107 protein-coding genes (2 of these 107 cut by a window edge) are annotated in these 111,062 nt (G+C 73.3%); 60 read left to right on the top strand and 47 right to left on the bottom strand.

Annotation, left to right across the window (positions count from 1 at the left end):
- The 5 genes from scpB to ABZO31_RS06420 form a co-directional block, all read left to right on the top strand.
- Positions 1–447, top strand: the 3' portion of a protein-coding gene (gene scpB, locus ABZO31_RS06440; RefSeq protein WP_406860046.1) for an SMC-Scp complex subunit ScpB. It extends 171 nt beyond the left edge of the window; only the last 447 of its 618 coding nucleotides appear in the window; its start codon lies off the left edge, out of view; the stop codon is at positions 445–447.
- Positions 447–1,556, top strand: coding sequence for a pseudouridine synthase (locus ABZO31_RS06435; protein ID WP_406860045.1), 1,110 nt, complete (start codon positions 447–449; stop codon positions 1,554–1,556). The genes scpB and ABZO31_RS06435 overlap by 1 nt, the downstream gene beginning before the upstream one ends.
- A gap of 228 nt (positions 1,557–1,784) precedes the next feature.
- The gene (locus ABZO31_RS06430) at positions 1,785–2,789 is read left to right on the top strand and encodes an AAA family ATPase (protein WP_406860044.1); all 1,005 of its coding nucleotides are present in this window, start codon (positions 1,785–1,787) and stop codon (positions 2,787–2,789) included.
- Positions 2,786–3,529, top strand: a complete 744-nt coding sequence (locus ABZO31_RS06425) for an NUDIX hydrolase (protein WP_406860043.1) — start codon at positions 2,786–2,788, stop codon at positions 3,527–3,529. The genes ABZO31_RS06430 and ABZO31_RS06425 overlap by 4 nt, the downstream gene beginning before the upstream one ends.
- Entirely contained in the window at positions 3,526–4,557 is a 1,032-nt protein-coding gene (locus tag ABZO31_RS06420) for an ADP-ribosylglycohydrolase family protein (protein ID WP_406860042.1), read from the top strand. Before ABZO31_RS06425 ends, ABZO31_RS06420 begins: the two co-directional genes overlap by 4 nt.
- 4 nt (positions 4,558–4,561) lie before the next feature.
- Here the strand turns inward: ABZO31_RS06420 and ABZO31_RS06415 are convergent, their stop codons facing one another.
- The 3 genes from ABZO31_RS06415 to ABZO31_RS06405 form a co-directional block, all read right to left on the bottom strand.
- The gene (locus ABZO31_RS06415; protein ID WP_406860040.1) at positions 4,562–5,251 is read right to left on the bottom strand and encodes a DNA polymerase beta superfamily protein; all 690 of its coding nucleotides are present in this window, start codon (positions 5,249–5,251) and stop codon (positions 4,562–4,564) included.
- Positions 5,252–5,341: 90 nt separating this feature from the next.
- Positions 5,342–5,851: a Rieske (2Fe-2S) protein gene (locus ABZO31_RS06410; protein WP_406860039.1), complete on the bottom strand. Its 510-nt coding sequence runs from the start codon at positions 5,849–5,851 to the stop codon at positions 5,342–5,344.
- A 119-nt stretch (positions 5,852–5,970) separates the two neighbouring features.
- Positions 5,971–6,306: a DUF952 domain-containing protein gene (locus ABZO31_RS06405; RefSeq protein WP_406860038.1), complete on the bottom strand. Its 336-nt coding sequence runs from the start codon at positions 6,304–6,306 to the stop codon at positions 5,971–5,973.
- 114 nt (positions 6,307–6,420) lie between these two features.
- Between ABZO31_RS06405 and ABZO31_RS06400 the strand changes: the two genes are divergently transcribed.
- The 4 genes from ABZO31_RS06400 to der all read left to right on the top strand — a co-directional run bounded on the left by ABZO31_RS06400 (position 6,421) and on the right by der (position 10,459).
- On the top strand, positions 6,421–7,509 hold the full coding sequence (locus ABZO31_RS06400; RefSeq protein ID WP_406860037.1) for a prephenate dehydrogenase: 1,089 nt from the start codon (positions 6,421–6,423) through the stop codon (positions 7,507–7,509).
- Between the two features lie 100 nt (positions 7,510–7,609).
- Positions 7,610–8,296, top strand: a complete 687-nt coding sequence (cmk, locus tag ABZO31_RS06395; RefSeq protein WP_406860036.1) for a (d)CMP kinase — start codon at positions 7,610–7,612, stop codon at positions 8,294–8,296.
- Positions 8,251–8,937, top strand: coding sequence for a lysophospholipid acyltransferase family protein (locus ABZO31_RS06390; RefSeq protein ID WP_406860034.1), 687 nt, complete (start codon positions 8,251–8,253; stop codon positions 8,935–8,937). The genes cmk and ABZO31_RS06390 overlap by 46 nt, the downstream gene beginning before the upstream one ends.
- 73 nt (positions 8,938–9,010) lie before the next feature.
- Entirely contained in the window at positions 9,011–10,459 is a 1,449-nt protein-coding gene (gene der / locus ABZO31_RS06385; protein WP_406860033.1) for a ribosome biogenesis GTPase Der, read from the top strand.
- Between the two features lie 80 nt (positions 10,460–10,539).
- Here the strand turns inward: der and ABZO31_RS06380 are convergent, their stop codons facing one another.
- The gene (locus tag ABZO31_RS06380) at positions 10,540–10,767 is read right to left on the bottom strand and encodes a hypothetical protein (RefSeq protein WP_406860032.1); all 228 of its coding nucleotides are present in this window, start codon (positions 10,765–10,767) and stop codon (positions 10,540–10,542) included.
- Positions 10,768–10,946: 179 nt separating this feature from the next.
- Positions 10,947–11,729, bottom strand: coding sequence for a hypothetical protein (locus ABZO31_RS06375; RefSeq protein ID WP_406860031.1), 783 nt, complete (start codon positions 11,727–11,729; stop codon positions 10,947–10,949).
- A gap of 192 nt (positions 11,730–11,921) precedes the next feature.
- Here ABZO31_RS06375 and ABZO31_RS06370 point away from each other — a divergent pair, with 192 nt between their 5' ends.
- Positions 11,922–12,506, top strand: a complete 585-nt coding sequence (locus tag ABZO31_RS06370) for a transglycosylase family protein (RefSeq protein ID WP_406860030.1) — start codon at positions 11,922–11,924, stop codon at positions 12,504–12,506.
- Here the strand turns inward: ABZO31_RS06370 and ABZO31_RS06365 are convergent.
- The 3 genes from ABZO31_RS06365 to ABZO31_RS06355 are packed head-to-tail and all read right to left on the bottom strand — an operon-like array spanning position 12,496 to position 16,108.
- A complete protein-coding gene (locus tag ABZO31_RS06365) occupies positions 12,496–13,170 on the bottom strand; it encodes an ATP-binding cassette domain-containing protein (RefSeq protein ID WP_406860029.1) in 675 nt (224 codons plus the stop codon). The genes ABZO31_RS06370 and ABZO31_RS06365 overlap by 11 nt on opposite strands.
- Positions 13,167–15,701, bottom strand: a complete 2,535-nt coding sequence (locus ABZO31_RS06360; protein ID WP_406860027.1) for an ABC transporter permease subunit — start codon at positions 15,699–15,701, stop codon at positions 13,167–13,169. Before ABZO31_RS06360 ends, ABZO31_RS06365 begins: the two co-directional genes overlap by 4 nt.
- Positions 15,689–16,108, bottom strand: a complete 420-nt coding sequence (locus ABZO31_RS06355; RefSeq protein WP_406865270.1) for a hypothetical protein — start codon at positions 16,106–16,108, stop codon at positions 15,689–15,691. The genes ABZO31_RS06360 and ABZO31_RS06355 overlap by 13 nt, the downstream gene beginning before the upstream one ends.
- 127 nt (positions 16,109–16,235) lie before the next feature.
- Between ABZO31_RS06355 and ABZO31_RS06350 the strand changes: the two genes are divergently transcribed.
- The 4 genes from ABZO31_RS06350 to ABZO31_RS06335 all read left to right on the top strand — a co-directional run bounded on the left by ABZO31_RS06350 (position 16,236) and on the right by ABZO31_RS06335 (position 20,699).
- The gene (locus tag ABZO31_RS06350; RefSeq protein WP_406860026.1) at positions 16,236–16,757 is read left to right on the top strand and encodes a hypothetical protein; all 522 of its coding nucleotides are present in this window, start codon (positions 16,236–16,238) and stop codon (positions 16,755–16,757) included.
- Entirely contained in the window at positions 16,738–18,024 is a 1,287-nt protein-coding gene (locus ABZO31_RS06345) for an ABC transporter substrate-binding protein (protein ID WP_406860025.1), read from the top strand. Before ABZO31_RS06350 ends, ABZO31_RS06345 begins: the two co-directional genes overlap by 20 nt.
- 107 nt (positions 18,025–18,131) lie before the next feature.
- Positions 18,132–19,409 carry a glycosyltransferase gene (locus ABZO31_RS06340; protein WP_406860024.1) on the top strand — a complete coding sequence of 426 codons (1,278 nt, stop codon included), beginning with the start codon at positions 18,132–18,134 and terminating at the stop codon, positions 19,407–19,409.
- 279 nt (positions 19,410–19,688) lie between these two features.
- Positions 19,689–20,699: a helix-turn-helix transcriptional regulator gene (locus ABZO31_RS06335; RefSeq protein ID WP_406860023.1), complete on the top strand. Its 1,011-nt coding sequence runs from the start codon at positions 19,689–19,691 to the stop codon at positions 20,697–20,699.
- Here the strand turns inward: ABZO31_RS06335 and ctaD are convergent.
- Positions 20,614–22,368, bottom strand: coding sequence for a cytochrome c oxidase subunit I (ctaD, locus tag ABZO31_RS06330; RefSeq protein WP_406860022.1), 1,755 nt, complete (start codon positions 22,366–22,368; stop codon positions 20,614–20,616). The genes ABZO31_RS06335 and ctaD overlap by 86 nt on opposite strands.
- A 331-nt stretch (positions 22,369–22,699) precedes the next feature.
- Here ctaD and ABZO31_RS06325 point away from each other — a divergent pair, with 331 nt between their 5' ends.
- Positions 22,700–22,921: an I78 family peptidase inhibitor gene (locus ABZO31_RS06325; RefSeq protein WP_406860021.1), complete on the top strand. Its 222-nt coding sequence runs from the start codon at positions 22,700–22,702 to the stop codon at positions 22,919–22,921.
- Positions 22,922–22,993: 72 nt separating this feature from the next.
- On the opposite strand, the gene ABZO31_RS06320 is transcribed toward ABZO31_RS06325, so the two are convergent.
- Positions 22,994–24,028: a phosphatase PAP2 family protein gene (locus ABZO31_RS06320; RefSeq protein WP_406860020.1), complete on the bottom strand. Its 1,035-nt coding sequence runs from the start codon at positions 24,026–24,028 to the stop codon at positions 22,994–22,996.
- 428 nt (positions 24,029–24,456) lie between these two features.
- Between ABZO31_RS06320 and ABZO31_RS06315 the strand changes: the two genes are divergently transcribed.
- Complete coding sequence (locus ABZO31_RS06315; RefSeq protein ID WP_406860019.1) at positions 24,457–26,148, top strand: MFS transporter; 1,692 nt, start codon at positions 24,457–24,459, stop codon at positions 26,146–26,148.
- Between the two features lie 96 nt (positions 26,149–26,244).
- Complete coding sequence (locus tag ABZO31_RS06310; protein ID WP_406860018.1) at positions 26,245–27,447, top strand: acyl-CoA dehydrogenase family protein; 1,203 nt, start codon at positions 26,245–26,247, stop codon at positions 27,445–27,447.
- Between the two features lie 47 nt (positions 27,448–27,494).
- Here ABZO31_RS06310 and ABZO31_RS06305 read toward each other — a convergent pair whose 3' ends face one another.
- Positions 27,495–27,929 (bottom strand): cell division protein SepF, encoded by a 435-nt coding sequence (locus ABZO31_RS06305; RefSeq protein ID WP_406860016.1) that lies wholly within the window; start codon positions 27,927–27,929, stop codon positions 27,495–27,497.
- A gap of 308 nt (positions 27,930–28,237) precedes the next feature.
- On the opposite strand from ABZO31_RS06305, the gene ABZO31_RS06300 reads away from it, so the two are divergent.
- The 5 genes from ABZO31_RS06300 to ABZO31_RS06280 all read left to right on the top strand — a co-directional run bounded on the left by ABZO31_RS06300 (position 28,238) and on the right by ABZO31_RS06280 (position 33,080).
- Positions 28,238–29,509, top strand: a complete 1,272-nt coding sequence (locus tag ABZO31_RS06300) for a DUF5685 family protein (RefSeq protein ID WP_406860015.1) — start codon at positions 28,238–28,240, stop codon at positions 29,507–29,509.
- Between the two features lie 45 nt (positions 29,510–29,554).
- The gene (locus ABZO31_RS06295; protein ID WP_406860014.1) at positions 29,555–30,343 is read left to right on the top strand and encodes a DUF1684 domain-containing protein; all 789 of its coding nucleotides are present in this window, start codon (positions 29,555–29,557) and stop codon (positions 30,341–30,343) included.
- Positions 30,344–30,526: 183 nt separating this feature from the next.
- Positions 30,527–31,381, top strand: coding sequence for a S1 family peptidase (locus ABZO31_RS06290; RefSeq protein ID WP_406860013.1), 855 nt, complete (start codon positions 30,527–30,529; stop codon positions 31,379–31,381).
- 184 nt (positions 31,382–31,565) lie between these two features.
- On the top strand, positions 31,566–32,471 hold the full coding sequence (locus ABZO31_RS06285; protein ID WP_406860012.1) for a S1 family peptidase: 906 nt from the start codon (positions 31,566–31,568) through the stop codon (positions 32,469–32,471).
- A gap of 117 nt (positions 32,472–32,588) precedes the next feature.
- Positions 32,589–33,080: a hypothetical protein gene (locus tag ABZO31_RS06280; protein WP_406860011.1), complete on the top strand. Its 492-nt coding sequence runs from the start codon at positions 32,589–32,591 to the stop codon at positions 33,078–33,080.
- A 7-nt stretch (positions 33,081–33,087) separates the two neighbouring features.
- Here the strand turns inward: ABZO31_RS06280 and ABZO31_RS06275 are convergent, their stop codons facing one another.
- Complete coding sequence (locus ABZO31_RS06275; RefSeq protein ID WP_406865269.1) at positions 33,088–33,963, bottom strand: DUF4231 domain-containing protein; 876 nt, start codon at positions 33,961–33,963, stop codon at positions 33,088–33,090.
- Positions 33,964–34,232: 269 nt separating this feature from the next.
- Between ABZO31_RS06275 and fxsA the strand changes: the two genes are divergently transcribed.
- From fxsA to fxsT, 5 genes are all read left to right on the top strand, one after another.
- Entirely contained in the window at positions 34,233–34,397 is a 165-nt protein-coding gene (gene fxsA, locus ABZO31_RS06270; RefSeq protein ID WP_406860010.1) for an FxSxx-COOH cyclophane-containing RiPP peptide, read from the top strand.
- A 9-nt stretch (positions 34,398–34,406) separates the two neighbouring features.
- A complete protein-coding gene (gene fxsBH / locus ABZO31_RS06265) occupies positions 34,407–36,638 on the top strand; it encodes a radical SAM/SPASM protein FxsBH, inactivated beta-hydroxylase extension form (protein ID WP_406860008.1) in 2,232 nt (743 codons plus the stop codon).
- Complete coding sequence (locus tag ABZO31_RS06260; RefSeq protein ID WP_406860007.1) at positions 36,631–37,425, top strand: aminoglycoside N(3)-acetyltransferase; 795 nt, start codon at positions 36,631–36,633, stop codon at positions 37,423–37,425. Before fxsBH ends, ABZO31_RS06260 begins: the two co-directional genes overlap by 8 nt.
- An 86-nt stretch (positions 37,426–37,511) precedes the next feature.
- Positions 37,512–38,861, top strand: a complete 1,350-nt coding sequence (locus tag ABZO31_RS06255) for a TIR-like protein FxsC (RefSeq protein ID WP_406865268.1) — start codon at positions 37,512–37,514, stop codon at positions 38,859–38,861.
- Positions 38,845–42,774 carry an FxSxx-COOH system tetratricopeptide repeat protein gene (gene fxsT / locus ABZO31_RS06250; protein ID WP_406860006.1) on the top strand — a complete coding sequence of 1,310 codons (3,930 nt, stop codon included), beginning with the start codon at positions 38,845–38,847 and terminating at the stop codon, positions 42,772–42,774. The genes ABZO31_RS06255 and fxsT overlap by 17 nt, the downstream gene beginning before the upstream one ends.
- A gap of 45 nt (positions 42,775–42,819) precedes the next feature.
- Here fxsT and ABZO31_RS06245 read toward each other — a convergent pair whose 3' ends face one another.
- Both ABZO31_RS06245 and ABZO31_RS06240 read right to left on the bottom strand, forming a co-directional pair.
- A complete protein-coding gene (locus ABZO31_RS06245) occupies positions 42,820–43,674 on the bottom strand; it encodes an alpha/beta fold hydrolase (protein WP_406865267.1) in 855 nt (284 codons plus the stop codon).
- Positions 43,675–43,753: 79 nt separating this feature from the next.
- On the bottom strand, positions 43,754–44,854 hold the full coding sequence (locus ABZO31_RS06240; RefSeq protein ID WP_406860005.1) for a DUF3533 domain-containing protein: 1,101 nt from the start codon (positions 44,852–44,854) through the stop codon (positions 43,754–43,756).
- Between the two features lie 156 nt (positions 44,855–45,010).
- Here ABZO31_RS06240 and ABZO31_RS06235 point away from each other — a divergent pair, with 156 nt between their 5' ends.
- The 3 genes from ABZO31_RS06235 to ABZO31_RS06225 all read left to right on the top strand — a co-directional run bounded on the left by ABZO31_RS06235 (position 45,011) and on the right by ABZO31_RS06225 (position 50,618).
- Positions 45,011–48,586 (top strand): DNA polymerase III subunit alpha, encoded by a 3,576-nt coding sequence (locus ABZO31_RS06235; protein ID WP_406860004.1) that lies wholly within the window; start codon positions 45,011–45,013, stop codon positions 48,584–48,586.
- A complete protein-coding gene (locus ABZO31_RS06230) occupies positions 48,583–49,575 on the top strand; it encodes a DNA polymerase Y family protein (RefSeq protein ID WP_406860003.1) in 993 nt (330 codons plus the stop codon). The genes ABZO31_RS06235 and ABZO31_RS06230 overlap by 4 nt, the downstream gene beginning before the upstream one ends.
- A 182-nt stretch (positions 49,576–49,757) precedes the next feature.
- Complete coding sequence (locus ABZO31_RS06225; protein WP_406860002.1) at positions 49,758–50,618, top strand: esterase/lipase family protein; 861 nt, start codon at positions 49,758–49,760, stop codon at positions 50,616–50,618.
- Here the strand turns inward: ABZO31_RS06225 and ABZO31_RS06220 are convergent.
- On the bottom strand, positions 50,615–51,604 hold the full coding sequence (locus ABZO31_RS06220) for a lytic polysaccharide monooxygenase (RefSeq protein WP_406860001.1): 990 nt from the start codon (positions 51,602–51,604) through the stop codon (positions 50,615–50,617). The genes ABZO31_RS06225 and ABZO31_RS06220 overlap by 4 nt on opposite strands.
- Positions 51,605–51,863: 259 nt before the next feature.
- Between ABZO31_RS06220 and ABZO31_RS06215 the strand changes: the two genes are divergently transcribed.
- Complete coding sequence (locus ABZO31_RS06215) at positions 51,864–54,506, top strand: hypothetical protein (RefSeq protein WP_406860000.1); 2,643 nt, start codon at positions 51,864–51,866, stop codon at positions 54,504–54,506.
- Positions 54,503–55,138, top strand: coding sequence for a hypothetical protein (locus tag ABZO31_RS06210; RefSeq protein WP_406859998.1), 636 nt, complete (start codon positions 54,503–54,505; stop codon positions 55,136–55,138). The genes ABZO31_RS06215 and ABZO31_RS06210 overlap by 4 nt, the downstream gene beginning before the upstream one ends.
- 13 nt (positions 55,139–55,151) lie before the next feature.
- On the opposite strand, the gene ABZO31_RS06205 is transcribed toward ABZO31_RS06210, so the two are convergent.
- Positions 55,152–55,817 carry a response regulator gene (locus ABZO31_RS06205; RefSeq protein WP_406859997.1) on the bottom strand — a complete coding sequence of 222 codons (666 nt, stop codon included), beginning with the start codon at positions 55,815–55,817 and terminating at the stop codon, positions 55,152–55,154.
- 122 nt (positions 55,818–55,939) lie between these two features.
- Between ABZO31_RS06205 and ABZO31_RS06200 the strand changes: the two genes are divergently transcribed.
- The 5 genes from ABZO31_RS06200 to ABZO31_RS06180 all read left to right on the top strand — a co-directional run bounded on the left by ABZO31_RS06200 (position 55,940) and on the right by ABZO31_RS06180 (position 59,970).
- A complete protein-coding gene (locus ABZO31_RS06200) occupies positions 55,940–56,923 on the top strand; it encodes a Bug family tripartite tricarboxylate transporter substrate binding protein (RefSeq protein WP_406859996.1) in 984 nt (327 codons plus the stop codon).
- Positions 56,920–57,492 carry a tripartite tricarboxylate transporter TctB family protein gene (locus ABZO31_RS06195; RefSeq protein ID WP_406859995.1) on the top strand — a complete coding sequence of 191 codons (573 nt, stop codon included), beginning with the start codon at positions 56,920–56,922 and terminating at the stop codon, positions 57,490–57,492. The genes ABZO31_RS06200 and ABZO31_RS06195 overlap by 4 nt, the downstream gene beginning before the upstream one ends.
- Before the next feature lie 3 nt (positions 57,493–57,495).
- Complete coding sequence (locus ABZO31_RS06190; protein ID WP_406859994.1) at positions 57,496–58,992, top strand: tripartite tricarboxylate transporter permease; 1,497 nt, start codon at positions 57,496–57,498, stop codon at positions 58,990–58,992.
- The gene (locus ABZO31_RS06185; protein WP_406859993.1) at positions 58,989–59,465 is read left to right on the top strand and encodes a GNAT family N-acetyltransferase; all 477 of its coding nucleotides are present in this window, start codon (positions 58,989–58,991) and stop codon (positions 59,463–59,465) included. The genes ABZO31_RS06190 and ABZO31_RS06185 overlap by 4 nt, the downstream gene beginning before the upstream one ends.
- A gap of 88 nt (positions 59,466–59,553) precedes the next feature.
- Complete coding sequence (locus tag ABZO31_RS06180; protein ID WP_406859991.1) at positions 59,554–59,970, top strand: DUF6299 family protein; 417 nt, start codon at positions 59,554–59,556, stop codon at positions 59,968–59,970.
- 15 nt (positions 59,971–59,985) lie between these two features.
- Here ABZO31_RS06180 and ABZO31_RS06175 read toward each other — a convergent pair whose 3' ends face one another.
- Positions 59,986–60,522 carry a DUF402 domain-containing protein gene (locus ABZO31_RS06175; protein WP_406859990.1) on the bottom strand — a complete coding sequence of 179 codons (537 nt, stop codon included), beginning with the start codon at positions 60,520–60,522 and terminating at the stop codon, positions 59,986–59,988.
- Entirely contained in the window at positions 60,503–61,423 is a 921-nt protein-coding gene (locus ABZO31_RS06170) for a GNAT family N-acetyltransferase (RefSeq protein WP_406859989.1), read from the bottom strand. Before ABZO31_RS06170 ends, ABZO31_RS06175 begins: the two co-directional genes overlap by 20 nt.
- Positions 61,424–61,506: 83 nt before the next feature.
- Here ABZO31_RS06170 and ABZO31_RS06165 point away from each other — a divergent pair, with 83 nt between their 5' ends.
- Positions 61,507–61,881 carry a GntR family transcriptional regulator gene (locus tag ABZO31_RS06165; protein ID WP_406859988.1) on the top strand — a complete coding sequence of 125 codons (375 nt, stop codon included), beginning with the start codon at positions 61,507–61,509 and terminating at the stop codon, positions 61,879–61,881.
- 5 nt (positions 61,882–61,886) lie between these two features.
- Here the strand turns inward: ABZO31_RS06165 and ABZO31_RS06160 are convergent, their stop codons facing one another.
- The 4 genes from ABZO31_RS06160 to ABZO31_RS06145 form a co-directional block, all read right to left on the bottom strand.
- A complete protein-coding gene (locus ABZO31_RS06160) occupies positions 61,887–62,996 on the bottom strand; it encodes a DUF5925 domain-containing protein (protein WP_406859986.1) in 1,110 nt (369 codons plus the stop codon).
- A gap of 140 nt (positions 62,997–63,136) precedes the next feature.
- Positions 63,137–63,928 (bottom strand): polysaccharide deacetylase family protein, encoded by a 792-nt coding sequence (locus ABZO31_RS06155; protein WP_406859985.1) that lies wholly within the window; start codon positions 63,926–63,928, stop codon positions 63,137–63,139.
- On the bottom strand, positions 63,925–64,977 hold the full coding sequence (locus tag ABZO31_RS06150) for a glycosyltransferase family 2 protein (protein ID WP_406859984.1): 1,053 nt from the start codon (positions 64,975–64,977) through the stop codon (positions 63,925–63,927). Before ABZO31_RS06150 ends, ABZO31_RS06155 begins: the two co-directional genes overlap by 4 nt.
- Positions 64,974–65,789, bottom strand: a complete 816-nt coding sequence (locus ABZO31_RS06145; RefSeq protein WP_406859983.1) for a glycosyltransferase family 2 protein — start codon at positions 65,787–65,789, stop codon at positions 64,974–64,976. Before ABZO31_RS06145 ends, ABZO31_RS06150 begins: the two co-directional genes overlap by 4 nt.
- 607 nt (positions 65,790–66,396) lie before the next feature.
- Here ABZO31_RS06145 and ABZO31_RS06140 point away from each other — a divergent pair.
- Positions 66,397–67,203, top strand: a complete 807-nt coding sequence (locus tag ABZO31_RS06140; protein WP_406859982.1) for an SGNH/GDSL hydrolase family protein — start codon at positions 66,397–66,399, stop codon at positions 67,201–67,203.
- Here ABZO31_RS06140 and ABZO31_RS06135 read toward each other — a convergent pair.
- A complete protein-coding gene (locus ABZO31_RS06135; RefSeq protein WP_406859981.1) occupies positions 67,187–68,803 on the bottom strand; it encodes a serine/threonine-protein kinase in 1,617 nt (538 codons plus the stop codon). The two genes, ABZO31_RS06140 and ABZO31_RS06135, sit on opposite strands and share 17 nt — an antisense overlap.
- A 379-nt stretch (positions 68,804–69,182) precedes the next feature.
- On the opposite strand from ABZO31_RS06135, the gene ABZO31_RS06130 reads away from it, so the two are divergent.
- On the top strand, positions 69,183–69,455 hold the full coding sequence (locus ABZO31_RS06130; RefSeq protein WP_406859980.1) for a hypothetical protein: 273 nt from the start codon (positions 69,183–69,185) through the stop codon (positions 69,453–69,455).
- Between the two features lie 200 nt (positions 69,456–69,655).
- On the opposite strand, the gene ABZO31_RS06125 is transcribed toward ABZO31_RS06130, so the two are convergent.
- The 3 genes from ABZO31_RS06125 to ABZO31_RS06115 form a co-directional block, all read right to left on the bottom strand.
- Positions 69,656–70,876: a CaiB/BaiF CoA transferase family protein gene (locus ABZO31_RS06125; RefSeq protein ID WP_406859978.1), complete on the bottom strand. Its 1,221-nt coding sequence runs from the start codon at positions 70,874–70,876 to the stop codon at positions 69,656–69,658.
- 94 nt (positions 70,877–70,970) lie between these two features.
- Positions 70,971–71,750: an ABC transporter permease gene (locus ABZO31_RS06120; RefSeq protein WP_406859977.1), complete on the bottom strand. Its 780-nt coding sequence runs from the start codon at positions 71,748–71,750 to the stop codon at positions 70,971–70,973.
- On the bottom strand, positions 71,747–72,703 hold the full coding sequence (locus ABZO31_RS06115) for an ATP-binding cassette domain-containing protein (protein ID WP_406859976.1): 957 nt from the start codon (positions 72,701–72,703) through the stop codon (positions 71,747–71,749). Before ABZO31_RS06115 ends, ABZO31_RS06120 begins: the two co-directional genes overlap by 4 nt.
- 63 nt (positions 72,704–72,766) lie before the next feature.
- Between ABZO31_RS06115 and ABZO31_RS06110 the strand changes: the two genes are divergently transcribed.
- Positions 72,767–73,483: a TetR/AcrR family transcriptional regulator gene (locus ABZO31_RS06110; RefSeq protein ID WP_406859975.1), complete on the top strand. Its 717-nt coding sequence runs from the start codon at positions 72,767–72,769 to the stop codon at positions 73,481–73,483.
- 46 nt (positions 73,484–73,529) lie between these two features.
- Here the strand turns inward: ABZO31_RS06110 and ABZO31_RS06105 are convergent, their stop codons facing one another.
- Positions 73,530–74,690, bottom strand: a complete 1,161-nt coding sequence (locus ABZO31_RS06105) for a type ISP restriction/modification enzyme (protein ID WP_406865266.1) — start codon at positions 74,688–74,690, stop codon at positions 73,530–73,532.
- A 156-nt stretch (positions 74,691–74,846) separates the two neighbouring features.
- On the opposite strand from ABZO31_RS06105, the gene ABZO31_RS06100 reads away from it, so the two are divergent.
- The gene (locus ABZO31_RS06100; protein ID WP_406859974.1) at positions 74,847–75,020 is read left to right on the top strand and encodes a hypothetical protein; all 174 of its coding nucleotides are present in this window, start codon (positions 74,847–74,849) and stop codon (positions 75,018–75,020) included.
- Positions 75,021–75,053: 33 nt separating this feature from the next.
- On the opposite strand, the gene ABZO31_RS06095 is transcribed toward ABZO31_RS06100, so the two are convergent.
- Complete coding sequence (locus ABZO31_RS06095) at positions 75,054–75,803, bottom strand: GntR family transcriptional regulator (RefSeq protein WP_406859973.1); 750 nt, start codon at positions 75,801–75,803, stop codon at positions 75,054–75,056.
- Positions 75,804–75,832: 29 nt separating this feature from the next.
- A complete protein-coding gene (hmgA, locus tag ABZO31_RS06090; RefSeq protein ID WP_406859971.1) occupies positions 75,833–77,176 on the bottom strand; it encodes a homogentisate 1,2-dioxygenase in 1,344 nt (447 codons plus the stop codon).
- A gap of 155 nt (positions 77,177–77,331) precedes the next feature.
- Here hmgA and ABZO31_RS06085 point away from each other — a divergent pair, with 155 nt between their 5' ends.
- The 8 genes from ABZO31_RS06085 to ABZO31_RS06050 all read left to right on the top strand — a co-directional run bounded on the left by ABZO31_RS06085 (position 77,332) and on the right by ABZO31_RS06050 (position 87,831).
- Positions 77,332–79,527, top strand: a complete 2,196-nt coding sequence (locus tag ABZO31_RS06085; RefSeq protein ID WP_406859969.1) for a right-handed parallel beta-helix repeat-containing protein — start codon at positions 77,332–77,334, stop codon at positions 79,525–79,527.
- The gene (locus ABZO31_RS06080) at positions 79,524–80,429 is read left to right on the top strand and encodes a hypothetical protein (protein WP_406859967.1); all 906 of its coding nucleotides are present in this window, start codon (positions 79,524–79,526) and stop codon (positions 80,427–80,429) included. The genes ABZO31_RS06085 and ABZO31_RS06080 overlap by 4 nt, the downstream gene beginning before the upstream one ends.
- The gene (locus ABZO31_RS06075; RefSeq protein ID WP_406859965.1) at positions 80,426–81,703 is read left to right on the top strand and encodes a hypothetical protein; all 1,278 of its coding nucleotides are present in this window, start codon (positions 80,426–80,428) and stop codon (positions 81,701–81,703) included. Before ABZO31_RS06080 ends, ABZO31_RS06075 begins: the two co-directional genes overlap by 4 nt.
- A gap of 19 nt (positions 81,704–81,722) precedes the next feature.
- The gene (locus tag ABZO31_RS06070) at positions 81,723–82,376 is read left to right on the top strand and encodes a TetR/AcrR family transcriptional regulator (protein ID WP_406865265.1); all 654 of its coding nucleotides are present in this window, start codon (positions 81,723–81,725) and stop codon (positions 82,374–82,376) included.
- Between the two features lie 98 nt (positions 82,377–82,474).
- A complete protein-coding gene (locus tag ABZO31_RS06065; protein ID WP_406859963.1) occupies positions 82,475–84,673 on the top strand; it encodes a molybdopterin oxidoreductase family protein in 2,199 nt (732 codons plus the stop codon).
- 130 nt (positions 84,674–84,803) lie between these two features.
- Complete coding sequence (locus tag ABZO31_RS06060; protein ID WP_406859961.1) at positions 84,804–86,243, top strand: CitMHS family transporter; 1,440 nt, start codon at positions 84,804–84,806, stop codon at positions 86,241–86,243.
- A gap of 156 nt (positions 86,244–86,399) precedes the next feature.
- The gene (locus tag ABZO31_RS06055; protein ID WP_406859959.1) at positions 86,400–87,170 is read left to right on the top strand and encodes a hypothetical protein; all 771 of its coding nucleotides are present in this window, start codon (positions 86,400–86,402) and stop codon (positions 87,168–87,170) included.
- A complete protein-coding gene (locus ABZO31_RS06050) occupies positions 87,157–87,831 on the top strand; it encodes a sortase domain-bontaining protein (protein ID WP_406859957.1) in 675 nt (224 codons plus the stop codon). The genes ABZO31_RS06055 and ABZO31_RS06050 overlap by 14 nt, the downstream gene beginning before the upstream one ends.
- On the opposite strand, the gene ABZO31_RS06045 is transcribed toward ABZO31_RS06050, so the two are convergent.
- Positions 87,815–88,378 carry a spore germination protein GerW family protein gene (locus ABZO31_RS06045; RefSeq protein ID WP_406859955.1) on the bottom strand — a complete coding sequence of 188 codons (564 nt, stop codon included), beginning with the start codon at positions 88,376–88,378 and terminating at the stop codon, positions 87,815–87,817. The genes ABZO31_RS06050 and ABZO31_RS06045 overlap by 17 nt on opposite strands.
- Positions 88,379–88,564: 186 nt before the next feature.
- On the opposite strand from ABZO31_RS06045, the gene ABZO31_RS06040 reads away from it, so the two are divergent.
- The 3 genes from ABZO31_RS06040 (at position 88,565) to ABZO31_RS06030 (ending at position 91,791) form a co-directional block, all read left to right on the top strand.
- Positions 88,565–89,062 (top strand): DUF3574 domain-containing protein, encoded by a 498-nt coding sequence (locus tag ABZO31_RS06040; protein WP_406859954.1) that lies wholly within the window; start codon positions 88,565–88,567, stop codon positions 89,060–89,062.
- A gap of 106 nt (positions 89,063–89,168) precedes the next feature.
- Complete coding sequence (locus ABZO31_RS06035) at positions 89,169–90,560, top strand: aldehyde dehydrogenase family protein (RefSeq protein WP_406859953.1); 1,392 nt, start codon at positions 89,169–89,171, stop codon at positions 90,558–90,560.
- A gap of 136 nt (positions 90,561–90,696) precedes the next feature.
- Positions 90,697–91,791 (top strand): zinc-binding dehydrogenase, encoded by a 1,095-nt coding sequence (locus ABZO31_RS06030; RefSeq protein ID WP_406859951.1) that lies wholly within the window; start codon positions 90,697–90,699, stop codon positions 91,789–91,791.
- Between the two features lie 7 nt (positions 91,792–91,798).
- Here the strand turns inward: ABZO31_RS06030 and ABZO31_RS06025 are convergent, their stop codons facing one another.
- The gene (locus tag ABZO31_RS06025) at positions 91,799–92,548 is read right to left on the bottom strand and encodes a DsbA family oxidoreductase (protein WP_406859949.1); all 750 of its coding nucleotides are present in this window, start codon (positions 92,546–92,548) and stop codon (positions 91,799–91,801) included.
- 121 nt (positions 92,549–92,669) lie between these two features.
- Here ABZO31_RS06025 and ABZO31_RS06020 point away from each other — a divergent pair, with 121 nt between their 5' ends.
- Entirely contained in the window at positions 92,670–93,290 is a 621-nt protein-coding gene (locus tag ABZO31_RS06020; protein ID WP_406859948.1) for a TetR/AcrR family transcriptional regulator, read from the top strand.
- A gap of 7 nt (positions 93,291–93,297) precedes the next feature.
- Here the strand turns inward: ABZO31_RS06020 and ABZO31_RS06015 are convergent, their stop codons facing one another.
- Positions 93,298–93,951: a TetR/AcrR family transcriptional regulator gene (locus tag ABZO31_RS06015; RefSeq protein ID WP_406859946.1), complete on the bottom strand. Its 654-nt coding sequence runs from the start codon at positions 93,949–93,951 to the stop codon at positions 93,298–93,300.
- 78 nt (positions 93,952–94,029) lie between these two features.
- Here ABZO31_RS06015 and ABZO31_RS06010 point away from each other — a divergent pair, with 78 nt between their 5' ends.
- Positions 94,030–95,181 (top strand): acyl-CoA dehydrogenase family protein, encoded by a 1,152-nt coding sequence (locus ABZO31_RS06010; RefSeq protein WP_406859944.1) that lies wholly within the window; start codon positions 94,030–94,032, stop codon positions 95,179–95,181.
- Positions 95,182–95,202: 21 nt separating this feature from the next.
- Here the strand turns inward: ABZO31_RS06010 and ABZO31_RS06005 are convergent, their stop codons facing one another.
- The gene (locus ABZO31_RS06005; protein WP_406859943.1) at positions 95,203–96,087 is read right to left on the bottom strand and encodes a sigma-70 family RNA polymerase sigma factor; all 885 of its coding nucleotides are present in this window, start codon (positions 96,085–96,087) and stop codon (positions 95,203–95,205) included.
- A 197-nt stretch (positions 96,088–96,284) separates the two neighbouring features.
- On the opposite strand from ABZO31_RS06005, the gene ABZO31_RS06000 reads away from it, so the two are divergent.
- Together ABZO31_RS06000 and ABZO31_RS05995 are read left to right on the top strand one after the other, a co-directional pair.
- The gene (locus ABZO31_RS06000; RefSeq protein ID WP_406859942.1) at positions 96,285–96,572 is read left to right on the top strand and encodes a YiaA/YiaB family inner membrane protein; all 288 of its coding nucleotides are present in this window, start codon (positions 96,285–96,287) and stop codon (positions 96,570–96,572) included.
- A 59-nt stretch (positions 96,573–96,631) separates the two neighbouring features.
- A complete protein-coding gene (locus ABZO31_RS05995) occupies positions 96,632–97,258 on the top strand; it encodes a TetR family transcriptional regulator (RefSeq protein ID WP_406859940.1) in 627 nt (208 codons plus the stop codon).
- A 12-nt stretch (positions 97,259–97,270) separates the two neighbouring features.
- On the opposite strand, the gene ABZO31_RS05990 is transcribed toward ABZO31_RS05995, so the two are convergent.
- A complete protein-coding gene (locus ABZO31_RS05990; RefSeq protein ID WP_406859939.1) occupies positions 97,271–97,732 on the bottom strand; it encodes a MaoC family dehydratase in 462 nt (153 codons plus the stop codon).
- A 111-nt stretch (positions 97,733–97,843) separates the two neighbouring features.
- Between ABZO31_RS05990 and soxR the strand changes: the two genes are divergently transcribed.
- Positions 97,844–98,320: a redox-sensitive transcriptional activator SoxR gene (soxR, locus tag ABZO31_RS05985; protein ID WP_406859937.1), complete on the top strand. Its 477-nt coding sequence runs from the start codon at positions 97,844–97,846 to the stop codon at positions 98,318–98,320.
- Between the two features lie 123 nt (positions 98,321–98,443).
- Here the strand turns inward: soxR and ABZO31_RS05980 are convergent, their stop codons facing one another.
- From ABZO31_RS05980 to ABZO31_RS05965, 4 genes are all read right to left on the bottom strand, one after another.
- A complete protein-coding gene (locus ABZO31_RS05980) occupies positions 98,444–99,517 on the bottom strand; it encodes an RNA ligase (ATP) (RefSeq protein ID WP_406859936.1) in 1,074 nt (357 codons plus the stop codon).
- A gap of 87 nt (positions 99,518–99,604) precedes the next feature.
- Positions 99,605–100,183 (bottom strand): hypothetical protein, encoded by a 579-nt coding sequence (locus ABZO31_RS05975; protein ID WP_406859935.1) that lies wholly within the window; start codon positions 100,181–100,183, stop codon positions 99,605–99,607.
- Positions 100,184–100,342: 159 nt separating this feature from the next.
- The gene (locus ABZO31_RS05970; RefSeq protein WP_406865264.1) at positions 100,343–101,608 is read right to left on the bottom strand and encodes an alpha/beta hydrolase; all 1,266 of its coding nucleotides are present in this window, start codon (positions 101,606–101,608) and stop codon (positions 100,343–100,345) included.
- Between the two features lie 90 nt (positions 101,609–101,698).
- Positions 101,699–102,943, bottom strand: a complete 1,245-nt coding sequence (locus tag ABZO31_RS05965) for an exo-beta-N-acetylmuramidase NamZ domain-containing protein (RefSeq protein WP_406859934.1) — start codon at positions 102,941–102,943, stop codon at positions 101,699–101,701.
- A 193-nt stretch (positions 102,944–103,136) separates the two neighbouring features.
- On the opposite strand from ABZO31_RS05965, the gene ABZO31_RS05960 reads away from it, so the two are divergent.
- On the top strand, positions 103,137–103,892 hold the full coding sequence (locus tag ABZO31_RS05960; RefSeq protein WP_406859933.1) for an SDR family oxidoreductase: 756 nt from the start codon (positions 103,137–103,139) through the stop codon (positions 103,890–103,892).
- A gap of 102 nt (positions 103,893–103,994) precedes the next feature.
- Positions 103,995–104,588, top strand: coding sequence for a TetR/AcrR family transcriptional regulator (locus ABZO31_RS05955; RefSeq protein WP_406859932.1), 594 nt, complete (start codon positions 103,995–103,997; stop codon positions 104,586–104,588).
- 70 nt (positions 104,589–104,658) lie between these two features.
- Here the strand turns inward: ABZO31_RS05955 and ABZO31_RS05950 are convergent, their stop codons facing one another.
- The 9 genes from ABZO31_RS05950 to ABZO31_RS05910 form a co-directional block, all read right to left on the bottom strand.
- A complete protein-coding gene (locus ABZO31_RS05950) occupies positions 104,659–105,909 on the bottom strand; it encodes an acyl-CoA dehydrogenase family protein (RefSeq protein ID WP_406859930.1) in 1,251 nt (416 codons plus the stop codon).
- A gap of 5 nt (positions 105,910–105,914) precedes the next feature.
- Complete coding sequence (locus tag ABZO31_RS05945) at positions 105,915–106,937, bottom strand: phosphotransferase family protein (protein WP_406859929.1); 1,023 nt, start codon at positions 106,935–106,937, stop codon at positions 105,915–105,917.
- Positions 106,938–107,171: 234 nt separating this feature from the next.
- Entirely contained in the window at positions 107,172–108,083 is a 912-nt protein-coding gene (locus ABZO31_RS05940; protein ID WP_406859928.1) for an MBL fold metallo-hydrolase, read from the bottom strand.
- Between the two features lie 95 nt (positions 108,084–108,178).
- Positions 108,179–108,475: a hypothetical protein gene (locus tag ABZO31_RS05935; RefSeq protein WP_406859927.1), complete on the bottom strand. Its 297-nt coding sequence runs from the start codon at positions 108,473–108,475 to the stop codon at positions 108,179–108,181.
- Between the two features lie 84 nt (positions 108,476–108,559).
- A complete protein-coding gene (locus tag ABZO31_RS05930) occupies positions 108,560–108,868 on the bottom strand; it encodes a DUF202 domain-containing protein (protein ID WP_406859926.1) in 309 nt (102 codons plus the stop codon).
- The gene (locus ABZO31_RS05925; protein WP_406859925.1) at positions 108,868–109,260 is read right to left on the bottom strand and encodes a YidH family protein; all 393 of its coding nucleotides are present in this window, start codon (positions 109,258–109,260) and stop codon (positions 108,868–108,870) included. The genes ABZO31_RS05930 and ABZO31_RS05925 overlap by 1 nt, the downstream gene beginning before the upstream one ends.
- Positions 109,261–109,269: 9 nt before the next feature.
- Positions 109,270–109,794, bottom strand: coding sequence for an NUDIX hydrolase (locus ABZO31_RS05920; protein ID WP_406859924.1), 525 nt, complete (start codon positions 109,792–109,794; stop codon positions 109,270–109,272).
- Between the two features lie 18 nt (positions 109,795–109,812).
- A complete protein-coding gene (locus tag ABZO31_RS05915) occupies positions 109,813–110,577 on the bottom strand; it encodes a glucose 1-dehydrogenase (protein ID WP_406865263.1) in 765 nt (254 codons plus the stop codon).
- Between the two features lie 20 nt (positions 110,578–110,597).
- A protein-coding gene (locus tag ABZO31_RS05910) for a TetR/AcrR family transcriptional regulator (protein WP_406859923.1) crosses the window boundary here: on the bottom strand, positions 110,598–111,062 show its 3' portion. It continues 177 nt past the right edge of the window; only the last 465 of its 642 coding nucleotides appear in the window; its start codon lies off the right edge, out of view — the gene reads right to left on this strand; its stop codon occupies positions 110,598–110,600.

The raw sequence follows: 111,062 nt of genomic DNA, 5'->3' as shown, positions 1-111,062 counted from the left end.
CAGGGCCGCGGCTTCGAGCTGCGGCTCGTCGCGGGCGGCTGGCGGTACTACACCCGTCCCGAGCACGCCGCGGCGGTCGAGCGCTTCGTGCTCGACGGGCAGCAGGCCCGGCTCACCCAGGCGGCCCTGGAGACCCTCGCGGTCGTCGCGTACCGCCAGCCGGTCAGCCGTTCCCGCGTCTCCGCGGTGCGCGGAGTGAACTGCGACGGGGTCATGCGCACCCTCCTCCAGCGCGGTCTTGTGGAGGAGGCGGGCGCGGAAGCCGAGACAGGTGCGATCCTGTACAGGACGACGAACTACTTCCTGGAGCGGATGGGCCTGCGCGGCCTGGACGAACTGCCCGAGCTCGCGCCCTTCCTCCCCGAGGCGGACGCGGTCGAGGCCGAGTCCCGGGAAGGACTACCGTCGTTCGAAGACGCAGACGCAATCGACAAGACGGAACATTGATGCGAAGCAGCAGCGGCAGGAACAGCGGAAACAACGGCGGGAGCCGTGGTGCCAAGAGCGGCGGCCGCGGCAACTACCGGGGAGCGGGCAACGCGCGCGACGAGCGGGGCGGCGGCCAGAGCCAGACGTCCGGCCGGGCGCGCAAGCCCCGCCCCGAGGACCGCACGTACGACGTGGGCATGCCGTCCGACGAGCCGAAGCGGGGCCGCGGCGCGGCCGCCCGCGGCGGCGCCAAGGGCGGACCCAAGCAGTCCCCGAAGCGCGGCGGCGGCCGGACCGCCCCCGCCCGTTCGCGCGAGTACGACGCCCGCGCGGAGGAGCGCAACCGGGAGCGGTACGCGAACAAGCCCCAGGTCAAGACGCCCAAGACCTTCCCGGGCGCCGAGCAGGAGGGCGAGCGGCTGCAGAAGGTGCTGGCCCGCGCCGGCTACGGCTCGCGCCGTGCCTGCGAGGAGCTGGTCGAGCAGGCCCGCGTCGAGGTCAACGGCGAGATCGTGCTCGAGCAGGGTCTGCGCGTGGACCCGGAGAAGGACGAGATCCGTGTCGACGGCCTGACCGTCGCCACGCAGTCGTACCAGTTCTTCGCGCTGAACAAGCCGGCCGGCGTCGTCTCCACCATGGAGGACCCGGACGGCCGCCAGTGCCTGGGCGACTACGTCACCAACCGTGAGACGCGGCTCTTCCACGTCGGCCGGCTGGACACCGAGACCGAGGGCATCATCCTGCTCACCAACCACGGCGAGCTGGCGCACCGTCTCACCCACCCCAAGTACGGCGTGAAGAAGACCTACCTGGCCGCCATCACCGGCCCGCTGCCCCGCGAGGTCGGCAAGAGGCTCAAGGACGGCATCCAGCTGGAGGACGGCTACGCCCGCGCCGACCACTTCCGGGTGGTCGAGCAGACCGGCAAGAACTACCTGGTCGAGGTCGTGCTCCACGAGGGCCGCAAGCACATCGTGCGGCGGATGCTCGCCGAGGCGGGCTTCCCGGTGGAGAAGCTGGTGCGGACGGCCTTCGGGCCGATCGGGCTCGGCGACCAGAAGTCGGGCTGGCTGCGCCGGCTGTCGAACACCGAGGTCGGAATGCTGATGAAGGAGGTCGGCCTGTAGGGGCCGGCCGGTGAGGGGCCCGCGATCGCCGCACGGCGGACGCGGGCCCCTTTCGCATTCCCTCGCATTCGTACTTGTGGGCGAGTCACGATCCGCTTTATAGTCAAGGTGACTCTTAAAGAGCTCGGTGTGTCGTGCGACGGCCGGCTCCGCCTGGACCCACGGGGGTGGACCAGGCGGCACCGGCGGCACGGCGCCCGAATGCCGAGGGGGCGGAGGTGACGGGGCATGAGGCGCTACGGGCACGGGCTGGTCCTGGGGAGGTTCTGTCCGCCGCACGCCGGCCACCACCATCTGATCCGCACCGCCCGCGACCGCTGCGAGCGGCTCACCGTCCTCGCCTGCGGCGCGGCCCCCGAGCCGCTCGCCCTGGACGACCGGGTCGCCTGGCTGCGCGAGGTGCACCCGGACGTCCGGGTCATCGGTGCGGACGCCGTCACCGACCCGTCCGCCGTGCCCGCGGCCGTCCTCGCCGCGGCCGCCGTGCCGGAACCGGTCGACGCGGTCTTCAGCTCCGAGCCGTACGGGGAGGGGCTCGGTCGGCGGCTCGGCGCGGAGGCGGTCTGCGTGGACCCGGGGCGCAGCGTGTTCCCGGTCTCCGGCACCGCGGTGCGCAAGGACCCGGTCAGCTGGTGGGACTTCCTGGAGCCGCCGGTGCGCGCCGCGCTGACCCGGCGGGTCGTCGTGCTCGGCGCCGCGTCCACCGGTGCGACCACCCTGGCGCTCGCCCTCGCCGACCACTACCGGCGGCGCGGCGGGGTGTGGGCGCGCACCCGCTGCGTACCGGACCACGCGGACGCGTACCGCGGCGGGCGGCCGGCGCGGGAGCTGCGCACGGAGGAGTACCCGCTGATCGCCGGCGGCCAGTCCGAGCGCGAGGAGGAGGCGGCGCGGACCGGCGCGCCGGTGCTGTTCTGCGACGCGGACGCGTTCGCGGCGACGATCCGGCACGAGCGGTACCTCGGCGCGCCGAGCGAGGAGACGGCGCGGATCGCGGCGCGCGGCCGGCAGCACCTGTGGCTCCTGACGGACCACCGGGGCGTGCCGGAGGCGGACGGCGACGACGACGCGCTCCGCGCCTGGACGACCGCGCGGCTGCTCGCGCAGCTCGCGCACACCGGGCGGCGGACGGCCGTCCTGACCGGACCGCACGAGGAACGGCTGGCGACCGCCGTCGCCGCCGTGGACGACCTGCTGGCCGAGGGCTGGCACCTGACCCCGGAGTTCGCATGAGCACCGCCCGGGCCCCCGAGGGCTACGACAAGTACGCCTTCGAGCCCTTCGCCGTCACCGTCGACCTCGCCGTCCTGACCGTCCGCGAGCAGCGGCTGCACGTGCTGCTCGTGGAGCGCGGCCAGGAGCCGTACGCGGGGGCCTGGGCGCTGCCCGGCGGGTTCGTCCTGCCCCGGGAGTCCTCCGAGTCCGCCGCGCGGCGCGAACTGGCCGAGGAGACCGGGCTGTCGGACGCGACGGTCGCCGGGCTGCACCTGGAGCAGCTGCGGACGTACAGCGAGCCGGACCGGGACCCGAGGATGCGGGTGGTGTCCGTCGCGTACACCGCGCTCGTCCCGGACGACCTGCCGGAGCCGCGCGGCGGCGGCGACGCGGCCCAGGCGCGCTGGCTGCCGTACGGGACGCACGGGCCCCTCGCCTTCGACCACGACCGGATCCTCGCCGACGCCCGCGAACGGGTCGGCGCCAAGCTCGAGTACACGTGTCTCGCCACCGCCTTCTGCCCGCCGGAGTTCACCCTCGGCGAGCTGCGGGAGGTGTACGAGACGGTCTGGGGCGTCGAGCTCGACCGCCCCAATTTCCGGCGCAAGGTCCTCGCCACGCCCGGCTTCGTGCAGGCCGTGGAGGGACCGCCGCGCCTCACCGGCGGACGGGGGAAACCGGCCGCTCTGTACCGGGCGGGGAGCGCGACCGCGCTGCACCCGCCCCTGCTGCGACCGGAAGGACGGTCATCCACGTGATCAGTGCACGGACCATCACCAAGCAGGCCGCCACGGGGACGCTTGTCGGCCTGGCGCTCGGCGACGCGCTGGGCTTCCCCACCGAGTTCAACGACGTGCCGGCCATCCTCGCGAAATGCGGGCCGTGGCGGCGCATGGAGCTGCCGGGCGGGCGCGGCAAGGCGCACGTCACCGACGACACCCAGATGACGCTCGCGGTCGGACGCGCCCTGCGCACCGCCCGGGACCGGGGAGTCCTGGCCCCGCTCCGGCTCGTCCGCCCGCTGCGGGAGGAGTTCGTCGACTGGTACCACTCCCCGGACAACAACCGCGCTCCCGGCCGTACGTGCATGGTCGCCTGCCGGCTCCTCGACGGCGACCGGCCCTGGCAGCAGGCCAGCCAGATCGGCTCCAAGGGCTGCGGCGCGAACATGCGCGTCGCGCCGGTCGGCCTGGTGCCGGGCCTCGGTGACGAGCAGCGGGCCGGCGCGGCGCAGCTCCAGGCCGCGCTCACCCACGGCCACCCGACGGCCCTGGCCGCCTCGGACCTCACGGCCCGCGCGGTGTACCTGCTCACGCAGGGCGCGGAGCCGCTGGGCCTGGTCGGCCGGCTGCGCTCGTACGCGTACGAGAACCGCTCCCGCTACCACCACAAGTGGCTCGGCGACCTGTGGGCCCACGGCCACGACGCCACGCCCGAGTCGTACATCGAACGCGGCTGGGACGAGTGCCTCGCCATCCTGGAGAAGCTGGCGGAGGCCGCCCGCACGGCCGACCCGGAGCTCGACCCCTGCGAGTACACCGGCGACGGCTGGATCGCCGAGGAAGCCCTGGCCACGGGCCTCCTCTGCTTCCTCCTCTTCCCGGAGGCCCCGGTCACCGCCCTCCGCCGAGCCGCCTGCACCCGCGGCGACTCCGACTCCATCGCCGCCCTCACCGGTGCCTTCGCCGGCGCCCACCTGGGCGCGGCCGCCTGGCCCAAGGAATGGTCCGAACGCATCGAGTACCGCAGCGAACTCCTCACCCTGGGCGCCCTCTGGGACGCCTGAACGGCTAGACCTCGTGCAGGGCTGACGTGCGGCGGGTTCGGGTGAGGAAGGTTTCCACCTTTCGGTGGTCCGGGGACTCGGGCAAGGGGGAGGTCGCCAGGGCCTTGTCCGTCTCCTCGTGGAGGCGGGTCATCCAGGACTCGACCTCCGGCCAGGAGAGCTCGCCGCGTCTGACCGACAGGAGGCCGTCGCGTTCCGGGCCGGCGTCGAGGGTCAGGCGGCCGGTGCGGAGGAGGTCGCGGGCGCTGGTCAGCAGGCGCAGGAGGTGCATGGCGTGCTTCCAGCGCGGGGCGCCGTACTGGCGGAGGTCGGCGTCCAGTTTGCGCCGCTGGCCCGCGGCGTAGCCGACGAAGGTGCGGTGGACGTGCCGGGAGAGGAACGCCTCGCGCAGGGAGAGGAGTTCGCGGCCCGTGTCGTCGACGTGCTCGACGAGCGGGGAGTGCAGGCACTCCAGGATGTTCGGGTTGCCGCGCAGGGCGAGTTCGCAGAAGCGTTCCAGCTCCCAGCTGAACTCCTCCTCGCGCGGGCCCTCCACGTGCGTCGGCGGCTTCTCGAAGCGCCAGTACAGCGGGGTCGGGGCCAGGTACACGCCCCGGCGGTCCGTATCGCTGACCTCCGTCGCCAGACCGAAGGCGCGCGACCCCATGACGCAGGAGTAGATCGTGTGGTCGCGCACCAGGGCCTCGGGAGTCATGGGCGTGAGGGTAGTGGGGTCGGCCGTGGTCGGCGCGGGAGTTTTTGTGGAGCCTGTCCCCGTGTCGGTCCAGGGGTCCTGTTTCCCGCGTCAGTCCAGCGTGATCTGGTCGCCCGACACCGTGATCTGCTCCGGCGGCAACGGGCGCGGGGCCGGGCCCGCGACCACCGAAGCGTCGGTGATGCGGTACTTCGAGCCGTGGCAGGGGCAGTCGATCGTGCCGTCGGCGACCTTGTTGACCGTGCAGCCCATGTGCGTGCAGATCGCCGAGAACGCCTTGAACTCGCCCGCCGTCGGCTGCGTCACCACGACCTTCTGCTCCGCGAAGACCGTGCCGCCGCCCACCGGGATGTCCGAGGTCTTCGCCAGCGCCTCGCCCGCCGGGGGAGACGTCGCGCCCGTCGGCGAGGCCGTCGGCGAGGCCGTGGGGGACGGCGCGGTCGTCGGCTGCGTGGTCGGTTCGGCCGTCGTCGGGGTCGGCGTCGCGCCCCCGTCCGAGCCGTTGTCCGAGCCACAGCCCGTCGCGGCCAGCGCGGCGAGCGAGCCCGCACCGGCCAGCAGCACGGTACGGCGGGGTCTGGGTTCCGGAGCCTGAGTCATGGGCCCCAGCTTGGCCCTGTGCCGCGCGGCCGTCCCGTAAACACGCCTAGGGGCGTCTGACAATTCCCCGCGGCGTCGCGACGCCCGGCCCTTGTTCCACGGGGAATCGTCGGACACCCCTAGACCCAGGGCGTCAGCTCGCTCGCACGGCCGTCCGCGTCCCGCCGCACCTCCAGGACCGACGCCACCGCCGCCCGCTCGATCGGCCCGTACACATGCGGGAACAGCATGTCCTCCGAGCCCTCCCAGTGGACCTCCGCCGCCAGCCGCGACTCGTCCAGGACCAGCACGAGCAGGGTCCCCGGCACGTCCCGGTAGTGCGCGTCCGCGATCGCCAGCGCCGTCGGCTCGTCCGGCGAGCAGTGCACGAACCCCTCGGAGGCGAGCGACGGCGGGGCATAGGCGGCCTCGGGAGCCGCGGTCCATTCGTCCAGCGGTACGACATGCATCAGCATGCGGACCTTTCTACCCCGTCCGCCCGCGCCGACTAATCTGATCGCAGCACCCGCACCTCCCAGAGCCCCGCACCTCCCCGAGCCCCGTCGCCGCCCGAGCAAGGACACCGCCCCGTGAGAACCGCCCTCGTCATCGGAACCGGGCTGATCGGCACCTCCGCCGCCCTCGCCCTCGCCGGCCGGGGCGTCACCGTCCACCTCGTCGACCACGACCCGGCCCGGGCCCGTACCGCCGCCGCGCTCGGCGCCGGCACCGACGAGCCGGCCGAGGGCCCCGTCGACCTCGCGATCGTCGCCGTCCCCCCGGCCCACGTTGCCGCGACCCTCGCCGACGCCATGAACGCCGGACTCGCCCGCGGCTACCTCGACGTCGCCAGCGTCAAGGGCGGCCCCCGGCGGGAACTGCAGGAACTCGGGCTCGACCTCACCGCGTACATCGGCACCCACCCCATGTCCGGCAAGGAGCGCTCCGGCCCGCTCGCCGCCACCGCCGACCTCTTCGAGGGCCGGCCCTGGGTCCTCACGCCCACCCGCGAGACCGACACCGAGGTCCTCAACCTCGCCCTGGAGCTCGTCGCGCTCTGCCGCGCCGTGCCCGTCGTCATGGACGCCGACGCCCACGACCGCGCCGTCGCCCTCGTCTCGCACACCCCGCAGCTCGTCTCCTCCATGGTCGCCGCGCGCCTGGAGACCGCCGACGAGACGGCCGTACGGCTCTGCGGCCAGGGCATCCGCGACGTGACCCGCATCGCCGCCTCCGACCCGCGCATGTGGGTGGAGATCCTCTCCGCCAACCCCGGCCCGGTCGCCGACGTCCTCGCCGGGGTCGCCGCCGACCTCGACGAGACCGTGCAGGCGCTCCGCGCGCTGCAGTCCGCCGACGAGGACAAGCGGCAGGGCGGCGCCGCGGGCGTCGAGGACGTGCTGCGCCGCGGCAACGCCGGCCGCGCCCGCGTCCCCGGCAAGCACGGCGCGGCCCCCGCGCAGTACGAGACCGTCGCGGTGCTCATCAGCGACCAGCCGGGCGAGCTGGCCCGGATCTTCGCCGACGCCGGCGCCGCGGGCGTGAACATCGAGGACGTCCGCATCGAGCACGCGACCGGCCAGCAGGCGGGCCTCGTACAGCTCATGGTGGAGCCCGCCGCGGCGGGCGTCCTCGGCGCGGCGCTGAGGGAACGCGGCTGGTCCCTGCGCACCGCGTGACGGGCGGGCGGTACGGCGCGCGGCCGAACGGGTGGCTGTGAGTCGGTAACCTTGTGGTGGTCCCCCGCATCCGCGAGGGCCGTCCCCTGCCACCAGGAAGGTGCCCCACACCGTGGAATCCGTGATCGTCGCCATCGACGGCCCCTCCGGCACGGGCAAGTCGAGCACGTCGAAGGCGGTCGCCGCCAAGCTCGGTCTGCGCTACCTGGACACCGGCGCCCAGTACCGGGCGATCACCTGGTGGATGATCACCAACGGTGTGGACGTCGAGGACGCGCAGGCCGTCGCGACCGCCGCCGCCAAGCCCGTGATCGTCTCCGGCACCGACCCGTCCGCGCCCACGATCACCGTCGACGGGCTCGACGCCGCCGGCCCGATCCGGACGCAGGAGGTCACCTCCCGGGTCAGCGCCGTCAGCGCCGTCCCCGAGGTCCGCTCGATCATCACCGACCTGCAGCGGTCCATCGCCGCGCAGACGGCCGGCGGCATCGTCGTCGAGGGCCGCGACATCGGCACCACCGTGCTGCCCGACGCCGACCTGAAGATCTTCCTCACCGCGTCCGCCGAGGCCCGCGCCGCCCGCCGCTCCGGCGAGCTCAAGGGCGTCGACGTGCACGCCACCAGGGAGGCCCTGATCAAGCGGGACGCGGCCGACTCCAGCCGCAAGACCTCCCCGCTCGCCAAGGCCGACGACGCCGTCGAGGTCGACACCACCGAGCTCACCCTCGAGCAGGTCATCGAGTGCGTCGTCACCCTCGTGGAGGAGAAGAGGGCGGCCCAGAAGTGACCCAGCCCTCCGGGAGAGGCGCCGCCGTCGGCCGTCGCATCGGCATCGGGCTGATGTACGGCCTGTGGAAGCCGCGGGTGCTCGGCGCCTGGCGGGTCCCGGCCACCGGGCCCGTCGTCCTCGCCGTCAACCACTCCCACAACATCGACGGCCCCATGGTCATGGGCACCGCCCCGCGCCCCGTGCACTTCCTCATCAAGAAGGAGGCGTTCGTCGGGCCGCTGGGCAGCTTCCTGGAGGGCATCGGGCAGCTCGAGGTGGACCGCACCAGCGCCGACCGGGCCGCCATCGGCAACGCCCTCGCGGTGCTGGAGCAGGGCGGCGTGCTCGGGATCTTCCCCGAGGGCACCCGGGGCGAGGGCGACTTCGCCTCGCTGCGCGCCGGCCTCGCGTACTTCGCCGTCCGCAGCGGCGCGCCGATCGTCCCGGTCGCCGTGCTGGGAAGCACGGAGAAGCCCGGACGGCTGGTCAAGGGGCTGCCGCGGCTGCGCAGCAGCGTCGACGTCGTCTTCGGCGACGCCTTCCAGGCCGGGGACGGCTCCGGGCGGCGGACCCGCAAGGCGCTGGACGACGCCACCGTGCGCATCCAGGAGCAGCTCACCGCGCACCTGAAAAACGCCAGGCGTCTCACCGGACGCTGAGCGAGACTTTTGAGTAGTGGGACCCCGGGGCCCGGGGAACCCACCGACCACGAATGATCAAGGAACGGACTTCATGAACGACCAGCACGACCACGGGGCACTTGGCGACGCCGAGTACGCGGAGTTCATGGAGCTCGCCGCGGAAGAGGGCTTCGACCGGGAGGACGTCGAGGGCGCGATCGAGGAGGCCGGGCACGGCCCGCTCCCCGTCCTCGCCGTCGTCGGCCGCCCGAACGTCGGCAAGTCGACCCTGGTGAACCGGATCATCGGCCGCCGCGAGGCCGTCGTCGAGGACAAGCCCGGCGTCACCCGCGACCGCGTCACCTACGAGGCCGAGTGGGCCGGCCGCCGCTTCAAGGTTGTCGACACCGGCGGCTGGGAGCAGGACGTCCTCGGCATCGACGCCTCCGTCGCCGCCCAGGCCGAGTTCGCCATCGACGCCGCCGACGCGGTGGTCTTCGTCGTCGACGCCGTCGTCGGCGCCACCGACACCGACGAGGCCGTCGTCAAGCTGCTGCGCCGCGCCGGCAAGCCCGTGGTGCTCGCCGCCAACAAGGTCGACGGCCAGTCCGGCGAGGCCGACGCCGCCATGCTGTGGTCCCTCGGCCTCGGCGAGCCGTTCCCCGTCTCCGCGCTGCACGGCCGCGGCACCGGCGACCTCCTCGACGAGGTCCTCAAGGCCCTCCCGGAGGCGCCCGCGCAGACCTTCGGCAACGCGATCGGCGGCCCGCGCCGCATCGCCCTCATCGGCCGCCCGAACGTCGGCAAGTCCTCCCTGCTCAACAAGGTCGCCGGCGAGGAGCGCGTCGTCGTCAACGAACTCGCCGGCACCACCCGCGACCCGGTCGACGAGATGATCGAGCTCGGCGGGAAGACCTGGAAGTTCGTGGACACCGCGGGCATCCGCAAGAAGGTCCACCTCCAGGAGGGCGCGGACTACTACGCCTCCCTGCGCACCGCCGCCGCCGTCGAGAAGGCGGAGGTCGCGGTCGTCCTCATCGACACCACCGACAACATCTCCGTCCAGGACCAGCGGATCATCACGATGGCCGTCGAGTCGGGCCGGGCGGTGGTCATCGCGTACAACAAGTGGGACGAGCTCGACGAGGAGCGGCGCTACTACCTGGAGCGCGAGATCGAGACCGAGATGCAGCAGGTCGCCTGGGCGCCCCGGGTCAACGTCTCCGCGAAGACCGGCCGCCACATGGACAAGCTGGTCCCGGCGATCGAGACCGCGCTGGCGGGCTGGGAGACCCGCGTCCCCACCGGCCGCCTGAACGCCTTCCTCGGCGAGCTGGTCGCCGCCCACCCGCACCCGATCCGGGGCGGCAAGCAGCCGCGCATCCTGTTCGGCACCCAGGCGGGCACCAAGCCGCCGCGGTTCGTCCTCTTCAGCTCCGGCTTCCTGGAGCACGGCTACCGCCGCTTCGTCGAGCGCCGGCTGCGCGAGGAGTTCGGCTTCGAGGGCACCCCGATCCACATCTCGGTGCGGGTGCGCGAGAAGCGCAGCCGGAAGAAGTGACGTTCACGTCGACGTGACAGGACACGGCGGAGGGCCGGGGCTGTGAGCCCCGGCCCTCCGCCGTCTCGTGGGGTCCTCCGTCACAGCCCCCGGCGCGGGCCCGGCGGCAGTGCCGCCTGCCACGCCCGGGGATACGTGAACCCGCTGCCGCCGCCGTACCCGCCGATGCCGAAGGTCCGGAAGTTCAGCTCCTCCTCGCCGCTGCGGTCGCCCGGCAGGGTCCTGAAGGCCCGTCGGTACTCCGCGTACAACCGGTCGTAGATCGGCGTCTGCGACGGCTCCGCCGCCCGCTCCTGCGCGGGGCGCATGGCGGGGATCGGGCTCTGGTACGGCTGGGGGGAGGAATCGTATCCGTGCACGTATGAGCCAACGACCCCGCGGTCCGTCGGATGCGGGCGGCTCTCCGAAAGGGGAGCGGCCCGGGGGCGCGGGACGGTCGGCACCCCCGGTACGTACGCCGGTCCTATGCCCGGGCGCACGTCCCCCATCAGGTGCCGGCCAGCGGCATCGCGGCGGCCACCAGGCGGCCGTTCGCCGCGGCCTTCTCCAGCGCGTCGCGCAGCAGATCCTCGCGCGGCTGCTGGCCGATGGAGCCGACCGGCGCGGCGAACACCAGGACGGTGTGCGACTTGTTGGCCGCGGCGCGCCAGCCCTCCGTCACCTGCAGCGGCTGGTGGGCCTGCCACCAGGCCGCCTGGCCCGCGCCGCCGGGGCCCGGCTGGAGCACGGAGTGCAGCTGGCCCATGGCCACCAGGACGGACCAGCCGGGCAGCGTGGCCGGCTTCTCGTTGACGTCCACGACCGGCTGGAAGCCCTGCTCCATGAGCAGCGGCAGGAACTCGTCGCCGAGGCCGTCGGAGCCGGGCCGGGCGACCGGCGCGGTGGGCTCGACGACCAGTGCGGGATGCAGCTCGCCCTGGATCAGGACCAGGCCGCTGGTGACGCCGAGGACGGCCTGCTCCGGGTGGGCGGCGGACAGCGCGTCCGCGGTGTCCGAGGCGGTGATCGAGCGGACCGCGCCCTGCAGCTGGTCCTCGGCGACCCTCACCACCTGGGAGGGGATGCAGCCGGCGTGTGCGAACGCCAGGACCGCGGTCTCCTCGCCGACGAACAGCACGGTGCTCGTGCGCTCCTGCTCGGAGTCGCCCGGCGTCCGGCAGGAGGTGCAGTCGTAGCTTCCCGGGGCGTTCTCGCCGGCGAGCAGCCGGTCGGCTTCTTCGTCGCCGATCTCGGCGCGTACGTCCTCGCTGACGTCGAGCATGCGCGGCACGGGGGACTCCCTGGACTCGGTGCGTGCGACGCCGGGCGGTTCCCGGTCGTCTCATGCCGAGTTCAACGGGAGATGCGCGGCCGGAGTCACGCGGCAAATGCCACGCATTGCCGTGGGCCGACCGGGTGGGGTCGGCGGGCCGCCCGCGCGGCGACGCGGCCGCGGCGGGGCGCGGGTCCTTAGCGTGACCCGATGTCGAAGATCCGATTGTTCGCGGCCGGCGCGCTGCTCACCGCGATGAGCGGTGCCGTCCTGTGCACGCCTCCGGCCGAGGCGGCGTCCGTACCGTCCTCCGCGGCGTCTTCACCGCCCTCCGCTGTGTCCTCCACCTCCGCTGTGTCCTCCGCCGCGCCCGCCTGCGCCGGCGACCAGTGGCCGTGGGGCTGCGTCGCGGAGTGCGAGAGCAGCGGGAACTGGCACATCAACACCGGCAACGGCTACTACGGCGGGCTGCAGTTCTGGCAGCCCACGTGGGAGGAGCACGGCGGGCTCAGGTACGCCCGGCGCGCCGATCTCGCGACCCGGGCCCAGCAGATCAAGGTCGCGGAGGAGGTGCTGCGCACCCAGGGCTGGAAGGCCTGGCCGGTCTGCTCCAAGCGGTACGGGCTGAGCGGGCGGGCGCACGTCGTCCAGCCCGGTGACACGCTCAGCTCGATCGCCCGGCGGTTCAGGATCAAGGGCGGCTGGCAGGCGCTGTACGAGGCGAACCGGAAGCTGATCGGAGCGGACCCGAACCGGCTCCGGATCGGGCTGATGCTGCGGATCTCTATTCCCTAGCCCGCGCGGCGATTTCGGGGGGCTCCCCGCTGAACGCGAGGGAGCCCCGCCGGAGTTCGTGCACCAGCGTGCCGCGGGGCAGGGTGCCGGGCGGCGGCAGCCGCTGCTCGGCCAGCACGACGGCCACGCCGCGGCTCGTCGCGAGGGCGGCGAGCCGCTCGTACGTGCGCGCCGCCACGTCCGGCGCCATGCCGAGGGCCGGCTCGTCGACGAGGACGACGCGGGCGGCGGGGGTGAGCAGGGCGCGGGACACCGCGAGCATGCGGCGTTCGCCGCCGGACAGGGTGCCGGCGCGGCGGGGGAGCAGCGGGACGAGGGCGGGGTACGCGGCCAGGGCCTCGTCGGGGGCGGTGGGGGAGAGGGCCAGGTTCTCGGCGACGGTGAGCGTCGCGTACACGGCGCGGACGTCCGGTACGAGGCAGAGCCCCCGGCGGGCCCGTGCGTGGGCGGGCAGCCGGGTCACGTCCTCGCCGCGCCAGACGGTCCGGCCGGCGGACAGCGGGACGGTTCCGGCGAGGGCGCGCAGGACGGTGGTGCGGCCGGAGCCGTTGCGGCCGAGGAGGACGGTGACGGTGCCGGCGGGGACGGGCAGGTCGACGCCGTGCAGGGCTTCGAGGGGGCCGTAGCGGACGCGGGCGCGAAGGAGCGCGATCTCGTGGCTCATGGGAGGATCCGCCCGCCTTCCATGGTGTGGACGGTGTGGGCGATCCCGGCGACGAGGTCGAGGTCGTGCTCGACGACGAGGACGGCGAGGCCGTCGGCGGCGAGCGCGGCGAGGACGCGGGCGAGGTCCGCGGCCTCGGCGGTGTCGAGCCCGGCGGCGGGCTCGTCGAGCAGCAGGGTGTGTGGGCGGCCGGCGAGGGCGCGGGCGAGTTCGACGCGGCGGAGGGTGCCGGTGGGCAGCCCGGCGGCGGGGCGCCGGCGGACGGCTCCGTCGAGGCCGAAGAGCCGCAGGGCCTGCTCCGTGGCGGACCCGGCGCCGGCGCGTCCGCTCTGCTCGGCCCCGACGCGGACGTTGTCCTCGACGCTGAGGGACGGGAACACGGCGAGCTGCTGGAAACTCCGGGCGATGCCGAGCCGTGTACGGCTGTGGGCGGGGCGGCGCGTGATGTCGACGCCGTCGAGCACGACGCGCCCCGCCCGGGGCCGCAGGTTCCCGGCCAGGCAGCCGAACAGCGTGCTCTTCCCGGCCCCGTTGGCCCCCACGACAGCGGTGACCCGCCCGGGCGTCACCTCCACACTGACCCGATCCAGCCCGAGCACACCCCCGGGGTACACGTACACGACGCCGACGGCCTGCAGCCGCGGCGCGGGTGCGTGGGGGCGTGGCCGGCCCGCGGCCGGACGGGGTCTCCCGCCCGCACCACCCGTGCGCGGGGGAGGGGCGGGTGGGGGTTCGCCCCCGAGCGGTTCCGCTTCGCGGCGCCTTCCCGGCCAGGGCATGTCCGTGCCCAGCCACCTCGTCAGGGGTGGCACCCTCGCTGTCTGGGTGGCCAGGAGGCCGATCAGGGCGGCGGCCGCACCGCCTCTCGGGCCGGCGTCCAGGGCTACCAGGAGGGCGGCGCCCAGGAGAGGGGAGAGGAGGCTGTCGGCGCCCAGGACGACGATCGCGGCGAACCACAGGAGGGCGCGGACCGGGTCGTACGCCTCCGGGTCGAAGGCGCCGAGGGAGAGGGCGCCCAGTGCGCCGCCCAACCCCGCCAGGGCCGCTCCTACGACGAAGGCCGCCAGTTTGAGGCGGGCCACCGGGACGCCCGCGGCCTCCGCGCCCGGTTCGTGGTCCCGCAGGGCCGCCAGCGCGCGGCCCGTGCGGCCCCGTCGCAGGGCGCCGACCAGTGCCAGGCAGGCCGCCAGGACGGCCAGCTCCACCGCGTAGTACGCGCGGTCGTCCGCCAGCGCCTCCGGGCGGGCCAGCGACAGGTCCGCCGTCGCGTACGGCTGCGCGAACACGAAGCGGCTCACCGCCACCCCCACCGCCAGCGTCGCCAGCGCCAGCGCCAGGCCGTGGCGGCGGATCGCCGGCCAGGCCGTCAGGGCACCTGCCGCAGCCACCGTCACCACCGCCACCAGGAGCGCCGGCCCCACCGGCCGGCCCATGCCCGTCAGCACGCCCGTCAGCAGCGCCCCCAGGCCCGCGTACGCCGCCTGGCCCAGTGCGATCTGGCCGCCCCGGCCCGTCACCACCACCAGCGACAGGAGCACGATCGCCAGGGCCGGGATCTGCATCGACGTCCGCAGGTCCGAGCCTGCGAAGCCCAGGGGGAGGAGGAAGAGGACCGCCACCACCGGCCACACACCCGGTGGCGTGCGCCGCGCCACCTCCGGCGGCGGCAGGCTGTCCTTCGCGCCCACCCCCGGCAGCACCAAGGCCGCCACCAGCAGCGCCACCACGAACAGGTTCGCGCCCACCGCCTGCACCAGCGGCCCCGCCCAGCCCTCCGGGTGCAGCCGGGTCATCTGCGCCTGCGCCACACCGATCGCCAGCGCCGCCCCGATCGCCACCGGCAGGCTCCGCATCCGCGCCGCCACCGCCACCGCGATCACCTCGACCACGAGCAGCGGCAGCCCGTACGGGTCGAGCCGCACGTACGGCGCGAGCAGCACCCCGGTCAGCCCCGCCGTGAACGCGCCGAACGCCCACCCCGCCGACGCCACGCGGTCCGCGTCGATCCCGCCGAGCACCGCCAGCGGCCGGTTGTCCACCACCGCACGCAGCTCCCGCCCGAACCGCGACCACCGCGTCACCGCCGCCACCAGGCACGCCAGCAGCAGCACCGCCGCAAGCTGCGCCCACGGGTCGTCGCCGAGCAGCACCGGCGCGTCGTCCCGCGCCCCCGTGCCCCACAGCAGCGCCGCCGCGCCCACCAGCAGCACGAACACACCGATCGAGGCGACCAGAGTCCGCGTCGGGTCCGAGCCCGCCAGCGCCAAGGGACGGAACACCGCCACGTCCAGGACCAGTCCCAGCCCCGGGGCCACCACCAGCAGCGTCACCGCCGCGCCGAGCCCCAGCGGCCAGCCCCACTCCACCACGAACTGCCGCAGCACGTACGCGCACACCATCGCGACCGCCCCGTGCGCCAGGTTCAGCACGCCGGTCGCGCGGTACGTGACGATCAGTCCGATGCCGGTCAGCGCCGCCGCGCTGCCCACCGCGAGGCCGGCGAGCGTCAGTTCGTACGTCAGCGAGGCCACGGGTCACACACCGGACAGGGGTCCAGCTCCTCGTCCCCCACCGGCACCGCCTCCGCCTTCCCCGCCACCAGCGGGCAGTCGGGGCGGTGCGCCAGCGTCCCGCCGGGCACCCGCAGCGGAGGTTCGGAGGAGGACGGTCTCCACGGCGGCGACGTGGAGGGCCGCGGGGAGGGGGACGGTGCCTCCTGCGCCGCACGTGTCTCCGGCGCCTCGCTCGCCTCCGTCCGCCCCCACACCCCCGCCACCAGCACCGCTCCCGCCACGATCAGCGCCGCCCCCGGCACCGTCCCCGACGCCAGCCACGGCAGCTGGCGTTCGGCGAAACGCTCGCCGGACAGGCCGTACCAGCCGACCACGCACAGCACCGCGCCCGCGGCGGCCGCCGCGAGCCCGGCCCACAGCAGCATCCGGCGTGTCGGCACGGAGGGGACCTCCCAGGGCTGGCCAGGGGCTTGCTTTGCGCGATGCCGGGAACCGGCCCACCCTGGAATCATCAGGCCACCTGGCCTGAACGGACACCCGGTGGTGAGCCAGATGGTTCTCAACAGACACGGCCGGTCCGGCGGACGGTCCCGTCTCGCGGCCCTCGCGGCCGCCGCCGTCCTGGTCGTCACCCCGGTCGCCGCGGCATGCTCCGACAACGGGGGCGGCAACGGCGGCGACGCGTCGCCGACCCCGACCCGTACCCAGACGAACCAGCCCGACGACCCGGCCGCCGCCAAGGCCGAGATCACCAAGAACTGGACCGCCTTCTTCGACGCGCAGACCCCGGTCGACGAGAGGGTCCGGGTCCTCGAGAACGGCGAGCAGATGCGGCCGGTGCTGACCGCCTTCGCCGCGGACCCGAACGCGGCCCGCGCCTCCGCCAAGGTCAACGCCATCGCGTTCACCTCGGCCGACAAGGCCGCGGTGACCTACGACCTGCTGATCTCCGGCACCCCGGCCGTGCCCGACAGCAAGGGCACCTCGGTCCTCCAGGACGGCGTGTGGAAGGTCTCCGTCCAGACCCTGTGCGCGCTGGTGAATCAGAGCGGCAATGCCGTTCCGGGCTGCTGAGGTCCTCAGGAGCGCAGTCCTCGTCCTGCTGCTCGCGCTCGTCGCCGCCTGCGGCAGCCGGCTCCCGGAGGCGGCCTTCGAGGAACGGTCGCCCGCCGGCGCCGCGCCGCTGCGCGTCGGCATCATCGCGAGCGAGACCAGCCCCGTCGGCGGCGACGCCTTCACCGGCCCGCGCGACGGGGCCCTCGCGTACTTCGCCGCGCTCAACGCCGACGGTGGCATCAACGGCCGCCGCGTCGAACCGGTCACCTGCGACGACGGCGGCAGCGGAGTGGGCAACACCGCCTGCGTGCACGAACTCCTCGACGAGAAGAAGGTGTTCGCGCTGGTCGCCACCACCGCCCTGGACTACGCGGGCGCCCCGCTGGTCGACCGCGCCAGCGTCCCCGACATCGGCGGCCAGCCGCTCGGCCCCGCGTACGACACCTATCCGCACCTGTACGGCATCTACGGCAGCCTCGCCCCGCGCACCGGCAAGGCGCCCGGCTGGAACGGCGTCCTGTACGGCGGGACCGAGGTCTACCGCTGGTTCAAGGCCGAGCACGGCGCGGGCACGGCGGCGGTTGTCTCGTACAACCAGGCCGCCTCCGCCGCGTACGCCCGGCTGATCGTCGCCGGGCTGCGCGCCGAGGGATACCGGGTGGTCACCGAGCAGGTCGACTTCGCCCTGCCCAACTACCGCGCGGTCGCCGCCGATCTGCGCGCCCAGAACCCGGACCTGGTGTTCGACGCCCTGGACAGCCACGGCAACGCGCGGCTGTGCGAGGCGATGGACGACGCCGGGGTCAGGGTCACCGCCAAGGTGACCAACGTCCAGAACTGGAACTCCGCCGTCCCGCAGGAGTACGCGCAGTCGCCGGTCTGCCGCAACGCCCTGTGGGTGACCGGCTCCAGCCGCAACTACGAGGACACCGACCAGCCGGCCGTGAAGGCGTTCCGCGAGGGGATCCAGGGGACGCTGAAGGGACGGCCGCTCTCCCAGTGGCAGTTGGAGGGATGGGCGGCGGCGATGTGGTTCGCGGACGCGGCGGCGTCCTGCGCCGGCGACCTCACCCGGGCCTGCGTGGAGCGGTACGTGAACCGGCCGGAGCCGTACACCGCGGACGGGCTGCTGCTCCCGGTGCGCTTCGAGCACCTCGCCGAGCCGCCGAAGACCCGGAACACCTGCCTGTCCGTGGCCCGTTGGCAGGACAACCACGGCTGGGTGACCCAGGGTGACATGACGGCGAACTGCGCGGTCGTGCCCCAGTTGCCCTACCGGCCATGAGCAGCCGTCACCCGGACGGCCGTGCGGGATCGTCCGTCCGGGGCAGTAGAGTGCTTGACAGACCAGATTCACCACTGACGTTCTCACGGGGGAGGCGCGTCAGCGCCATGCGCATTTCCTTTCTGCTGCACAACGCCTACGGCATCGGCGGCACCATCCGCACCACGTTCAACCTGGCGCGGGTGCTTGCGGAGCGTCACGAGGTCGAGATCGTCTCCGTCTTCCGGCACCGCGACGAGCCGATGCTCGGCGCGCCCGCCGGTGTGACGATGCGTCACCTGGTCGATCTGCGGAAGAACAGCGCGGAGTACGACGGCGACCACCCGGACTACAAGAAGCCGGCCCGGGTCTTCCCGCGCGGCGACGGCCGCTGGAAGCAGTACAGCCGGCTGACCGACGACCGGATCGCCGCGCATCTGAAGAACCTTCAGGCGGACGTGGTCGTCGGCACGCGACCGGGACTGAACGTGCACCTCGCCCGGCAGACGCGGCGCGGCCCGGTCCGGGTGGGCCAGGAGCACCTCACCCTGGACGGCCACGGCTACCGGCTGCGCCGCGAGATCGGCTTCCGGTACGGGCTGCTCGACGCGGTCACCACGGTCACCGAGGCGGACGCCCGCTCGTACCGGACCCGGCTGCGGCTGCCCGGCGTACGGATCGAGGCCGTGCCGAACAGCGTGCCCGCGCCGGCCGTCCCGCCTGCCGACCCGGCGTCGAAGATCGTCGTGGCGGCCGGCCGGCTGACCAAGGTGAAGCGGTACGACGTCCTGGTCGACGCCTTCGCCAAGGTCGTCGCCGCCCGCCCCGACTGGCGGCTGCGGATCTACGGCACCGGGGACGCCACCGGCAACGAGCGCGGCGCGCTGGAGCGGCAGATCGCCGAACTGGGCCTGGGCGAGCACGTGAGCCTGATGGGCACCGCGAACCCGATGGAGCCGGAGTGGGCCAAGGGCTCGATCGCGGCCGTGACCTCCCGGCTGGAGTCCTTCGGGATGACCATCGTCGAGGCGATGCGCTGCGGGCTGCCGGTGGTCTCCACGGACTGCCCGCACGGGCCGCGCGAGATCATCGAGGACGGCGTGGACGGCCGGCTGGTCCCGGTCGGCGACGCGGACGCGGTCGCCGCCGCGCTGCTCGAACTGATCGAGGACGACGCGCTGCGGGCCGCCACGGCCGAGGCGGCCCGGACGGCCTCGGAGCGCTTCGACCCGGTCCGGATCGCCGCCCTCCACGAGACCCTGTGGACCGAACTGGTCGCCCGCGGCGAGTCGGGCCGCGCCCGCAGCCGGTTCCGCGACGCCCTCCACCAGGCCCGCGGCACGGTCCTCGACGCCGCGTACACGGTCCGCTACAAGCTCGCCGACGGCCTCCGCGGCAAGCGCTGACCCGGCCGGGGCCGGGGGACGGGCCCGGACGTCGGTTGCGGGTCCGTCGTGGCCGTTCGCGTGGTTCCTCGCGCCCTTTCGGGGCGTCGGTGTCGGCTCGGATGTCGGTTGCGGGTGCGTGGTGGCCGTTCGCGTGGTTCCTCGCGCCCTTTCGGGGCGTCGGTGTCGGCTCGGATGTCGGTTGCGGGTGCGTGGTGGCCGTTCGCGTGGTTCCCCGCGTCCCTTTCGGGGCGCCATTGCGGACCGTTGCTGTCCGCGGGCCCTGGCAGACTCGTCGTCATGTTGGAGACCTCGGCACGACTGCTGCGTCTGCTCTCACTGCTCCAGACCCACCGGGAATGGTCCGGGACGGCGCTCGCCGACCGGCTCGGGGTGACCACCCGGACCGTGCGGCGGGACGTCGACCGGCTGCGCGAGCTCGGTTACCCGGTCAACGCCAGCCCCGGCACCGGCGGCGGCTACCAGCTGGGCGCGGGCGCCGAGCTGCCGCCTCTGCTGCTCGACGACGAGGAGGCCGTGGCCGTCGCGGTGGGGCTGCGCACGGCCGCCGGGCAGGGCATCGAGGGCATCGGCGAGACCTCCGTACGCGCCCTGGCCAAGCTGGAGCAGGTGCTGCCCGGCCGGCTGCGGCGGCGGGTCAGCACCCTCAACTCCTTCACCGTGCCGATGCTCCGCACCCCCGCCGCCCAGCTCGACCCGTCCCTGCTCACCGAGCTGGCCAACGCCTGCCGGGACAGCGAGCGGCTCCGCTTCGAGTACCGCGACCACCACGGCGCGTCCACCCGCCGCACCGTCGAGCCCCACCGGCTCGTCTGCACCGAGCGCCGCTGGTACCTGGTCGCCTGGGACGTGGACCGGAGCGACTGGCGCACCTTCCGGGCCGACCGGATCACCCCCAAGCCGCCGCACGGGCCCCGCTTCCCGCCCCGCGAGCCGCCCGCCGAGGACCTCGCGGCCTACGTCGCGCGGGGCGTGTCCAGCGCCGTGTACTCCGCCGAGGCCGTCGTCCGGCTGCACGCGCCGCTCGACGAGGCCCGGCGGCAGATCGGGCCGATGGACGGAGTCCTGGAGGCGGACGGCCCGGACCGCTGCCTGCTGCGCGCCGGCGCGCACGGACTGGACGTGGTGATGATCCACATCGCCCTGCTCGGCTTCGAGTTCGAGGTGGTCGACCCACCCGAGCTGGACGAGCGGATCCGCGTGCTCAGGGACCGGCTGACCCGGGCCCTGGACCGGAGCGGTCGTCCTGCTCCTCCCGGCCCAGCGCCGTCCGCGCCGCCCGCTCGTTGAGCCGCGCCTCCTCGTAGGCGGCGAACTCGGGATGGTGCAGGTCGAACGCGGGGCTCTCCGAGCGGATCCGCGGCACGGAGGCGAAGTTGTGCCGGGGCGGCGGGCAGGAGGTCGCCCACTCCAGCGAGCGGCCGTACCCCCACGGGTCGTCGACCTCCACCTTCGCCCCGTACCGCTGGGTCTTCCAGACGTTGTAGAGGAACGGCAGCGTGGACGCGCCGAGCAGCAGCGCGCCGATCGTCGAGACCGTGTTCAGCGCCGTGAACCCGTCGGCCTCCAGATAGTCGGCGTACCGGCGGGGCATGCCCTCCGCGCCCAGCCAGTGCTGCACCAGGAAGGTGAGGTGGAAGCCGACGAACAGGGTCCAGAAGTGGATCCGGCCCAGCTGCTCGTCGAGCATCCGGCCGGTGAACTTGGGCCACCAGAAGTAGAAGCCGGCGAAGGTCGCGAAGACGACCGTGCCGAACACCGTGTAGTGGAAGTGCGCCACCACGAAGTACGAGTCGGTGACCTGGAAGTCCATCGGCGGCGAGGCCAGGATGACGCCCGTCAGCCCGCCGAACAGGAACGACACCAGGAACCCGATCGACCAGAGCATCGGCGTCTCGAAGCTGAGTGAGCCCTTGAGCATGGTCCCGGTCCAGTTGAAGAACTTCACCCCGGTCGGCACCGCGATCAGGAACGACAGCAGCGAGAAGAACGGCAGCAGCACCGCGCCCGTCGCGAACATGTGGTGAGCCCACACCACCACCGAGAGCCCGGTGATCGCCATGGTCGCGCCGATCAGCGTGACGTAGCCGAAGATCGGCTTGCGGGAGAAGACCGGCAGGATCTCCGTGACGATGCCGAAGAACGGCAGGGCGATGATGTAGACCTCGGGGTGGCCGAAGAACCAGAACAGGTGCTGCCACAGCAGCGCCCCGCCGAACTCGGCCTGGAACACCACCGAGCCCAGCCGCCGGTCGGCCTCCAGGACCAGCAGCGCCGCGGCGAGCACCGGGAAGGCCATCAGCACCAGGATCGTCGTGAACAGCACGTTCCAGGTGAAGATCGGCATCCGGAACATCGTCATGCCCGGCGCGCGCATCCCGATGATCGTGGCCAGGAAGTTCACCGAGGTCAGGATGGTGCCGAAGCCGGAGAGCGCCAGGCCCATGATCCACAGGTCGGCGCCCACCCCGGGGGACCGCTCCAGGCCGTTCAGCGGGGCGTAGGCCGTCCAGCCGAAGCTCGCCGCGCCGCTGGGCACGAGCAGCCCGGCGACCACCATCAGGCCGCCGAAGAGAAACAGCCAGTACGAGAACATGTTCAGCCGCGGGAACGCCACGTCGGGCGCCCCGATCTGCAGCGGGACCAGTTCGTTGGCGAAGCCCGCGAAGGTCGGCGTCGCGAACAGCAGCAGCATGATCGTGCCGTGCAGGGTGAACGCCTGGTTGAACTGGTCGTTGTCGATCAGCTGGAGCCCCGGCCGGGCCAGCTCGGCGCGCATCAGCATCGCCATCAGCCCGGCCAGCAGGAAGAAGGCGAACGACGTGACGAGGTAGAGATGCCCGATCCGCTTGTGGTCGGTGGTGGTCAGCCAGCCCACCAGGGCCCGGCCCCGCCGCCGCGGCGAGAACAGCCGTTTCGGCGGCTCCGCCACCTCCGCCGTCGCCGACTCCGCCCCCATGGGCTCCCTCCGGTGATCCGTCGAGGACTCGTGTGCATCCTGCGATGAACTCGTGAATGCCGAGCGGAAACAGACGGCGGGTATTTCTCCTGCGGACCCTGCTTCCGGCAATTCGCACCAGCCTCTCGGACTTGTGCCGGAAGCGGGCCGCAATTGCCGGGGAAACGGCGAGAAACTCCCCGTACGAGTGACATTCCCCGTGTCAAACACATGTCGGCGAGCTGTGACAGAACAGTGACAGCAGTGGTGTAGGAGCCTGCTACGACAACTCTCCCGGGCCTCTCCCGGTACCCGCTTCCGTCACCGTCCGAGGCCGCCTAACGTGAGGGGCATGGCACCGATACCGACCTCTCCCGTACCGCCGGAAGACAGCCCGGAGTCCTATGTCGGCCTCGACGCGGACGGCGCGGAACAGCGCGCGAGAAGCCGCGGATGGGGCGTCGTCCGCTCCCTCGCACCCGGCTCGATCATCACCATGGAGTACATGCCGAGCCGGATCAATTTCGAGGTGGACGAGAACGAGAACACCGTGCTCCGCTGCTGGCTCGGCTGAATCCGCCGGGCCCGCGGGCCGCTGCCGCCCGCCGGAGTGTCCGGCGGGCGCCCCGGTCCGTCAGCGGGTCTGTCAGCCGCCCGTCAGCGGCCGTGAACGCGGCGGCCGGCGGCCGCCCGCGGGGCTCGCCGGGGTCCGCTCCGAGCGTGCCGGGTGCGGATGGGCGTGCGGGTGACCGTGCCCGTGCGGGTGCGTCCGCGTCGGCGTGGCCAGCGGGTTCGTACCGCGTGCCGCTCCGGACCGGCCGCTGCCCGCGCCCACCGGCTCGCGCACCGGACCCTCGTGCGCGTCGTGCTCGCCGGCCGTCGCCGGACGCGGCGGATACAGCGCGGGGCGCGGACCGCCGGCCGCGACCGGCCGCGACGGCGCCGTACGGCGACGTGCCCGCAGCTGCTCGCGCAGACCGAGGACGAACGCCTCGGCCCGCGCGATCACCGGCTCGCACCAGGGCAGCGCGAGCAGGATCAGCAGACCGGCGGCCCAGCCGAGCAGGACATCGCTCAGCCAGTGCGTACCGAGATAGACGGTGGTGAGACCGACGCCCAGGGCGACCACCGCGGACAGCGCCGACAGATACCGCCGGGCACGGGGAGTGGTGGCCAGATAGGCCAGGATTCCCCAGGTCACGACCGCGTTGGCGGTGTGGCCGGACGGAAATATATCGCCGCCCGCGAAGAGCTCGGCGGAGCCGATCTGCGTCGCGTAGTGGGGGCCGAGCCGGCCCAGGCCCAGCTTGACGGCACCGACCGTCACGTTGAGCAGCAGCAGGGCGGCGCCCAGTGCGAGCAGGGGGCGCAGCGTGTGCTGCCGCCAGGAGCGCCAGCCCAGCCAGGCCGCCACCATCACCGCGGTCGGGCCGCGCTGGCCCAGCACCACGTAGTAGTCGAGGAACGCGTGCAACTCCGGCCATTGCTGATACGGACGGAAGAGCATGATCTTCCAGTCGAGCAGCACCAGCCACGTGGAGAGCAGCACGGCGACCACGATCGCGAGATAGAACGCCGACGTCGCGCCGAAGAGGGCGAGACGGGTCCGGGTCATCCGCGGGATCTCTATCTTCGGCGGTTCCGGCTCCCGGTCCAGCCGGGCAAAGATGTCGGTACGCACCCAATCGACGTTACAGGGAGTGAGTGCGCGGACCCGCCGATCCGGGCTGTTCGTGATGACGATGTGATGTGGAGTCGGTCTCATTGCCGGAGGGCATTTCCGTCCTCGGTCGAAATCCGGAAGGGGTGCCCGCGCTATTGCCCGGGCAGTGATTCCGGAACTCTGTTTGCCTGTCGAGACGCGTGACGAGCGGCGGCCGGGTTGCGGGCCGGGGAAATAGTTCACCCGGACGGCCGCGGAGAATTCCACCCGCCGCGCCAGGCGGCCGGAGTGGCCTACGCCACACTCCCCGGTCCGGCGGGTGAGAGCTGCGCCACGCGCCCGACCCCCGAACTCGCGTACGCTGACGACTCACTCGCGTGTCGATGCCGGGCCGCCCCGAGGGGCCTGCGCCCGCCGAGCGCGAGGAGTCTCTGGGAGGTACGTACATGGCGCGGACGATCACGGCTCGGGCACGGCTGCGGGCCGCCGCCGACGGTGCCAACCGCTGGGTCGTCCTGATCGTCCTCTGCGTCAGCCTCCTCCTGGTCACCCTCGACGCGACCGTGCTGCACGTCGCCGTCCCGTCGCTCAGCTCCGAGCTCCGGCCCAGCTCCACCCAGCTGCTCTGGGTCGTCGACGCCTATCCGCTGATCTGCGCCTCGCTGCTGATCCTGTTCGGCACGCTCGGTGACCGGATCGGACGGCGGAAGGTGATGCTCTTCGGGTACGCGTTCTTCGGCACCGCCTCCGCGCTGGCCGCCACGGCAGACTCCGCGGAGGTGCTGATCGCGGCCCGCGCGCTGCTCGGCGTCGGCGGCGCGATGATCATGCCCGCCACCCTCTCGATCCTCCGGGCGGTCTTCCCCGACCGGCGCGAGCGGGCCACCGCCATCGGCATCTGGACCGCCACCGCCGCCGTCGGCGCGGCCACCGGGCCGGTGCTCGGCGGCTTCCTCGTCGAGCACTTCTGGTGGGGCTCGGTCTTCCTGCTCAACATCCCGATGATGGCGCTGATGCTGGTGCTCGGCCGCATCCTGCTGCCGGAGAGCCGGGGCAGCGCCGACGGTCCGTGGGACGTGCTCGGCGCGCTGATGGCCGCGGCCGGCGTGCTCGGCATGGTCTTCGGCGTCAAGCGGGTCGGCTCCGGTCACGCCCTGACCGACCCGCTCGCCTTCGTCCCGCTGCTGCTCGGCGCCGCGCTGCTGGTCCTCTTCGTCCGCCGGCAGAAACGCCGCCCCCACCCGCTGATCGACACCGGACTCTTCTCCCGCGCCGGCTTCACCACCTCCGTCGGCTGTGTGGTGCTCGCCATGCTGGCGCTGGTCGGACTGCAGCTGATCGCGGTCCAGTACCTCCAGCTGATCCTCGGGCTGAGCCCGCTGGAGACCGGGCTGCGGCTGCTCCCGCTCACCTTCGCCGCGATGGCCGCCGGCGCCACCGGCTCGTCCACGCTGCGCCGGATCGGCCCGCGCCGGATGGTCGGCGGCGGCTTCGTGCTGACCGCCTCGGCCGTGCTGCTGCTGGTCCTCATGGGCCAGCACGACCGGCCGCTGCTGCTGACCACCGCCTTCGTGCTGCTCGGCTTCGGTCTGCAGACCACCCTCTTCGGCGCGTACGAGTCGATGCTCAGCGAGGCCCCCGCGGAGAGCGCCGGCGGCGCGGCCTCCATCGGCGAGACCTCCTACCAGCTGGGCGCGGGTATGGGCATCGCCCTGCTCGGCAGCGTGATGAACGCGGCGTACGCGCCCGGCCTGGAGAACGTGCGCGGGGTTCCCGCCGCGGCCTCCGGCGCGGCCGCGAACTCGCTCGGCGAGGCGTACCAGGTCGCCGAGCGGCTCGGCGGGTCCGCGGGCGCGGCGCTGCACGCCGCCGCCCGGCACGCCTTCGTCGACGGCCTGCACATCACCCTCATGGTCAGCGCCGGGCTGCTGCTGATCGGCGCGCTGATGGCGCTGCGGCTGCCGCGGGTGATGGAGTGCCCGCAGGAACTGCCCGAGGGCCCGGCCGAGTGTCCGGCCCCGGAGCCGGCTCCCGCCAAGGTCGCGCTCACCAAGCCCGCCGCGCGCCCCGCCGGGCCGCGGCTGCCGCACCGGCGCGAGCCCGCCGAAACGGCCGGGTCTGGACGCGCGGCGCACTGATCCGTAACGTCGGCGCAGGTCCGTGACCAGTGGTGCCGCACCCGACCGGGGGCGCGGCGCCGTCCCGTCCCGAGTGCGATCCGCCGGAGGCCCCGCATGTCCGCCCCCTCGCCCGCCCCGTCGACGCTGCCGCCGTTCGACCCCGCCGACCCGCTGGGCCTCGACGACCTGCTCGACCCCGAGGACCTCGCGGTCCGCGACACCGTCCGCCGCTGGGCCGCCGACCGGGTGCTGCCGCACATCGCCGAGTGGTACGAGAAGGGCGAGCTGCCGCAGATCCGCGAGCTCGCCCGGGAGCTGGGCTCGATCGGCGCTCTGGGCATGTCCCTGACCGGCTACGGCTGCGCGGGCGCCACCAACGTCCAGTACGGGCTGGCCTGCCTGGAGCTGGAGGCCGCCGACTCGGGGATCCGCTCGCTGGTCTCCGTGCAGGGCTCGCTCGCCATGTACGCGATCTGGAAGTACGGCTCGGAGGAGCAGAAGCAGCGCTGGCTGCCCGGGATGGCGGCCGGCGAGATCATCGGCTGCTTCGGGCTGACCGAGCCCGACCACGGCTCGGACCCGGCGGGCATGCGGACCTACGCCAAGAAGGACGGCGCGGACTGGGTGCTCAACGGGCGCAAGATGTGGATCACCAACGGTTCGGTGGCCGGCGTGGCCGTGGTCTGGGCGCAGACCGACGACGGCGTCCGCGGCTTCGCGGTGCCGACCGACGCCCCCGGCTTCTCCGCCCCGGAGATCCACCACAAGTGGTCGCTGCGGGCCAGCGTCACCAGCGAGCTGGTCATGGACGACGTGCGGCTGCCGGCCGACGCGGTGCTGCCCGGGGTGAAGGGCCTGAAGGGCCCGCTGAGCTGTCTCTCGCACGCCCGGTACGGGATCGTCTGGGGCGCGATGGGCGCGGCGCGGTCCTCGTTCGAGTCGGCCCTGGAGTACGCCAAGAGCCGCGAGCAGTTCGGCCGGCCGATCGGCGGCTTCCAGCTCACCCAGGGCAAGCTCGCCGACATGGCGGTGGAGCTGCACAAGGGCATCCTGCTGGCGCACCACCTCGGCCGCCGGATGGACGCCGGGCGGCTGCGGCCGGAGCAGGTCAGCTTCGGCAAGCTCAACAACGTGCGGGAGGCGATCGAGATCTGCCGCACCTCGCGCACGATCCTCGGGGCCAACGGCATCTCGCTCGAGTACCCCGTGATGCGGCACGCCACCAACCTGGAGTCGGTGCTCACCTACGAGGGCACCGTCGAGATGCACCAGCTGGTGCTGGGCAAGGCGCTCACCGGCCTCGACGCGTTCCGCTAGAGCGGAACCGCTCGGCAGCGGAACACGGCCGGCGAGCGGCCCCGCCCTCAGCTCTGGTTGAAGAAGCCGTCCTGCGAGCGGGCCGCGGGGTCCCCGCTGACGATCCGGGTGTCGGCGGGGGTCAGCAGGAAGACCCGGGTCGCCACGCGCTCGATGGAGCCGCGCAGACCGAAGGCGAGGCCGGCCGTGAAGTCGACCACGCGCTTGGCGTCGCCCGGCTCCATCGCCGTCAGGTTCACGATCACCGGCACGCCGTCGCGGAACAGCTCGCCGATCGTCCGGGCGTCACGGAAGCCGTCCGGGGAGACGGTGGCGATCCGGCGGCCCTGTTCCTGGGCCGAGTCGGAGGCCACCCGCACCCGCGGGTCCGTCACCCAGGCGTCGCCGCCGTCGGTTCCCTCGGCGTACTCGTCGTCGTAGTAACGCTCGTCGCTGTCCTCGACGAGTCCCAGCCATGCACTCGCCTTGCGCACCGATCCCATGGACGCCTCCTTTCACGCGGTCACTCGTGGTTCCGCATCCCTATGGTCGTCCATCATGCGGATCCCGCGCCAAGTGGATAGGCACCGTGCAGGGGATTCGTGACGGACCTGGTGCAGAAGATGTGGCGATACGTCAATGTTCTTCCCATATACGGAGCCTGACGGGGGCTCGAACGTGTCGTACAGCGCACAAAATGGGAAAGTCCGACCGCGACGGTCCGGACGGGTGATCCAGGGGACGTACGGGTGAACGGGCGCGGCTCGATACGATGCCTGCCGCACTGACGCTCGAAGCCCGGGGGAATCTGTTGTTCGGAATCGTCAGGCCCTGCACGCACCGTCTCACCGACGGGCTCAAGACCGAGTGGATGGCCCACCTCTGCGGTCTCTGCCTCGCTCTGCGGGCCGATCACGGGCAGTTCGCCCGCGTCGCCACCAACTACGACGGCCTGATCGTCTCCGTTCTGACGGAGGCTCAGGCCGGGGTCTCGGCATCCGACCGCCGCGTCGCCGGACCCTGCCCGCTGCGCGCGATGCGCACCGCGCCGGTCGCCATGGGCGAGGGCGCCCGGCTCGCCGCCGCCGTCTCCCTGGTGCTCGCCTCGGCGAAGGTGCGCGACCACGTGACCGACCGGGACGGACTGCTCGCCCGCAAGCCGGTCGCCGCGGCGGCCCGCCGGGTCGCGAAGTCCTGGGACCGGGCGGGTGCGCGGACCGGCCGGGACCTCGGCTTCGACACCGCCGTCCTGGTCGACGCGGTGGACCGGCAGGCCGGCATCGAGGAGCTGGCCGGACCCGGCACCTCCCTGCTCACCGTCACCGAACCCACCGAGACCGCGACCGCCGCCGCCTTCGCGCACACCGCGGTACTCGCCGGCCGGCCGGGCAACGCCGAGCCGCTCGCCGAGGCCGGCCGGCTCTTCGGCCGGCTCGCCCATCTTCTCGACGCGGTCGAGGACCGGGCCGCCGACGCGGCGGCCGGCGCGTGGAACCCGCTCGCCGCCACCGGCACCTCCCTGGACGAGGCCCGGCGGCTCGCCGACGACGCGCTGCACGGCATACGTCTGGCCCTGAAGGACGCCGAGTTCGTCAACGGCAAGCTGACGCACGTACTGCTCGCGCACGAACTGGGCCGCTCGATCGACCGGGCCTTCGGCACGACCACCTGCTCACACGTCGGCGGCGAACTCCAGGGCGCGCACCAGCCGGGCCCGTACCAGCCCGGCCCGTACACGCCCCAGCAGCCCGGCCCGTACGGCCCGGTGCCCGGCAACCCGTACGCGCCCGGCGGTCCGGGCGGGCCCGGCGGGCCGCTGCCGCCCGAGCCGCCGAACCGCGGCCGCGGGCTTCTCGCCGGCTGTGCGGTCTGGATGGGCCTCGCCTGTACCTGCCAGCTCTGCTGCGGGACGTACGAGGACCCGTGGAGCCGCGAGCGCAAGGAAGGTCTGTGCAACGACTGCGGGGACTGCGGCGACTGCAGCGGCTGTTGTGACTGCTGCAACTGCTGCAGCAGCAGCGGCGAGGGCGGCGACGGAGGCTGCTGCGACGGCTGCGACTGCGGGTGTGACTGCGGCTGCTGACACGGCCTCACCGGACGGGGCGGGGCCGTGTGCGATGGTGAGCCCATGAGCACCGATCCACAGAAGGACTGGCAGCACTGGCACGAGCGGCGCACCGCTTCGGTCGCCGCACCGCACGGCCCGCTCTCCCTCAGCGGCACCTACTGGCTCTCGGACTACCCGGAGGGGCGAATTCCGGCCGTTCCGGGGGAGTGGCGGGCGGAGGGCGACGAGGTGGTCCTCTCGGCGGGCGCCGAGGACGCGATCACGGTCGACGGCGCGCCCCTGATCGGTACGGTCCGGCTCACCGCCGACCACGGGCCGATCCCGGAGTCCCGGGTCGAGTCGGCGGGCCGCCGGCTGGTCGTGCTGCGCCGCGAAGGGCTGTGGGCGGTGCGTGACTTCGACCCCGAGTCCGCGGCGCGCCGCGCGTACCGGGGTATCGAGGCGACCTCGTACGACGCGGGCTGGGTGCTGCCGGGCGTGTACCGGCCGTACGACGAGGCCCGGAGCATCCGGGTGGAGAACGCGGACGGGCGCGAGCGCGGGCTGGGGCTCTCCGGGGAGCTGCTCTTCGCGATCGGGGGAGCGGAGCACGGTCTGCAGGTGGCGGTCGAGGACGACGGTTCGCTCTGGGCGGTGTTCGCCGACGGGACCAGCGGGGAGAGCAGTTACCGCTTCCGGTTCCTGCGCCCGGACGCCCCTGCCGAGGACGGCTCGGTGACGGTGGACTTCAACCGGGCGCTGCTGCCGCCGTGCGCGTTCGCGGACCACTTCATCTGCCCGTTCCCGCCGCCGGGGAACACCCTGTCGGTTCCGGTTCCGGCGGGGGAGCGGCGGGTGCTGACCGACTGATCAGCAGGGGGCGGCGGCGCCGCCGTCCCGGGTGTCCCCGCGGTCTCATCCGTGCCGTGGTCTTGTGCGCCGTGCCGCCGCGGTCCACCATCACTGGCGGTGCATGTCAGGGACACATCATCCTGATGGCGCCTCACGGGCCCGACACCCAGCGGGCCCCTCCACTTTCCCAGGAGGAGCACAGTGAGGAAGAACCGCACCCGGCTGCTCGCCGTCGTCACCGGTCTGGCGGCCGCCACCGCCCTCGCCCTGCCCGGCGCCCAGGCGGCGCCCGCCCCCGGCGCCGCGGGGGCCGCGCAGCTCGCCCGCGCCGACGCGGCCGTGCTCAAGGCCGACGTCGGCGGCGTCGCCTGGCACGTCGACCGGGCCGCCGGCCGGGTCGTCGTCACCGCCGACTCCACCGTCTCCGACACCGAACTCGCGAAGATCAGAGACACCGTGGGCGCGGACGCGGGCACCCTCGCCGTCCAGCGCGTTCCCGGCGTCTTCAAGCCCCTGCTCGCCGCCGGCGACGCCATCTACGGCAGCGGCTACCGCTGCTCGCTCGGCTTCAACGTGCGCAGCGGCAGCACGTACTCCTTCCTCACCGCCGGCCACTGCGGCGACGTGGCCAAGACCTGGTACGCCGACTCCGCGCAGACCACCCTCATCGGCCCCACCACCGGCTCCAGCTTCCCGGGCAACGACTACGCCCTGGTCCGCTACGACAACACCTCCCTGAGCCACACGGGCGGCTTCACCGCCGCCGACGCGTACGTCGGCGAGAGCGTCAAGCGCACCGGCTCCACCACGGGCACCCGCAGCGGCACCGTCACCGCCCTGAACGTCACCGTCCACTACTCCGGCGGCGGCACCGTGCGCGGCATGATCCAGACCAACGTCTGCGCCGAGCCCGGCGACTCCGGCGGCCCGCTGTACGACGGCTCCAAGGCCCTCGGCCTCACCTCCGGCGGCAGCGGCAACTGCAGCTCCGGCGGCACCACCTTCTACCAGCCGGTGACCGAGGCCCTCGCCAAGTACAGGGTCTCGCTCTACTAACCGGAAACACCCCAACTCCCTCGGACCACCCGGTAGTTGAGCGTCGTACGGTACGGCCGAAAGGCGCCCTTGCGGCGCCGGGCCGGGCGGACCGAGACTCCCCCACAGCGCCGGCCCCCGGCCGCGCCTCACGGGCCCGACACCCCACGGACGGGCCCCCGATTCCCCTCTGGAGGAACGAAAAGTGAGGATCAAGCGCACCACCCCCCGCAGCGGAGCGACAAGACGTACCCGCTTCCTCGCCGTCGCCACCGGTCTCGCCGCCGCCGCAGCCGTGCTCGCCGTCCCCACCGCGAACGCGGACTCCGCCGGAACGTTCAGCGCCACCCAGCTGTCCGCCGCGAACAGCGCCGTCCTGAAGGCCGACGTCCCCGGCACCGCCTGGCACGTCGACCAGGCCACCGGAGCCGTGGTCGTCACCGCCGACTCCACCGTCTCCCAGGCCGAGATCTCCAGGATCAAGCGCGAGGCCGGCGCCAACGCCGGCGCGATCCGCGTCGAGCGCACCCCGGGCAGGATCAGCAAGCTGATCTCCGGCGGCGACGCGATCTACGCCTCCAGCTGGCGCTGCTCGCTCGGCTTCAACGTCCGCAACAGCGCCGGGACGTCCTACTTCCTGACCGCCGGCCACTGCACCGACGGCGCCGGGACCTGGTACGCCAACTCCGGCCGGACCACCGTGCTCGGCACGACCTCGGGCTCCAGCTTCCCGACCAACGACTACGGCATCGTCCGGTACACCAACACCTCGATCGCCAAGTCCGGCACGGTCGGCTCCCAGGACATCACCCGGGCGGCCAACCCGACCGTCGGCCAGTCCGCCTGCCGCCGCGGCTCCACCACCGGCACCCACTGCGGCAGCGTCACCGGCCTCAACGCCACGGTGAACTACGGCGGCGGCGACATCGTCTACGGCATGATCCGCACCAACATCTGTGCCGAACCCGGTGACTCCGGCGGCTCGCTCTACTCGGGCAGCACCGCCCTCGGCCTCACCTCCGGCGGCAGCGGCAACTGCAGCTCGGGCGGCACGACCTTCTTCCAGCCGGTCGTGGAGGCGCTCAACGCCTATGGCGTGAGCGTCTACTGACGCCTCTTCGCTCCAGTGAGCCCCTGCCCGGATTTCGGGCGGGGGCTCGACCTTATCCACACATCTGGGAGGATGTGCGTACGGTCGGGGCACCGGGTGACGGGGGGTTACGAGTCAGTGATGCGCATCGGAGTGACCGGCCACAGAGACATTCCCCTTGTGGCGTACGCGCATGTCCGCGCCGAGCTGGAGGCGGCCCTGAAGGCCGCGGGCTGCGACGAGGGCGGCGGCCTGGAGGTGTACTCCAGCCTGGCCGCGGGGGCGGACCAGCTGTTCGCGGACATCGCCCTGGACTGCGGGGCCCGGCTGACCGTGGTGATCCCCAGCGGGGACTACGAGGACGCCTTCGAGGAGCCCGCCGAACTGGCCCGCTACCGGCTGCTGCGGGAGCGGGCCAGCCGCGAGGTCCTGATGTCCTTCGCGCACTCCACGGACGAGGCGTACTTCGCCGCCGGCACCTACATCGCCGACCACTGCGACGCGCTGTTCGCCGTCTGGGACGGCGAGCCCGCCCGTGGGCTCGGCGGCACCGGGGACATCGTGGCGTACGCGCGCGAGCGCGGCCGGCCGGTCACGGTGATCTGGCGCGAGGGCGTCCGCCGCACCTGAGAGGACGTCAACTGCGGTGTCGCACCAGCCAGTCGGTGTGCTGCGGAGAGACCACCCGCTCGGCCTCGTAGACCGCCGCGGGCCAGCCGGCCTCGTCGACCGTGGTCTGCATCGCCGTCTGGATGGCCCCCAGGTCCTCCTCCACCAGCGAGTGCGCCGCTATCAGCGGCTGGTGCCGGCGCACCTCGCCCCAGGCCACGCAGGAGGCGGCCGCGGCGGCCAGCACGCCCGCCGGGTCGAAGGACTCGGCCACTGCGAAGGTGTGCAACACGCCGAAGAACAGAGCCAACAGGGTGAGTGCCGCGATGGTCACCGACCAGAAGGTCGTAGCCCGGCGGGAGACGACCGTCCGCCGGTGGTACCAGTTCCGCTGCTCGATCAGACGGTCGCGGACATACGTCTCCTTGCGTACGCTGAAGGGTTTCCCCCGCAGCATGCGCATGGGTCCCGTGATGAGTTCGGCCCCCGATCCCGACTCCTGCTCGCGGGGATCCTGCCAGCCCACCTTGCGTAACTCGGTCAGACCCTCCTCGAGCCGGGCGGTGAACTCGGCGTCCGGGTCGGGGAACCCGGCGTCGTAGGGGGCGCCGTGGACCGCGTAGCGCCAGCAGGTCGACTTGATGAACTCGGCTGCGGAGCGGTTGAGTTGCCAATGCGACTTTGCACGCCGGCGAGACGCGCGATAGGTCACGGCCAGCACGCCCGCGAACGTCAACGCGCTTAATCCACTGGTGAGTTGGTACGGTGCGAGGGCGAAGCAGGAGCCCAGGACGAGCAGCAACAGCTGCAGGCGGGTGTCCGTGACGGCCTCCCGCTGGCGCGTCACCGCGATCTCGTCGGTCCGGTGGAAGAGCACCGGCAGATCGGCGTTGCGGAAGACCATGCTCTGGAGAGGACCGCCGAGCCCGCTCATGCGTACCCCCGTCTTTGCGGTTGTGGCTTCACTCTTTCGATGGAATGGCTGAATTCACACCTGCCGGTCACCCTTCGGTCACCTGTCGGTGGAGGCCGGTCCACCTCCGCCGCCGCGTCCTAATTGATCGCTGCAGGCTGACTTGCCGCTGGTGAGACTGAGGGTAAAGTCGTGCGCGCGCGCACCGCAATGGCGCCGCCTCAGTAATGAGCACATTTGGATGACCTAGGACGGCCATCGTGAGCCTTCAGACCTCTGTCACCTTCGCTGCCGCGAAGAAGAACCGGGTGCCCCTCGCCGAGATCGACGTGCGAGAAGCCGTCACCGCCAAGAAGATCGGTCGTCTTCTTCCGGTGTCCTCGGACCGGGCGGAGCGTGCGTCGAGCTTCAATTCCGCCCTCTAGACTGGCGGAATGACAGAACCCCTGGTCCCGTTCCAGGAAGTAGTTCTCAAGATCCACAGTCGTTGTGATCTTGCATGTGATCACTGCTACATCTATGAACACGCTGATCAGAGTTGGCAAGCCCGACCCAGGGTGATCTCTGAACAGGCGGTCGCCCGGACTGCTCTGCGACTGGCGGAGCATGCCGAGAAACATGCTCTGACCTCCGTGTCAGTCATCCTGCACGGAGGGGAGCCATTGCTGGCGGGGCCCGCGCGCCTGCGCGAGGTCTGCGCGGAACTCACCCGGACCCTCGCCCCGGTCACCCGCCTCGACCTCCGCATCCACACCAACGGACTCCAGCTGAGCCCCCGTCATCTCGACGTCTTCGACGAGTTCGGGGTCCGGGTCGGCATCTCCCTCGACGGCGACCGGGCCGCCAACGACCGGCACCGGCGGTACGCCGACGGCCGCAGCAGCCACGCCAAGGTCCTCCGGGCCGTCGAACTCCTGCACCAGGACCGCTACCGGCACCTCGACCTCGGCCTGCTGTGCACCATCGACCTCGAGAACGACCCCGTCGCCGTGTACGACGCGCTGCTCGCTCTCGCCCCGCCCCGGATCGACTTCCTGCTCCCGCACGCCACCTGGGAGCACCCGCCGCCCCGCCCTGACGGCTCGCCCACCGCGTACGCCGAGTGGCTGCTCGCGGTCTTCGACCGCTGGGACGGGCAGGGCCGCCCGGTCCCCGTCCGGTTCTTCGAGTCCGTGCTCTCCACCCTCGCGGGCGGCCCCAGCCTCACCGAGTCCCTGGGCCTGGCCCCCGCCGACCTCGTCGTGGTCGAGACCGACGGCACCCTGGAACAGGTCGACTCGCTCAAGAGCGCCTACGAGGGCGCCGCCGCCACCGGCTTCGACGTCTTCACCCACTCCCTCGACGAGGTCGCCGCGCACCCCGGCATCCGCGCCCGCCAGTCGGGCCTCGCCGGCGTCGCCGCCGTCTGCCGCTCCTGCCCGGTGGTCCGCTCCTGCGGCGGCGGGCTCTACACCCACCGCTACCGGCCCGACGGCAGCGGCCGGGACCCCTTCGCCAACGCCTCCGTGTACTGCGCGGACCTGGAGGCGCTGATCCGCGGCGTCGAGGAGCGCACCGCGGCCCGGCTCGTCACCCCGGCCGTCGCCGAACCCGCCCCCGCGCTCGCCGTCGAGCAGTACGAGCTCGACCGCGGACTGCTCGCCGAGCTCCACCGCGAACTCGACGGCCGGGGCGGCGAGGACTGGGAGGAGGCCTGGGAGCTCGCCTGTCTGGTCGAGGCGCGCTCGGACGGCCTCGACGAGGTTCTGGTCCACCCGTACACCCGCGGCTGGCTCCTGGACGCCCTGCACGCCCTGCGGGCCGGACAGGACGAGGGGCCCGCCGTCGCGCTGCGCCTCGCCCGGTACGTGGCCGCCGCCGCAGTCCGCGGCGGCCTGGAGCTGCCGGTACGGGTCCCGTACGAGAAGGGCGCCCTGGTGCTGCCCACGCTCGGGGAGCTGGAGCTGGCCGGCGTGCCCGCGCACGGCGAGGCCCGGGTGCGGGTGGCGGAGAAGGGCTTCCTGGTCGAGGTGGGCGGCGCCGAGCGGCGGATCGTCCGGCTCGACGAGACCGTCCCCGGCTGGCGGCCGGTGCGCGGGCTCGGCCGGGACGGGGCGCCCGACGCGGCGATCGACGACCTCGACCCGTACCGCGACTGCTTCGGCGCCCCCGCGCACCACCGGCTCTCCCTGGAGGAGGCCGCGCGCTGGAGCGGACGGCTGGCCCGCGCCTGGTCGCTGCTGCGCGAGCGGGCCCCGGAGCAGGCCGACGAGGCGGCCGCCGCACTGCACACCCTGACCCCGCTCGCCGGAACCGAGCCGTCCGTCGGCCGGCACGGCTACGGGGCCCTCGGGCTGCCGCTGCGCGGCACGGTGCCGGATCTGGCCAGGGCACTGCTCGTCGGGTTCCGGCGGGCCAGGCTGCGGGCACTTCACGAGGTGGCGGACCTCCACGCGCAGGACGGCGTGTGGAGCCACCCCGCGCCCTGGCAGGACACGCCGGTCCCGTACTCCCGGCTCCTCGCGGGGGCGTACGAACGGGTGGGGCTCGCCGGGTACGAGCCCGGCGACGCACGGCACGCCGAGCACGCGGCGCGGGCGCTCGACATCCTGGAGCGCGCCGCCGAGACGACCGTCAGCGGCAGGGTGCTGCTGACCGCGATGCGCGAGGAGCTGAGCCGTGACTGACTCCGCGCCGGGCCCCCGCACCGGGCCCGCGGAAGGGATCGTCGCCGACCTCGTCCGATTAGGGCTGCGGCCGGGGGACACCCTGCTCGTCCATGCCTCCCTGTCCGGGACGGGCCTGGAGGCCGGAACGCTGCGCGAGGCGCTGCGGGCGGCGCTGGGGCCCGAAGGGACCCTCGTCGTCCCGGCGTTCACCCCGGAGAACTCCGACACCTCGCCCCAGTACCGGGCCCGGGTCGCGGGGCTGACCCCCGGGCAGACGGAGGAGGTGCGGGCCGGGATGCCGGCCTTCGACCCGCTGCGCACCCCCTGCCCGGGCATGGGGCGGTTCGCCGAGTCGGTGCGGACGGCGCCGGGGGCGGTGCGCAGCGCCCATCCGCAGACCTCGTTCGCGGCGCTCGGCCGGGACGCGGAGCGGTTGACGGCGGACCATCCGCTGCACAGCCATCTCGGCGAGGAATCGCCGCTGGGCGCGCTGTGGCGGGCGGACGCCAAAGTGCTGATGATCCAGGTGGGATTCGAGGTGTGCACCGCGTTCCATCTCGCCGAATACCGCGTGGGAGCGCCGGAGCGGAGCTATCGCTGTGTGATCCGCGGGGCGGACGGCGGACCGGAATGGACCGAGTACCGCGACGCCGTCCTGGACGACAGTGATTTCGCGGCGGTCGGCGCGTCCTTCCCCTGGCAGCTGAAACGCGACGGGCGAATCGGGGGAACGTTCGCAAGGCTGTTCTCGTTGAGGGATGCGGTCGACCATGCCACGCAATGGATGACCGAAAAGCGGCGTTGATTGACCGAAGGTCATGGGGATGGACCAAGGTCTGCTCCGGTAATGATTAATTCGCTCACGTCCTTTCGAATCGTGGGTGGGACACACTGGACGGGGGTCGTGTGACAGCGTCATCGCCAACGCGAGCGGCGGACCATCGCCCGTACTTCTTCTTGAGCTACGCGCATACGCCGAGGTACGGACCGGGCGGCCAGGACCCGGACATGTGGGTGGAACGGCTCTTCCGTGATCTGTGCGGCCATGTGATGGCCATGACGGACCTCCCGGCCGGAGCGCCCCCGGGGTTCATGGACCGGGAGATACGCTCCGGCGAGGGTTGGTCGGAGCGGCTCGGCGAGGTGCTGGCCACCTGCCGGGTGTTCGTCCCGCTGTTCTCGCCGCGCTACTTCGCCAGCGAGATGTGCGGCAAGGAGTGGTTCGCCTTCGAGCAGCGGACCATCAGCCATCACGCCCGGCACAACAAACCCGCCGAGGCCATCGTGCCCGCCCTGTGGGTACCGGTACCGCCCGAGCAACTCCCGGGCCCCGCCGAGCGGTTGCAGTTCAACCACCGGGCCTTCGGGGATCGCTACGTCACCGACGGGCTCTACGGACTCATCAAACTCCGGGTCTTCGCCGAGGAGTACGAGCGCGCGGTCTACGAACTCGCCCGCCGCATCGTCTCGGTGGCCGACTCCGCCGCGGTGGCGCCCAGCCGCCCGCTCGACTACCGTCAGGCCCCCAGCGCCTTCGGGGCCAAGGGCAGCTCCGGCCCCCGGCCCATCCAGGTGACCATCGCCGCGCCCACCCGGCACGACCTCCCCCCGGGCCGCTCGCCCGAGTACTACGGGGAGACCCCGCACGACTGGAACCCCTACTACCCGGACGCCGCCCGGCCCCTCGCCTACGTGGCCGAGGACCTCATCCGGTCCCTCAACTACCAGGTCAGACTCAGCTCCTTCGACCTGGACAGCGGAATCCTGGACGCCAAACAGCCGCCCACCCGCCCGGAGATCCTGATCGTGGACCGCTGGGCCCTCAAGGACGAGGCCAGACGCAAGCGGCTCGCCGCCTTCGACAGCGAACACCGGCCCTGGGTCAGCGTGATCGTCCCCTTCAGCCGGACGGACCGGGAGAGCGCCGCCGAGGAGGACGCGCTCACCGAGATCTTCACCCGCACCATGCCCGTCAGGATGGGCCAGGCGAGGGCAGCCGTCTGGGCCGCCGCCCGCGGCGTGCCCAGCATGGAACTCTTCAGCCAGCTCCTGCCCCAGGTCGTCGAGACGGCCGCCCAGCAGTACCTCAGGCACGCCACCGTCTACCCGCCCGCCGGCGGCCGGCACACCGAACGGCCCCGGCTGCGCGGCCCGATGCCCAACGACCTCGCCACCACCCAGTACGCCCCCGACCAGCTCTCGGCGCCCGATGCGGAGGACCCGGATGACAGCCAGCCGTGACGGACGCATCGTCACGTTCTACTCGTACAAGGGCGGAACGGGCCGCACCATGGCCCTGGCCAACACGGCCTGGATACTCGCCGCCAACGGCAAGCGGGTGCTGGCCGTCGACTGGGACCTGGAAGCACCGGGACTGCACCGCTTCTTCCACCCCTTCCTCGACCCCGCCACGCTCGGCGCCACCACCGGCGTCATCGACATGATCACGGAGTACGCCTGGGCCGCGCCCAACGCCGCGGGCCGGCCGGAGGACTGGCACCTCGAGTACGCCCGGATCCAGCCGCACGCCGTCTCGCTGCGGCCCGAGGCCCTCGGCTGGGAGTTCCCCGCCGGCGGCACCCTCGACTTCGTCTCCGCGGGAAAGCAGAACCGCGAGTACTCCACCACCGCCTCCACCTTCGACTGGGACGACTTCTACAACCGGCTCGGCGGCGGGCACTTCTTCGACGCGCTCCGCGACGACATGAAGGCCAACTACGACTACGTCCTCATCGACAGCCGTACCGGCCTCAGCGACATCGCCGACATCTGCACAGTCCACCTGCCGGACGTCCTCGTCGACTGCTTCACCCTCAGCGACCAGTCCATCGACGGCGCCGCCTCCATCGCCCGCCAGATCCACGAGCAGTACAGCGGCCGCGGCATCAAGATCTACCCGGTGCCGATGCGGATCGACGAGGGCGAGAAGGAGAAGGCCGACGCCGGACGGGCCCTCGCCCGGATCAAGTTCGACGGCTTCCCCAGCGGCCTCGGCGGCGAGGAGCTCACCAACTACTGGGGCGCGGTCGAGATCCCGTACCGCCCCTACTACGCCTACGAGGAGACCCTCGCGGCCTTCGGCGACGAGGCCGGGCTCACCACGTCCCTGCTGTCCGCCTTCGAACGGCTCACCGCCGTGGTCACCGAGGGCGAGATCACCGGCATGCCGCCGGTCGCCGAGGAACCCCGGCTGCGGATCCGCGACGCCTTCACCCGGCGCCGCCCCGCCCTGCCCGCCGACCTGTTCCTGTCGTACGTGGCCGAGAACCGCATGTGGGCCGACTGGATCGAGTCCGTGCTCACCCGGGCCGGCTTCCGCGTCGTCCCGCGCGACGTCTCCGCCGAACCCGGACCCGACGACACCGGGGCGCACCCCGGCGAACACGCCGCCCGCACCGTCGTGCTGCTCTCCAGCGCCTACCTCAAGTCCACCCGCGCCATGGAGGTGTGGCAGCGCGCCTCGGCCGAGGACGCGGCCGGCAGCCGGCGCCATCTCCTCGCGCTCCGGGTCGGCGACGTCCGGCTCACCGCCCCGTACATCGACCGCAACCCGGTCGACCTCTACCGGCTCGACGAGCATCACGCCACCAGCGCGCTGCTGCGCGCCCTGGAGCGGCCCGTCAACCTGCCCGACGGGCAGACACCCGGCCCCCGCTTCCCGGGCACCGTCCCCAAGATCTGGAACGCCCCGCCCCGGAACCCCGGCTTCACCGGCCGCTCCGTCGTCCTGGAGCGGATGCGCGACCAGCTCGGCGCCGGCATGGCCGTCGTGCTGCCGCAGCCGCAGACCCTGTACGGCCTCGGCGGCGTCGGCAAGACCCAGGTCGCCCTGGAGTACGTGCACCGCTTCATGGCCGACTACGACCTGGTCTGGTGGATCTCCGCCGAGCAGACCGACGACGTCGTCGCCGCGCTCGCCGAACTCGCCGGCCGGCTCGGCGCACAGGGCGGCGACGACATGGCCGCCGCCTCCCAGGAGGCCGTCGACCTGCTGCGCCGCGGCGTGCCCACCAACCGCTGGCTGCTGGTCTTCGACAACGCCGACGACCCCGACCAGCTGACCCGCTACTTCCCGTCCGGCGGCCACATCCTGGTCACCTCCCGCAACCAGAGCTGGTCCCAGCACGGCAACGCGCTGCCCGTCGACGTCTTCCTGCGCGAGGAGTCCGTCGAGCACCTGCGGCGCCGCGCGCCCGGCCTGACCGGGGCGGACGCCGACCGGGTCGCCGCCGCCGTCGGCGACCTGCCGCTCGCCGTCGAACAGGCCGCCGCCTGGATCGCGGAGACCGCCACCCCGGTCTCCTCGTACCTGGAGCAGCTGGAGCAGCAGGCCGCCCGCACCCTCGGCCTCAACCAGCCCGTCGGTTACCCCGAACCGGTCGCCGCCACCTGGAACGTGTCCATCGAGCGGCTCAAGCAGCGCTCGCCCGCCGCGGTCCGGCTGCTGCAGCTCTGCGCCTTCTTCGCCCCCGAGCCGATCCACTCCAACCTGCTCTACAGCAAGGAGATGATCGACGCCCTCAAGCCCTACGACCCGGCCCTCCAGGAGAAGCTGGTCCTCGGCAAGGTCATCCGCGAGATCGGCCGGTTCGCCCTCGCCAAGGTCGACCAGGTCTCCGAGTCCATCCAGGTGCACCGCCTCGTCCAGGCCGTGATCCGGGCCCAGCTCACCGAGGAGGAGCAGCAGGACGCCCGGCACGCCGTGCACCGCATCCTCGCCGGCGCCCGGCCGGAGGACAACGAGCCGATCGACAACCCGGACAGCTGGCCGCGGTTCAACACCATCTGGCCGCACCTCGGCCCCTCCGAGGCCCGGTACTGCACCGAGCCGGAGACCCGCCGGCTGCTCATCGACCGCGTCCGCTACCTGTGGAAGCGCGGCGACGTGCGGACCGCGTACGCGCTCGCCAGCGATCTGCGCGAGGCCTGGCGGGAGATGCTCGGCAACGACGACCTCCAGTACCTCTACCTCCGCTTCCACCTCGCCAACATCCTGCGCACGCAGGGCCGGTTCGTGGAGGCCCGGGAGCTCGGCGAGGAGACGCTGATCCGGCAGCGGAACGTACTCGGCGACTCGCACCCGCACACGTACATGACCACCTCCGGCCTCGCCATGGACCTCGGCGCGCTCGGCCAGTACAGCAGGGCCATGGAACTGGCCACCGAGGCGCACGAGGGCTTCAGCGAGATCTTCCACGACTCGCACCCGAGGACGCTGGCCGCGGCCAACAACCTGGCGCTCAACCTGCGCATGGTCGGGCAGTACGCCCGGGCCCGCGAGATCGACCAGGAGGTCTTCGACCGGCGCTCCGAGGTGCTCGGCACGGAGCATCCGTACACCCTGTCCTCGGCCACCTCGCTCGCCCGCGACCTGCGCGAGGTCGGCCGCTACGAGGACTCGGTCAGCCTGCTCATCCGCACCTACGAGGTGTACAAGGAGACCCTCGGCCGGTCCTTCCCCGGCACCCTGGCGGCCGCCAAGTCGCTCGCGGTGTCGCTGCGCCGGGCCGACCAGGTCGAGGACGCCCGCCGGCTGACCACGGCCACCCGCACCCGGTACAAGGAGAAGTACACCCAGGCCAACCCGGACACGCTCGCCTGCGACCTGAACCTGGCCGCCGACCTGTTCGCCTCCGGCGAGCCGGTGGCCGCCCGCGACATGGCGCAGGAGGTCGTGGACCAGTACATGAAGGTGCCGGGGGAGCGGCACCCGTACACCCTGGCCGCGGTCAACAACCTCGGCATCTACCAGTGGGGCTGCGGGGCGCCGGAGCTCGCCGAGCAGTTGCTCACCGGGGCGCTGCGGCTGCTGAGCGACGTGCTCGGCGACGAGCACCCGCACGTCCTGTTCTGCACGGTCAACCTCGCCAACGCCAAGGCCGACCTCGGGAAGCTGGACGAGGTCCTGGAGCTGGAGCGGCGGGCCGTGACCGGACTGCGCGAGTCGCTCGGGGCGCTGCACCCCGAGGTGCTCGCGGTCTCCTCCAACATGGCGGTGACGCTGAGCGGGCTGGGCCGCAAGGAGGAGGCGGCGCGGCTGCGTCACGAGACCGTCGACGAACTGGCACGGCAGCTGGGCGAGGAGCACTCGCTCACCCGGGTCGCCCGCGACGAGCGGCGGGTGCACCGCGACCTGGAGCCGCTGGCGATGTGACGGGGCGGGGGCTCCCGGCCGGGAGCCCCCGCCGTCGTGCCGCGCTCAGGCCTCGAGCAGCCAGGTGAGCACCCGCGGCAGCGCGTGCAGCGCGTCGAAGTGGGCGGCGGACGGTTCGAGGACCGCCGTCGCCCCCGGGATGCGGTCGGCCAGCCAGCGGGAGTGGCCGACCGGCGAGAAGACGTCCTGCTCGCCGTGCCAGAGCATCACCTCGCCCGGGATGTCCGCCGGGTCGAAGCCCCAGGGGCTGCAGAAGGCCAGCGCGTCGTCGATCCAGCCCCAGGCCGAGGTGCGCAGCGCCTCCTGGTAGTTGCGCAGCAGCATGGAGCGGACGCCGGCGTCGGCGACGACCATCCGGTCCGGTTCGGTCAGCTCGCGGCGCAGATCGTCGAGGAGCCGGATCGGGTCCTTGCGGATCTCGTCGGCCCGCGGGGTGAGCCGGGCCGCGACCCCCGCAGGGTCCTGCGAGGCGGTGGTGTACTCCCGGACGTTCGAGGCGGCCATGCCCTCGAACCAGTCGAGCCCGTCCGCGTCCCGCGGCGCCAGTGCCACCAGTGCCGCGGTCCGGGTCACCCGCTCCGGTATCAGCGCCGCGCAGGCCAGCGCGTGCGGCGCGCCTCCGGAGCGGCCGACCACCGCGAACCGCTCCAGGCCCAGCTCGTCGGCGATCGCCGTCACGTCGTGGACCACGTCGCCGACGCTGCGCCCCTCGAGGCGGTCCGAGCCCCCGTAGCCGGGGCGGTCGTACGCGATCAGCTGCATGCCGCGCTGGTACAGCACCATGGCGCGCGGGGCCGGGCCGAGTCTGCTGCCGGGTGTGCCGTGGAGCAGGAACACCGGCCTGCCCTGAGGATCCCCGAGCCGTTCCACCATCAGCCGGCGTCCGTCCGACACCCACATGTGCCCTCGCAACCCGCCGCCTCCTCAGTCGATGCCGCCTACAGGAATCGACCTGCCCTATTCCCCCTGGAGGTGCTGATCACCCCTCGGACAGCCGCTCCGTACGGACGTACGAGGTGCTGTCCGGCGCATTCGAGGACGCGACGGGGAGCGGTGTACCACCCCGGCGCACGAGGGCGTCGATCTCGTCCCGGCGGCGGAACGAGGAGAAGAGCAGCGTGACGATCGTGCCCAGGGCCGCCCACAGGGCGAGGACCAGCGTCGGGGTGGCCACCGAGTTGCCGCGAAAGTACGCGATGGAGCGGGCCGTCCAGGTCGCCGCGCCGGGCGGCAGGGCGGGGCCGATGGCCCGCCAGAAGTCCGGGAGCAGCGGCGGCGGGTAGGCGCCGCCGGCGCTGGGGTTGCCGGCGACCACCACGAGCAGGATCGCCAGGCCGATGCCGACGATGCCGAAGACGGACTGGAGCGCGAGGGTGGCCGCGCCGACCGCGAACACGGTGAGCGCGCCCAGGCCCCACAGGGAGCCGATGTTGCCGGGCAGCGCGTCCAGGACCGGACCGGCGATCAGCGTGCCGAGGAGGCCGGCCACGACCGCGTACGCGGCCATCACGAGCAGCCGGATCGCGGCGCGCATGCGGTTGACGGGCCGGGCGCCGGCGCTGATCGCGAGCACCGCGGCGCACAGGTAGCCGCCGATGCTCCAGCCGACGACCAGGTAGAAGGCGGTCAGGCCGCCGGCGTCCCGGGTGGAGACGGGTGCCACGTCGTCGAGGCGCAGGGTGCGCTGCTGCTGTTGCTCGACCCGGGTGAAGATCCGCACGAGCGCCTGGGTCTCGGAGGAGCCCTGGCCCGAGGCGATCATCAGGGTGTCGGTGGTGGAGCGGGGGTCCACCACGAGCGCGGCGTCGACCTCCCGGTTGAACATCTGGTCGCGGGCGATCCGCTCGTCGGTGAGGGTGCGCGGGTCCAGCGGGGAGCCGGGCAGCTTGTCGAGCCGGTCGGCGATCGGCGCGGCGAGCTGGGCGGGGGCGACCACGGCGACCTTGATGTCCCGCGGTTTCGGATCGTGCAGGGCGCCCACGTAGGACGTGATGAACAGCAGCTGCAGCGCGAGGACCCCGATGACCAGGAGGGCGGCCCGGGGGGTGACGGCGTTCTGCACCTCGTCGACGAAACTCATGCCTCCACGCTCCGGGCCCGCGGGGGTCCGTGCAGGCGGGGAGCGGCCGAATGGAGGCATCGGCGGCGCGGTCGTGCGCGTGCTCGCACATGCGTTCGAACTTTGGTCTATGGTGGAGGAAGGGGGAGGTGAGAACGGAAGGATCAGGAGGTGCGGGTGCCCGGTTTCACGCATCTGCGCACCGTGTCGGGCTTCTCCCTGCGCTACGGGGCCTCCCACCCCGACCGGCTGGCCGAGCGCGCCGCCGAGCGGGGCATGGACGCCCTCGCCCTGACCGACCGCGACTCCCTCGCCGGTACCGTCCGGTTCGCCAAGGCCTGCGAGGCGGCGGGGGTCCGGCCGCTGTTCGGGGTCGACCTGGCCGTCGGCACGGCCGCGGCCGCCGCCGAGCCGGGGGACCGGCGGACCTCCGCGCGCCGGGCGCCCGTGCGCGGCGGGGTCTTCCTCGACGAGTCCGCGCCCCGCGCCGTCTTCCTCGCCCGCTCCCGCACCGGCTGGGCCGAACTCTGCCGGCTGGTCACCGCCGCCCACGCGGGGAGCGGACCGGTGCCGGCGGGGGGCACCGCCGACGGGACCGCCGCCGACGGGCTCGCTCCCGGCCGGGCCGGCGCCGCCGGGTCCCGCCCGGCCTCCGCCCGTACCGCCCCGCCCCGCTCCGCCGGTGGCCCCGGGCCCCTGCTGCCCTGGGACGCCCACCGAGGCGAGGGCCTCACCGTGCTGCTCGGACCCGACTCCGAGGTCGGCCGCGCCCTCGCCGCCGGCCGCCCCGACCGCGCCGCCCGGCTGCTCGCCCCCTGGCGCGAGCGGTACGGCGACGCCCTGCGCCTGGAGGTCGTCCACCACGGCCGCGAGGGCACCGGACCCGGCTCGCTGCGCCAGGCCGCCCGCACCCTCGGACTCGCCGCGGACCAGGGTGTACGGGCCGTGCTCAGCAACGCCGTCCGGTACGCCGACGCCGGCCAGGGCCCGGTCGCCGACGTCCTCGACGCGGCCCGCCGGCTCGTCCCCGTCACCGCGCTCGGCGGCCTCGACAGCGGCGAGCGCTGGCTGAAGGACCCCGCCGCCATGCACCGGATCGCCGAGCGGGTCGCCGAGGCGGCCGGCTTCCGCCGCGACGCCGCGCACCGGCTGCTCGCCGTCACCGAGGAGACCGCCGCCGCGTGCCTCGTCGACCCCGAGGACGACCTCGGCATGGGCTCCGCCCACTTCCCCGAGCCGCAGCTCGTCGGCGCCGCGCACCGCACCGCCCAGCGGGTGCTGACCTCCCGGGCCGCCGCCGGCATGGTCCTGCGCGGCTACGAGAACCGCCGCGACTACTGGGACCGGATGCACCGCGAGCTCGACATCATCGCCCACCACGGCTTCGCCACCTACTTCCTGACGGTCGCCCAGGTCGTGGACGACGTCCGGGCGATGGGCATCCGGGTGGCCGCCCGCGGCTCCGGCGCCGGCTCCCTCGTCAACCATCTGCTCGGCATCGCGCACGCCGACCCGGTCGAGCACGGCCTGCTCATGGAGCGCTTCCTGTCCAAGGCGCGCACCGCCCTGCCCGACATCGACGTCGACGTCGAGTCCGCCCGCCGGCTCGAGGTCTACCGGGCGATCATCGAGCGCTTCGGCGCCGAACGGGTCGCCACCGTCGCCATGCCGGAGACCTACCGGGTCCGCCACGCGGTACGGGACGTGGGCGCCGCCCTGTCCATGGACCCCTCCGAGATCGACCGGATCGCCAAGTCCTTCCCGCACATCCGCGCCCGGGACGCCCTCGCCGCCCTCGACGAACTGCCCGAACTGCGGAAGCTCGCGGGGGAGAAGGAGAAGTACGGCAGGCTCTGGGAGCTCGTCCAGGGGCTCGACGCCCTGCCCCGCGGCATCGCCATGCACCCGTGCGGCGTGCTGCTCTCCGACGCCTCGCTGCTCACCCGCACCCCTGTGGTGCCCACCAGCGGCGAGGGGTTCCCGATGTCCCAGTTCGACAAGGAGGACGTCGAGGACCTCGGGCTGCTCAAGCTCGACGTGCTCGGCGTGCGGATGCAGTCCGCGATGGCGCACGCCGTCGCCGAACTCGAACGGGCCGCCGGCGAACGCGTCGACATCGACGCGATCCCGCCGGGCGACCCGGAGACGTACCGGCTGGTCCGGTCCGCCGAGACCCTCGGCTGCTTCCAGATCGAGTCGCCGGGCCAGCGCGACCTCGTCGGCCGGCTCCAGCCCGCGACCTTCCACGACCTCGTCGTCGACATCTCGCTCTTCCGGCCCGGACCGGTCGCCGCCGACATGGTGCGCCCGTTCATCGAGGCCCGGCACGGCCGGAGCCCGGCCCGCTATCCGCATCCCGATCTGGAGGAGGCGCTGAAGGAGACCTACGGCGTGGTGGTCTTCCACGAGCAGATCATCCGCATCGTCAGCATCATGACCGGCTGCCGCCGGGACGAGGCCGACCAGGTGCGGCGCGGTCTGTCCCACCCCGAGTCGCAGGCGAAGATCAAGGTCTGGTTCGCGCAACAGTCCGACCTGCGCGGCTACGCCCCCGAGGTCGTCGCCCGCACCTGGGAGATCGTCGAGGCCTTCGGCTCGTACGGCTTCTGCAAGGCGCACGCGGTCGCCTTCGCCGTGCCCACGTACCAGTCCGCCTGGCTCAAGGCGCACCACCCGGCCGCGTTCTACGCCGGGCTGCTCACCCACGACCCCGGCATGTACCCGAAGCGGCTGCTGCTCGCGGACGCGCGACGGCGCGGGGTGCCGGTGCTGCCGTTGGACGTGAACCGGTCCGGGGCCGCACACAGAATCGAACTGGTGTCTGATCATGGGGCGGAGCGATGGGGGCTGCGGCTCGCGCTCTGCGACGTCCACGGCATCAGCGAGGCGGAGTGCGCCCGGATCGAGGCCGGCCAGCCGTACGCCTCCCTGCTCGACTTCTGGGAGCGGGCCCGGCCGCGCCGGCCGATCGCCGAACGTCTCGCGCAGGTCGGCGCGTTGGACGCGTTCGGGGCCAACCGGCGCGATCTGCTGCTGCACGTCTCCGAGCTGCACCGCGTGCAGCGCGGCGCGGCCTCGTACGGCGGACAGCTCCCGCTCGCGCAGGGGCGGAAGACCGCGCCCGTCGGGCTGCCCGACCTCGACGAGTCCGAACGGCTCAGCGCCGAGCTGGGCGTGCTCGGCATGGACGCCTCGCGGCATCTGATGAGCGACCACCACGGCTTCCTGCGCGAGCTCGGGGTGGTCTCCGCCCAGCAGCTGCGGGCCGCCGCGCACGGCCGGACCGTGCTGGTCGCGGGGGCCAAGGCGGCCACCCAGACCCCGCCGATCCGGTCCGGCAAGCGGGTCATCTTCTCCACCCTCGACGACGGTACCGGCCTGGTCGACCTGGCCTTCTTCGACGACTCCCACGACGCCTGCGCCCACACCGTGTTCCACTCCTGGCTGCTGCTGGTCCGGGGTGTCGTGCAGCGGCGCGGACCGCGCAGCGTCAGCGTGGTCGGCGCGGCCGCCTGGGACCTCGCGGAACTGATCGAACTGCGCCGCGAGGGCGGGCTCGACGCGGTCGCGGCCCGGCTGGCGGAGCCGGTGCCGACGGCGGGCGACTCCGACGACTCCGCGGACGGCGGGCGCCGGATCCGGATGTCCACCGGGTACGAGATGAACCCCTGGGCCGACCTCGAACCGGCCGGTGAGGGCGCGGCGAACCCGCCGAAGAAGCTGTGGCACTCGAGTCCGGGGAGCGCGGGATGATCCTCTGTGTACGGCTCAGGGCCGACACCGCCGACGTGGAACTGCCGCGTCTGGTACGGCTGTTGAGCGAGTTCACCCCGGTCGTGGAGGCCGTGCCCCCCGGCGAGGCGCTCGCCGACGTACGCGGCGCGCTGCGCTACTTCGGCTGGACCGCGGCCGAACTCGCCTCCGTGGTACGGGTCAGGGCGCTCGCCCTGTACGGCACGGACTGCGTCATCGGCGTCGGCCCCACCCCGATGGCGGCCCGGATCGCCGCCCGCGCGGCCGGCGGCGGGGCGACCCTGGTCGTCGAGGACGCGGCGGCCTTCCTGCGGGACCGCCCGGTCGCCGAACTCGACGGGGTCGGCCGCAGCACCGCCCGCACCCTGAGCGGCTACGGGCTCGACACCGTCGGCCGGCTCGCCGCAGCCCCGCTCGCCGTGGTCCAGCGGCTGATCGGCGCGAAGGTCGGGCGCGAGCTGTGGGAGCGGGCCCGGGGCATCGACCGCAGCACCGTCGTACCGAACGCCGCCGCCCGCTCCGTCGCGGCCGAACACGCCTTCCCGCGCGACGAGTTGGACCCGGCCGAACACCGCAGGGCACTGCTCGCGCTGACCGAGGAGCTGGGCTCCCGGCTGCGGCGCGAGCACCAGGTGTGCCGGGTGCTCGCGGTGACGGTGCGGTACGCGGACCGGTCGGTCACCACCCGGACCCGCACCCTGCGCGAGCCGACCGCGCACACGACGGCGCTCACCGGGACGGCGTACGCGGTGCTGGCCTCCTTCGGACTGCAGCGCGCCCGGGTCCGGGCGATCGCGCTGCGCGCGGAGGGGCTGGGCCCGGCGGAGGGCGCCGGCCACCAGCTGACCTTCGACCCGGTCGACGAGAAGGTCCGCCGTATCGAGGCGGTGGCCGACCGCGCCCGCGCGAAGTACGGCCCTGGAGCGGTGGTCCCGGGCGCCCTGGCGCAGCGGCGCCCCCGCCCCCGGCCGGGCAGCGAAGCGGCGTGAGATCCCCGCCCGAACGGTCTTGTTGACTTGCCGTCAACAATCACTGTCGCGTGGCTTCCCAGTGAGGCTACCCGTGCGTAGCTTGGCATGAGCGGAGCATCCCCACCTGCGGTCCTCGCCGGCCGCAGGGCTCCTGCCGGCGTTCATCCCTGATTTCCCTTGAGCCGCAAGGAGATCGATCGATGCTGCCCTGGAAACACCTGCTCAGAGCCGTGACCGTGCTCCTGCTCACGGTCGCCGCGACCCTCGCCCCCACCGCCGCGGCCCAGGCCGACACCGCCCCCAGCCGCGGCTGGAACAACTACGCCTGCAAGCCGTCCGCCGCCCATCCCCGCCCGGTCGTGCTGGTCCACGGCACCCTCGGGAACTCCATCGACAACTGGCTCGGCCTCGCGCCGTACCTGGTCAACCGCGGGTACTGCGTCTTCTCCCTCGACTACGGCCAGCTGCCCGGCGTGCCCTTCTTCCACGGCCTCGGCCCCATCGCGAAGTCGGCCGAGCAGCTCGACGCGTACGTGGACGGGGTCCTCGCCGCCACCGGCGCCGACGAGGTCGACCTGGTCGGCCACTCGCAGGGCGGCATGATGCCCCGTCACTACCTCAAGTTCCTCGGTGGGGCCGACAAGGTGAACGCGCTCGTCGGGATCGCCCCCGACAACCACGGCACCACCCTGCTCGGCCTCACCAAGCTGCTGCCGTACTTCCCCGGCGCCGAGGGCCTCATCAGCGCCCACACGCCGGGCCTCGCCGACCAGATCGCCGGCTCGGACTTCCTGACCCGGCTCAACGAGGGCGGCGACACCGTCCCGGGCGTCGTGTACACCGTCATCGCCACGCGGTACGACCAGGTGGTCACGCCGTACCGCTCCCAGTTCCTCAGCGGCGAGCACGTCACCAATGTGCTCCTGCAGGACAAGTGCGCCCTCGACCTCTCCGAGCACGTGGCGATCGGGACGGTCGACCGGATCGCGTTCCACGAGGTGGCCAACGCCCTCGACCCGGCCCGCGCCACCCCGACCACCTGCGCGTCGGTGTTCGGCTAGCGGGCGGCCCGTCCGGTGCGGCGGGCGGCCAGGAACAGCACGGTCGCGCCGAGCGCCAGGACACCGGCCCCGCCGGCGGCGAGGTACGTCGTGGACGCGTCGCCGCCGGTCTCGGCGAGCTCCTCGTCCGCGCCGGAGGCGGAGGCGGGAGCAGGGGCGCCGGCGGGAGCGGGCGCGTTCGGAGCGGGGGTGGCGGCGGTGGTCTCGTGGCCGTCGTCACCCCCGTGTCCGCCGTGGTCGACGGAGGACTTCCCGGCACCGTCCTCGATCTGCTGGTCGGTGGGCGCGCTGGGGGCCGGGGCGGGGGTCGTGCCGCCGCCCGCCTCCTTACCCGAGTCCTGGCCCGTGTCCTTCCCGAACACGACGTCGGAGCAGGTGTAGAACGCCTCGGGGGAGTCGGACCGCTGCCAGACGGAGTAGATCAGGTGCCGCCCGGACTTGGCGGGCACGGTCCCCTCGAACACGTACGCCCCGTTCTCCAGGCGCGGGTTCGTGACCGTGGCGAAGGGCTTCGCCTCCAGGTCCGACCACTTCAGCGGCTTCGTCGGGTCGTAACCGTCCTTGGTGACGTAGAGCGCGAAGGAACCGCGGTGCGGGGCGGTCGCCTTGTACCGGAACGTGTGCTTCCCGGCGGCGAACGGGCTGGCCGGCCAGTCGGCGCGGGCCAGGTCGAGGCCCTTGTACTTGTCCCGGCCGGCGCTGCAGAGCTTGCCGTCCGGGATCAGCTCGCGGTGCCGCCCGGCCGCGTCGCCGATGTTGACCTCGTTCCAGTCGTAGAACGCCTGCGTCCCGCTCGCCGCCACGGCCGCCTTGCACGCCGCCGAGTCCGGGCTCTCGGGCCCCTCCGCGTAACAGGCGGACACCCGGCTGACGGGATCGGTCATCGATCCGTGCGCGGCGGCCGGGGAGGCGGCGGGCCCGGCGAGGGCGAGCGAGGCGAGTCCGAGGGCGAGGGTTCCGGCGGCGGTCTTGCGACGAGCGGTCATGACGACGGTCTCCTTGGAGGTTCGAGGGTGCGGGACCGGTGGTCCGGCCCCTACGAAACCCCGGATCGGGCCGTCGGAACGGGCGCGGGCGGATCTTTAGGGCGGCGTTAAGGCGGGGGTAAGCGCGGGCTGAGGTACGGGGGCGGGCGCACGGCGGACCGGGCCCAAAGTGCCGGGCGGGAACCGGAGTCGGTCCTGGATCGAATGTGTGTTGCACGCTCGTATGGCCTATTCTCGGCCGCCGGGGGGTGGACCGAGTATGTCCTTCTACGTCAACACCGCCGGACTCACCGGACCGGGTGGATCCGCGCGACGCTCCATGCCGACGCCGCTGGTGGTCGCGCGCTGGCTTGTGTTCTTCCTGTTCGGGATGACGGTCTTCGGCGGGCTCGGCCTGATGCTGTCCGCCGTCCAGGCCGGCGCGCTGGACGGCGTGGTGCTCGGCATGCTGCTGTACGCGGCGGCGCCGGGTGTCGTCGGCTGGCTGCTCGTACGGCGCGTCTGGACGGGCGGGAACAAGCTCCGCTGGGGCCTGATCGCCGTTCAGATCTGGCTGATCGTAGGCGGGTTGACCAACCTGCGCGACGGATCGGTCCAGGGCTTCACCCAACTCCTGCTGCCCGTCGTGATCCTGGCGTTCCTGTGCATGCAGGACACGCGGGAGTGGTTCGACTCGGACCCGTCCGAGCGGAGCGACCAGCCGCCGTTCTCGGTGGCCCACATGATCACCTGGAAGCGGGACCGAGGCCAGTCGGCGCTCGAGTACACCGGCATGATCATCCTGGTCGTCGCGATCATCGCGGCGCTGCTGATGACGAACGTCGGCGGCCGGATGGCCGGCGAGTTCAAGGAGGCGGTCTGCTCCCTCGTCGGCCAGTCCTGCCCGGCGGACGGCGGCGGCGACACGACGACGCAGGCGGGCGACGGCGCGGACGGCGGCACGGGCGACGGGGCCGACGGCGGTGCGAACGGTGACACCGGCGGCGCGAACGGTGGCACTGGCGGCGCCGACGGTGGTTCCGGTACCACGAACCCGGACGGCACCACCCAGGACGGCCCCGGCGCCACCCTGCCCGGCGCCTCCGAGGACGACGACGCCGGCGACCCCACCGACCCGTACGAGCCGATCGGCGACGTCAAGCCGGGCGGCGAGGACGACAAGGGCGGCGACGACGGCGGAGACGACAAGAAGGAAGACTGCTCCGGCTTCTGGGGCTGCACCTGGGACTACGGCGGCCAGGTCCTGGAGGGACTCTTCGTCGACGGCATCGGCGGAGACCTCGGCGGTATGTGGGACACCGTCATGCACCCCATCGACAGCCTCACGGGCCTCGCCGACTACGGCAGCCTGCTCGGCGACGTCTGGTCCGAGGGCACCAAGGACGCCGGCAAGAAGTGGGACGACGGCGACTACCTGGACGCCCTCACCGACTGGGGCGGCAGCGGTGTCGACGTCGGCGTGAAGGTCCTGGACGACATGTTCATCGGCCAGGACGTGAAGGACAGCTGGAACCGCGGCGAGAAGGTCCAGGCGGGCACCAACGTCGTCTGGAACGTCGGCTCCCTCTTCATCCCCGGCTACAACGGCGCCAAGTTCGCCGGCAAGCTCGGCAAGTTGGGCCGGCTCGGGAAGATCACCGATTCGATCTCCGAAGCCGCGGGCAAGGCGAAGGACGCGGTCGGCCGTGGCAAGAAGGCCGCGGACGCGGGCGACGCCAAGGGCGCGCGGGACGCGGCGGACGAGGCGGACCGGATCGCCGACGACGCGGAGAAGAAGGTCGAGGAGGCCGGCGAGTGCAAGATCGCGCTCGGCGCGCTGCTCCAGGTCCCGTACGGCGGCGGCGTCCCACGCCCCGTCCGGGGCGTCCCCGGCAGCGGCACGGGCGTCATCGCGGCCGCGCCGGCCGCGATCCCGGTGGCCTTCGCCGCGGAGGGTGGTGAGCCGCCCTGCACCGGCGCAGAGGCGGACAACGCCCGCGAGGCCCGGAAGCAGGCCGACGAGGCGGACAAAACCGCCGATACGGCAGAGCTCGGTGAGGTGGCGGACCGGATCAAGGAGACCATCCGGAACGCCAACGACAAGCAGAAGACACCCAAGAGCGAACGATTCACACTCAACGAGAAGGCCATCGACAAACTGGTGAGCCAGGCGAAGGACGACCCGGACTACAGCAAGCGCGAGTTCAGCAAGGAAGAACTGGCCGCCGTGCTCGACGAGCTCGACGGGATCCTCAAGAACCCCGGGATCGACGCCACCAGCAGGGGCTCGCTGGGAAGCGGCGTTCTCCGAGCGGACGGCCGGCATCAGCTGGCGGAGTACCTGGCGGAGGCGCGTGTCGCCCAGCGGATGATCGGCGAGGCGGCCGACGGCACGCGGGTGCACGGTGGCCTCAAGCAGCCGAAGAAGTCCGACAGTCCGTACGAGGCCGACTTCGGCGACGGCACCGTCGTCGACTACAACCCGGTCCCCGAGGTTGACGTGACCTACAAGGGCAAGGACGGGAACGTCCATCTCGTGGAGGTCAAGAACACGGCCAACGCCGCCACCAAGTGGACCCTCCCGGACCAGGCGGCGCGGATCGCCGAGTGGGCCAAGAAGGACGGCGCCAATCCGCCGCGCGTCGCCCGGTACGAGATTGAGCAGCAGAAGGACTGGCACAAGATCTTCGACGGCTACCAGACGGACAGGAGGAAGAACTACACCCCCGAGGGCACGCCGGCTCAGACCATCGCCGACAACGATCTCAACGTCCGCATCGCCGGCCAGGACTTCACCCCGCAGCAGATCAAGGCCATGGATACCGCCTGGAACGCCAAGTCCGACGCCGAGAAGCGCGCGGCGCTCGACTCGGGCAAGATGAACGACCCGAAGAGCGCGATGGACTACCTGGGAGTCAAGTGAACGGCGCCGACACCCCGCTGCTGCCGGAGGCCCTGCGCGCGTACCCGTACGCGTGGTGGGACCAACACGCCTGGCCCGTGCACACGGAGGAGAGCGAGGAGAACCTGGCGTACGCACGGGCCCTGCTCGAAGAGTGCCTGCCGGCGGAGCCGTTGGCAGAACCGCTCCCCCCCGAGGAGGTCCGGCTCAAGGACCTCGACGAGGCGGACTGGCCGGAATGGGTGGTCCTGCGGGACGTGCTGCTGGAGCAGATGCCGCGCGCCCGGGACGTCACAGCCCTGCACATGGCCGAGGCCGAGGCGGAATGGGCGCGGCAGGGGCGCGACACCACGGACTTCGCCGCCCGCTCGGTGCGCCTGATCACGTCGTGGATCGCCGCGGCGACACTCCACTGGTGCGGCCTCTATGTCGACGACGAGGTCGCCATGACCCCCTGGCTCCAGGACCTCGCCGAGCGGTACGTGCCGAGCGGCATGGCGGCGGAGCGGGCCGCCTGGGCGCTGCACCAGACGTGGCGGATGCCCGAGAGCGTTGCCGCCCTTACCCGGCTCGCCTCAGTCGAGGGCCTGTCCGACGAGGTCAGGAGCATCATCGACGGCGGCCTCGAACGGGCGGCCGCGGACGACTCGTGACGCGTACCGGACCCTAGCGCGTCCGGTACCGCCGTTCCGGCCGCCCCGTCCCCCCGTACCGCAGCGTGACCTCCGCCCGCCCCGTCTCCGCGAAGTACTCCAGATAGCGGCGGGCGCTCACCCGGGACAGGGAGCCGGCCTCGGCGCACTCCGTGGCCGACAGGCCCTCCGGGTGGGCGCGGAGGATGCCCTCCACCAGGTCCGCCGTGTGGGCGGCGAGGCCCTTGGGGAGCTCGCGGGAGCCCGGCGGGCGGGCGCCGAAGATCCGGTCCACGTCCTCCTGGCGGGCCTCCTCCAGGCCGTCGAGCCGCGCCCGCAGCGACGCCACGTGCAGCAGCTGCTCCCGCAGCGCCGCCTGGTTGAACGGCTTGATCAGGTAGTGCAGCGCGCCCGCGCGCAGCGCCGAGCGGACCGTGCCCGCGTCCCGCGCGGCGGTGATGAACAGCGCGTCCACGCCCAGCTCCGCCGCCCGCAGCTCCCGCAGGACGTCGATGCCGTCCATGTCAGGCAGGAAGATGTCCAGGAGGACCAGGTCCGGCCGCAGCTCCCGCGCCGCCCGCAGCGCCTCCGCGCCGTTGTGCGCCACCCCGACCACGGAGAAACCCGCCACGGCCGAGACAAACCGGGCGTGCAGCTTCGCGACCATGAAGTCGTCGTCCACCACCAGCACCTTCGTCACGCGGACACGCTAGGTCGCGACCACAAGGACCACAACGTCCGTTGATTGCGGAAGAGAGACAGCTTCTTAACGCGCGGGCAACATGTGGGCCACTTCACATTCCCGACCGAGAGGCGGCACACGTGCGTCTGCGCACCCCCCTCGCCCTGCTCGGGGCCGCGCTGCTGGTGCTGGTGGGGCCGCCGCTGCTCACCCCCGGCAGCGGCTCCGACACCGGCACCCGGATACCCGGCCTGCGCGTCATGGTCCCCAACACCCCCGGCGGCGGCTACGACATCACCGCCCGCACCGTCGCCAAGAACGCCGAGGACGCCGACCTGACCGGCGACATCGAGGTGTTCAACCTGCCCGGCGCCGGCGGCACCGTCGGCCTCACCCGGCTCGTCGGCGAGCACGGCAACGGCCGGCTCGCCATGTCGATGGGCCTCGGCGTCGTCGGCGCCGTCCACACCAACAAGACCCCGAAGACCCTCGCCGACACCACCCCGATCGCCCGGCTCACCATGGAGCCCGACATCGTCGTGGTCGGCAAGAACTCCCCGTACAAGACCATCGAGGACCTGCTCGCCGCCTGGAAGAAGGACCCCGGCAAGCTGCCCGTCGGCGGCGGTTCCTCGCCCGGCGGCCCCGACCACCTCGCCCCCATGCTGATGGCGAAGGCGGCCGGCATCGCCCCGAAGTCCGTCAACTACGTGCCCTTCGACGGCGGCGGCGAACTCCTCGCCTCCATCCTCGGCGACAAGGTCGCCTTCGGCGTCTCCGGCGTCGGCGAGTACCTCGACCAGATCAAGTCCGGCGAACTCCGGCTGCTCGCCGTCACCGGCCCCGAGCGCGTCCCCGGACTCGACGCCCCCACCCTGCGCGAGGCCGGGGTCGACACCGAGTTCATCAACTGGCGCGGCATCGTCGCCCCGCCCGGCCTCACCGACGCCGAACGCGACAAGCTCGTCGGCCTGGTCACCGAGCTGCACGACTCGCCCGAGTGGCGCGCGTCGCTCAAGACCCACGGGTGGAACGACGCCTTCCTCGCCGGCGACGCGTTCGGCGACTTTCTCGACCAAGAGGACTCGCGCGTCGGGTCGGTACTCAAGGAGCTGGGGCTGTGACGACCACGACCGACCCGACCGACCCGACCGACCCGACCGACCCGGCCGGACCGGCCACGACGGCCACCGCCACCCGCGCCTCCTGGCTGCGTGAGCACTCCGAGCTCGGCGTCAGCCTCATCCTGCTCGCCCTGGGCGTGCTCGTCCTCGGCGACGCCCTCACCATGTCCGTCGACATCGGCCAGCGCGGGCCGGTCGGGCCGAAGACCGTGCCCCTCGTCGTCGGTGCCGGGCTGCTGCTGGTCGCCGTCCTGCTAGCCGTCGACGTGCTCCGCGGCGGCCGCGGCGAGTCCGAGGCCGGTGAGGACGTCGACCTGTCCGAACCCGGCGACCACCGCACCGTCCTGCTCCTCGTCGGCGTCTTCCTGGGCTTCGCCGTCCTCGTCGGCCCGCTCGGCTTCCCCGTCTCCGGCGCACTGCTCTTCTGGGGCGCCGCGTACGCCCTCGGCAGCCGGCACCTCCGGCGCGACCCGCTGATCGCCGCGGCCCTCGCCCTCGTCACCTACGTCGTCTTCAACAACCTGCTCGGAGTCCCGCTGCCCGGCGGCCCGCTGATGGGAGTGCTCTGACCCATGGATTCCCTGACCTCCCTCGTCGACGGATTCGGCACCGCGCTCACCCCGGTGAACCTGCTGTGGGCCGCCCTCGGCGTGCTCCTCGGCACCGCCATCGGCGTCCTGCCCGGCATCGGCCCCGCCATGGCCGTCGCGCTGCTGCTGCCCGTCACGTACGGACTCGAACCGACCGGCGCGTTCATCATGTTCGCCGGCATCTACTACGGCGCCATGTTCGGCGGCTCCACCACCTCCATCCTGCTCAACACCCCCGGCGAGAGCGCGGCCGTCGTCGCCGCGCTCGAAGGCAACCCGATGGCCAAGGCCGGCCGCGGCGCGCAGGCCCTCGCGGCGGCCGCCGTCGGCCACTTCGCCGGCGGCATGATCGGCACGATCCTGCTGGTCGTCCTCGCGCCCACGGTCGCGAAGCTCGCCGTCGGCATCGGTGCGCCGGACTACTTCGCGCTCATGGTCCTCGCGTTCTTCGCGGTGACCTCCGTCCTCGGCTCCTCCCGGATCCGCGGCCTGGCCTCCCTGCTCATCGGCCTCACCCTCGGCCTGGTCGGCCTCGACCAGATGACCGGCCAGCAGCGGCTCACCTTCGGCTCGCTCCAGCTCGCCGACGGCATCGACGTCGTCATCGTCGCGGTCGGCCTCTTCGCCATCGGCGAGGCCCTGTGGGTCGCCGCCCACCTGCGCCGCACCGCCGGCGAGGCCGTCCCGGTCGGCCGCCCCTGGCTCGGCAAGGACGACGTGCGGCGCACCTGGAAGTCCTGGCTGCGCGGCCCCGCCATCGGCTTCCCGCTCGGCGCGATCCCGGCCGGCGGCGCGGAGATCCCGACCTTCCTGTCGTACGTCACCGAGAAGCGGCTGTCGAAGCACAAGGACCAGTTCGGCAAGGGCGCCATCGAGGGCGTCGCCGGACCCGAGTCCGCGGCCTCCGCCTCCGCGGCCGGCACCCTCGTCTCCATGCTCACCCTCGGCCTGCCCACGACCGCCGTCGCCGCCGTGATGCTCGCCGCCTTCCAGCAGTACGGCATCCAGCCCGGCCCGCTGCTCTTCGAACGCGAACCCGAGCTGGTCTGGGGCCTGATCGCCTCGCTGTTCGTCGGCATGGTGCTGCTGCTCGCGCTCAACCTGCCGCTCGCACCGGTGTGGGCCAAGCTGCTGCGCATCCCGCGCCCGTACCTGTACGCCGGCATCCTGTTCTTCGCCGCGGTCGGCGCGTACGCGGTCGGCGGCGAGGCGTTCGACCTGGTCGTGCTGCTGATCATCGGCCTCATCGGCTTCGGCATGCGCCGGTACGGGCTGCCCGTGCTGCCCGCCGTCATCGGCGTCATCCTCGGCCCGGCCGCCGAACAGCAGCTGCGCCGCGCCCTGCAGATCAGCGACGGCTCGCTCACCGGCCTGGTGAACACCCCGTTCGCCGTCACCGTGTACGCCGTGATCGCGCTCCTGCTGGCCTGGCCCCTGGTGCGGAAGGCGGTGAACACCCGCCGTACCGTGGCGGAATGACGGACCGCCAGACGCACGACGCACCCCGGCCCGCGACGGCCGCCGACGTACCCGCCGTGAAGGCCGTGATCGACGCGGCCTTCACGCCCTACATCGAACGGATCGGCCGCGTGCCGGCCCCGATGGAGGCGGACCACGCGGCGAACGTCGCCGCGGGCCGGGTGTTCGTCTGCGGCGCGCCCGTCACCGGGCTCGTGGTGGTGATCCCCGAGGACGACCACCTGTACCTGGACATCGTCGCCGTCCGCCCCGACGTCCGCGGCACCGGCCTCGGCCGTCATCTGCTCACCTGGGTGGAGGAGCACGCCCGCGCGCTCGGCACCCCCGAGGTCCGGCTGCTCACCCACGCGCTGATGCGGGAGAACCGGGAGCTGTACGCGCGCTACGGCTACGAGGTCGTCGAGCACGGCGCGGAAGGACCGTACGACCGGATCCACTACCGCAAGGTCCTGGGCGCGCCACCGATGGGGTGAGGGTCGGACGGAACGGACGGCCGGTCGGGTATCCCTGGCGGGCAGCGGTGCCGCCCCGGCACCCTCCCCACCCCGAAGGGACCCCCAGATGCGCGTACGTCACCTCCTCGGCACCGTCGCCGCGGCGCTGCTGCTCGCCGGCGCGGCGACCGCCCACGCCGCCCCGGCAGCCGACGGCGTGACCGTCGACGCGGCCGGAGCGCTGGCCGCCGACGGCACCGTGACGCTCACCGGCACGTACCGCTGCCTCGACGACAGCGCCGGACCGGTCTTCGTCAGCAGCACCCTCGTCCAGGGCGAGCGCTCCCAGGGCATCGGCGGCACCCGCGCCGTCTGCGACGGGCAGCTGCGCACCTGGACCAACTCCGCCGTCGTGAACGACCCCGCCTACCGGCCGGGCGCGGCCACGGTGCAGGCCACGCTGATGCAGCTGACCACGGAGGCCCTGGGCATCCCGCTGCCCTCGTTCAGGGCCGTCGACGACGCGGACGTGTCGCTGGGCTAGGGCCTGCCCGGCGGGTCACGGCCGGGGCCGCGGCGTTTCCGACCCCGATCCGCCGGACAGGCCCCAGCCGGCGAGCAGGGCGAGCAGGCCGTCCCGGCCCAGGGCCTCCAGCTCGTCCAGCGCGGCGACGGCGGACCCGGCCGCCTCCGGATCGGCGGCGGCCAGGCCGCTCGCGGCGAACTCGTTCTCGTCCAGGCGCAGCACCTCGCGGCCGTCCGCGGACACCCAGAGGTCCAGGTCGAGGTCCTCGACCACCACCCGGCCGCCGTCGACCGCGGCCGGCCGGGTCACGTCGCAGTACCAGCCCTTGAGCGTGCCGTCGCCGGAGCGGACCTCCTTCACCGCGTACCACCGGTCGCGCCAGTAGTGCTCGGTGAAGACGTCGCCCGGCTCGAACCGCACGAAGCCGAAGTCCCGCACCCCGTCCGCCGCCCAGGGCGCGCGGACGGTGAGCCGTACGCCGTCGTCGGCGACGACCCCGGCCGGGTAGCGGATCTTCGTCCTGCCCGCCTTCACCAGCACGACCTCGACCTCAGCCGACGCTGCGGACATGCCTGACCTCCGTCGCACAGATCTCGTACCCGAACCACTTGTTGATGGCCAGCATCGGACCGTTCTCCGCGTCGTTGCCGGTGAACGCCTCCGTGCAGCCGGCCGCGCGGGCGCGGTGCAGCGAGTCGTTCTTGGCCAGCTTCGCCAGACCCCGGCCGCGGTGGGCGGGCGCGGTGCCCGTCATGCCGGTGACGTACCTGCCGGCGCCGTCGACCTGCGCGGCGGAGAACGCGGCGGGCGCCCCGTCGACCAAGGCGACGGTGGTCAGTTCGGCGCTGAACAGCGGGTGCCGCCAGGTCGTCGCCAGCCAGTGGTCGTAGTCGTCGAGTTCCGCGCTCACGTCGCCCGGCTCGTCGGCCGTGGTCAGCGCGTCCAGTTCGAACAGCGGCCGCGGGTCGGCCGCGAAGTCGGCGGCCGGACGCAGCTCCACGCCCGCGGGCGGGGCCTGAGGCTCCGGCAGCGGGGCGGAGGCCAGGTCGAGCCGGAGGAAGTGGGCGGAGCGGCGGGCGGCGTAGCCGTGCAGCTCGGCGAAGGCGCGGTTGCCCGGCTCGTCCAGCACCCAGGTGTAGAGGTCCGTCGCGCCCTGCTCCGCCAGGTGCTCCTCGGCGGCGCGGACCAGCAGCGATCCGGCGCCGAGCCGCCGGTGCTCGGGGTCGACGTACACGTTGAGCGTCCCGGCGCCTTCCTGCGGGCTGTCGTGGTACAGGCTGACCTGCGCCGTACCGATGATCCGGCCGTCCGCCTCGGCGACCAGCGGCCGGGCACGGGCGTCGGGATGGGCATGGGCCCAGTCGAAGGCTGCCTGCTCGGCGGTGGCGAGCATGAAGGGGAGGGCGGCGCGCCGGACCCGGGCGAAGCCCGCGGCGTCCTCCGGCCGTACGTCACGGACGATCACAGTCATGGGGTGGCACGCTACGCGCGGCCACGCCGGGGACGCCTCCCATTTTCCGCCCGGCCCCGCCGCCGGCTGCGACAATCCGTCCCGTGACCTTGAAGATCTCCGTGGACACGGACTCGTCGACCGCCCCGTACGAACAACTGCGCGCCGGCATCGCGGAGCAGGCCCGCTCCGGGGTGCTGCCCGTCGGCTACAAGCTCCCGACCGTCCGCGGCCTTGCCGAGCAACTGGGCCTGGCCGCCAACACGGTGGCCAAGGCGTACAAGGCCCTGGAGGCGGACGGCGTGATCGAGACCCGCGGCCGGCACGGCACCTTCGTGGCCGCCGCCGGTGACGCGGCGGCCCGGCGGCTGGCCGCGGCCGCGGCGGCGTTCGCCCGCGAGGCACACCGCCTCGGCGCGTCCCGCGACGAGGCACGGGCGGCGTCGGAGGACGCCCTGCGCGCGGTGTACGAGGCGTAGGGCTCTTACAGGTAGAGGCCCGCGTCGGGCGTCCGCGACTCGGGGACCGAGGCGGTCTGCGTGCCGCGGCGCAGCGCGTACAGCTCCGCGAGCGTCGCGCCGTCGCGGCCGATGCCCTCGTCGCGGCCGAGCCAGCGGACCGCCTCGTCGCGGGTCAGGGCGCCGACCTCGATCCGGGCCAGACAGCGGCCGGGGCGGACGACCGCGGGGTGCAGCCGTTCCAGGTCCTCGTTGGTGGTGACGCCGACCAGGACGTTGCGGCCCTGGCCGAGCAGCCCGTCGGTGAGGTTGAGCAGCCGGGACAGGGCCTGGCCCGCGGTGTGCTTGGCCTCGCCGCGGATCAGCTCGTCGCAGTCCTCCAGGAGCAGCAGCCGCCAGCGGCCCTTCGCGGTCCCCTCGTCCTCGCCGATGGCGATGTCCATGAGGTAGCCGACGTCGTTGAACAGCCGCTCGGGGTCGAGGACGCAGTCGACCTGGCACCAGTCCCGCCAGGACCGGGCCAGGGTGCGCAGGGCGGAGGTCTTGCCGGTGCCGGGCGGGCCGTGGAGCAGCAGCAGCCGTCCCGCGATGTCGTCGGGCGTGACCTTCATCAGCTTGTCCATCGCCTCGGACACCGGGGCGGTGTAGTTGGGGCGGACCTCGTCCCAGGTGCCGGCGGTGATCTGCCGGGTGGTGCGGTGCGGGCCGCGCCGGGGCGAGACGTACCAGAACCCCATGGTCACGTTCTCCGGCTGGGGTTCGGGCTCGTCCTTGGCGCCGTCCGTCGCCTCCTTGAGGATCCGCTCGGCGAGCTCCGGCTCGGTGGCCGTGACGGTGACGTCGGCGCCGCGGTTCCACCGCGACACCAGCAGCGTCCAGCCCTCGCCCTCGGCCAGCAGGGCGCTGCGGTCGTCGTCCTTGGCGGCGCGCAGCAGCGTCGCGCCCGGAGGCAGCAGGGTCGCGCCGGGCTTGACGCGGTCCAGCGTGGTGCTGTGCGCGTGCGGCTGCTCGCCGGTGGCGAAGCGGCCGAGGAAGAGCGCGTCGACGACGTCGGCGGGCGAGTCGCTGTCGTCGACGGTGAGCCGGATCGGCAGCACGCGGTGCGGTTCCGCTGGGGTGTCGGGCATGGCGCCCATGATCCGGCAACGGGGCAGGCCGCGCACGGTGTTTTGTGGGGGTCCCCCCTGTTCGAGCGGAGTCGAGAACTTGGGGAGGATGCTCCGTGTGGCCCGCGCCGGACGCCGCGTTCGGAGGAACCGCGACGGCCGGCGCGGTGTCAGAGGCGCCGCGCCTCGCGCAGTGCCGCGCGGCAGCGGCGCACCACCGCGTACCCCTTGGTGAGCGCCCGGTCACCGGCGAACGTCCGCCCCAGCGACCGGAGTTCGACCATCCGGGCGAACTCCTCGACGCGGGTGGAGCGGCGCACGGTGAGCCGTTCCAGGGCGTACGGGCCCTGGCGGCGGCGGGCCGCGGTGTTGCCGACGGCCAGGGCCTGGGCGAAGCCCGCGCCCCGGACCGTGGCTCGCACCCGGCGGCTGGAGTAGCCGTACGGGTACGCGAAGGAGACCGGCGGTGCGCCCAGTTCCTCGGCGACGATCTCCTTGCAGCGCACGGTCTCGGACCACACCCGGTGTTCGTCGAGCTGGTCGAGCTGGGGGTGGGTGTGGGCGTGCCCGCCGATCTCGGTGCCGGCCGCGGCCAGTTCCCGTACCTGGTCCCAGTCGAGCATGGTGTCGAGCGCCCCGCCCTCGTCGTACGGACCGCGCAGCCAGCCGGTGGTGACGAACACGGTGGCGGCGAAGCCGTGCCCGGCGAGCACGGGAAGCGCGTACCGGTGGACGCCCTCGTACCCGTCGTCGAACGTGATCAGCACGGGCCGGTCCGGCAGCGGCCGCCCGTCCCGCCACGCCCTGCCGAGCGCGGCGGTGGTCAGCGGTGTGAACCCCCGGTCGGCGAGCACCTCCATCTGCGCGGCGAACGCCTCGGGCGAGACGGACAGCCGGTGCGTCGCGGGGGAGGGGCTGTGGCCGACGGCGTGGTACATGAGGATCGGGACGGGCCGGTTCATACGGCGGCTCCCGGGAGGGCGTCGTGCGGCCGCGCCGGTGCCTCCGGCGGTGCGATCGGGCCGGACGAGAACGTCGTGCCGCCGCGGCGGGCGCGCAGCGTGCCCCGGAGGTACCCGGCGGCCGCCGTGGCGACGCCGGCCACGATCGCACCCGCCCGGCCCGCGCCGCCGGGGCGGGCGAGGACCGCGTCCCGCAGGCCGCGGAGCACACCCGCCGGGAGGACCCGGGTGGTGTAACGGCGTTCGGCCTCAAGGCCCTTGGACGCACCGACACTGCGCGCGACCAGCGCCTTGGACAGGCCCTCCGCGTACGTCCGGGTGCGGAAGTAGCCGAACCGCTCCCGGGCCGCGGGGACCTTGTGGTGGATGACGGCCCGGTCGTCGATGAGCAGGACGGCACCGGGGACGGCGTTCGCGAGCCGGATGCACAGTTCCGTCTCCTCGCAGCCGAGCGGCCGCCGGTCGCCGTCGCGTCCGATGCCGGTGGCGAAGCCGCCCGCCGCGTCGAAGGCGGTGCGCCGGAAGGAGGCGTTGCCGCCGAGCACGTTGCGGACGCGGACCCGTCCCGGCGGCAGGCCGCGGTAGGTGCAGCCGACGACCCAGTCGAACTCCCCCGGGAACCAGGCCGGCCGGCGGCCGGAGGCCCAGGCGGGCAGGGTCCGGCCGCCGACCGCCATGACGCGCGGATCGTCGTACCCCGCGGCGAACCAGTGCAGCCAGTCCCGTTCGGCGACCGCGTCGTCGTCGAGGAAGGCCACGAACGCGCCGCGCGCGGCGGCGATCCCGGTGTTGCGGCCGGCGGAGAGGCCGCGGGGGCCCGCGTTGGCGAGCACCCGCACCTCCCCGCGTGCGGTGGCGTCCCGGTAGGTCGCGGTGAGCCGGTCCCGGAGCCGCTCGTTGTGGTCGACGACCAGGAGCGTCTCCAGGGCCGGCAGGGTCTGCGCCCGTACCGAGTCGACGGCGGCGAGGATGTCCTGCCACCGGTCCTCGGTGTAGACGCAGATCACCACGGAGAACGCGCGCTCGCCCGCGAGTCCCTGGTCGCTCAAGAGACCTCTCCCCGGCGGGGGACGTTCACGGAGAACGAGGCGGCGCGCCGGCGGGCGCCGCGCCGGACGCCCTTCTCCTTGAGGATGACCCGCAGCACCCGCAGTCCGTCGCGGACGGCGTTGAGGTTGCTGACGCCGTGGATGCGCAGGTACTCGTGGCTGGGGACCTCCTGCACTCTCAACCCGGCCTTGACCACCCGGATGTTGATGAGGGTCTCGATCTCGAAGCCGGTGCAGTCGAGGGTGATCTCGTCGAGGCAGTGCCGCCAGAAGGCGTTGTAGCCGTAGCAGAGGTCGGTGTAGCGGGCCCCGAACTTGCGGTTGACCAGGGCGCACAGGGCCCGGTTGCCGAGCCGCCGGATCGCGGTCATGTCGTCGGTGCCGCCGCCGTTGGCGAAGCGGGAGCCCTTGGCGAAGTCGGCGCCGCCGACGAGCGCGGAGACATAGCTGACGATCTCCTGGCCGTCGGCCGAGCCGTCCGCGTCGACCATGACGATGATGTCGCCGGTGCAGGCGGCGAAGCCACTGATGAGGGCGTCGCCCTTGCCCTTGCCGGCCTGCTTGACGACCTTGACGTCCGGCCACAGCTCCTCGGCGACCCGGACGGTGTCGTCCGTGGAGTTGCCGTCGACCAGGACGACTTCATGGATCCAGTCCGGAAGTGTCTTGAAAACGTAGGGCAGATTTTCCGCTTCGTTCATCGCCGGGATGACGACGCTCACGGGCGGAGTGATGGCCAAGTGCGAGGTGATGGCGCGGTACTCGGCGGATATTTCCCGTCCGGCGGGAGCCGGTCGCAGGAAAGAACTCATGGTGGTGTTTCCCTCTCGTCCGGTGGACCGCCCGCCCCCGGGCGGTCCGGTTGTCTGTCCGGTGCGAAAGGGGGGTTCTCACCCCTGGGACGCACGGAATCGCGCTCCGTACGGCATGGGTGAGCTGGAGTTACTGCATGCGCGGCCCGACGCTCGGCACCCCTGTGGCCACCGAGGACGGCACCCCCCAACCGCGCCCCGCGTCCGTACCTCCGTATCGGTGTGGCCCTCCCCTGAGCCGTGGTCCGAAGGGTCGGATGCGGGTGAGATGTACGACGGTATTGATGAATGCGACTGTATGGCAAGTCCTGGCTTAGGACATGCTAATTCATTGATTTGGGGCGGATTTTTCCAGTCCGTTTGAATGGTGGGACGCGCGAGTTCACCGAGGGCTTCTGTGAATTCCTGTGCGAATTGATTTCGAGTCGGTTCGAGCCGGCCCGAACGGCGCCCGAGCCCGTGTGCCGGTGTGTCGAGATGGCCGAATCCACGCGTTTCAAACGATGATGACGGTGCGTCAGATCGATTGACTTGGCATGGACACTTCCAGAGGTCTACGCGCGCTGCTACCACGGAGTAGGCAGAGATCCTGCTCAAGGGAGGTTTCATGAAACTCACCCGTTTCACGGCATTTTCCTCGTCGCTGCTCCTCGGCGCCGTCCTCGCCCTGACCGGGGCAGGGGCGGCGCAGGCGGCGGAGAGTGCCGCGCTCGACTACGTGGCCCTCGGCGACTCGTACTCCTCCGGTGTGGGAGCCGGGAGTTACGACAGCGCCAGCGGTTCCTGCAAGCGGTCCACCAAGGCCTACCCCGTCCTCTGGAAGAACGCGAACGCACCCTCGTCCTTCGCGTTCACCGCCTGCTCGGGCGCTGTCACCAGCGATGTCACGGCCAATCAGCTCGGCCCGCTGTCCGCCGCCACCGACCTGGTCTCGATCACCATCGGGGGCAACGACGCAGGCTTCGCCGACGTCATGACGACCTGTGTCCTCCAGTCCGAGGCCACCTGTATCAACCGGGTGAATCAAGCCAAGAGTTATGTCGACAGCACGCTGCCCGGCCGACTCGACTCCGTGTACAACGCGATCAGAACCAAGGCCCCCAACGCCAAGGTCGTCGTCCTCGGCTACCCCCGCTTCTACAAGCTCGGCGGCAGCTGCATCGCCGGCCTCAGCGAGAACGAGCGGGCGGCCATCAACGGCGGCTCGGACCACCTCAACGCCGCCGTCGCGAAGCGCGCCGCCGACCACGGCTACACCTTCGCGAGCGTGGTCCCGGCCTTCACCGGACACGAGATCTGCTCCGGTTCGGCCTGGCTGCACAGCGTCAACTGGCTGAACATCGGCGAGTCGTACCACCCGACCGCCTCCGGCCAGTCCGGCGGCTACCTGCCCCCGTTCAGGAACGCGGTGTGACCGAGCCCGTCGGGTAGGGGGAGCCGGTCGGGCTCGCCTCCTCGCAGGTCACCGAGAACGCCACCCAGTTCGAGCGCCCGGCCGGGCTCCGGATCTCCACCCGGACCCGGTCCTGGCGCGTCCCGTCCTTCCGGTACGTCAGCTCCGTGTGCTCCACCTGCCGCTGCTCCGGCCCGTCCGCCGTGAACCGCAGCGTCTCCCAGTCCGCCGCCGAGGTCTCGCCGCTCTCCGTCGTCCAGCGGTACTCGACGGTCGCCGGGACCCGCCCCACCGAGACCGTCGCCGTGAACGCCGGGGCCTCGCCCCCGGGCGCCGGGCAGGGGCCGCGGTAACTCCCCCGCACCGCCTCCGCCGACACGTGCACCGTCAGCGGCGGTGTCGCCGTGACGGACGGAGAGGAGGGCGGGGTGCTCGTCGGCCCGGTCTTCGTCGCGCTCGGCGCGGGTGTGCTCGGCGGCGCGGTCGTGGCGCCGCCCGTCGTCGCACCGCCCGTGGCCGTCCCGCCGCCCTTGCCGCCGGTGTCGTTCTGGCGCACCAGGACGTAGGCCAGCGCGCCGACGGCCAGCAGCAGCACGGCGAGCCCGACGGCGAGCACCACCCCGGCGCGCCGCGACCGCTCCGGTCCGTCGTCCATCGGCACCGTCGGACCGCCGGGCGGGGGCGGCTGCGGGCTGCCGCCCCGCGGCCCGTCGTCGTCTCCGTCCCCCTCCGCCGGCAAAGGCGCGTACGGCCCCGCGGCCATCGGCTCCGTGCGGGGCTCCCCGCCCGCCGCGACCAGGCGCAGGCGGTCCGCGGCCTGCGACGCCGGGAGGCGCTCGGCGGGCTCCTTGCGCAGCAGCCCCTCGATCACCGGGGCCAGCGGGCCGGCCCGCCGGGCCGGCGGCAGCTCCTCGTCCACGACCGCGCGCAGCGTGCTCAGCGGGGTGTCCTGCCGGAACGGCGTGACGCCCTCGACCGCCGCGTACAGCAGGACGCCGAGCGACCAGAGGTCGGACTCGGGTCCCGCCTCGCGCCCCAACGCCCGTTCCGGCGCCAGGAATTCGGGGGAGCCGATCAGCTCTCCGGTCATCGTGAGGTTCGAGCTGCCCGCCACCCGGGCGATGCCGAAGTCGGTGAGCACCACCCGGCCGTCGTTGGCGAGCAGCACGTTGCCCGGCTTCACGTCCCGGTGCAGCACCCCCGCCTCGTGCGCGGCCCGCAGCGCCGCGAGCACCTCGGCGCCGATCCGGGCGGCCCGCCGGGGCGGCATCGGGCCCTCCGCCTCCAGCACCTCGGCGAGCGAGAGGCCGCGGACCAGCTCCATCACGATCCACGGCCGGCCGTCCTCGGACGCCACGTCGTAGACGGTGACCACGTTGCGGTGCGGGATGCGGGCGGCGGCCCAGGCCTCGCGCTCCAGCCGGGCGTAGAGCCGGCGCACGTCCTCGGCGGAGAGCCCGGCCGGGGCGCGGACCTCCTTCACCGCGACCTCGCGGCCCAGGACCTCGTCGCGGGCCCGCCAGACGATGCCCATGCCGCCCTCGCCGAGGGCGTCGAGGAGCCGGTACCGGCCCGCGATCAGGCGGTCGGGCCCGGTGGCCCCCGGCGTCGCTCCGCTCATGGGCGAGCCCCCCTGTGTCGGTCGGTCCGCTCCGGTGTCCGGCCCGGGGCGGCAACACGGCAGAAACCCTTCCAAGTTAGCTCAGGAACGGTCTTCTGCCCCCACCTCGGGACCACTTCGGACAGCGATGATCTTGGTGGTGGAGATCACACACCGTCAGATGTCCGTCGGTGACCTCCTTGTGTGCAGGATGGTTCGTGACGGTTCGGCAGGTGTTCGTTCGCTGTCCAACTCGCCCTGGAATCAGTTGGATTCGGACGGTGACCGTCAATCCCCGTTAGAGTGCGGTGAATCCTGCGGCCGGGATACCCGGGTGTCAGTGTGGGGCGATAGGGTTAACCTGCCCGGGCCGGGTGCCCTCGTACGGGTGGGGAGAGACATGGAACAGATAACGATGCGCAGCAGGGCGCGAGTACCTGCGATCACCTGCGGGAGCAGCGCGACCAGTTCGCGCCTCGACCGCCATCTCGCGGTCCTCGGCGGACCCGCCATACCGCAGCGCGAGGCCGCCGAGGCGACGCTGCTCATGCGCGAGCTGACGGCGCGTGAGGTCACGGCCCCCGTGCACGGCCACCGCAGCCGCAGTGCCCGGGTCTCGCTGTTCGCGCCCCTGCGCCGCCTGCGCCGCTCGCTCTTCGGCAGCCGGCACTAGGACCGCACCCGACCGGTCGGCCGGGCCGCCTGCCCGGCGCACCCTCCCGCTCACTCGGCCGACCGCCGCGACAACCGCCCGGACGAGTTCCCCACCCGTCCGGGCTTCGTGCTGCCTGGGGCCGGGTACGCGTGGTGCTGCCCGGGTCGGGGTGAACCCCGGGTGCCGCCTGCGCCCGCTCCGTGGCGCAGGGCGCCCGCTCAGGCGATCACGCCCGCCTTCCGCAGCTCGTCGCGCTCCGCCCCGCCGACACCGATCCCGGCCAGGGCCGGCTCCGTGTGCGCGCCGAGCGCCGGGATCGCGCCCATCACCGGCTCGGGACCGTCCGGGAAGACGACCGGCGGCAGCATCGCCCGCAGCGGGCCCACCGCCGACTCCACCGTCCGCCACCGGTCCCGCGCCGCCAGCTGCGGGTGCTCCGCCAGATCGGCCACCGTGTTCAGGCGTGCGCAGGCGATCCCCGCCGCCTCCAGCCGGGACAGTGCCTCCGCGGCCGTCAGCGGCGCGAGCGCCGCGGCCACCGCCCCATCCGTGTCCGCCCGCCGGGCCACCCGGGCGGTGTTCGTCGCGAAGTCCGGATCGTCCGCCAACTCCGGCCGCTCAAGGACCTGTTCGGCCAACCTCCGCCACTCGCGGTCGTTCTGCACCGACAGCAGTACCAGGCTGCCGTCCGCCGTCGGATAGGCGTCGTACGGCGCGATCACCGCGTGTGCGAGCCCCGTTCGCGCCGGGGCCGCGCCTCCGTGCATCCCGTGGTGCAGCGGATGCCCCATCCACTCCGCCAGCGCGTCGAGCAGCGAGACCTCCACCGGCCCGCCCCGCCCCGTCGTCCCCCGGCGCACCAGCGCGGCCAGCACGCCGGAGTACGCGTACATCCCGGCCGCGATGTCCGCCGCCGGGATGCCCGCCTTCACCGGCTGCTCCGCCGTCCCCGTCACCGACACCAGGCCGGCCTCGCACTGCACGAGCATGTCGTACGCGCGCCTGTGCGCGTACGGCCCCTCGGCCCCGTACCCCGAGACGTCCACCGCGACCAGCCGCGGATGCGCCGCGCACAGCGTGGCCGCGTCCAGGCCCAGGCGGGCCGCCGCGCCCTGCGCCAGGTTCTGCACGAACACGTCCGCGTCCGCGATCAGGCGCCGGACCAGGGCGAGGCCGCGCGGGTCCTTCAGGTCCACCGCGACGGACTCCTTGCCGCGGTTGCACCACACGAAGTGCGAGGCGAGTCCGGCCGCCGCCGTGTCGTACCCGCGGGCGAAGTCGCCGCCGTCCGGCCGCTCGATCTTGACGACCCGCGCACCGAGGTCGGCGAGCTGCCGGGTGGCGAAGGGCGCGGCGACGGCCTGTTCGACGGCGACGACGGTGATCCCGTCCAGCGGGAGCGGCTGCGGACGGGCGGGGCGGGCGCTGCGGGTGCTCATCCCGCGTGCCTATCGCGTCCGCGCCGGGTTTGTCACCTGCGGATCGGTCACATGCGCACGTACCCGGTCGGTCGCATGCGCGTGTACCTGTGGGTCACACGCGCCCGTACCTGCGGACCGCGAGCGGCGCGAACACCGCGAGCAGGGCCAGCGACCAGAGCAGCGCCCCGGCCACCGGATGCGCCACCGGCCAGGCCGCGTCCGCCGGGACGGGCGCGTTGCCGAACAGGTCCCGGACCGCGGTGGTCACGGCGGAGATCGGGTTCCACTCGGCGACCGTGCGCAGCCAGCCGGGCATGCCGTCGGTCGGGAGGTACGCGTTCGACAGCAGGGGCAGCATGAACGTGGCGCTGCCGAGCTGCCCGGCCGCCTCCTCGCTCTGTGAGGCCAGGCCCAGCAGGATCCCGACCCAGGTCATGGCGAACCGGAAGAGCAGCAGCAGCCCGAAGGCGGCCAGCGCGTCGAGGGCGCCGCCCTCGATCCGCCAGCCCATCGCGAGCCCGATCAGGATCATCGGCACCATGCCGGCCGCGCTGGTGACCAGATCGGCGAGCGCCTGCCCGAGCGGAACGGCGGCCCGGCTCACCGGCAGGGTCCGGAAGCGGTCCATCACACCCCGGTGGGAGTCCTGCGCCGCCTGGAACATGCCGGTCATCAGCCCGCCCGCGGCGGTCGCCACCAGCAGGCCCGGCACCAGGAACGCGCGGTACTCGGCCCCCGGCATGGCGAGCGCGCTGCCGAAGACGTACCCGAAGAACAGCAGGAAGACGATCGGCATCGTCTGCGTCATCAGCGTCATCGCCGGGGCGCGGCGGATGCGTTGCAGATGACGGCCGAGGACGGCGGTCCCGTCGTGGACCAGGGCGGTGCTCATGCGGCGACCTCCTTGCGGTCGGCGGGCGGCGTGCGGTCGGTGAGGCGCAGGAACACCTCGTCGAGGGTGGGCGGGCGGAGCGTGGCGTCCACGAGGTGCACCCCGGCCGCGTCGACCTCGCGGACGATCCGCGGCAGGGTCAGCGTCCCGTCGAGGGTGACCGCGCCGACCGTGCGGCGCTCGGGGTCGAGGGCCGGTTCCGATCCGGTGAGCCGGTCGAGAACGCCCGCGGCGGCCTCCAGGAACGCGGTGTCGGCGACGACGACCTCGGCGTAGCTGCCGATGCGTGCCTTGAGTTCGGCGGGCGTGCCGCGGTGCGCGGCCCGGCCGTCGTCGATCAGCACGATCTCGTCGGCGAGCTGGTCCGCCTCCTCCAGGTACTGGGTGGTGAGCAGGACGGTCGTGCCCTGGGACGCCAACCCCCGTACGGCGTCCCAGATCCCGTTGCGGCTGTGCGGGTCGAGCCCGGTGGTCGGCTCGTCGAGGAAGAGCACCTGCGGCGGCACGATCAGGCCGGCGGCCAGGTCGAGCCGGCGGCGCATGCCACCGGAGTACGTGCGGGCCGGGCGGTCGGCGGCCTCGGTGAGCCCGAAGCGCTCCAGGAGTTCGTCGGCCCGGGAGCGCGGGGCGCGCAGCAGCCGCGCGAAGAGCCGGAGGTTCTCCGCGCCGCTCAGGTCGCCGTCGACGGAGGCGTACTGGCCGGTGACGGAGATCCGGCGGCGCACCTCGGCCGGCTCGCGCCGTATGTCGCGGCCGGCGACTCGGGCGCTGCCGGCATCCGGGGCGGTCAGGGTGGTGAGCACCCGTACCGCCGTGGTCTTGCCCGCCCCGTTGGGGCCGAGCACCCCGCAGACCGTGCCCTCGGGGACCGCCAGATCCAGCCCGCGCAGGGCATGGACGTCCCCGTAGCGTTTCTGCAGACCCTCACTAAGTACAGCGTACGTAGTCGTCATGCCGTGACCATACCCCACTACGTACGGTGTACGTAACTACGATGGAGGGCGAGGTGGTGATCCATGGCAGGCCGAGCGGCCGAACCCGAAGTGATCTGGGCGCGCCCCGAGCGCACCGGCCGGGGCCCCAGGCCCGCGTACAGCCGGGCCGACATCGTGGCGGCCGCGGTGCGCGTGGCCGATGCCGACGGCATCGACGCGGTCTCCATGCGGCGCGTGGCGGCCGAGATCGGCTGCGGCACGATGTCGCTCTACAACTACGTCCCCCGCAAGGAGGACCTGTACGAGCTGATGGTCGACGCCGTCAGCGCCGAGTACGACCTCGCCGCCGGCCCCTCCGGTGACTGGCGCGCGGACATGCTGCACCTGGCCCGCCAGGCGCGGGCCATCATGCGACGGCACCCGTGGGTCATCCGCCTGATGACCACGGGCTACGCCTTCGGCCCCCACGCCCTGCGCTTCCTGGAGCACGGCCTGGCCTGCCTCGACGGCCTCGACCTGCCCGGCGGCGTCAAGATGGAGCTGCTCGCCACGGTGAACGGCACGGTCATGACCATCGTCGCCAACGACCTGGCGCTGGCCGAGCGGGCCCGCGGACTGCCCTGGTCCGAGGAGCAGGAACAGGCCGTGCGCGGCGCTTATCTGAGGGGGCAGCTGGCCGGCGGCGGGTATCCGCGGCTCGCCGCGGTGATCACCGAGTCGGGGGCCCGGCCGCTCGACCCGGAGGAGGTCTTCGAGCGCACGCTGCGGCGTGTCCTGGACTCCTTCGCGCCGGCGTAGGGCCCGTTCGGCGCCGATCCGCAGGACCCGGCGTCCGGCGGGCCGTTCACAGCAGCGCGAACTGCCCCTCCGGGCCCTCCTCCTGGTGGTCGAGCACCGACGCCGGCCGGCGCGCCCGGTCCGGTACGGGCAGGATGCCGGCCTCCCGCAGCGCGGTCCGGGTCAGCTCCGGGCCGCCGCCTTCCGTCAGCGCGGCGCGTTCCGGCTCGCTCTGGCCCAACAGGGCCAGCACCGTGATCAGTTCGAGCAGTTCCGAGGTCCACTCCTGCGGCCAGGCGGCCGGCCCGATCGCCTCCAGGCTGCCGGGCTCGGCCGGCGCCGTCCGGTGCGCGAACCACTGCTCCAGCATCCGCACGCCGCCGACGGTGTACTCCCACGCCTCCACCGGCACCGGCGCGATCCGCCCCTCGTCCAGGGCCAGGGTCTCCTCGGCCGCGTCGTACGCGAGCGCCGACGGCCGCGCCGGGATCGGCGCGCGCACATAGGGCCGCCGCCCGCCCGGCAGCCGGGGTTTCTCGCCGCCGCGGGCGCCGCGCAGCTGGACGCCGGTCAGCCGCCGCCCCAGTGTCACGCCGGCCGCCCAGCGGTCCGGGTCCGCGGGCAGCGGGACCCGGCAGCCGGCGGGGGAGGGGCGGGCGGCCGCCACGGCCCAGGCCAGCAGCTCGGCGGCGGTGACCTCGTGCCCGTACCGCCCGCTCAGGAAGGGCAGCAGACCGGGCGCGACATTGGGCTCCGCGCCGCCGGGACGGCGGTACAGCGGGCGGATCCGGCCCGGCCGGCCCGCGGGGGAGCGGCCGTCCGGCAGGACCGCGGTGACCAGGAGCGCCGGGCCCGGCGCCCCCGGCACATGGCCCTGCTCGACCGCGAACAGCTGGGCCGCGTCGGCGACCCGCCACAGCTCGGGGCGGCCGGTGTCGATCAGCCGGTGGTCCGGCAGCAGCCACTGCTCGTCGAACGGGCCGTGCGCGAGGCGCACCGGCTCGGGGCAGCGGCCGGTCTCCCGGGCGAACCGGACCGTGCCGGTGCGCTGCCCGGGCAGCGCGGCCACGGAGGTCGACGGGGTGCGCGCCCGGCTCGGCCGGAACAGCTCCGTCCGCTCCTCGCCCTCGGCCCCGACCAGCCGGTCCCAGCGGGCCCGCAGGGTGCGGACGTCCGGTGCGACGATCCAGGCCCGGCCGAGTCGCAGCGGGGCCGCCGACCAGGGCATGAGGTCGTCGAGCAGCGGCGCGTCCTCGGCGGCCGACTCGGCAGGGCTCGTGCGCGGGCTCTCGGTCACGCAGCAGATGCTAGCCAGCCGGTCCATCCGGCCACAGAGGGGCTACGCTCCTTCTGTGGGGTTATGTACCGACCCGGGAGGCGGGCGATGATGCGGTACAGCCAGTACGACTACACGACTCCCTCGCAGGCCGAAGGCGAACGGCTCGAGGAGGACATGGACGCCCAGCAGAAGGAACAGGTCCACCACCCGCAGACCGCGCGGACCACCCCCTCCCAGGCCGAGGGCGAGCGCACGGGGGAGACGCCGAACACCGCCTGACCCGGCCTGCCGCGCCAAGGCTGTCCCGGCCCGCTACTGCGCCTCGACGGTCACCGTGAAGGAGAAGCGGTCGCCCCGGTAGCGGATCCGGGCCACGTCCACGACGCGGCCGTCCTCGTCGTACGTCACGCCCGTGTAGTGCAGGATCGGCGACAGCAGCGGAACCTCCAGGAGGGACGCCGTCTCGGGGTCGGCGAGCCGCGCCTCGACCGTGTCCGTGATCCGGCTGATCCGCACCCCGAGCACGTCCCGCAGCACCTTCGTCATCGGCCAGCGCTCCAGATCGGCCGGATCCAGCCGGTCCGCGATCTCGGGACGGACCGCGTTCTCCGCCCAGTTGGTCGGCTCGCCGGTCTCGCCGTCGCGGCGCAGCCTCCGGTACGCGACGACCTCCGCCACGTCCGGGAAGTGCTCGGCCAGCTCGCCCGGGACGGGCGCGGGACCGTGCCCCAGCACGGTCGTCCGCTCGCCGGACTGCTGCGCCACGATCGCGTCGATCGAGCCGAGCAGGCGGCGCGGCGCACTGCGCCGCGCCCCCGGCTCGATGAAGGTCCCGCGCCGCCGGTGCCGGCTGATCAGGCCCTCCTCCTCCAGCTCCTTCAGAGCCTGCCGCATGGTCAGCACGCTCACGCCGTAATGGCCGGCGAGCTGCTCCTCGGTGGGCAGTCGCAGCGACGCGTCGGGCGCGCGGCCGAGTATCGAGGCGCGGAGCGACTGCGAGACCTGGTACCAGAGCGGCAGCTTGCGGTTCAGGACCAGCGAGTCGGGAGAGAAGGCGGTCACGGGGGACTCCGTACGACGGCTACGGGACACTACGGCCGGAAGTGGCGCTCAAGACCCTGCCATACGTCGTCGTACCGGCTCTGCAGCTGGTCGGACCCGACGGCCTGCTCGGTGGTGATCACCGGCCAGCGGGTCTCGAACATGAAGGCCAGACCGTCGTCGATCTTGTGCGGCTTCAGCTCGGCGGCGCTGGCCTTGTCGAAGGTCTCCCGGTCGGGGCCGTGCGCGGACATCATGTTGTGCAGCGAGCCGCCGCCGGGGACGAAGCCCCCCTTCCCAGCAGTCTTGGCGTCGTACGCGCCCTCGATCAGGCCCATGTACTCGCTCATCACGTTGCGGTGGAAGTACGGCGGACGGAAGGTGTCCTCGCCGACCAGCCAGCGCGGCGCGAACACCACGAAGTCGACGCCCGCGAGGCCGGGGGTGTCGGACGGCGAGGTGAGCACGGTGAAGATCGACGGGTCCGGGTGGTCGTACGAGATCGTCCCGATGACGTTGAAGAGCCGCAGGTCGTAGACGTACGGGGTGTGGTTTCCGAACCAGGCGACGACGTCCAGCGGGGAGTGGTCGTAGGTGGCCGACCAGAGGTTGCCGCAGTACTTGTTGACCACCTCGACCGGGCCCTCGGTGTCCTCGTACGCGGCGACCGGGGCGCGGAAGTGGCGGGCGTGCGCCAGGCCGTTCGCGCCGATCGGGCCGAGGTCGGGGAGCTGGAAGGGCTGCCCGTAGTTCTCGCAGACGTAGCCGCGGGCGGTGTCGTCCAGGAGCTCCACGCGGAAGCGCACGCCGCGCGGGATCAGCAGGACCTCGCCGGGACCGGCGGAGAGCAGGCCCAGCTCGGTGCGGACCAGCAGACCGCCCTGCTCGGGGACGATCAGCAGCTCGCCGTCGGAGTCGCCGAAGACCCGCAGCATGTCCGCGTTCGCGTGGTAGAGGTGCACGGCCATGCCGGCGCGCTGCGCCGCGTCGCCGTTGCCGCCGAGGGTCCACAGGCCGGCCAGCCAGTCGGTGCCGGGGGCCGGCTCCGGCAGCGGGTTCCAGCGCAGCCGGTTGGGGTCGGGGACCGTCTCGGTGAAGGGCGCGGTGCGGACCGCGCCGTTGTCGGTCCGGGTGAACGGCGGGTGCGCCGCCGACGGCCGGATCCGGTAGAGCCAGGAGCGCCGGTTGTGCGCCCGGGGCTCGGTGAACGCGCTGCCGCTGAGCTGCTCCGCGTACAGACCCAGGGGGGCCCGCTGCGGCGAGTTGCCGCGGGTCGGCAGCGCGCCCGGGACGGCCTCCGAGCTGTGCTCGTTGCCGAAACCATGGGAGTACGCCAGCGACTCCGCGGTCTTGCGTGCCTGCTCCGTGTGCGCCGTGCCGGCGTTGCCTGTCATGCCCGCTCCTGCTCTGGAAACCCTCGGGAAACCGCAATCCTGCATTCCTATGTATGACCGTAGGATTCCGCGCGCGCCGCGTCAACGGGGAGGGCTTGGACGAATCCCGTGCACGAGGGGTTCCAAAAGATGAACATTGCTCTACTCTCACGCCCATGTCGCGCTCCCCGTGGATACGCAGGCTCCTCGTCGTGCCCGCGGCCGCCCTGGCCGCCGCACTGTTCCTGGTCTTCGTCGCGCCCGTGGCCCAGGCCCACGAGGAGCGCCCGGTCACCTTCCCCGACGGCTCCGGCAGCGTGCCCGTGCTGCGCACCGGGGAGCCCGATCTTGTGGTCTGCAAGACCGACCGGCCCGCCTTCGAACGCCGGATCGCCGCCTTCCCGGCGCCGCTGAAGGCCCGCAACCTCGCCCTGTACGAGCGCTGCGCGCGCACCGGCTACCGCCACCTCCAGCAGGCCGTCGACGCGGTGGACCGGCCCGGCATGACCATCGCCGTGCTGCCCGGCCTGTACGAGGAGGAGCCCTCGCTGCCGGCGCCCACCGGGGCCTGCGCGGCGCTGAAGGCCCCCGAGTCGGCGCTCGGCTACCAGATCCTCAGCTATGCCCAGCAGAAGCAGTGCCCGCACAACCAGAACCTGGTCGCGATCCTCGGCAAGAAGAACCTGCAGATCGAGGGCACCGGCGCGTCACGCCTCGACGTCGTCATCGACGCCAGGTACGCCAAGCTCAACGCCGTCCGAGCGGACGGCTCGGACGGGATCTACTTCCGCAACTTCACCGCCCAGCGCACCACGTTCAACTCGCTGTACGTGCTCGCCGCCGACGGCTTCGTCATCGACGACGTGCTCACCCGCTGGAACGACGAGTACGGCTTCCTGACCTTCGCCTCCGACCACGGCCTCTACAAGAACTGCGAGTCGTACGGCAACGGCGACTCCGGCATCTACCCCGGCTCCGCCTCCGACATCAACGACGGCCGCGGCTACGAGGTCCCCCGGTACTCCATCGAGATCACCGGCTGCCGCAGCCACCACAACATGGTCGGCTACTCCGGCACGGCCGGGGACTCCGTCTACGTCCACGACAACGAGTTCGACCACAACATGGGCGGGGCGTCGATGGACTCCGCGTTCCCCGGGCACCCCGGACTCCCGCAGAACCACGCCCGGTTCGAGCGCAACCTCATCCACGACAACAACCAGAACTACTACCGGTACGTCGCCGACGGCACCTGCGCCAAGCCGCCGGTCGAGCGCGGCTACGAGCAGGGCGTGGTCTGCCCGCAGATCTCCATGCCGCCCGGCACCGGCATCATCACCGCGGGCGGCAACTGGAACCGGTACGAGAACAACTGGGTGTACGGGCACAGCAACGCGGCCTTCTTCCTCAGTGCCGTGCCCGCGTTCATCCGCGGCGAGTCGGCCTGGGGCAAGCAGACCGACACCTCGCACCACAACCGGTACGCCGCCAACCGGCTCGGCGTCGACAGGTCCGGCGCCTCCCGGCCCAACCGCGTCGACGTGTGGTGGGACGGCCAGGGCGACGGCAACTGCTGGCAGGGCGACGCCGGTCCGTCCACCCCCCTCACGCTGCCCGCGTGCGGCAAGCGGCTCGGCGCGGTGTCCGGCGGCAGCGACCGGTTCCTCGGCGAACCCGCCAAGCTCGCCCACCTGCTGGTCTGTGCCGACTACAACGTGCAGGCCCGGCGCCTCCCGGCCGGCTGCGACTGGTACGGCGCGCGGGGCCTCCAGCGCGTCGAGACCCAGCTCGCCCTCGGCTGCGCCGCCGTCCTCGCGCTGGTCGGCATCGCCCTGTGGCGGCGCCGGCTCCGCGGCGACCGCCCGGCCGCCCTCGCCACCGCCGCCGGCCTCGCGGGCCTGGCGCTGGACGTCGCCGGCTCGACCCGCGACCTCGCCCCCGGTCCGGTACCCGCCCTCGCTCTCCTCCTCACCGGCCTCTGGTGGACCGTCCTCGGCCTCCGCCTGCACGCCGCCCGCCCCTGGTTCGCCCGGACGACGCTGGCCCTGGGCGCCCTGACCCTCCTGGACGCCTTCGACAAGGCGATCCTGATGGTCCCCGGCATCCCCCTGAGCCCCGCCTGGCTCCGCGGCCTCCTGGCAATCGCCTGGGTCCTGTGGGCCCTGGTCGCCGCTGCGACCCCGACCCCGACCCCGACCCCGGCCCCGGAGCAGCCGGCCGGTGACCCGGGGGAGCCGGCAGCCGCCAACCCCGCCGACCCCGCCCCGGCCGCCGAGCCGGCCGGTGCGGCGGCGACGGCCGCGCACGCCGACGAGCCCGACGGTGCGGCGCAGCCGTCCGCGCGTCCGGCGGCGGACGAGGCCGGCTCGTGAGCCGCCCCGTGCGGCGGGCGGCGCGCGGGGCCGTCGGAGCGGCAGCGGCCCGTCCGCTCGCCTGGGGCCGCCCCGGCGGCGGGGACCCCGATGCGCGCCGCGGCGTACCCGGCGGTGCGCGGCGCCGGACCGCGTGGCGGCGCGGAGTCGTCGTCGCCCTCGCCCTCACCGGCCTGCTCGCCGTCGCCGGCTGCGGCGGGCGGGCCACCACCCACCACAAGCCCGGCACCAGCCACCAGGAGGCCGCCGGGAACACCGGCACCCTCCTCGCCGCCCGGGACGGCAACGGCCACCGCCTCCGCGAGGTCCCGGCCGCCGGCGCGCCCGCCGTACGGGCCGAGGTACGGCCCGACAGCGAGGGCGGCTGGAACCTCCGGGTCGACGTGAGCCGCTTCCGGTTCACCCCCGAGAGCGCCGGCGGCGCGGCCGTCCCCGGCCGGGGACACGCCCGCCTCCTCGTCGACGGCAAGGAGACCGCCCGGCTCTACGGCCCCTGGGCGTACGTGCCGCCCGGCGCCCGCGCCCTCACCGTCCGCCTGCACGCCGACGACCACACGGCCTGGGCCGTCGCCGGGCGCCCTGTCGAGACCACCGTGGCCCTGAACCCGGGCACGACGTCTTCCCCGTCCACCCCGGCCCCCGGCCGTACCGTCGCCATCACCGTCTCCGGTTCCTCCGTCCAACCACCCCCGTCCCGCATCGAGTTGAAGAAGGGCGAGCGTCTCACCCTCCGCGTCACCAGCGACCGCGCCGACACCCTCCACGTCCACGGCTACGACCGCGAACTCCCGCTCCGTGCGGGCGAGTCCGCCGTCCTCGCCCTCACCGCCGACCGCACCGGTCTGTTCGAGGTCGAGACCCACGACTCGGGTCTCCTGCTGACCCAGCTGGTGGTGCGGTGACCGCCCTCGCGCACGGCGTCGGCGCACAGCACGACCTGCCGATCTCGCCCTTCTACGCCTACGCCGGCGCGTTCGCCGCGCTGCTCGTCTCCTTCCTGGCCCTGGGCCTGCTCTGGTCCGACTCCCGTTTCCGCGGCGACCGTTCCGGCCGCCCCCTGCCCGCCGCGCTCCAGCGCCTCGCCGACGCCCGCCCCACCCGTACCACCCTGCGGTCGCTCGGCGCGGCCGGGCTGCTCGCCCTCGTCCTCGCCCTGCTCCTCGGCCCGGCCGACCCGGAGGACAACCCCGCCCCGGGCGCGGTGTACGTCCTCCTCTGGGTCGGCCTGGTCCCCGCCTCCCTCCTCCTCGGCCCCGTCGGCCGGCTCTGCAGCCCCCTGCGTGCCCTCTCCTCCCTGCACCGCCTCCTTCCCCCGCGCCGCCGACCGCCCCGCCCGCTGCCCGCCCGCCTCGGGATCCGTCCCGCCGCGATCGGCCTCTTCCTCTTCACCTGGCTCGAACTCGTCGCCCCCGACCGGGCGTCCGTCACCGTCCTCCTCTCCTTCCTCGCCGCCCACACCGCCGTCCACATCCTCGGCGCGGCGCGTTACGGTCCCGACTGGTTCGCCCGCGCCGACCCCTTCGAGGTCTACTCCGCCCTGCTCGCCCGGCTCTCCCCTCTCGGCCGCCGCGCCGACGGCCGCCTCGTCCTCCGCAACCCCCTCCACGGCCTCGACTCGACCCCGCCCGTCCCGGGTCTCGTCGCCACCGTCTGCGTGCTCCTCGGCTCCACCGCCTACGACGGCTTCTCCGACTCCCCGCGCTGGATCGCCGCCGTCCAGACCTCCCCCCTCGGCCGCACCGCCGCCGCGACCCTCGGCCTGCTCACCGCCGTCGCCCTCGTCGCCGCGCTGTACTCCCTCTGCGCCGGCGCCGTGCGCCTGCTCAGCCGGGCCGTCACGCACCCGCTCACCGCATTCGCCCACTCCCTCCTGCCGATCGCACTCGGCTATCTCGTCGCGCACTACTTCTCGCTCTTCGTCACCGAAGGGCCACGCACAGTCATGGTGGCACTCGGCACTGACAACGCCCCCGCGCCCGCCCCGCCCCTGGCTCCCGGCGGCCTCGCCGCCCTCCAAGTGACCGCGATCGTCACCGGCCACGTCCTCGGCGTCGTCGCCGCGCACGACCGCTCCGTGCGGCTCTTCCCGCCCGCCCGGGCGGTGGCCGGCCAGCTCCCGCTGTTCGTGCTGATGATCGTGTACACCCTGGGCGGCATCGGGCTGCTCATCGCCTGACCCCGACCGGAGGGGCATGATGGACCCCGTGTCCCAGCCGAACACCCCCGCCCTCCGGCGCGCCCCCGTCCAGCAGCGCAGCGCCGAACGGCTCGCCCGGATCCTCGACGCCTGCGCCGAACTCCTCGACGAGACCGGGTACGAACAGCTGAGCACGCGCGCGGTCGCCGTCCGCGCCGGCGTCCCGATCGGCTCCGTCTACCGCTTCTTCAGCAACAAGCGCGCCATGGCCGACGCCCTCGCCCACCGGAACCTGGACCGTTACGCCGAGCGGATCACCGCCCGCCTAGCGGCCCGGCCGCACACCAGCGCGTACGACACGATCGACACCGTCCTCGACGAGTACATCGCGATGAAACGCTCCGTCCCCGGCTTCGGGCTGGTCGACTTCGGCGTCCCGGCCCCCGCGCCGGCCGACGTGAAGAACCAGGCCGAGGAGGAGCCCGCGGACCCCAACCGGATCGTCGCCGACCGCCTCTCCGACCTGCTCGCCGAACACCTCGGCCGCACCGCCGACACCACGCTGCGCCGCCAGATCCTCGTGGCCGTCGAGGCCACCGACGCGCTGCTCCACCTCGCCTTCCGCGCCGACCCGTCCGGCGACCAGGCGCTGATCTCCGAGACCCGCCGGCTGCTGCACACCTACCTCGGCCCCGTACTCGACCGGCGCTGACCCCTCTCGGCGCCCGTCCTCCGCGCACCCCCTCCCCAGCATGCCTACTGGTCGGTATGCTCCCGCTGTCCGCCCCCCAGGGAACCCCGGGAGAGACCATGTCCACGTCCGCTCTGCGCGTCTGCCCCCTCTGCGAGGCCACCTGCGGCCTCGTCCTCACCCTGGACGGCACCCATGTCACCGGCGCCCGCGGCGACCGCGACGACGTCTTCAGTCAGGGTTTCATCTGCCCCAAGGGCGCGGCCTTCGGCGCGGTGGACTCCGACCCGGACCGGCTGCGCACCCCGCTGGTCCGCACCGACGGCGCACTCCGCGAGGCCACCTGGGACGAGGCCTTCGACACGATCGCCGCGCGCTTCCGGCCGCTGATCGAGCAGTACGGGCCGCAGGCGACCGGCGTCGTGCTCGGCAACCCGAACGTCCACACCATGGCCGGCGCGCTCTACCCGCCACTGCTCCTCGGCGCCCTGCGCACCCGCAACGTCTTCACCGCCTCCACGCTCGACCAGATGCCCAAGCACGTCTCCAGCGGCCTGATGTTCGGGGACGCCTTCGCGATCCCGGTGCCCGACCTCGACCGCACCGACCAGCTGCTCATGCTCGGCGCCAACCCGCTGGACTCCAACGGCAGTCTGTGCACCGCCCCCGACTTCCCCGGCAAGCTCCGCGCGCTGCGCCGCCGCGGCGGCACGCTCACCGTCGTCGACCCGCGCCGCACCCGTACCGCCCGGCTCGCCGACCGGCACATCGCCCTGCGCCCCGGTACGGACGCGCTGTTCCTCGCCGCCCTCGTGCACACCCTGTACGAGGAGGGGCTCACCGACCTCGGCCGACTCGCCGAGCACGTCGAGGGAGTCGACGAAGTCCGCGAGGCGATACGGGACTTCAGCCCCGAGGCCGTCGCCGGGGCCTGCGAGGTGGACGCCGACACGATCCGTACCGTCGCCCGCGAACTCGCCGCCGCGCCCACCGCCGCCGTGTACGGCCGGATGGGCAGCTCCACCGTCGCCCACGGCACCCTCGGCAACTGGCTGGTCGACGTCCTCAACGTGCTCACCGGCAACCTCGACCGCCCCGGCGGCGCGATGTTCCCGCTCTCCGCCACCGCCCCCGCGCCCCGTCCCGCCAGCCCCGGCAAGGGCTTCGCCCTCGGCCGCTGGACCAGCCGGGTCTCCGGCCACCCGGAGGCCAAGGGCGAACTGCCCATGGCCGCCCTCGCCGAGGAGATCGAGAGCCCGGGCGACGGCCGGATCCGGGCGCTGATCTCCATCGCCGCCAACCCGGTCCTCTCCGCCCCCGACGGCGACCGCCTCGACCGGGCCCTCGGCGCGCTCGACTTCATGGTCGCCGTCGACCCGTACCTCAACGAGACCTCCCGCCACGCCGACGTCGTCCTGCCCCCGCCGCCGCCCTCGCAGAGCGCCCACTTCGACTTCGCCTTCAACAACTTCGCCGTCCGCAACCAGGCCCGCTACTCGCCGCCCGCGATCCCGCTGGAGGAGGGCCGGATGGACGAGTGCGAGATACAGGCCCGCCTGATCCTCGCCGTCTCCGGCATGCACGGCGCCCAGCCCGAGGCCGTCGACGACCTCGCCATCGACACGACGCTCGCGCGGGCCGTGACGCAGGAGCACTCCCCGCTGTACGGCGCCGACCCGAAGGAGCAGGCCAGGCTGCTCACGGGCCGGACCGGCGCCGAACGGCGGCTCGACATGATGCTGCGCCTCGGCCCGTACGACCTGACCCTCGAGGACCTCCGTCAGGCCCCGCACGGCCACGACCTCGGCCCGCTGAAGCCTCGCCTGCCACAGCTGCTGAAGACCCGCAGCGGCCGTGTCGAGCTGCTGCCCGCGCCGATCGCCGCCGACCTGCCCCGGCTGCGCGGGGCGCTCGCCGCCCCGCCCGCCCCGCTCGTCCTGGTCGGACGTCGCCATCTGCGCTCCAACAACAGCTGGCTGCACAACGTGCCCGCCCTCGTCGGCGGCACCAACCGCTGCACGCTCCAGGTCCACCCCGAGGACGCGGTCCGGCTCGGCCTGGACGACGGGAAGCCCGCCCGGATCGCCGGCGACGGCGGCGCGCTGGAGGTCCCGGTCGAGGTGACCGACGCCGTACGGCCGGGTGTCGTGAGCCTGCCGCACGGCTGGGGCCACGACCGGCCCGGTACCCGCCTCGGCGTCGCCCGGACCAGCCCCGGCGTCAACGTCAACCAGCTCCTCGACGGCAGCCGGCTCGACCCTCTGTCCGGCACGGCGGTGCTGAACGGGTTCCCGGTCGAGGTGACCCCCGTGGCGTGACCCCGCCTGTGACCTGGGGTTTTGCTCTTATTGCTCACGGGCCGACGTCTTGCTGACGGGCGAAGGGGGCACCTACGGTCGTCCGGACCGCCGCTCGGCGGTGTTCAAGGGTGAACGTGAGGTGTCCTCCATGCTGACCGTCCTCGGTTTCGGCATGATCGCGACCTTCCTGGTCCTGATCATGATGAAGAGGATGTCGCCGATCGCGGCGCTCGTCCTCATCCCCGCGCTCTTCTGCGTCGTCGTCGGACAGGGTGCACAGCTCGGTGACTACGTCATCGACGGCGTCGGCAAGCTGGCGCCCACCGCGGCCATGTTGATGTTCGCGATCGTCTACTTCGGCGTGATGATCGACGTCGGTCTGTTCGATCCGATCGTCCGCGGCATCCTCCGCTTCTGCAAGGCGGACCCGATGCGCGTGGTCGTCGGTACGGCGGTGCTCGCCGCCATCGTCTCGCTGGACGGCGACGGCTCGACCACGTTCATGATCACCGTCTCGGCGATGTATCCGCTGTACAAGCGGCTCGGGATGAGCCTGGTCGTGATGACCGGCGTCGCCGCGACCGCCAACGGCGTGATGAACACGCTCCCGTGGGGCGGGCCGACCGCCCGCGCCGCCACGGCGCTCAAGCTGGACGCCGCCGACATCTTCGTCCCGATGATCCCGGCGCTCGGCGTCGGCCTGCTGTTCGTCTTCGTCCTCGCGTACCTCCTGGGCCTGCGCGAGCGCAAGCGGATCGGGTACCTGACGCTGGACGAGGCGCTGGAGACGGAGCCGGAGACCGTCCTGGTCGCGGCGGGCGGCGGCGGCACCGGCGAGCGGAAGGCCACCATGGGCGGCGCCGGCCTCCCGGAGGCCCCGAAGGCTCCCGAGGGGCCCGCGGCTCCCAAGGGCCCCGAGGCTTCCGAGTCCTCCGAGGACGGCGGTTTCCGGGGTCTCGACCCGAACCGCCCGACCCTGCGCCCCAGGCTGTACTGGTTCAACGCCGGCCTCACCGTCGCGCTGCTGGCGGCGATGATCCTGGAACTCATGCCGATCCCGGTGCTGTTCCTGCTGGGCGCGGCCCTCGCGCTCACCGTCAACTTCCCGAAGGTCGCGGACCAGAAGGCGCGGATCGCCGCCCACGCCGACAACGTCCTCAACGTGTCCGGCATGGTCTTCGCCGCCGCCGTCTTCACCGGCGTGCTCACCGGCACCGGCATGGTGAAGCACATGGCGGACTGGCTCGTCGGCGCGATCCCCGAAGGCATGGGCCCGCACATGGCCCTGGTCACCGGCGTGCTGAGCCTGCCGCTCACGTACTTCATGTCGAACGACGGCTTCTACTTCGGCGTGCTGCCGGTCCTCGCCGAGGCGGGCGCCGCGCACGGCGTCTCGCCGCTGGAGATCGCCCGGGCCTCGCTCGTCGGCCAGGCGCTGCACATGTCGAGCCCGCTGGTGCCCGCCGTGTACGTGCTCGTCGGCATGGCGAAGGTGGAGTTCGGCGACCACACCCGGTTCACCGTGAAGTGGGCCGCGCTGACCTCGCTGGTGGTGCTCGCCGCCGGCCTGCTGTTCGGCATCATCTGACCCGCCCGGGGAGGGGCGTGCCCGCGCGGCCATCGGCCGAACGGGCGGACTGCGGAGGGTGGCTCGCGTTGCGGCCACCCTCCGTAACAATCTTGTGACGGATAGTCAGATCATGGGTTGATCCATCCGACGTCCCCACGGCTGGAGGAATTCCGCATGCCCGTCCGCCCCCCGAAGCCCCCGCTCCCGTCGCAGCCCCCGAGCCCCACGAAGCCCCTGCGGTCCCCGTCCTCCCTGCGGCCCCTGCTTCCCCTGCCTTCCCTGCGGTCCCGCGGCGCGCTCACCGCCGCCTCCGTCGCCGCCCTCGCCGTGTGCGCGGCCGTCCCGGCCCCCGCCGCCGGCGCCCGCGCGCCCGTCCCGGGCGAGGGTGGCGACGTACGGATCCACGGGGTCGGCACGCCGTACGACGATCCGCGCACCGAGTCCCGGGTCTGCGCGTTCTACCTCACCGCCACGGGCTTCGGCGCCCTCGACGCGGTCTCCTGGACCATCGCCCCGCAGCCGCACGAGGCCGACGGGCACACCGTCGCCGGCCGCATCGGACTCATGGGCGGCAGTGGCCAGTCCAGCCGCCTCGCCCTCCCGGACGGGACGTACCGGCTCGGCTGGGCGGCCCGCGAGGGCGCCGAAGGCGTGGGTACCCACCAGGCGTTCACCGTCTCCTGCCCCCGCGCGCAGGCCGCCGGAGGCGACGCCAAGAACGGCAACGCCGCCCCGCCGCACGCCCGCGTCGCCGCCGCGCCCGCCCCCGCGCCCGTCGAACTCGCCGGCTCGCTGGAGGAGCAGGTTCCGGCCACGGCCGCCGACGAACCGGCCGACGACAGCACCCTCTTCGGCCTCGGCTCGGGCATCGCCGCCCTGCTCGCCGGCATCGCCGGACTCGTCCTCGCCCACCGCACCCGGCGCCGCGACGATGAGCCCGCGTAGCGCCCGGCCCGCGTCCGGCCGGCGCCGCCGGCTCCGGCTCGCCCGCACCGCGGTGCTCGGCACCGTCCTCGTCGCCGCCGTCTGGTGGTCCGTGACGGAGGACCCGGAGGCCCCGGGAGAGGTCACCGCTCCGGCCGCCTCCGCCGTCCGCGCGGACCACAAGCCCGGGGCGGGCGATTCCGGAGCCGGTACGTCCGGAGCCGACGCGTCCGGCGTCCGGGCGCCAGGACGCTCCCGCCCCACGCTCCTCGCGCTCCCCGGGATCACCGTCGAGGCCCCGGTCGTCGCCCTGCCCCGGGCCGCGGCCGGCCCGCCCGCGGCCCCGGCGCTGCACGACCCAGAGGCCGTCGGCTGGTACGCGCACGGCCCCAGCCCCGGCGAGCCGGGCACGGCCGTCGTGGTCGGCCACGGCGGGACCGGAGACGGGCCCGCCGTCCTGCACGGGCTCGCCGCGCTGCAGCGCGGCAACACCGTGCGGGTCACCCGCGCCGACGGGCTCACCGCCGTCTTCACCGTCGACGAGGTGCGCGCCCACGCCCTGCAGCATCTCCCCGCCGGGGAGACCGGCCGGGGCGCACCCCGGATCCGGCTGATCGCCGTCGACGCCGGTTCCGCCGTCGACGTACGGGGTCACCTCACGGAGGTCACCCGCGAGAGATGAGCCGTCTGCAGCGCCCCGCCGCCGGGCGCCGGGCGGCGAGGGCGCGGACCGTCCGCGCGACGATCACGGGCCCCGCCGCCGGACGCCGGTCGGCGAGCGTGCGGATCGTCCGCGCGGCGATCAGGGTCACGAGGACGGCCGCGACCGGGCCGGCCGCCTCGACCCAGGGCCGGCGGATCGGCCGGTACACGGCGACGCCGTCGCCGATCTCGATGTAGCCCAGCGGTTTCGCGGCCGCGCCGCCGCCCCCGCCGCCGCCCTCGCCGGTCTTGTCCGCGCTGTTCTCCCGCCCGGTGCCGCCGCCGAAGCCGTACGCGCACTCGGCGACCGGGATCACGGTGAGGCCGTCGCGGGTCACCGGCTCGCCGAAGACGGTGGTGACCGACGCCGTGCCGCCGAGCCGCTCGGCCAGCCGCTCCAGGATCGCCGCGGCCGTCTCGGACGCCCGGTGCGGGACCTGGGCGGCCACGTCCTCCGGGAGCCCGGGCGGCGTCCCGGCCGCCGCCGTCTCCTCGGGTGTTCCGGAGTTCTTGTCGTGTCCGGTCATCGGGGGCCTCCCGGGTCGGGTCGACTGGCGTGCACAGGGGTCCTTCCAGCATGCCGCCGTCCGGCCGCCCCACCGCAACCCCTCGTGCGGCAGGCGGCGGACGCGCGGGACGTCGCCCACCTGTGAGCGCCCGAGCTGACACAGTGTGTGACGACCAGTCACCACACCGTCACGCAGGGATTCTCCATGGCTCGTTCCCTCCCGTCCGCCCGCTCGCGCACCCGTCTCGCCCTCGCCGTCGGCGGCGGTCTGCTCCTGCTCGGCGGCGCGCCCGCCGCGTACGCCACCCTCGGCACGGAACCGGCCGCTCCGGGGGCGGTCGGCCCCTCGGTCTCCGCCGCCACCGTGCGCGGCAAGGCGTACCAGGAGACCCGGCTGCTGTTCGGCACCGAGCGCCCCGACGGCGGCCCGGCCGTCACCGACGCCCAGTTCATGGCCTTCGTCGACCGGGAGGTCACCCCGCGCTTCCCGGACGGCCTGACCGTCCAGGACGGCCGTGGACAGTGGCGGGACCGGAACGGCACCATCGAGCGGGAACGCAGTTACGAGCTGATCCTGCTGTACCCCCGGACGGAGGCCGGGGTGCGCGATCCCCTGATCGAGCGAATCCGGGACGCGTACGAGACGGCCTACGCGCAGGAGTCGGTGGGGCGGCTCGACGGACCGGTCCGGGCCGACTTCTGAGACCTGGGGCACGTCCGGAGGCTCTGGCGCCCGAAAACTATCAGCGCTAGTTTGGGTTGCCGGGCGAGCCCGCCGGAGCGCGGCCCACGACGAAGGAGAGCAGCGGATGAAGGCCCACGACGCCCTGTACATCGACGGAGCCTGGCGTCCCGCCGCCTCGGCCGAGACCCTCGCCGTGCTGAACCCGGTCGACGAGCAGGTTGTCGGACACGTCCCGGCCGGCGGCGCCGAGGACGTCGACGCCGCGGTACGCGCCGCCCGCGCCGCGCTCCCGGGCTGGGCCGCCACCCCGCCCGCCGAGCGCGCCGCGTACCTCGGCGCGATCCGCGACGGGCTGCGGGAACGGGCCGCGGAGATCGCCGCCACCGTCACCGCCGAGCTCGGCGCCCCGGCGAAGATCGCCGACCTGGTGCACACCCGGCTGCCGATCGCGGTCGCCGACTCGTACGCCGAACTGGCCGCGACGCACTCCTTCGAAGAGAAGGTCGGCAACTCGGTGGTGTACTCCGAGCCGGTCGGCGTGGTCGGCGCGATCACGCCCTGGAACTACCCCCTGCACCAGATCGTCGCCAAGGTCGCCCCGGCCCTCGCCGCCGGCTGCACCGTCGTGGTCAAGCCGGCCGAGGACACCCCGCTGACGGCCCAGCTGTTCGCCGAGATCGTCGACGCCGCCGGGCTCCCCGCCGGTGTCTTCAACCTGGTCACCGGCCTCGGCCCGGTCGCCGGCCAGGCGCTCGCCGAGCACGCCGGCGTCGACCTGGTCTCGTTCACCGGCTCGACCGCCGTCGGGCGGCGGATCGGCGCGGTGGCCGGCGGCGCGGTCAAGCGGGTCGCCCTCGAACTCGGCGGGAAGTCCGCCAACGTGATCCTGCCCAGCGCGGACCTGGCCAAGGCGGTCTCCGTCGGCATCGCCAACGTCATGGCCAACTCCGGCCAGACGTGCAGCGCCTGGACCCGGATGCTGGTCCCGGCCGCGCGGTACGAGGAGGCCGTGGCCCTGGCCGCGGAGGCGGCCGCCAAGTACGTGCCCGGCGAGCGCCTCGGCCCCCTCGTCAGCGCCCGGCAGCAGGAGCGGGTGCGCGGTTACATCGAGAAGGGCGTCGAGGAGGGCGCCCGGCTCGTCGCCGGCGGCGCCGAGGCCCCGCTGGAGACCGGGTACTACGTGTCCCCGACCGTCTTCGCCGACGTCACCCCCGGGATGACCATCGCCCAGGAGGAGATCTTCGGCCCGGTCGTCTCGATCCTGCGGTACGAGGACGAGGCCGACGCCCTCGCGATCGCCAACGGCACCCCGTACGGGCTCGGCGGCGCGGTCTGGGGCGAGCCGGAGGAGGCCGTCGCCTTCGCCCGCCGCCTGGACACCGGCCAGGTCGACATCAACGGCGGCCGCTTCAACCCGCTCGCGCCCTTCGGCGGCTACAAGCAGTCCGGCGTGGGCCGGGAGCTCGGCGCGCACGGGCTCGCCGAGTACCTGCAGACCAAGTCGCTGCAGTTCTGAGCAGGCTGAGTCCCTCCGGTTCCGAACAGGCCGGAGTCGCTCCGGTTCAGCGCAGAGCGAGTCGCTCCGGTTCTGGCCGGTTCTCGCCAGGTCTGCCCGACCTGGCTGTCCGTCGCCTATCTTGAGGAGTACGCCCGTGGTCCGCGCCGCCGTTCTGCCCGCCGTCGGTTCCCCGCTGGAGATCACCGGCGTGGTACTGCCCGAGCCCGGCCCCGGGCAGGTGCGGGTGCGCCTGGCCGCCGCCGGGGTCTGCCACTCCGACCTGTCCCTGTCCAACGGCACGATGCGGGTGCCGGTCCCCGCGGTCCTCGGCCACGAGGGCGCCGGCACGGTCGTGTCGGTCGGCGAGGGCGTCACCCACGTCGCACCCGGCGACGGTGTGGTGCTCAACTGGGCGCCGTCCTGCGGTGCCTGCCACTACTGCGTGATCGGCGAGGTCTGGCTCTGCGCCGACGCCCTGACCGGCGCGGGCCGGGTGCACGCCGTCGCCGAGGACGGCAGGGAGCTGCACCCCGGCCTCAACGTGGCCGCCTTCGCCGAGGAGACCGTGGTCCCCGCCACCTGCGTGCTCCCGGCCCCGGACGGCGTGTCCCTGGAGGACGCCGCGCTGCTGGGCTGCGCGGTGCTCACCGGCTGGGGCGCGGTGCACCACTCCGCCCGGGTCGGGGAGGGCGAGTCGGTGGTGGTGTTCGGCGTGGGCGGCGTCGGGCTCGCCACCCTGCAGGCGGCCCGGATCGCCGGGGCCGGCCCGATCGTCGCGGTCGACGTCTCGCCGGAGAAGGAGGCCCTGGCGCGGGCGGCCGGGGCGACCGACTTCGTCCTCGCCTCCGGGACGACCGCCAAGGACGTCCGGCGGCTGACCGGCGGGCGGGGCGCGGACGTGGCCGTCGAGTGCGTCGGCCGCGCCGCCACGATCCGTACCGCCTGGGACTCCACGCGGCGCGGCGGCCGCACCACGGTCGTCGGCATCGGCGGCAAGGACCAGGAAGTCACCTTCCACGCCCTGGAACTGTTCCACTGGGGCCGCACCCTCTCCGGCTGCGTCTACGGCAACTCCGACCCGGCCCGCGACCTCCCGGTCCTGGCCGAGCACATCCGGGCCGGCCGGCTCGACCCGGGTGCCCTGGTCACCGAGCGGATCACCCTGGACGGCATCCCGGGCGCCTTCGACAACATGCTCGCCGGCAAGGGCGGCCGCGCTCTGGTCGTCTTCCCGCGCCAGGAGGCCTGAGCGGGGATCAGTTTGTCGCGGCGGCCCGCAGCAGGAGGTCCTCGTACACCGTCGGGTCGTCGCTCTTGATCACCGGCCAGCCGACCCCGTACGCGCCCTCCCAGCCCACGTCCACGCCCGGGTTGGCGTGGTCCGTGCCGTCCGGCAGGAACAGGTGTGGGCTGCAGGTGATCGCGTCGGTGGCCGACAGGGCGGCGTGGGACGACAGTTCCGCGCGCGCCCGGCCGTCGTCCAGCGCCGCGGCGAGGGCCGTGACGTCGACCGCACCCGTCGCGGCGGCCACGTCGAGGATCACCTTCCGGTTGCTGACGCACCGGGACTCGGCCCAGAACGCTCGGCGCAGGCCGAGGTCGAGCTGCTCCGAGGCGTGCAGGCCCTGCTCCTTGGCGGCCAGCACCGCCTCCAGGGCGGGCAGGGTCGTGGAGGGGTACAGCCAGTCCTTCGCCTGCCACAACTGCCAGCCCGCACCGGGCTCCAGGCTCGCCATCCGGGCCACCTCGCTGTCCGTGCCCGGGCGCGGGCTCGGGGCGTCGTTCAGCAGCTCCAGCGGGAAGGCGCGCAGATCGAAGCGGACCCGGTTTTCGAGGCCGAGCCGGGCGCGGGCGGTGTGCAGCCGGTGCACGGCGATGTGTGCGAACGAGCACCAGATGTCGGCGTAGACGGTGACGACCCCGGCGGGCGGGACTGCAGGGGCGACAGAGGTGACAGAGGTGACATCAGCGACAGGGGCGGTCGAGGCGTCGGTACCACAGGACATGTGTCTGGATCTCCCTAGGAGATGAGGTAGGTAAGTGGACGTAGTGTCCACTTAGGCTCCCATGGTCGAGTCAAGCGGACAAGGTGTCCACTTAATTTCGGTGAGGAAGTAGGGTCGGCCCATGAGCGAGAGCGAGGGAGCGCCCCGGAAGAGGGGTGAAGCCGGGTCCCGGGCGGATGCCGCGCCGCGCCGGCGCGCGGACGCGGTGCGCAACCGTGAGCAGATCCTGGCCGCCGCCGAGCGGCTCTTCGCGGAGCGCGACCCCGGCGCGGTCACCATGGACGCCGTCGCGAAGGCCGCCGGTGTCGGACGGGCCACGCTGTATCGCAGCTTCCCCGACCCGTCGTCGATCGCGGTGGCCCTCCTCGACGAGCACGACCGCCGGCTCCAGCAGCAACTGGTGTACGGCCCGCCGCCGTTGGGCCCGGGTGCGCCGCCCGCCGAGCGGCTCGCCGCCTTCTATCTCGCGATGCTCGACCTGCTGCGCCACCACCTGCCGCTCGCGCTCGGCGCGGAGACCGGGCAGGCCCGGTTCGAGACCGGCGCGTACGGCTTCTGGCGGGTGCACGTCCGCTCGCTGCTGGTCGACGCCGGAGCGCCCGACCCGGACGCGGTGATCGACCTCGTCCTGGCCCCGCTGGCCCCCGAGCTCTACCGCTTCCAGCGCTTCGACCGCGGCCTCGCGCACGACCGGATCGCGGACTCCCTCACCCGGCTCGCCCGGAGCCTGCTGGCCGGCTGAGGCCCCGTCACCCGAGCGGGCGGGCCGCGTACTGCAGCGCCAGCCCGTCGAGCAGAGCCTTCAGGCCCGTCTCGAACGCCCGGTCGTCGACCTTCTCCTGACGCTCCGCCAGCAGGTGGGCCTGGCCCAGGTGGGTGTAGTCGGCCGGGTCGTACGCGGACGCGTCGTCGACGAAGCCGCCGGCGAAGGAGCCGAGCGCCGAGCCGGTGATGAAGTACCGCATCAGCGCGCCGATGGAGGTGGCCTGCGCGGGCGGCCAGCCGGACCGGACCATCGCGCCGAAGACCGCGTCCGCGACGCGCAGGCCGGCCGGGCGGCGGCCCGGACCCTGGGCCAGCAGCGGAACCATGTGCGGGTGGTCGGCGAGCGCGGACCGGTAGGACAGGGCCCAGTCGTGCAGCGCGGTGCGCCAGTCCCGGACGTCCGTCTCGTCGAACATCGACACATCGATCTGTGCACTGACCGCGTCGGCGACCGCGTCCAGGATCTCGTCCTTCGTGCGGAAGTGGTTGTACAGGGAGGGTCCGCTGACGCCCAGCTCCGCCGCGAGCCGCCGGGTGGACAGGGCCGCGAGGCCCTCGGCGTCCACGAGCGCCGCCGCCGTCTCGACGATCCGGTCTCTGCTGAGGAGGGGCTTGCGCGGTCGGGCCATGGCGCACATAGTAGGCGGGGCCAGTAAAACTAGCAGTGGTAATTAAAGGGGCGGGAGACCGATCCCCGGGACCCGGTGGGGTGGCGTGTGAACCTGGAACTCAGCGAGGAGCAGGAAGCGGTGCGGCGGCTCGCCGCGGACTTCGTCGCGCGCGAGGTCGCCCCGTACGCGACTGCCTGGGACCGGGCCGAGGAGGTCGACCGGGGGATCGTGAAGAAGCTCGGCGATGTCGGCTTCCTCGGGCTGACGGTCCCGGAGGAGTACGGCGGCTCCGGCGGTGACCACCTCGCGTACTGCCTGGTCACCGAGGAGCTCGGGCGCGGCGACTCGTCCGTGCGCGGCATCGTCTCCGTCTCGCTGGGCCTGGTCGCCAAGACCGTCGCGGCCTGGGGGAGCGAGGAGCAGAAGCGGGAGTGGCTGCCGCGGCTCTGCTCCGGCGAGGCGGTCGGCTGCTTCGGTCTGACCGAGCCCGGCACCGGCTCGGACGCCGGCAACCTCGCCACCCGGGCGGTCCGCGACGGCGACGCGTACGTGATCGACGGCGCGAAGATGTTCATCACCAACGGCACCTGGGCCGAGGGCGTGCTGCTGTTCGCCCGCACGAACGACACCCCCGGCCCCAAGGGCGTCTCCGCCTTCCTCGTCCCGGCCGACGCCCCCGGCCTCACCCGCCGCCCCGTCCACGGCAAGCTGGGCCTGCGCGGCCAGGCCACCGCCGAGCTGGTCCTGGAGGGCGTCCGCGTGCCCGCCTCCGCGATGCTCGGGCCCGAGGGCAAGGGCTTCTCCGTCGCCATGTCCGGCCTGGCCAAGGGCCGGATGTCGGTGGCCGCCGGCTGCGTGGGCATCGCGCAGGCGGCGCTCGACGCGGCGGTGCGGTACGCGGGGGAGCGTGAGCAGTTCGGCAAGTCCATCGCCTCGTACCAGCTGGTCCAGGAGCTGATCAGCGACATCGCGGTCGACGTGGACGCGGCCCGGCTGCTGACCTGGCGGGTCGCCGACCTGATCGACCGCGGCCAGGACTTCGCCACCGCCGCCTCCAAGGCCAAGCTGTACGCCTCCGAGGCCGCCGTCCGCTGCGCCAACAACGCGCTGCAGGTCTTCGGCGGCTACGGCTACATCGACGAGTACCCGGTCGGCAAGCTGCTGCGGGACGCGCGGGTGATGACGCTGTACGAGGGCACCAGCCAGATCCAGAAGCTGATCATCGGGCGGGCGCTCACGGGCGTGTCCGCGTTCTAGCCGGTCGTCCACCCGCCCCGGTCAGACGGTCAGGCCGAGTGCGGCCAGGCGGTCGGGATCGGTGAGGATGTCGAGCGCGGTGACACGGCCGTCCCGGATCGTGAACGACATGACGGACAGCGGCCGGCCGTCCGTGACGGAGACGACGCCGGGGCTGCCGTTGACCAGGACGAGGTGGGCCCCCGCCGCGAAGCGGGCGAAGGTGATCGCCTGGGACGCCACGTCGGCGGCGCCGCGGCGCAGGACGCTCGGTACGAGCGTGCCACCGTCGGAGCGTGCGACGACGTCGGGGTCGAGGAGGGCCAGCAGCGCCTCGAAGTCGCCGCCGCGGGAGGCGGTCAGGAAGGCGTCCACGACATCGCGCTTGCGGGCGTTGTCCGTGTCGGCCGCGAGCGCGGCGCCCTGGACCCGGCGGCGGGCGCGGCTGGCGAGTTGCCGGGTGGAGGCCGCGGTCCGGCCGAGGGCGGGTGCGATGTCGTCGAAGGGCACGTCGAACATGTCGTGCAGGACGAAGGCGAGCCGCTCGGCCGGGGAGAGGGTCTCCAGGACGATCATGAGGGCGATGCCCACCGAGTCGGCGATCAGGATCTCCTGCTCGGGATCGACGCGGCCGAGCCGGGTGACCACCGGGTCCGGCAGTCGTACCGTCCCGTCCTGCTCGGGCAGCGGCTCCTCGCGCCGGGAGGTGCGTGAGCGCAGCATGTCCAGGCAGACCCGGCCGGTGACCGTGGTGAGCCAGGCGCCCAGGTTTCGTACGTCGCCGACGTCGGTGCGGCCGAGCTTGAGCCACGTCTCCTGGACGGCGTCCTCCGCCTCGGCGAGCGACCCGAGCATCCGGTAGGCCACCGCCCGGAGTCCGGGCCGCTCCGCCTCGAAACGGTCGGCCAGAGAAGAGTCCTCGTCCACCTGTCACACCCCCGTGCTCGGATCCGTCGGTCCCGGGACAGACGCTAACGGATCACCGGGAGAGCGCCGGTGGAACGCCGGGACCGTGACGGTGCTCACCCAGGGGGACGGCGCTCACCCGGCGGCCCGTTTCTGAGTACCCGCCTGAGTACGCGCGCGGATGTGGCGCGGGGCACATCCGCCGGATCCTGTCCGGCATGAGCGACGCACCCATCAAGCAGCAGAACACCGCCGCCTACTACATGCAGGCCGTGATCTCCTTCGGGATCGCCCTCGGCGCCGTGGGTCTCGGCATCCTCAACCTGGACGCGGACGTCTGGGTGCGGGCCTTCCTCGGTATCGCGGTCCTGTACCTCACCACCTCGGCCTTCACCCTCGCCAAGGTCGTCCGCGACCGCCAGGAGGCCGGGCAGATCGTCAGCCGGGTCGACCAGGCGCGCCTGGAGAAGCTGCTCGCCGATCATGACCCTTTCACGAAGCTCTAAGCGCTTGCTCAGCTTCGATGTAGAGTGTTCGTCCTGACCGGCGGGAGAAAGGGCGAACGATGACCGCGGCGGAGGAGACGGTCCTCGACGAGGACAAGCCCTGGGGTGAGGTCACCCCCGAGGCGGCACGCAAGCTGCTGGTGGCGGCTGTCGAGGCGTTCGCCGAGCGCGGCTACCACGCCACGACCACGCGCGACATCGCCGGCCGGGCCGGCATGAGCCCGGCGGCGCTCTACATCCACTACAAGACCAAGGAAGAGCTGCTCCACCGGATCAGCCGGATCGGTCACGACCGGGCCCTGGAGATCCTGGAGCAGGCGGCCGCCGGACCCGGCACCGCCGCCGAGCGGCTCGCCGACGCCGTGCGCTCCTTCGTCCGCTGGCACGCCGAGCGGCACACCACCGCGCGCGTGGTCCAGTACGAGCTGGACGCGCTCGGCCCCGAGCACCGCACCGAGATCGTGGACCTGCGGCGCAAGAGCGACGGGGCGATCCGGCGGATCATCGAGGAGGGCGTCGCGGCGGGCGAGTTCGACGTGCCCGACGTGGCCGGCACCACGGTCGCCGTGCTCTCCCTGTGCATCGACGTCTCCCGCTGGTTCAACGCGCAGGGCCGCCGGACGCCCGACGAGGTCGGCGCGCTCTACGCCGACCTCGTCCTGCGGATGGTGGGCGCGCGGCAGTAGGCGCCCCCGGGCTCAGAAGTAGTACCGCGACACGCACTCGGCGACGCAGACCGGCTTGTCGCCGCCCTCGCGCTCGACCGTCACCTGCGCGGTGACCTGCACGCCGCCGCCTGCCTCCGTCACCTCGGCGAGCACGGCGGAGGCGCGCAGCCGTGAGCCGACCGGCACGGGGGCGGGGAACCGGACCTTGTTCGAGCCGTAGTTGACGCCCATCCGCATGCCCTCGACGCTCATGATCTGCGGCAGGAACGCGGGCAGCAGCGACAGCGTGAGGTAGCCGTGGGCGATCGTCGTCCCGAACGGGCCGGACGCGGCGCGCTCCGGGTCCACGTGGATCCACTGGTGGTCCCCGGTGGCCTCGGCGAAGAGGTCGATCCGCTTCTGGTCGATCTCCAGCCACTCGCTGTACCCGAGCTGCTCGCCCACGGCGGCGGTCAGTTCCTCGGCGGAGGTGAAGATCCTCGGCTCGGTCATGTCCTGCTCCCTCTGACATTGCGCGCACTGTTCACGGAAACAATTAAGCGACTGCTTAGCATGTTCGGTGTGCGGTCTTCTGTCAATGGGCGGGCCAGTAGGGTTCGGGGAGTGCCGCAGATTCCAGAGAAGATCCACGAGCTCTCCGTCGGTCAGCTGTCCGCGCGCAGCGGGGCGGCGGTGTCCGCCCTTCACTTCTACGAGTCCAAGGGACTGATCTCCAGCCGCCGGACCACCGGCAACCAGCGCCGCTACTCACGTGACGCGCTGCGCCGGGTCGCCTTCGTCCGCGCCGCGCAGCGCGTCGGCATCCCGCTCGCCACCATCCGAGAGGCGCTCGCCGAACTGCCCGAGGAACGCACCCCCACCCGCGAGGACTGGGCCCGGCTCTCCGAGGCATGGCGCTCCGAACTGGACGAGCGGATCAAGCAGCTCGGGCGGCTCCGCGACCACCTCACCGACTGCATCGGCTGCGGCTGCCTCTCCCTGGAGAACTGTGTGCTCTCCAACCCGGACGACGTCGTCGGTGAGGGCATGACCGGCTCCCGGCTCATGGGGGAGCGCCGCACCCCCGCGAACAGCGGCTGAGGCAGGGCCGCGGCTGAAGCAGGGAAGGGACCGAAGCGGGGCAGAGGCCGCCGCAGGACCGGGCCTGAAGCAGGACAGGGGACCCGCCCCCCGCGCGGGTCCCCTGCCGGTCCTCGGGCCGGTCTACTCGTACTCGGTGCCGCCCTTGCGGGTCAGATACGCCGGGCTGACGGACTTGGCGATCGCCCGGCCGCCGACCACCGGGCTGTACCGGCCGGTCGCGGAGCGGATGACCACGCCCTCGCGCAGATGCAGGTCCTCCCCGGAGACCGTCTCCCGGCCGCTGGTCAGCTCCAGCACCTTCGCGAGGTCGTACGGACCGCTGTACAGCCGCGGTACGAGGGGCAGTTGCCCGTCGTCCAGCACCTCGGCGGGGTCCAGCCAGACGATCTTCCCGTCCAGGTCGGCGGACACGTCGAAGACCGCGAGGCCGACGCGGCCCTCGGCGCGGGCGTCCGCGCCGTACGCGAGGTCCTGCACGCCCGCGCCGTACACCTCGCCGAAGATCCCCACCCGGCGCGCGCCGAGCCGCTCAGCGAGCGCGGCGGCGACCGCCGGGACGCCGTGGTCGTGGACGGCGCGCCAGTACAGGTTGCGCGGGTCCTCCTGCAGCGCCAGGCCCTTCGCGCCGAAGCCCTTGGAGGACACCTGCACGCGGCCGTCCTCCGCGAAGTACGTCACCAGACAGGCCGTGCCGTGCAGCTTCTCGGTCACCGTCACCGGCTCCCCGGGCTCGAACACGTCCGGGTAGCGCTGGATGTTCTCGATGTCGGTCCACGGCAGCAGATCGGGCGCGGACTCCACCTCGCCGCTCATCGTCGGCGGGATCGGCGGCGCCCACTTGGTGATGCCGAGACGCTCCGCGAAGTCCCCGCCGTCGGTCACCGCCCGCGCCAGCTCGTCCTCGGCGAGCGCCCGTGGCCGGCAGACGATGCCCTGGGACAGCTCGCCGCGCAGTCGTACCGCCTTCACCCGGTCCTTCGCCTTCCCGGCGAGCCGCCCGGTCAGCCCCAGCTCCTCGATCAGGTCGGCCGGGAGCACGGCCTGTTCGGGGATGTACAGGGCGATGTCCCCCGACTTGTAGGCCCCCTTGGCCACGACCGCGCGATAGAGGCCGACCTGGGCCAGTTCCAGTGCGTCGGCGTCGGGATGCGGATGGACGGTCAGGACCTCGGCGGTCACGCGCAGGGTGGACATCTCAGGGCTCCGGGTGCTCGGGTTCGTGTGTCATCGACGGACACTCTGCCGAGCCCGAAACCCTTTGGGCCAAGGGTTTTTCGTCTGTTAGCGTCGCGCGGCGCCGACCGGGACCGGCCGGGTCCGGCCCGCCCGCGGCATCAGGACCGCCGACGGCAACGTCACCCCGCACGTCCCGCACACCGGTTCGGGACGGTGCTCGATCCGCGTCCCCGCGCAGACCGGGCAGTGCGCGCCCGGAGCGGCGCGCAGCGCGGCTATCAGCCGGCGCAGCACCTCCGCCAGCGGCTCCGACGGATGCACCGCCGGATCGTCGCACCGCGCCACGCCGTTGCCGCCCCAGGTGCGGCGGTGCCAGTCGTCGACCGAGGCGGGCCGGCGCAGCCCGTCGTGCTTCTCGCGGCGCCGCCGTTCGGCGAACTCCCGCTCGTACGCGAGCCACACCGCCCGCGCCTCCTCCAGCTCGTCGAGCGCGGCCACCAGCCGCGCCGGATCGAGGTCCCGGTCCTCGGGCCCGAACCCGTGCCTGCGGCACAGATGGGCCCAGGTCGCCCGGTGCCCGTACGGCGCGAACCGCTCCAGGCACTTGCGCAGCGAGTACCTCCGCAGCGCGGGATCGCAGCCAGGGTCACGTACCTGTCTGGCGAGACTCCGGAAACCGGCCATCGCTCCGCCACCTCCGTCGCTGGTGCTTCGGCGTCATGAGAGGGACGAACGACGCGCCGTTCGTGTTCCATCGAAATTCCGATGGGGGCCATCAATGGCGCGGAAGAGACGGGTGGGAACGCGCCGGACGGGCCGCCTCCGAGGCGGTGGGCCCGCGGCTCAGCGGCCGAAACGGCCCGCCGCGGCGACCACGCGCGCCAGCTCCGGATGACAGATGTCACTGTGCGCGCCGGACGGCGGACCGCCCCGCCGGACCACCGAGGCGGCGTCCACGTTCACGCAGCCGGAGGCGGGGATCCCGGCGCGCAGCGCCTCGTCCAGGGTCAGCGAGCGGGTCCCGGGCACGGCCTGGACGCCGTCGTGCCCGACCGCCCACCACCGCCGGTCGAGGCCGGCCACCCGCGAGTCGTCGCGGGCCAGCCGGGACGCCAGCGGGTAGATCACGCCCAGGGCCGTGTCGTGCCGCGAGTGGCAGGCCACCACCGGCCCGTCGACCCGCCGCTGCATGTCCCGCAGCGCGCCCGAGGCGTCCCGGTCGTGCGGCAGGCTCGACGCGAACGCGTAGTGCGAGAACGCCCCCTGGAGCAGCGTCACCGACTTCACGTTCCGGGTCCCGGACGGCAGCCCGCGCAGCGCGAACGCCACCAGCCGGGCGCCCATGCTGTGGCCCACCAGATGGATCCTCAACGCCGGGGCAGAGCGGGCCAGTTCACCGAGGAGCGGGCCGAGGCCCCGCTCGCCGACCGTCCCCGCGCGGCGCTTCATCGTGTAGTACGTGGCCTGGCGCAGCGCCTCCTCCGCGCCCCTCCACAGTCGGCCGAGCCCGCCGAACAGCTCGCGTGTGTCCGGTCCGGCCTGCTCGGCGACCTGCTCCCCGTCCCCGTCCCCGTCCCCGTCCCCGTCCCCGTCCAGCGAGTCCAGCGCCGCCGCGAACAGCGCGCAGGTCTCCACCGGGTCCCCGGTCAGGAACGCCGGGACGCCCTCGTCGGGCGCTCCCCCGTCCGGCCCGCCGGCCGCCGTCGTCCGGTCCACGTCCGTCAGCTCCCGCAGCAGCGCGCCGAACTCCGCGAACGCCGTCTCGCTCTCCGGCCGTTCCGCCAGCAGCTCCGCGATCCGGCCCACGGCCCGCTCCTTGCCCGGCAGGTGCGCCGCCAGGCCCTCGAAGTCGGGGATCGGCTCGTCGGTGAACCACATGGACGGCCAGAACACGCCCCCGTAGCCGATCCTCGCCCCCTCCCGCACCAGCCCGGGGAAGGGGGCGAGGAAGGCCGAATACAACCGGGCGGCCACGGAGCGGGAACTGTTCCACCCGTGCGCGAACAGCACCAGATCCGTCCCGCCCATGCGCAGCAGCGCATCGCGCTGCCCCGCGGCCCCGTCGCCCTCCTTGTCGAAGACGACCTCCCGGTACGGCTGCACACTCATCCCGGCCATGGCCCGTCCCTCCGCGTCGAGGATCGCTGCCCGGGCAGCATCCTGCGGAACGGGAGGGACGGCCATACCCGGCGCAGCCGTTCACCTGTACAGCAGATGCTCCTCGCGCACCGCGCGGAACGCGGCCAGGTCCGCCTGCCAGGCCGCGACCACCTCGTCCGGCCCCGCGCCCGCGTCGATCATCGTCCGGACCCGGGTCGAGCCGGTCAGCTTGTCGATCCAGTTGTCCGCCCGCCAGGCGAACCCGCTCCACGACCGCTTCGCCGTCACCAGCAGCGCCACACCGGTGCGCACCGGGTCGAACGCGGCCCGGTCGTGCACCATCAGCTGCACCCCGCCGACCGTCTTCCCCTGGAACTTGGAGAACGTCGGCGCGAAGTACGCCTCCCGGAACCGCACCCCGGGCAGTTCCAGCGCGTTGGCCGCCTCCGCCCACCGCCGGTCCACGCCCTCCGCGCCGAGCAGTTCGAACGGCCGCGTGGTGCCCCGGCCCTCGGACAGATTCGTTCCTTCGAACAGACAGGTGCCCGCGTACACCAGCGCCGTCTCCGGCGTCGGCATGTTCGGGCTCGGCGGCACCCACGGCAGTCCGGTCGCGTCGAAGAACTCCGAGCGCCGCCAGCCCGTCATCCGGACCGTCTCCAGCCGCACCGGCCGCGCCAGGAACTCGGCGTTGAACAGCAGTGCCAGCTCCGCGACCGTCATGCCGTGCGCCTGCGCGATCGGCTCGCGGCCCACGAACGTCGCGAACGCCCGGTCCAGGACCGGCCCGAGGGCCGCCCGGCCGGTCACCGGGTTCGGCCGGTCGAGCACCACGAACCGCTTGCCCGCCAGTTCGGTCGCGACCATGCAGTCGTACATGGTCCAGATGTAGGTGTAGAAGCGCGCGCCCGCGTCCTGGATGTCGAAGACGACCGTGTCCACACCCGAGGCGGTGAACACGTCGGCGAGAGGTCGACCGCTCTTCAGGTACGTGTCGTACACCGGCAGCCCGGTCGCCGGGTCGTCGTACCGCCCCTCCGAGCCGCCCGCCTGCGCCGTGCCCCGGAAGCCGTGCTCCGGCCCGAACACCGCGGTCAGGTCCACCCGGTCGTCGGCGTGCATCACGTCCACGATGTGCCGCGCGTCGGCGGTGATCCCGGTCGGGTTGGTGACCACCCCGATCTTCTGTCCCGACAGCGCCGCGTAACCGTCGGCCGCCAGCCGCTCGAAGCCGGTGCGCACCCGGCCGTGCCGCCCCTCCTGCGCCCGGGCCGGCCCGCCGGCGAGCGCGACCGCGCCCAGCGCGCCGCCACCGGCCAGCAGACCCCGTCTGGACAGGCTCATACGGAAACCTCCTTGATCGCCTTTCCTGACATGGCCACGCACGCTAGCGCGGACCGGGGCCGGGCGGAACGAGGCGTGCACGGGCCGCCCGCAAGGTCCCCCGAGCGCCCGCCCGGTCCAAGCACGGCCCTTCCACCAGGACATACCGACCGGTTAGTCTGCTGGCATTCACAGAGCGGAGAGGTGGGTCTCGATGAGTGCGGTGCAGGGACAGACCGTGGTGGTCACGGGCGCGGGCGGCGGCATCGGCGCCGCGCTGGCCCGCCGGTTCGCCGCCGAGGGCGCCCGGGTCGTCGTCAACGACCTCGACCCCGGCAGGACCAAGGACGTCGCCGAGGAGATCGGCGCCCTGGCCGTCGCCGGCGACGCCTCCGCGATCGTCGAGGAGGCCCGCGAGGCCCTCGGCGGCCACATCGACGTCTGGTGCGCCAACGCCGGGCTCGCCTCCCCGGGCGACGCCTTCGCCGACGAGGCCGTCTGGGCCGCCGCCTGGGACGTCAACGTGATGGCGCACGTCCGCGCGGCCCGCGCCCTGCTGCCCGCCTGGCTGGAGCGCGGCAGCGGCCGCTTCGTCTCGACCGTCTCCGCCGCCGGCCTGCTCACGATGATCGGCGCGGCCCCGTACAGCGTCTCCAAGCACGGCGCCTACGCCTTCGCCGAATGGCTCTCGCTCACCTACCGGCACCGCGGCCTCAAGGTCCACGCGATCTGCCCGCAGGGCGTCCGCACCGACATGCTCACCGCCTCCGGCTCGGCCGGCGAACTCGTCCTCGCCCCCACCGCCATCGAGCCCGAGGACGTCGCCGACGCGCTCTTCGAGGGCATCGAGGCCGACCGCTTCCTGATCCTCCCGCACCCCGAGGTCGCCGACTACTACCGTGCGCGGGCCGGCGACCCCGAGCGCTGGCTCGGCGGCATGAACCACATCCAGCGCACCTGGGAATCCTGACGGAGCCCCCGGGGACCGGAAGTGGGAAGATCCTCGGAAGGGAACGGCGTTCCCGCACGTAACGACGACCACACGGTGTGAACGAGAGAAAGGCGGCGGCGCATGGCCAGGACGACGGACGGGAGCGGTACCCCCGTCCCGCAGAGGCTGCTGGCCGCCGCCACCCGGCTGTTCGCCGAGCAGGGCTACGACCGGACGTCCGTCCAGGAGATCGTCGAGGCGGCCGGCGTCACCAAGGGCGCGCTGTACCACTACTTCGGCTCCAAGGAGGACCTCCTGCAGGAGGTCTACGCGCGTGTGCTGCGCCTCCAGCAGGAGCGCCTGGACGCCTTCGCGGGCGCCGACGCCCCCGTCGAGGAGCGGCTGCGCGGCGCGGCGGCCGACGTGGTGGTCACCACCATCGAGAACCTCGACGACGCCTCGATCTTCTTCCGCTCCATGCACCACCTGAGCCCGGAGAAGTACAAGCAGGTACGGGGCGAGCGACGGCACTACCACGAGCGGTTCCGGGCCCTGATCGAGGAGGGCCAGCGCAGCGGCGTGTTCTCCGACGCCACCCCGGCGGACCTGGTGGTCGACTACCACTTCGGCTCGGTGCACCACCTGTCCACCTGGTACCGCCCGGACGGCCCGCTCAGCCCCCAGCAGGTCGCCGACCACCTGGCCGACCTGCTGCTGCGGGCGCTGCGCCCGTAGGCCCCGGACCACGCCGAAGCGGCGGCCGCGCACGCGCGCGACCGCCGCTTCGGGGTCTTCAGCGGTACTTTCAGCGGTACTTCTTCAGCTCCTGACGGGCCAGCGAGCGCTGGTGCACCTCGTCCGGGCCGTCCGCCAGCTGCAGCGTCCGTGCCGCCGCCCACAGCTCGGCCAGCGGGAAGTCCTGGGAGACGCCGGCCGCGCCGTGCAACTGGACCGCCTTGTCGATGATCCCGACCACCGCGCGCGGGGTGGCGATCTTGATGGCCTGGATCTCGGTGTGCGCGCCCCGGTTGCCGACCGTGTCCATCAGCCAGGCGGTCTTCAGGACGAGCAGCCGCAGCTGCTCGATCGTCACCCGCGCGTCCGCGATCCAGTTCTGCACCACGCCCTGCTGGGCCAGCGCCTTGCCGAAGGCGGTACGGGACGCCGCCCGCCGGCACATCAGCTCCACCGCGCGCTCGGCCATGCCGATCAGCCGCATGCAGTGGTGGATCCGGCCCGGCCCGAGGCGCGCCTGGGCGATGCCGAAGCCGCCGCCCTCCTCGCCGATCAGATTGCCCGCCGGCACCCGGACGTCGTCGAACACGACCTCGGCGTGCCCGCCGTGCGAGTGGTCCTCGAAGCCGTACACCTGCATCGCCCGCCGCACCTGGACGCCGGGGGTGTCCCGCGGCACGAGGATCATCGACTGCTGGCGGCGGATGTCCGGGCCGTCAGGGTCCGTCTTGCCCATGACGATGAAGACCTTGCAGGCCGGGTTCATCGCCCCGGAGATGTACCACTTGCGCCCGTTGATCACGTAATCGCCCCCGCCCTCGGCTGCGCTCGAGCGGGAGGTGCCCCCCCCGTCGCGCTCGATCCGCGTCTCGATGTTGGTGGCGTCCGAGGAGGCCACCTCCGGCTCGGTCATCGCGAACGCGGACCGGATCTCCCCGGCGAGCAACGGCTCCAGCCACTGCTTCTTCTGCGCCTCGTCGCCGAAGAGCGCGAGCACCTCCATGTTGCCGGTGTCCGGGGCCGCGCAGTTCAGCGCGGTCGGGGCCAGTTCGGGGCTGCGGCCGGTGATCTCGGCGAGCGGGGCGTACTGGAGGTTGGTGAGCCCCGCGCCGTACTCGCCGTCCGGCAGGAACAGGTTCCACAGGCCCTGCCGCCGGGCCTCGGCCTTCAGGTCCTCGACGATCTGCGGGGTGTCCCAGGGAGACGCGAGCGCGGCGCGCTGCTCGTGCGCGACGGACTCGGCCGGGTAGACGTACTCGTCCATGAAGGCGAGCAGCTTCGCGCGCAGCTCCTCGGTGCGGGCGTCGAATGCGAAGTCCATGCGGATCAGCCTTCCTGGAGGGTGGTGAGGCCGTGCTCGATGAAGACCGGGACGAGCTCGCCGATCCGGTCGAAGCCGGCGCCGACGGTCTGGCCGAGGGTGTAGCGGTAGTGGATGCCCTCGAGGATCACGGCGAGCTTGAACCAGGCGAAGGCCGTGTACCAGGGCAGCGCGGAGACGTCGCGGCCCGACTTCTCCGCGTACCGCGCGATCAGCTCGGCGGGGTCGGGGTGGCCGGGGGCCGCGGCCGTGGTGCTGATGGGGGAGCCGGGCAGCTCCAGCTTCGCGCTGTACATCGCCAGCAGGCCGAGGTCGGTCAGCGGGTCGCCGAGGGTGGACATCTCCCAGTCCAGGACGGCGGTGATCCGGTCGTCCTCGTCGATCAGCACGTTGTCCAGGCGGTAGTCGCCGTGCACCACGGTCGGGGCGGGGGAGTCGGGCAGGGAGCGGCCCAGTGCCGCGTGCAGCTCGTCGATGCCGGCCAGTTCGCGGTTGCGCGAGGCGTCCAGCTGCTTGCCCCAGCGGCGCAGCTGCCGGTCGAGGAAGCCCTCCGGGCGGCCGAAGTCGCCGAGTCCCGCCGCGTCGGGGTCGACCGCGTGCAGGTCGACGAGCGTGTCGACGAGACCGAGGACGGCGGCGCGGGTGCGCTCCGGGCCGAGCCCGGCGAGCTGGTCGGCCGTGCGGTACGGAGTGCCCGGCACGAACTCCATCACGTAGAACGGCGCGCCGAGGACCGCATCGTCGTCGCAGAGCAGCACCGGGCGGGGCACCGGTACGGAGGTCGGGTGCAGCGCGCTGATCACCCGGTGCTCGCGCTTCATGTCGTGCGCGGTGGCCAGCACGTGGCCGAGCGGCGGCCGGCGCACCACCCACCGGCTGCCGCCGTCGGTGACGACGTACGTCAGGTTGGAGCGGCCGCCCTCGATCAGCCGGGCCCGCAGCGGTCCGTCCACCAGTCCGGGCCGCTCGCGGTCGAGGTAACCGCGCAGCCGCTCGAGGTCGAGGCCGGGCGGGGGGCTGGTGCTCATGGTGCGTACCTCCGGGACGGGTGGGGCCGGTCGCCCGCCATCATGACCGACCAGTCGGTATGTCGTCCAGGGGAGTGAGCCGGAAGGCCCTGACCGATGGGTCCGGGCCCTGGCTCCAGGCCGGTGGACGGGCCGTCGCTCCGGGCCGGTGGACGGGCCGTGGTTTTGGGCCGGTGACTTCGGCCGTCGCTCCGGGTCGCGGTGGCTCCGGGCCGTGGCTCCAGGCCCGTGGCCTCAGGCGTGGCAGGCGACCGGGACGCCGCCGTTCATCGCCGCCATGTCGCCGAAGACCGCCGCCGGGTCGAGCGGCGAGCCGCCGGGCAGCCCGTCCAGCTCCGCGTAGGCCCGGTGCAGATTGGCGACGAGCCGCTCGCTCTCCCGCCAGGCCGCGAACTCCCCGAGATCCGCCGTCCGCGCCGTCTCCAGCGGGCTCGCCCCCTTGGCGCGCCCCTCCAGGGCCAGCTCGGCGACCCGGCGCAGATAGCGCTCCGTCGCCTCGTACGCGGACGGGTCCGTCACCGGCCCGTGCCCCGGCACCACCGTCTCCGCGTCCAGCGAGCGCAGCAGTTCCAGGGCGCGCAGCGAACCGGCCAGCGATCCCATCGGCACGAACGGCGTCCCGCCGTGGAAGACCAGGTCGCCGGTGAACACCACGCCCTGCTCGGGGAGATGGACGATCGAGTCACCGGTGGTGTGCGCGACGCCGGGGTGCAGCACGCGCACCTCGATCCCGCCGACGTACAGGGTCAGCCGCTCGCTGTACGTGAGCGAGGGCGGCGTGACGCGGATGTCGCCGAAGTCGGTCTGCGGCCACAGCAGATGGAGCTGGCGGCCGGCGGACAGCTGCTCCGCCCGGCAGCTGTCGTGCCCCACGATCAGCGCGGCCGGGGCGAACACCCCGTTGCCGTAGGTGTGGTCGCCGTGGTGGTGCGTGTTCACGACGGTCCGCGGCAGCGGCAGCCCCGCGGCGAGCACCGCGTCGCGCAGCGTCAGCGTGCGCCGCTGGGTCGCCGTCGTGTCCACGAGCAGGCTCTCCTCCGCGTCGCCGAGGAAGCCCGCGTTGTTGAGGCACCAGCCGCCGTCCGGCTGCACGAACGCGTGCACCCCCGCGGCGAGTTCGACGGTGTACGGATCGGTCGCGGCCATGAGGTCCCCCCGGGAGCGGCTGACAGGTCGGCGAAAGCCTGCCAGCCGGGAGGGGCGCGGGGGAAGCCGACGCGGCAGCCGGGCCCGCCGGTGTCTCAGTGGTCGTCCCAGTGTGTGTCGTGCGCCGCGTGACGGTGTCCGTCGTGCACGTAGTCGACGTGGTCGCCGTGCACCACGGACGTGTGCCCGCAGTCCGGCCCGTGCACATGGTCGGGGTGGGTGTGCGGCACGTGGTTCGGGGTCTCGCACTCGTCCCAGTGCCCCTGGTGCTCGCGGTGCAGATGCCCGTCGTGCGCGTAGTCCATGTGGTCCCCGTGCTCGACGGCCAGGTGCCCGCAGGCCGGGCCGTGGCTGTGCGCGTGGGTGGCGTGCTCGTGGTGGAGGACGGTCATGACGTCGCCTCCGGAGAGGAAGTGATGACCTTCCCAGGCTAGTCCGAATCGCCCGGTTCGTCCGGGTGGGCCGTGGCCCGTCCGTCACACCACCATGGCCACCGCGAACGCCGCCAGAGCGACGGTCGCCCCCGCCGCCAGCAGGGCGGCGCGGTGCGACAGGGCCTGCGGCCGGGCCGCGCCCAGGGCCTGCATGCGGCGGTGCGCCACCGCCAGGAAGCCCAGCCACACCAGCACCGACAGGGCCGCGCCGAACAGGCCCGCCGGCGTCACCTCGTCATGGATCGACTGCTTCGCGGCGAAGACCGCCGCCACCGTCGCCGACAGCGTCGTCCGCCGCCAGGCCAGCCGCGTCCGCTCCGGCTGCAGCCCCGGATCGCGGCTCTGCGGCATCAGCCCGCCCAGCCGAACAGCACGACCACCACCATCGCCAGCGCCACCACGGCCACCGCGAGACTCAGCACCGTCGGGAACCGCGACACCGGCAGGTCCTCGCCCCGCCGCATCGCCCGCTCGCAGCGCACCCAGTGGTTGACCGCGCGCAGCGCGCACAGCACCCCCGCGCCGATCAGCGCCAGCGAGAGCCCGACCCGTACCCCCCACCGCAGGTCCGGCAGGAACTGGTCGACGGCGAAGCCGCCACCCACCAGCGCGAGCCCGGTCCGCACCCAGGCGAGGAAGGTCCGCTCGTTCGCCAGCGAGAACCGGTAGTCGGGGGTGTCGCCCTCCTCACGGATCCGCTGCGGCGCGAACCACAGGCGCAGGCTCTGTACGAAGTCGTTCACGCGGGCACTTTACAGAGAGGGTCGCCCTGTGGCCCGGTACGCCAGCAGCCGCTGGTACGCCGCCAGGCCGTCCGGCACCCACTCCCACTCGCCGAGCCGCGCGGTCAGTTCCTCGTCGGTGAGGAAGGCGTGCCAGGCGACCTCCTCCACCTGCGGCCGCACCGGCAGCGCGCAGCGGACCTCGTAGACGGCGGACCACCAGCGCCCGCCCTCGCCCTCGTACAGGAAGCGGAACAGCGGCCGGGGCCGGTCGAGCCCGGACACCCCGAGCTCCTCCTCGGCCTCCCGCAGCGCGGCGTCGTCGTACGACTCGCCCGCGCCGACCACTCCGCCCACGAACAGGTCGTACCGGGACGGGAACACCAGCTTCGTCGGGGTCCGGCGGTGCACGAACACCCTGCCCTGCGCGTCCCGGACGAGGATGAACGTGCAGCGATGGATCAGGCCCCGCGCGTACACCTCGCCGCGCCGGGCCTGACCGGTCACCTCGTCGTTCTCGTCGACGACGTCGAGCAGTTCATCGGCAGCGTTCATGCCGCCATCCAAGCAGCCTCACTGACCCATGACGTACTTCACCGTCGGACCCGTGGTCCACCCGCCGTCCACCGCCAGCTCCGCGCCGGTCACGTACGAGGCCGCGTCGGAGAGCAGGAAGACCACCGCCCCGGCGATCTCGTCGGCCTCGCCGACCCGGCCCATCGGGGTGTTCGGGTACCTGCCCTCGCCCCGCTCGATGCCGACCGAGGCGGTCATCGGGGTGTACGTCATGCCCGGGTGCACGGAGTTGACGCGGATCCGCGCCGTGCCCAGCTCCACCGCGCCGATCTTCGTCAGCCCGCGCACGCCCCACTTGGACGCGCCGTAGCCGGCGGTCAGGGCCAGGCCCATCAGGCCGGCCGCGGAGGAGATGTTGACGATCGAGCCGCCGCCCGCCTCCTTCATCGCCGGTATCGCGGCCTTCATGCCGATGAAGACGCCGGTCAGGTTGATGTCGAGGACCCGGCGGAAGTGCTCGACGGACTCGCTCTCCAGGAACGCGCCGGTCGAGATGCCCGCGTTGTTGACCAGCCCGTGCAGACCGCCGAACTCGGCGACGGCGTACGCGACGGCCGCCGCCCAGTCCTCCTCGGAGGTCACGTCGTGGTGCAGGAACCGGGCCCGCTCGCCGAGCTCCGCCGCGGTCGCCTTGCCGTCCTCGTCGAGCACGTCGGTGATCACGACGCTCGCGCCGGCCGCGACGGCGTGGCGGGCGGCCTCGGCGCCCAGGCCACGGGCGCCGCCGGTGATCAGGACGGTCTTGCCGCTCAGGTCGTTCACGTTCAGGTTCGCGTTCACGTTCATGGAAGGTCCTTTCGGCCGGCGGGCCGGGGCGCCCGGAGCAGTGCGGTGGTGGTGGCGACGAGGTCGGCCAGGAAGAGCGGCTCGTCGGTGAGGGGCTCGGCGCCGTCGAGGTACTGGCGGGCCCGGTCGGCCATCGCCGCGCCGACGACGGTCAGCGCCAGGTCGAGCCGTTCGAGCCGCAGCGGCTCGGGCAGCCCGTCGGCGGTCAGACGGGCTTCGATCCGCTCGAACAGGGCCCAGTACGGGGTCCCGGCCAGCGTCGGATGCGGGGTCCGCGCACGGACCCCGCTCTCGTGGCTGAGCTGCGTGGAGATCCGCAGGCAGCGCCGGCCGCGATCGGTGCGCAGCTCGCTCGACTCGGCGGTGACCAGGACGGTGATCAGCTCGGGCAGGTCGTCCGGCGCGGCCGCGAGCAGCGGCGCGAGGACCGCGTTCGTCCGGTCCTGGCGCCCGGCCATCAC

It is taken from the genome of Streptomyces solicamelliae, assembly GCF_045348655.1.
Taxonomy (GTDB): domain Bacteria; phylum Actinomycetota; class Actinomycetes; order Streptomycetales; family Streptomycetaceae; genus Streptomyces; species Streptomyces solicamelliae.
Note: the sequence above shows the minus strand (reverse complement) of the source record. Positions and strands in the feature narration are given on the sequence as shown.

What these genes read in the sequence shown, in the direction of transcription:
- ABZO31_RS06305 (WP_406860016.1), bottom strand. Translation starts at nt 27,929, where the DNA reads ATGGGATCGGTGCGCAAGGCGAGTGCATGGCTGGGACTCGTCGAGGAC.
- ABZO31_RS06070 (WP_406865265.1), top strand. Translation starts at nt 81,723, where the DNA reads ATGGACCCCGTGTCCCAGCCGAACACCCCCGCCCTCCGGCGCGCCCCC.
- ABZO31_RS06325 (WP_406860021.1), top strand. Translation starts at nt 22,700, where the DNA reads ATGGCACCGATACCGACCTCTCCCGTACCGCCGGAAGACAGCCCGGAG.
- ABZO31_RS05970 (WP_406865264.1), bottom strand. Translation starts at nt 101,608, where the DNA reads ATGAGTGTGCAGCCGTACCGGGAGGTCGTCTTCGACAAGGAGGGCGAC.
- ABZO31_RS06105 (WP_406865266.1), bottom strand. Translation starts at nt 74,690, where the DNA reads ATGCCCTGGTCGGCGGCCCCGCTGCGACTCGGCCGGGCCTGGATCGTC.
- ABZO31_RS06015 (WP_406859946.1), bottom strand. Translation starts at nt 93,951, where the DNA reads ATGTGCGCCATGGCCCGACCGCGCAAGCCCCTCCTCAGCAGAGACCGG.
- ABZO31_RS06000 (WP_406859942.1), top strand. Translation starts at nt 96,285, where the DNA reads ATGAGCGACGCACCCATCAAGCAGCAGAACACCGCCGCCTACTACATG.
- ABZO31_RS06085 (WP_406859969.1), top strand. Translation starts at nt 77,332, where the DNA reads ATGTCGCGCTCCCCGTGGATACGCAGGCTCCTCGTCGTGCCCGCGGCC.
- ABZO31_RS06295 (WP_406860014.1), top strand. Translation starts at nt 29,555, where the DNA reads ATGAGCACCGATCCACAGAAGGACTGGCAGCACTGGCACGAGCGGCGC.
- ABZO31_RS06190 (WP_406859994.1), top strand. Translation starts at nt 57,496, where the DNA reads ATGGATTCCCTGACCTCCCTCGTCGACGGATTCGGCACCGCGCTCACC.
- ABZO31_RS06435 (WP_406860045.1), top strand. Translation starts at nt 447, where the DNA reads ATGCGAAGCAGCAGCGGCAGGAACAGCGGAAACAACGGCGGGAGCCGT.
- ABZO31_RS06430 (WP_406860044.1), top strand. Translation starts at nt 1,785, where the DNA reads ATGAGGCGCTACGGGCACGGGCTGGTCCTGGGGAGGTTCTGTCCGCCG.
- ABZO31_RS06040 (WP_406859954.1), top strand. Translation starts at nt 88,565, where the DNA reads ATGGCTCGTTCCCTCCCGTCCGCCCGCTCGCGCACCCGTCTCGCCCTC.
- ABZO31_RS06155 (WP_406859985.1), bottom strand. Translation starts at nt 63,928, where the DNA reads ATGAACCGGCCCGTCCCGATCCTCATGTACCACGCCGTCGGCCACAGC.
- ABZO31_RS06160 (WP_406859986.1), bottom strand. Translation starts at nt 62,996, where the DNA reads ATGGGCGCCATGCCCGACACCCCAGCGGAACCGCACCGCGTGCTGCCG.
- ABZO31_RS05965 (WP_406859934.1), bottom strand. Translation starts at nt 102,943, where the DNA reads ATGAGCCTGTCCAGACGGGGTCTGCTGGCCGGTGGCGGCGCGCTGGGC.
- ABZO31_RS06020 (WP_406859948.1), top strand. Translation starts at nt 92,670, where the DNA reads ATGAGCGAGAGCGAGGGAGCGCCCCGGAAGAGGGGTGAAGCCGGGTCC.
- ABZO31_RS06110 (WP_406859975.1), top strand. Translation starts at nt 72,767, where the DNA reads ATGGCAGGCCGAGCGGCCGAACCCGAAGTGATCTGGGCGCGCCCCGAG.
- ABZO31_RS06380 (WP_406860032.1), bottom strand. Translation starts at nt 10,767, where the DNA reads ATGCGCCCCGCGCAGGAGCGGGCGGCGGAGCCGTCGCAGACGCCGATC.
- fxsBH (WP_406860008.1), top strand. Translation starts at nt 34,407, where the DNA reads ATGACAGAACCCCTGGTCCCGTTCCAGGAAGTAGTTCTCAAGATCCAC.
- ABZO31_RS06065 (WP_406859963.1), top strand. Translation starts at nt 82,475, where the DNA reads ATGTCCACGTCCGCTCTGCGCGTCTGCCCCCTCTGCGAGGCCACCTGC.
- hmgA (WP_406859971.1), bottom strand. Translation starts at nt 77,176, where the DNA reads ATGACAGGCAACGCCGGCACGGCGCACACGGAGCAGGCACGCAAGACC.
- ABZO31_RS06350 (WP_406860026.1), top strand. Translation starts at nt 16,236, where the DNA reads ATGGTTCTCAACAGACACGGCCGGTCCGGCGGACGGTCCCGTCTCGCG.
- ABZO31_RS06060 (WP_406859961.1), top strand. Translation starts at nt 84,804, where the DNA reads ATGCTGACCGTCCTCGGTTTCGGCATGATCGCGACCTTCCTGGTCCTG.
- ABZO31_RS06230 (WP_406860003.1), top strand. Translation starts at nt 48,583, where the DNA reads ATGATCCTCTGTGTACGGCTCAGGGCCGACACCGCCGACGTGGAACTG.
- ABZO31_RS06370 (WP_406860030.1), top strand. Translation starts at nt 11,922, where the DNA reads ATGTCGAAGATCCGATTGTTCGCGGCCGGCGCGCTGCTCACCGCGATG.
- ABZO31_RS06405 (WP_406860038.1), bottom strand. Translation starts at nt 6,306, where the DNA reads ATGCTGATGCATGTCGTACCGCTGGACGAATGGACCGCGGCTCCCGAG.
- ctaD (WP_406860022.1), bottom strand. Translation starts at nt 22,368, where the DNA reads ATGGGGGCGGAGTCGGCGACGGCGGAGGTGGCGGAGCCGCCGAAACGG.
- ABZO31_RS05920 (WP_406859924.1), bottom strand. Translation starts at nt 109,794, where the DNA reads ATGAACGCTGCCGATGAACTGCTCGACGTCGTCGACGAGAACGACGAG.
- ABZO31_RS06100 (WP_406859974.1), top strand. Translation starts at nt 74,847, where the DNA reads ATGATGCGGTACAGCCAGTACGACTACACGACTCCCTCGCAGGCCGAA.
- ABZO31_RS06125 (WP_406859978.1), bottom strand. Translation starts at nt 70,876, where the DNA reads ATGAGCACCCGCAGCGCCCGCCCCGCCCGTCCGCAGCCGCTCCCGCTG.
- ABZO31_RS06365 (WP_406860029.1), bottom strand. Translation starts at nt 13,170, where the DNA reads ATGAGCCACGAGATCGCGCTCCTTCGCGCCCGCGTCCGCTACGGCCCC.
- ABZO31_RS06355 (WP_406865270.1), bottom strand. Translation starts at nt 16,108, where the DNA reads ATGCTGCTGTGGGCCGGGCTCGCGGCGGCCGCCGCGGGCGCGGTGCTG.
- ABZO31_RS06310 (WP_406860018.1), top strand. Translation starts at nt 26,245, where the DNA reads ATGTCCGCCCCCTCGCCCGCCCCGTCGACGCTGCCGCCGTTCGACCCC.
- ABZO31_RS06215 (WP_406860000.1), top strand. Translation starts at nt 51,864, where the DNA reads ATGTCCTTCTACGTCAACACCGCCGGACTCACCGGACCGGGTGGATCC.
- ABZO31_RS06175 (WP_406859990.1), bottom strand. Translation starts at nt 60,522, where the DNA reads ATGTCCGCAGCGTCGGCTGAGGTCGAGGTCGTGCTGGTGAAGGCGGGC.
- ABZO31_RS05995 (WP_406859940.1), top strand. Translation starts at nt 96,632, where the DNA reads ATGACCGCGGCGGAGGAGACGGTCCTCGACGAGGACAAGCCCTGGGGT.
- ABZO31_RS06225 (WP_406860002.1), top strand. Translation starts at nt 49,758, where the DNA reads ATGCTGCCCTGGAAACACCTGCTCAGAGCCGTGACCGTGCTCCTGCTC.
- ABZO31_RS06055 (WP_406859959.1), top strand. Translation starts at nt 86,400, where the DNA reads ATGCCCGTCCGCCCCCCGAAGCCCCCGCTCCCGTCGCAGCCCCCGAGC.
- ABZO31_RS06135 (WP_406859981.1), bottom strand. Translation starts at nt 68,803, where the DNA reads ATGAGCGGAGCGACGCCGGGGGCCACCGGGCCCGACCGCCTGATCGCG.
- ABZO31_RS06220 (WP_406860001.1), bottom strand. Translation starts at nt 51,604, where the DNA reads ATGACCGCTCGTCGCAAGACCGCCGCCGGAACCCTCGCCCTCGGACTC.
- ABZO31_RS05935 (WP_406859927.1), bottom strand. Translation starts at nt 108,475, where the DNA reads ATGACCGTCCTCCACCACGAGCACGCCACCCACGCGCACAGCCACGGC.
- ABZO31_RS06315 (WP_406860019.1), top strand. Translation starts at nt 24,457, where the DNA reads ATGGCGCGGACGATCACGGCTCGGGCACGGCTGCGGGCCGCCGCCGAC.
- ABZO31_RS06410 (WP_406860039.1), bottom strand. Translation starts at nt 5,851, where the DNA reads ATGACTCAGGCTCCGGAACCCAGACCCCGCCGTACCGTGCTGCTGGCC.
- ABZO31_RS05975 (WP_406859935.1), bottom strand. Translation starts at nt 100,183, where the DNA reads ATGGCCGGTTTCCGGAGTCTCGCCAGACAGGTACGTGACCCTGGCTGC.
- ABZO31_RS05990 (WP_406859939.1), bottom strand. Translation starts at nt 97,732, where the DNA reads ATGACCGAGCCGAGGATCTTCACCTCCGCCGAGGAACTGACCGCCGCC.
- ABZO31_RS05950 (WP_406859930.1), bottom strand. Translation starts at nt 105,909, where the DNA reads ATGGACTTCGCATTCGACGCCCGCACCGAGGAGCTGCGCGCGAAGCTG.
- ABZO31_RS05980 (WP_406859936.1), bottom strand. Translation starts at nt 99,517, where the DNA reads ATGTCCACCCTGCGCGTGACCGCCGAGGTCCTGACCGTCCATCCGCAT.
- ABZO31_RS06170 (WP_406859989.1), bottom strand. Translation starts at nt 61,423, where the DNA reads ATGACTGTGATCGTCCGTGACGTACGGCCGGAGGACGCCGCGGGCTTC.
- ABZO31_RS06025 (WP_406859949.1), bottom strand. Translation starts at nt 92,548, where the DNA reads ATGTCCTGTGGTACCGACGCCTCGACCGCCCCTGTCGCTGATGTCACC.
- ABZO31_RS05955 (WP_406859932.1), top strand. Translation starts at nt 103,995, where the DNA reads ATGGCCAGGACGACGGACGGGAGCGGTACCCCCGTCCCGCAGAGGCTG.
- ABZO31_RS06045 (WP_406859955.1), bottom strand. Translation starts at nt 88,378, where the DNA reads ATGACCGGACACGACAAGAACTCCGGAACACCCGAGGAGACGGCGGCG.
- ABZO31_RS06425 (WP_406860043.1), top strand. Translation starts at nt 2,786, where the DNA reads ATGAGCACCGCCCGGGCCCCCGAGGGCTACGACAAGTACGCCTTCGAG.
- ABZO31_RS06240 (WP_406860005.1), bottom strand. Translation starts at nt 44,854, where the DNA reads ATGAGTTTCGTCGACGAGGTGCAGAACGCCGTCACCCCCCGGGCCGCC.
- ABZO31_RS06130 (WP_406859980.1), top strand. Translation starts at nt 69,183, where the DNA reads ATGGAACAGATAACGATGCGCAGCAGGGCGCGAGTACCTGCGATCACC.
- ABZO31_RS05960 (WP_406859933.1), top strand. Translation starts at nt 103,137, where the DNA reads ATGAGTGCGGTGCAGGGACAGACCGTGGTGGTCACGGGCGCGGGCGGC.
- ABZO31_RS06115 (WP_406859976.1), bottom strand. Translation starts at nt 72,703, where the DNA reads ATGACGACTACGTACGCTGTACTTAGTGAGGGTCTGCAGAAACGCTAC.
- fxsT (WP_406860006.1), top strand. Translation starts at nt 38,845, where the DNA reads ATGACAGCCAGCCGTGACGGACGCATCGTCACGTTCTACTCGTACAAG.
- ABZO31_RS06340 (WP_406860024.1), top strand. Translation starts at nt 18,132, where the DNA reads ATGCGCATTTCCTTTCTGCTGCACAACGCCTACGGCATCGGCGGCACC.
- ABZO31_RS06275 (WP_406865269.1), bottom strand. Translation starts at nt 33,963, where the DNA reads ATGGTCTTCCGCAACGCCGATCTGCCGGTGCTCTTCCACCGGACCGAC.
- ABZO31_RS06245 (WP_406865267.1), bottom strand. Translation starts at nt 43,674, where the DNA reads ATGTGGGTGTCGGACGGACGCCGGCTGATGGTGGAACGGCTCGGGGAT.
- ABZO31_RS06180 (WP_406859991.1), top strand. Translation starts at nt 59,554, where the DNA reads ATGCGCGTACGTCACCTCCTCGGCACCGTCGCCGCGGCGCTGCTGCTC.
- ABZO31_RS06335 (WP_406860023.1), top strand. Translation starts at nt 19,689, where the DNA reads ATGTTGGAGACCTCGGCACGACTGCTGCGTCTGCTCTCACTGCTCCAG.
- ABZO31_RS06185 (WP_406859993.1), top strand. Translation starts at nt 58,989, where the DNA reads ATGACGGACCGCCAGACGCACGACGCACCCCGGCCCGCGACGGCCGCC.
- ABZO31_RS06415 (WP_406860040.1), bottom strand. Translation starts at nt 5,251, where the DNA reads ATGACTCCCGAGGCCCTGGTGCGCGACCACACGATCTACTCCTGCGTC.
- ABZO31_RS05945 (WP_406859929.1), bottom strand. Translation starts at nt 106,937, where the DNA reads ATGAGCACCAGCCCCCCGCCCGGCCTCGACCTCGAGCGGCTGCGCGGT.
- ABZO31_RS05930 (WP_406859926.1), bottom strand. Translation starts at nt 108,868, where the DNA reads ATGCCGCAGAGCCGCGATCCGGGGCTGCAGCCGGAGCGGACGCGGCTG.
- ABZO31_RS06120 (WP_406859977.1), bottom strand. Translation starts at nt 71,750, where the DNA reads ATGAGCACCGCCCTGGTCCACGACGGGACCGCCGTCCTCGGCCGTCAT.
- ABZO31_RS05940 (WP_406859928.1), bottom strand. Translation starts at nt 108,083, where the DNA reads ATGGCCGCGACCGATCCGTACACCGTCGAACTCGCCGCGGGGGTGCAC.
- der (WP_406860033.1), top strand. Translation starts at nt 9,011, where the DNA reads ATGAACGACCAGCACGACCACGGGGCACTTGGCGACGCCGAGTACGCG.
- ABZO31_RS06035 (WP_406859953.1), top strand. Translation starts at nt 89,169, where the DNA reads ATGAAGGCCCACGACGCCCTGTACATCGACGGAGCCTGGCGTCCCGCC.
- ABZO31_RS06050 (WP_406859957.1), top strand. Translation starts at nt 87,157, where the DNA reads ATGAGCCCGCGTAGCGCCCGGCCCGCGTCCGGCCGGCGCCGCCGGCTC.
- ABZO31_RS06345 (WP_406860025.1), top strand. Translation starts at nt 16,738, where the DNA reads ATGCCGTTCCGGGCTGCTGAGGTCCTCAGGAGCGCAGTCCTCGTCCTG.
- ABZO31_RS06145 (WP_406859983.1), bottom strand. Translation starts at nt 65,789, where the DNA reads ATGAGTTCTTTCCTGCGACCGGCTCCCGCCGGACGGGAAATATCCGCC.
- ABZO31_RS06140 (WP_406859982.1), top strand. Translation starts at nt 66,397, where the DNA reads ATGAAACTCACCCGTTTCACGGCATTTTCCTCGTCGCTGCTCCTCGGC.